Annotated in this window: 112 protein-coding genes and 1 pseudogene (2 of these 113 only partly in view); 57 read left to right on the forward strand and 56 right to left on the reverse strand. The window is 64.6% G+C overall.

What is annotated here, in order from left to right; genetic code table 11:
• From EN853_RS15585 to EN853_RS15595, 3 genes are all read left to right on the forward strand, one after another.
• Positions 1–730 carry the 3' portion of a ribokinase gene (locus EN853_RS15585; protein WP_127860650.1) on the forward strand. 176 nt of this gene lie to the left of the window's left edge, so 730 of the gene's 906 nt are visible here — the last part of the coding sequence; its start codon lies off the left edge, out of view; the stop codon is at positions 728–730.
• Between the two features lie 5 nt (positions 731–735).
• Positions 736–2187: an amidase gene (locus tag EN853_RS15590; protein ID WP_127860651.1), complete on the forward strand. Its 1452-nt coding sequence runs from the start codon at positions 736–738 to the stop codon at positions 2185–2187.
• 94 nt (positions 2188–2281) lie between these two features.
• Positions 2282–2896 carry a LysE family translocator gene (locus EN853_RS15595; RefSeq protein WP_127860652.1) on the forward strand — a complete coding sequence of 205 codons (615 nt, stop codon included), beginning with the start codon at positions 2282–2284 and terminating at the stop codon, positions 2894–2896.
• Between the two features lie 159 nt (positions 2897–3055).
• Here EN853_RS15595 and EN853_RS15600 read toward each other — a convergent pair whose 3' ends face one another.
• Positions 3056–3997: a nucleoside hydrolase gene (locus EN853_RS15600; protein WP_127860653.1), complete on the reverse strand. Its 942-nt coding sequence runs from the start codon at positions 3995–3997 to the stop codon at positions 3056–3058.
• A gap of 141 nt (positions 3998–4138) precedes the next feature.
• Between EN853_RS15600 and EN853_RS15605 the strand changes: the two genes are divergently transcribed.
• Positions 4139–4564 carry an Hsp20 family protein gene (locus tag EN853_RS15605; RefSeq protein WP_127860654.1) on the forward strand — a complete coding sequence of 142 codons (426 nt, stop codon included), beginning with the start codon at positions 4139–4141 and terminating at the stop codon, positions 4562–4564.
• 64 nt (positions 4565–4628) lie between these two features.
• A complete protein-coding gene (locus EN853_RS15610; protein WP_126087622.1) occupies positions 4629–4886 on the forward strand; it encodes a DUF1150 family protein in 258 nt (85 codons plus the stop codon).
• A 94-nt stretch (positions 4887–4980) separates the two neighbouring features.
• Here the strand turns inward: EN853_RS15610 and ptsN are convergent, their stop codons facing one another.
• The 6 genes from ptsN to lptC form a co-directional block, all read right to left on the reverse strand.
• Entirely contained in the window at positions 4981–5445 is a 465-nt protein-coding gene (gene ptsN, locus EN853_RS15615) for a PTS IIA-like nitrogen regulatory protein PtsN (RefSeq protein ID WP_042641064.1), read from the reverse strand.
• 63 nt (positions 5446–5508) lie between these two features.
• Positions 5509–6093, reverse strand: coding sequence for a ribosome-associated translation inhibitor RaiA (raiA, locus tag EN853_RS15620; RefSeq protein ID WP_127860655.1), 585 nt, complete (start codon positions 6091–6093; stop codon positions 5509–5511).
• Positions 6094–6369: 276 nt separating this feature from the next.
• The gene (gene rpoN, locus EN853_RS15625) at positions 6370–7899 is read right to left on the reverse strand and encodes an RNA polymerase factor sigma-54 (protein WP_127860656.1); all 1530 of its coding nucleotides are present in this window, start codon (positions 7897–7899) and stop codon (positions 6370–6372) included.
• 190 nt (positions 7900–8089) lie between these two features.
• Positions 8090–8908 carry an LPS export ABC transporter ATP-binding protein gene (gene lptB / locus EN853_RS15630; protein ID WP_126087619.1) on the reverse strand — a complete coding sequence of 273 codons (819 nt, stop codon included), beginning with the start codon at positions 8906–8908 and terminating at the stop codon, positions 8090–8092.
• Positions 8908–9507, reverse strand: a complete 600-nt coding sequence (locus EN853_RS15635; protein WP_127860657.1) for an LptA/OstA family protein — start codon at positions 9505–9507, stop codon at positions 8908–8910. The genes lptB and EN853_RS15635 overlap by 1 nt, the downstream gene beginning before the upstream one ends.
• The gene (gene lptC / locus EN853_RS15640) at positions 9494–10207 is read right to left on the reverse strand and encodes an LPS export ABC transporter periplasmic protein LptC (protein ID WP_127860658.1); all 714 of its coding nucleotides are present in this window, start codon (positions 10205–10207) and stop codon (positions 9494–9496) included. The genes EN853_RS15635 and lptC overlap by 14 nt, the downstream gene beginning before the upstream one ends.
• A gap of 293 nt (positions 10208–10500) precedes the next feature.
• Here lptC and sppA point away from each other — a divergent pair, with 293 nt between their 5' ends.
• The 4 genes from sppA to EN853_RS15660 all read left to right on the forward strand — a co-directional run bounded on the left by sppA (position 10501) and on the right by EN853_RS15660 (position 13357).
• The gene (gene sppA, locus EN853_RS15645) at positions 10501–11454 is read left to right on the forward strand and encodes a signal peptide peptidase SppA (RefSeq protein WP_127860659.1); all 954 of its coding nucleotides are present in this window, start codon (positions 10501–10503) and stop codon (positions 11452–11454) included.
• A 77-nt stretch (positions 11455–11531) separates the two neighbouring features.
• A complete protein-coding gene (locus EN853_RS15650) occupies positions 11532–11816 on the forward strand; it encodes an integration host factor subunit beta (protein ID WP_027165368.1) in 285 nt (94 codons plus the stop codon).
• Positions 11817–11978: 162 nt separating this feature from the next.
• Complete coding sequence (locus EN853_RS15655; RefSeq protein WP_127860660.1) at positions 11979–12311, forward strand: DUF1049 domain-containing protein; 333 nt, start codon at positions 11979–11981, stop codon at positions 12309–12311.
• An 83-nt stretch (positions 12312–12394) separates the two neighbouring features.
• On the forward strand, positions 12395–13357 hold the full coding sequence (locus EN853_RS15660; RefSeq protein WP_127860661.1) for an ornithine cyclodeaminase family protein: 963 nt from the start codon (positions 12395–12397) through the stop codon (positions 13355–13357).
• On the opposite strand, the gene EN853_RS15665 is transcribed toward EN853_RS15660, so the two are convergent.
• From EN853_RS15665 to EN853_RS15675, 3 genes and pseudogenes are all read right to left on the reverse strand, one after another.
• Positions 13350–13787: an EVE domain-containing protein gene (locus EN853_RS15665; RefSeq protein WP_127860772.1), complete on the reverse strand. Its 438-nt coding sequence runs from the start codon at positions 13785–13787 to the stop codon at positions 13350–13352. The two genes, EN853_RS15660 and EN853_RS15665, sit on opposite strands and share 8 nt — an antisense overlap.
• An 18-nt stretch (positions 13788–13805) precedes the next feature.
• Positions 13806–14159: pseudogene (locus EN853_RS15670) on the reverse strand (VOC family protein); the annotation flags it as partial.
• Between the two features lie 69 nt (positions 14160–14228).
• Positions 14229–14939 (reverse strand): YafY family protein, encoded by a 711-nt coding sequence (locus EN853_RS15675; protein WP_127860662.1) that lies wholly within the window; start codon positions 14937–14939, stop codon positions 14229–14231.
• Between the two features lie 124 nt (positions 14940–15063).
• Between EN853_RS15675 and EN853_RS15680 the strand changes: the two genes are divergently transcribed.
• The 6 genes from EN853_RS15680 (at position 15064) to EN853_RS15705 (ending at position 22044) form a co-directional block, all read left to right on the forward strand.
• On the forward strand, positions 15064–16125 hold the full coding sequence (locus EN853_RS15680; RefSeq protein WP_127860663.1) for a class I SAM-dependent rRNA methyltransferase: 1062 nt from the start codon (positions 15064–15066) through the stop codon (positions 16123–16125).
• Position 16126: 1 nt separating this feature from the next.
• Complete coding sequence (locus EN853_RS15685) at positions 16127–16987, forward strand: RNA methyltransferase (protein WP_127860664.1); 861 nt, start codon at positions 16127–16129, stop codon at positions 16985–16987.
• Positions 16988–16997: 10 nt separating this feature from the next.
• Complete coding sequence (gene lspA, locus EN853_RS15690; RefSeq protein WP_127860665.1) at positions 16998–17486, forward strand: signal peptidase II; 489 nt, start codon at positions 16998–17000, stop codon at positions 17484–17486.
• Between the two features lie 71 nt (positions 17487–17557).
• Entirely contained in the window at positions 17558–18547 is a 990-nt protein-coding gene (locus EN853_RS15695) for an MDR family oxidoreductase (protein ID WP_127860666.1), read from the forward strand.
• A gap of 143 nt (positions 18548–18690) precedes the next feature.
• Positions 18691–20973, forward strand: coding sequence for a PAS domain-containing hybrid sensor histidine kinase/response regulator (locus EN853_RS15700; protein ID WP_127860667.1), 2283 nt, complete (start codon positions 18691–18693; stop codon positions 20971–20973).
• 186 nt (positions 20974–21159) lie between these two features.
• Positions 21160–22044 (forward strand): GNAT family N-acetyltransferase, encoded by an 885-nt coding sequence (locus tag EN853_RS15705; RefSeq protein WP_127860668.1) that lies wholly within the window; start codon positions 21160–21162, stop codon positions 22042–22044.
• 83 nt (positions 22045–22127) lie between these two features.
• Here the strand turns inward: EN853_RS15705 and EN853_RS15710 are convergent, their stop codons facing one another.
• Together EN853_RS15710 and grpE are read right to left on the reverse strand one after the other, a co-directional pair.
• On the reverse strand, positions 22128–22760 hold the full coding sequence (locus EN853_RS15710) for a trimeric intracellular cation channel family protein (RefSeq protein ID WP_127860773.1): 633 nt from the start codon (positions 22758–22760) through the stop codon (positions 22128–22130).
• A 124-nt stretch (positions 22761–22884) separates the two neighbouring features.
• Positions 22885–23520, reverse strand: a complete 636-nt coding sequence (grpE, locus tag EN853_RS15715; RefSeq protein WP_127860669.1) for a nucleotide exchange factor GrpE — start codon at positions 23518–23520, stop codon at positions 22885–22887.
• A 217-nt stretch (positions 23521–23737) separates the two neighbouring features.
• Here grpE and EN853_RS15720 point away from each other — a divergent pair, with 217 nt between their 5' ends.
• On the forward strand, positions 23738–23938 hold the full coding sequence (locus EN853_RS15720; RefSeq protein WP_127860670.1) for a hypothetical protein: 201 nt from the start codon (positions 23738–23740) through the stop codon (positions 23936–23938).
• 57 nt (positions 23939–23995) lie between these two features.
• Here EN853_RS15720 and EN853_RS15725 read toward each other — a convergent pair whose 3' ends face one another.
• The 7 genes from EN853_RS15725 to cysG all read right to left on the reverse strand — a co-directional run bounded on the left by EN853_RS15725 (position 23996) and on the right by cysG (position 31337).
• Complete coding sequence (locus EN853_RS15725; protein WP_127860671.1) at positions 23996–24616, reverse strand: DJ-1/PfpI family protein; 621 nt, start codon at positions 24614–24616, stop codon at positions 23996–23998.
• A gap of 194 nt (positions 24617–24810) precedes the next feature.
• Positions 24811–26418, reverse strand: a complete 1608-nt coding sequence (locus EN853_RS15730; protein ID WP_127860672.1) for a GMC family oxidoreductase N-terminal domain-containing protein — start codon at positions 26416–26418, stop codon at positions 24811–24813.
• 77 nt (positions 26419–26495) lie between these two features.
• Positions 26496–27029, reverse strand: coding sequence for a DUF934 domain-containing protein (locus EN853_RS15735; protein WP_127860673.1), 534 nt, complete (start codon positions 27027–27029; stop codon positions 26496–26498).
• A 92-nt stretch (positions 27030–27121) separates the two neighbouring features.
• Positions 27122–27886 (reverse strand): phosphoadenylyl-sulfate reductase, encoded by a 765-nt coding sequence (locus EN853_RS15740; protein WP_127860674.1) that lies wholly within the window; start codon positions 27884–27886, stop codon positions 27122–27124.
• Entirely contained in the window at positions 27861–29531 is a 1671-nt protein-coding gene (locus EN853_RS15745; protein WP_127860675.1) for a nitrite/sulfite reductase, read from the reverse strand. Before EN853_RS15745 ends, EN853_RS15740 begins: the two co-directional genes overlap by 26 nt.
• Positions 29532–29571: 40 nt before the next feature.
• Positions 29572–29877: a DUF2849 domain-containing protein gene (locus EN853_RS15750; RefSeq protein ID WP_127860676.1), complete on the reverse strand. Its 306-nt coding sequence runs from the start codon at positions 29875–29877 to the stop codon at positions 29572–29574.
• A complete protein-coding gene (cysG, locus tag EN853_RS15755) occupies positions 29874–31337 on the reverse strand; it encodes a siroheme synthase CysG (protein WP_127860677.1) in 1464 nt (487 codons plus the stop codon). The genes EN853_RS15750 and cysG overlap by 4 nt, the downstream gene beginning before the upstream one ends.
• A 430-nt stretch (positions 31338–31767) precedes the next feature.
• Between cysG and EN853_RS15760 the strand changes: the two genes are divergently transcribed.
• A complete protein-coding gene (locus EN853_RS15760) occupies positions 31768–32205 on the forward strand; it encodes a host attachment family protein (RefSeq protein WP_127860678.1) in 438 nt (145 codons plus the stop codon).
• A gap of 218 nt (positions 32206–32423) precedes the next feature.
• Positions 32424–34187, forward strand: coding sequence for a YbaL family putative K(+) efflux transporter (ybaL, locus tag EN853_RS15765; RefSeq protein WP_127860679.1), 1764 nt, complete (start codon positions 32424–32426; stop codon positions 34185–34187).
• A 61-nt stretch (positions 34188–34248) separates the two neighbouring features.
• On the opposite strand, the gene EN853_RS15770 is transcribed toward ybaL, so the two are convergent.
• Complete coding sequence (locus EN853_RS15770) at positions 34249–35055, reverse strand: helix-turn-helix transcriptional regulator (RefSeq protein WP_127860680.1); 807 nt, start codon at positions 35053–35055, stop codon at positions 34249–34251.
• Positions 35056–35180: 125 nt separating this feature from the next.
• Here EN853_RS15770 and EN853_RS15775 point away from each other — a divergent pair, with 125 nt between their 5' ends.
• On the forward strand, positions 35181–36098 hold the full coding sequence (locus EN853_RS15775) for a zinc-binding dehydrogenase (RefSeq protein WP_127860681.1): 918 nt from the start codon (positions 35181–35183) through the stop codon (positions 36096–36098).
• 117 nt (positions 36099–36215) lie between these two features.
• On the opposite strand, the gene EN853_RS15780 is transcribed toward EN853_RS15775, so the two are convergent.
• The 7 genes from EN853_RS15780 to EN853_RS15810 form a co-directional block, all read right to left on the reverse strand.
• Complete coding sequence (locus EN853_RS15780; protein WP_127860682.1) at positions 36216–36965, reverse strand: SDR family oxidoreductase; 750 nt, start codon at positions 36963–36965, stop codon at positions 36216–36218.
• A gap of 64 nt (positions 36966–37029) precedes the next feature.
• A complete protein-coding gene (locus EN853_RS15785; protein WP_127860683.1) occupies positions 37030–39285 on the reverse strand; it encodes a transglycosylase domain-containing protein in 2256 nt (751 codons plus the stop codon).
• Positions 39286–39442: 157 nt separating this feature from the next.
• The gene (locus EN853_RS15790) at positions 39443–39589 is read right to left on the reverse strand and encodes a hypothetical protein (protein ID WP_127860684.1); all 147 of its coding nucleotides are present in this window, start codon (positions 39587–39589) and stop codon (positions 39443–39445) included.
• Positions 39590–39614: 25 nt separating this feature from the next.
• On the reverse strand, positions 39615–39869 hold the full coding sequence (locus EN853_RS15795) for a GlsB/YeaQ/YmgE family stress response membrane protein (RefSeq protein ID WP_127860685.1): 255 nt from the start codon (positions 39867–39869) through the stop codon (positions 39615–39617).
• Positions 39870–40073: 204 nt separating this feature from the next.
• Positions 40074–40274: a hypothetical protein gene (locus EN853_RS15800; RefSeq protein ID WP_127860686.1), complete on the reverse strand. Its 201-nt coding sequence runs from the start codon at positions 40272–40274 to the stop codon at positions 40074–40076.
• Between the two features lie 69 nt (positions 40275–40343).
• The gene (locus tag EN853_RS15805) at positions 40344–40964 is read right to left on the reverse strand and encodes a ribonuclease D (RefSeq protein ID WP_127860687.1); all 621 of its coding nucleotides are present in this window, start codon (positions 40962–40964) and stop codon (positions 40344–40346) included.
• 127 nt (positions 40965–41091) lie between these two features.
• Positions 41092–42477 (reverse strand): M20/M25/M40 family metallo-hydrolase, encoded by a 1386-nt coding sequence (locus EN853_RS15810; protein WP_127860688.1) that lies wholly within the window; start codon positions 42475–42477, stop codon positions 41092–41094.
• A 456-nt stretch (positions 42478–42933) separates the two neighbouring features.
• Here EN853_RS15810 and polA point away from each other — a divergent pair, with 456 nt between their 5' ends.
• Positions 42934–45900: a DNA polymerase I gene (gene polA, locus EN853_RS15815; protein WP_167524493.1), complete on the forward strand. Its 2967-nt coding sequence runs from the start codon at positions 42934–42936 to the stop codon at positions 45898–45900.
• Between the two features lies 1 nt (position 45901).
• Positions 45902–46204: a hypothetical protein gene (locus tag EN853_RS15820; RefSeq protein ID WP_127860690.1), complete on the forward strand. Its 303-nt coding sequence runs from the start codon at positions 45902–45904 to the stop codon at positions 46202–46204.
• A 256-nt stretch (positions 46205–46460) separates the two neighbouring features.
• Here the strand turns inward: EN853_RS15820 and EN853_RS15825 are convergent, their stop codons facing one another.
• From EN853_RS15825 to EN853_RS15860, 8 genes are all read right to left on the reverse strand, one after another.
• Positions 46461–46865 carry a Fur family transcriptional regulator gene (locus EN853_RS15825; protein ID WP_127860774.1) on the reverse strand — a complete coding sequence of 135 codons (405 nt, stop codon included), beginning with the start codon at positions 46863–46865 and terminating at the stop codon, positions 46461–46463.
• 155 nt (positions 46866–47020) lie between these two features.
• A complete protein-coding gene (gene mgrA, locus EN853_RS15830) occupies positions 47021–48067 on the reverse strand; it encodes an L-glyceraldehyde 3-phosphate reductase (protein WP_127860691.1) in 1047 nt (348 codons plus the stop codon).
• A 172-nt stretch (positions 48068–48239) separates the two neighbouring features.
• Positions 48240–49382 (reverse strand): Gfo/Idh/MocA family oxidoreductase, encoded by a 1143-nt coding sequence (locus EN853_RS15835; RefSeq protein ID WP_127860692.1) that lies wholly within the window; start codon positions 49380–49382, stop codon positions 48240–48242.
• An 11-nt stretch (positions 49383–49393) separates the two neighbouring features.
• Complete coding sequence (locus EN853_RS15840) at positions 49394–50140, reverse strand: sugar phosphate isomerase/epimerase (protein ID WP_127860693.1); 747 nt, start codon at positions 50138–50140, stop codon at positions 49394–49396.
• A 39-nt stretch (positions 50141–50179) separates the two neighbouring features.
• The gene (locus EN853_RS15845) at positions 50180–51289 is read right to left on the reverse strand and encodes an ABC transporter ATP-binding protein (RefSeq protein ID WP_167524492.1); all 1110 of its coding nucleotides are present in this window, start codon (positions 51287–51289) and stop codon (positions 50180–50182) included.
• Positions 51289–52224 carry a carbohydrate ABC transporter permease gene (locus EN853_RS15850; protein ID WP_167524491.1) on the reverse strand — a complete coding sequence of 312 codons (936 nt, stop codon included), beginning with the start codon at positions 52222–52224 and terminating at the stop codon, positions 51289–51291. The genes EN853_RS15845 and EN853_RS15850 overlap by 1 nt, the downstream gene beginning before the upstream one ends.
• Positions 52217–53110, reverse strand: coding sequence for a sugar ABC transporter permease (locus EN853_RS15855; protein WP_127860775.1), 894 nt, complete (start codon positions 53108–53110; stop codon positions 52217–52219). Before EN853_RS15855 ends, EN853_RS15850 begins: the two co-directional genes overlap by 8 nt.
• Before the next feature lie 76 nt (positions 53111–53186).
• Positions 53187–54425, reverse strand: coding sequence for an ABC transporter substrate-binding protein (locus EN853_RS15860; RefSeq protein ID WP_127860695.1), 1239 nt, complete (start codon positions 54423–54425; stop codon positions 53187–53189).
• A gap of 384 nt (positions 54426–54809) precedes the next feature.
• On the opposite strand from EN853_RS15860, the gene EN853_RS15865 reads away from it, so the two are divergent.
• On the forward strand, positions 54810–55865 hold the full coding sequence (locus tag EN853_RS15865; protein ID WP_127860696.1) for a LacI family transcriptional regulator: 1056 nt from the start codon (positions 54810–54812) through the stop codon (positions 55863–55865).
• Between the two features lie 27 nt (positions 55866–55892).
• Here EN853_RS15865 and EN853_RS15870 read toward each other — a convergent pair whose 3' ends face one another.
• Positions 55893–56348 carry a DUF2269 family protein gene (locus EN853_RS15870; RefSeq protein WP_127860697.1) on the reverse strand — a complete coding sequence of 152 codons (456 nt, stop codon included), beginning with the start codon at positions 56346–56348 and terminating at the stop codon, positions 55893–55895.
• A 151-nt stretch (positions 56349–56499) separates the two neighbouring features.
• Between EN853_RS15870 and EN853_RS15875 the strand changes: the two genes are divergently transcribed.
• Positions 56500–57060 (forward strand): TetR/AcrR family transcriptional regulator, encoded by a 561-nt coding sequence (locus EN853_RS15875; protein ID WP_245517022.1) that lies wholly within the window; start codon positions 56500–56502, stop codon positions 57058–57060.
• 15 nt (positions 57061–57075) lie between these two features.
• Here EN853_RS15875 and gndA read toward each other — a convergent pair whose 3' ends face one another.
• From gndA to EN853_RS15905, 6 genes are all read right to left on the reverse strand, one after another.
• Positions 57076–58503, reverse strand: coding sequence for an NADP-dependent phosphogluconate dehydrogenase (gene gndA / locus EN853_RS15880; protein ID WP_127860699.1), 1428 nt, complete (start codon positions 58501–58503; stop codon positions 57076–57078).
• Between the two features lie 252 nt (positions 58504–58755).
• Entirely contained in the window at positions 58756–60306 is a 1551-nt protein-coding gene (locus tag EN853_RS15885) for a copper resistance CopC/CopD family protein (RefSeq protein WP_245517037.1), read from the reverse strand.
• 137 nt (positions 60307–60443) lie between these two features.
• The gene (locus EN853_RS15890) at positions 60444–60962 is read right to left on the reverse strand and encodes a YcnI family protein (RefSeq protein WP_127860701.1); all 519 of its coding nucleotides are present in this window, start codon (positions 60960–60962) and stop codon (positions 60444–60446) included.
• Positions 60963–60987: 25 nt separating this feature from the next.
• Positions 60988–61524, reverse strand: coding sequence for a copper chaperone PCu(A)C (locus EN853_RS15895; protein ID WP_127860702.1), 537 nt, complete (start codon positions 61522–61524; stop codon positions 60988–60990).
• A 95-nt stretch (positions 61525–61619) separates the two neighbouring features.
• Positions 61620–61940: a hypothetical protein gene (locus EN853_RS15900; protein WP_127860777.1), complete on the reverse strand. Its 321-nt coding sequence runs from the start codon at positions 61938–61940 to the stop codon at positions 61620–61622.
• Positions 61941–62094: 154 nt separating this feature from the next.
• Entirely contained in the window at positions 62095–62997 is a 903-nt protein-coding gene (locus EN853_RS15905; RefSeq protein ID WP_127860703.1) for a GntR family transcriptional regulator, read from the reverse strand.
• 252 nt (positions 62998–63249) lie between these two features.
• Between EN853_RS15905 and EN853_RS15910 the strand changes: the two genes are divergently transcribed.
• The 6 genes from EN853_RS15910 (at position 63250) to EN853_RS15935 (ending at position 70733) form a co-directional block, all read left to right on the forward strand.
• Positions 63250–64755: an altronate dehydratase family protein gene (locus tag EN853_RS15910; RefSeq protein WP_127860704.1), complete on the forward strand. Its 1506-nt coding sequence runs from the start codon at positions 63250–63252 to the stop codon at positions 64753–64755.
• A 45-nt stretch (positions 64756–64800) separates the two neighbouring features.
• Positions 64801–65799 carry an aldo/keto reductase gene (locus EN853_RS15915; RefSeq protein WP_127860705.1) on the forward strand — a complete coding sequence of 333 codons (999 nt, stop codon included), beginning with the start codon at positions 64801–64803 and terminating at the stop codon, positions 65797–65799.
• Positions 65800–65980: 181 nt separating this feature from the next.
• Positions 65981–66976, forward strand: coding sequence for an ABC transporter substrate-binding protein (locus EN853_RS15920; protein WP_127860706.1), 996 nt, complete (start codon positions 65981–65983; stop codon positions 66974–66976).
• 159 nt (positions 66977–67135) lie between these two features.
• On the forward strand, positions 67136–68689 hold the full coding sequence (locus tag EN853_RS15925; RefSeq protein ID WP_127860707.1) for a sugar ABC transporter ATP-binding protein: 1554 nt from the start codon (positions 67136–67138) through the stop codon (positions 68687–68689).
• Positions 68686–69651: an ABC transporter permease gene (locus EN853_RS15930; RefSeq protein ID WP_127860708.1), complete on the forward strand. Its 966-nt coding sequence runs from the start codon at positions 68686–68688 to the stop codon at positions 69649–69651. The genes EN853_RS15925 and EN853_RS15930 overlap by 4 nt, the downstream gene beginning before the upstream one ends.
• Before the next feature lie 65 nt (positions 69652–69716).
• Positions 69717–70733, forward strand: a complete 1017-nt coding sequence (locus tag EN853_RS15935; protein ID WP_127860709.1) for a zinc-binding alcohol dehydrogenase family protein — start codon at positions 69717–69719, stop codon at positions 70731–70733.
• Between the two features lie 288 nt (positions 70734–71021).
• Here EN853_RS15935 and phnF read toward each other — a convergent pair whose 3' ends face one another.
• Positions 71022–71768, reverse strand: coding sequence for a phosphonate metabolism transcriptional regulator PhnF (gene phnF, locus EN853_RS15940; protein ID WP_127860710.1), 747 nt, complete (start codon positions 71766–71768; stop codon positions 71022–71024).
• A gap of 137 nt (positions 71769–71905) precedes the next feature.
• On the opposite strand from phnF, the gene phnG reads away from it, so the two are divergent.
• The 12 genes from phnG (at position 71906) to phnE (EN853_RS16000) (ending at position 82446) form a co-directional block, all read left to right on the forward strand.
• Positions 71906–72367 carry a phosphonate C-P lyase system protein PhnG gene (gene phnG, locus EN853_RS15945; RefSeq protein ID WP_127860711.1) on the forward strand — a complete coding sequence of 154 codons (462 nt, stop codon included), beginning with the start codon at positions 71906–71908 and terminating at the stop codon, positions 72365–72367.
• A complete protein-coding gene (gene phnH / locus EN853_RS15950; RefSeq protein ID WP_127860712.1) occupies positions 72367–72978 on the forward strand; it encodes a phosphonate C-P lyase system protein PhnH in 612 nt (203 codons plus the stop codon). Before phnG ends, phnH begins: the two co-directional genes overlap by 1 nt.
• A gap of 1 nt (position 72979) precedes the next feature.
• Positions 72980–74092 (forward strand): carbon-phosphorus lyase complex subunit PhnI, encoded by a 1113-nt coding sequence (locus EN853_RS15955; protein ID WP_127860713.1) that lies wholly within the window; start codon positions 72980–72982, stop codon positions 74090–74092.
• Positions 74089–75066 (forward strand): alpha-D-ribose 1-methylphosphonate 5-phosphate C-P-lyase PhnJ, encoded by a 978-nt coding sequence (locus tag EN853_RS15960; protein ID WP_127860714.1) that lies wholly within the window; start codon positions 74089–74091, stop codon positions 75064–75066. Before EN853_RS15955 ends, EN853_RS15960 begins: the two co-directional genes overlap by 4 nt.
• Positions 75063–75839 carry a phosphonate C-P lyase system protein PhnK gene (phnK, locus tag EN853_RS15965; protein ID WP_040987384.1) on the forward strand — a complete coding sequence of 259 codons (777 nt, stop codon included), beginning with the start codon at positions 75063–75065 and terminating at the stop codon, positions 75837–75839. Before EN853_RS15960 ends, phnK begins: the two co-directional genes overlap by 4 nt.
• Before the next feature lie 2 nt (positions 75840–75841).
• Positions 75842–76549: a phosphonate C-P lyase system protein PhnL gene (gene phnL / locus EN853_RS15970; RefSeq protein WP_127860715.1), complete on the forward strand. Its 708-nt coding sequence runs from the start codon at positions 75842–75844 to the stop codon at positions 76547–76549.
• Entirely contained in the window at positions 76546–77163 is a 618-nt protein-coding gene (locus EN853_RS15975) for a DapH/DapD/GlmU-related protein (RefSeq protein WP_127860716.1), read from the forward strand. The genes phnL and EN853_RS15975 overlap by 4 nt, the downstream gene beginning before the upstream one ends.
• Before the next feature lie 110 nt (positions 77164–77273).
• Positions 77274–77984, forward strand: a complete 711-nt coding sequence (locus tag EN853_RS15980) for a DUF1868 domain-containing protein (RefSeq protein WP_127860717.1) — start codon at positions 77274–77276, stop codon at positions 77982–77984.
• Positions 77985–78155: 171 nt separating this feature from the next.
• Positions 78156–79013, forward strand: a complete 858-nt coding sequence (gene phnC / locus EN853_RS15985; RefSeq protein WP_127860718.1) for a phosphonate ABC transporter ATP-binding protein — start codon at positions 78156–78158, stop codon at positions 79011–79013.
• Positions 79014–79153: 140 nt separating this feature from the next.
• Positions 79154–80062, forward strand: a complete 909-nt coding sequence (phnD, locus tag EN853_RS15990) for a phosphonate ABC transporter substrate-binding protein (RefSeq protein ID WP_127860719.1) — start codon at positions 79154–79156, stop codon at positions 80060–80062.
• Between the two features lie 57 nt (positions 80063–80119).
• A complete protein-coding gene (phnE, locus tag EN853_RS15995) occupies positions 80120–81079 on the forward strand; it encodes a phosphonate ABC transporter, permease protein PhnE (protein ID WP_127860720.1) in 960 nt (319 codons plus the stop codon).
• 8 nt (positions 81080–81087) lie between these two features.
• The gene (phnE, locus tag EN853_RS16000) at positions 81088–82446 is read left to right on the forward strand and encodes a phosphonate ABC transporter, permease protein PhnE (protein ID WP_167524495.1); all 1359 of its coding nucleotides are present in this window, start codon (positions 81088–81090) and stop codon (positions 82444–82446) included.
• Between the two features lie 296 nt (positions 82447–82742).
• Here phnE (EN853_RS16000) and EN853_RS16005 read toward each other — a convergent pair whose 3' ends face one another.
• The 3 genes from EN853_RS16005 to EN853_RS16015 all read right to left on the reverse strand — a co-directional run bounded on the left by EN853_RS16005 (position 82743) and on the right by EN853_RS16015 (position 86147).
• Positions 82743–83594, reverse strand: a complete 852-nt coding sequence (locus EN853_RS16005; RefSeq protein ID WP_127860722.1) for a sugar phosphate isomerase/epimerase — start codon at positions 83592–83594, stop codon at positions 82743–82745.
• 157 nt (positions 83595–83751) lie between these two features.
• The gene (locus EN853_RS16010; RefSeq protein ID WP_127860723.1) at positions 83752–84939 is read right to left on the reverse strand and encodes a Gfo/Idh/MocA family oxidoreductase; all 1188 of its coding nucleotides are present in this window, start codon (positions 84937–84939) and stop codon (positions 83752–83754) included.
• 152 nt (positions 84940–85091) lie between these two features.
• Positions 85092–86147, reverse strand: a complete 1056-nt coding sequence (locus EN853_RS16015; RefSeq protein ID WP_127860724.1) for a sugar phosphate isomerase/epimerase — start codon at positions 86145–86147, stop codon at positions 85092–85094.
• A 401-nt stretch (positions 86148–86548) separates the two neighbouring features.
• Here EN853_RS16015 and EN853_RS16020 point away from each other — a divergent pair, with 401 nt between their 5' ends.
• From EN853_RS16020 to EN853_RS16040, 5 genes are all read left to right on the forward strand, one after another.
• Complete coding sequence (locus tag EN853_RS16020; protein ID WP_127860725.1) at positions 86549–87436, forward strand: sugar phosphate isomerase/epimerase; 888 nt, start codon at positions 86549–86551, stop codon at positions 87434–87436.
• A gap of 15 nt (positions 87437–87451) precedes the next feature.
• Positions 87452–88621, forward strand: a complete 1170-nt coding sequence (locus EN853_RS16025) for a mandelate racemase/muconate lactonizing enzyme family protein (RefSeq protein ID WP_127860726.1) — start codon at positions 87452–87454, stop codon at positions 88619–88621.
• Between the two features lie 2 nt (positions 88622–88623).
• Positions 88624–89340 carry a FadR/GntR family transcriptional regulator gene (locus EN853_RS16030; RefSeq protein ID WP_126087539.1) on the forward strand — a complete coding sequence of 239 codons (717 nt, stop codon included), beginning with the start codon at positions 88624–88626 and terminating at the stop codon, positions 89338–89340.
• 162 nt (positions 89341–89502) lie between these two features.
• The gene (locus tag EN853_RS16035; protein ID WP_127860727.1) at positions 89503–90480 is read left to right on the forward strand and encodes a hydroxyacid dehydrogenase; all 978 of its coding nucleotides are present in this window, start codon (positions 89503–89505) and stop codon (positions 90478–90480) included.
• Between the two features lie 50 nt (positions 90481–90530).
• Positions 90531–90917: a hypothetical protein gene (locus EN853_RS16040; protein WP_245517020.1), complete on the forward strand. Its 387-nt coding sequence runs from the start codon at positions 90531–90533 to the stop codon at positions 90915–90917.
• A gap of 20 nt (positions 90918–90937) precedes the next feature.
• Here the strand turns inward: EN853_RS16040 and EN853_RS16045 are convergent, their stop codons facing one another.
• Complete coding sequence (locus EN853_RS16045) at positions 90938–92233, reverse strand: amidase (protein WP_127860728.1); 1296 nt, start codon at positions 92231–92233, stop codon at positions 90938–90940.
• Between the two features lie 174 nt (positions 92234–92407).
• On the opposite strand from EN853_RS16045, the gene EN853_RS16050 reads away from it, so the two are divergent.
• Both EN853_RS16050 and EN853_RS16055 read left to right on the forward strand, forming a co-directional pair.
• Positions 92408–92755: a GFA family protein gene (locus EN853_RS16050; RefSeq protein ID WP_127860729.1), complete on the forward strand. Its 348-nt coding sequence runs from the start codon at positions 92408–92410 to the stop codon at positions 92753–92755.
• A 181-nt stretch (positions 92756–92936) separates the two neighbouring features.
• Entirely contained in the window at positions 92937–94019 is a 1083-nt protein-coding gene (locus EN853_RS16055; protein WP_127860779.1) for a nitroreductase family protein, read from the forward strand.
• A 99-nt stretch (positions 94020–94118) separates the two neighbouring features.
• On the opposite strand, the gene EN853_RS16060 is transcribed toward EN853_RS16055, so the two are convergent.
• The gene (locus tag EN853_RS16060) at positions 94119–95333 is read right to left on the reverse strand and encodes an MFS transporter (protein WP_127860730.1); all 1215 of its coding nucleotides are present in this window, start codon (positions 95331–95333) and stop codon (positions 94119–94121) included.
• A gap of 90 nt (positions 95334–95423) precedes the next feature.
• On the opposite strand from EN853_RS16060, the gene EN853_RS16065 reads away from it, so the two are divergent.
• Both EN853_RS16065 and EN853_RS16070 read left to right on the forward strand, forming a co-directional pair.
• Positions 95424–96392 (forward strand): AraC family transcriptional regulator, encoded by a 969-nt coding sequence (locus EN853_RS16065; protein ID WP_127860731.1) that lies wholly within the window; start codon positions 95424–95426, stop codon positions 96390–96392.
• Positions 96393–96501: 109 nt separating this feature from the next.
• Positions 96502–96933, forward strand: coding sequence for a DUF4437 domain-containing protein (locus EN853_RS16070; RefSeq protein WP_127860732.1), 432 nt, complete (start codon positions 96502–96504; stop codon positions 96931–96933).
• 35 nt (positions 96934–96968) lie between these two features.
• Here the strand turns inward: EN853_RS16070 and EN853_RS16075 are convergent, their stop codons facing one another.
• The 7 genes from EN853_RS16075 to EN853_RS16105 form a co-directional block, all read right to left on the reverse strand.
• The gene (locus tag EN853_RS16075) at positions 96969–98054 is read right to left on the reverse strand and encodes an ABC transporter ATP-binding protein (protein WP_127860733.1); all 1086 of its coding nucleotides are present in this window, start codon (positions 98052–98054) and stop codon (positions 96969–96971) included.
• Between the two features lie 106 nt (positions 98055–98160).
• Positions 98161–99264, reverse strand: coding sequence for an ABC transporter ATP-binding protein (locus EN853_RS16080; RefSeq protein ID WP_127860734.1), 1104 nt, complete (start codon positions 99262–99264; stop codon positions 98161–98163).
• Complete coding sequence (locus tag EN853_RS16085) at positions 99261–99482, reverse strand: hypothetical protein (RefSeq protein ID WP_127860735.1); 222 nt, start codon at positions 99480–99482, stop codon at positions 99261–99263. The genes EN853_RS16080 and EN853_RS16085 overlap by 4 nt, the downstream gene beginning before the upstream one ends.
• Complete coding sequence (locus EN853_RS16090) at positions 99479–100435, reverse strand: carbohydrate ABC transporter permease (protein WP_127860736.1); 957 nt, start codon at positions 100433–100435, stop codon at positions 99479–99481. Before EN853_RS16090 ends, EN853_RS16085 begins: the two co-directional genes overlap by 4 nt.
• A gap of 1 nt (position 100436) precedes the next feature.
• Positions 100437–101342: a sugar ABC transporter permease gene (locus EN853_RS16095; RefSeq protein WP_127860737.1), complete on the reverse strand. Its 906-nt coding sequence runs from the start codon at positions 101340–101342 to the stop codon at positions 100437–100439.
• A gap of 67 nt (positions 101343–101409) precedes the next feature.
• A complete protein-coding gene (locus EN853_RS16100; RefSeq protein WP_127860738.1) occupies positions 101410–102726 on the reverse strand; it encodes an extracellular solute-binding protein in 1317 nt (438 codons plus the stop codon).
• 367 nt (positions 102727–103093) lie between these two features.
• Positions 103094–103774: a TetR/AcrR family transcriptional regulator gene (locus tag EN853_RS16105; RefSeq protein WP_127860739.1), complete on the reverse strand. Its 681-nt coding sequence runs from the start codon at positions 103772–103774 to the stop codon at positions 103094–103096.
• Positions 103775–103888: 114 nt separating this feature from the next.
• On the opposite strand from EN853_RS16105, the gene EN853_RS16110 reads away from it, so the two are divergent.
• From EN853_RS16110 to EN853_RS16120, 3 genes are read left to right on the forward strand one after another with little or no spacing between them, the layout of a single operon-like run.
• A complete protein-coding gene (locus tag EN853_RS16110) occupies positions 103889–105085 on the forward strand; it encodes a Tm-1-like ATP-binding domain-containing protein (protein ID WP_127860740.1) in 1197 nt (398 codons plus the stop codon).
• Positions 105086–105097: 12 nt separating this feature from the next.
• A complete protein-coding gene (locus tag EN853_RS16115) occupies positions 105098–105964 on the forward strand; it encodes a phosphoenolpyruvate hydrolase family protein (RefSeq protein ID WP_127860741.1) in 867 nt (288 codons plus the stop codon).
• 4 nt (positions 105965–105968) lie between these two features.
• Positions 105969–106385 carry a cupin domain-containing protein gene (locus EN853_RS16120; protein ID WP_127860742.1) on the forward strand — a complete coding sequence of 139 codons (417 nt, stop codon included), beginning with the start codon at positions 105969–105971 and terminating at the stop codon, positions 106383–106385.
• Positions 106386–106431: 46 nt separating this feature from the next.
• Here EN853_RS16120 and EN853_RS16125 read toward each other — a convergent pair whose 3' ends face one another.
• Positions 106432–107619 (reverse strand): Xaa-Pro peptidase family protein, encoded by a 1188-nt coding sequence (locus tag EN853_RS16125; RefSeq protein ID WP_127860743.1) that lies wholly within the window; start codon positions 107617–107619, stop codon positions 106432–106434.
• Between the two features lie 342 nt (positions 107620–107961).
• Here EN853_RS16125 and EN853_RS16130 point away from each other — a divergent pair, with 342 nt between their 5' ends.
• From EN853_RS16130 to EN853_RS16145, 4 genes are all read left to right on the forward strand, one after another.
• Complete coding sequence (locus tag EN853_RS16130) at positions 107962–109572, forward strand: ABC transporter substrate-binding protein (RefSeq protein WP_127860744.1); 1611 nt, start codon at positions 107962–107964, stop codon at positions 109570–109572.
• Between the two features lie 77 nt (positions 109573–109649).
• The gene (locus EN853_RS16135; RefSeq protein WP_127860780.1) at positions 109650–110636 is read left to right on the forward strand and encodes an ABC transporter permease; all 987 of its coding nucleotides are present in this window, start codon (positions 109650–109652) and stop codon (positions 110634–110636) included.
• Entirely contained in the window at positions 110633–111463 is an 831-nt protein-coding gene (locus EN853_RS16140; RefSeq protein ID WP_127860745.1) for an ABC transporter permease, read from the forward strand. The genes EN853_RS16135 and EN853_RS16140 overlap by 4 nt, the downstream gene beginning before the upstream one ends.
• On the forward strand, positions 111460–112414 hold the 5' portion of the coding sequence (locus tag EN853_RS16145; RefSeq protein WP_167524489.1) for an ABC transporter ATP-binding protein. 50 nt of this gene lie beyond the right edge of the window; only the first 955 of its 1005 coding nucleotides appear in the window; the start codon lies at positions 111460–111462; the stop codon falls past the right edge of the window. The genes EN853_RS16140 and EN853_RS16145 overlap by 4 nt, the downstream gene beginning before the upstream one ends.

The following is a 112414-nucleotide window of genomic DNA, read 5'->3' on the forward strand; positions in this document are numbered from 1 at the left end:
CGGCAAGGACAGCTTTGCCGCCGAAGCGCTGGCGTTGCTGAAAGCCGGCAACGTCGATCTCTCCGGCGTCGGCGAGAGCTTCGCCTCGACCGGCACGGCGCTGATCCTGGTCGGCGCCGACGGCGAGAATGTCATCGCCGTCGTACCGGGCGCCAACGATTCGGTTCTGCCCGGCGACATCGCCAAGGCCCATCTGAAAAAGGGCGATGTCGTGCTGTTGCAGCATGAGATCCCGCTGCAGACGGTCGAAGCGGCGCTCGACGCCGCGCCCGCGGCGGGCGCCGTCAGCGTGCTCAACACCGCGCCTTTCCGCGCCGAGGCTTCCGGTTTCCTCGGCAAGGCCGACTACGCCGTCGCCAACGAGACCGAGTTCGACCTCTATGGCGAGGCGCTGGCGCTTTCCGGGAGCGACCGGCAGGCCCGGATGCGCGACTACGCCCAGAAGACCGGCCGCACCATCGTCGTCACGCTCGGCGGCGACGGCGTCCTTGCCGCCACGCCCGACCATTTCCTCACCGTTCCGGCGCTGAAGATCACCCCGGTCGACACGGTCGGCGCCGGCGACACCTTTTGCGGCTATTTCGGCGCCGGCCTGTCGTCCGGCCTTTCGCTCGAGCAGGCGCTTGCGCGCGCCGCGGCCGCCGGCTCGCTCGCCTGCCTGAAGCCGGGCGCCCAGCCGGCGATCCCGCTGGCCAAGGATGTCGACGCCGCACTGGTGGCGGCGCGGTGACGGCGATGCGTCCGTCGACGAAACATGCCGTGCCGCCGGCCGGCGACATCTGCCGCCTGTCCGCGATCGAACTTGCCCAAGCCATCCGGCAGCGGCGCCTTTCGGCGCGCGAAGTCGTCAGTGCCTTCCTCGACCGCATCGAGACCGTGAACCCGTTGGTCAACGCCATCGTGTCGCTGCGCCAGCGCGCCGACATCCTGGCCGAAGCCGACAGGGCCGATGCCCATCTGGCTGAGGGCGGAGATGCCGGACCGCTGTTCGGCCTGCCGATCGCCATCAAGGACCTGGCCTTGACCAAGGGCCTGAGGACCACCTTCGGCTCGCCGATCTTCGCCGATTTCGTCCCGCAAGAGGATGACTTCTTCGTCGAGCGCCTTCGCAAGGCCGGCGTCATCATCATCGGCAAGACCAATGTGCCGGAATTCGGGTTGGGTTCGAACACCTACAATCCGGTCTTCGGCCCAACGCTCAACGCCTTCGATCCGGCGCTCACCGCCGGCGGCTCAAGCGGCGGCGCCGCCGTTGCACTGGCGCTCGACATGGTGCCTGTGGCCGACGGCAGCGACTTCGGCGGCTCGCTGCGCAATCCGGCCGCCTACAACAACGTCTATGGCTTCCGCCCTTCGCAGGGGCTGGTGCCCGCCGGCCCCGACATCGACGTCTTCCACGCCCAGATGGGCGTTGAAGGCCCGATGGGCCGAAACGTGCGCGACATCGCCCTGCTGCTCGACGAGCAGGCCGGTTACCATCCTCGCGCGCCATTGTCGCACGACAAGCAGGGTTCCTTCCTCGAAGGTTTGGGCAAAAAAGCCGCCGGCGGCCGCATCGCCTGGCTCGGCAATCTCGGCGGCCACCTGCCGATGGAGCCAGGAATCCTCGAGCTGTGCGAGGCCGCCCTGGGCCGCTTCGCCGAGGCATCCTTCCACACCGAAGCCCTGGTGCCGGATTTCGACTTCGAGGCGCTGTGGCAGGCCTTTGTGACGCTGCGCCAGGCAAGTAGCGGCTGCGGGCTGAAGGCGCACTATGACGATCCGGAGAAACGCAGGCTGCTGAAGCCGGAAGCGGTTTGGGAAGTCGAGCAGGCGATGCGCCTCAGCGCGCCTCAGGTCCACGCCGCCACAGTCCGGCGCTCCTCATGGCACAGGACGCTGCTGTCGCTGTTCGAGCGCTTCGACCTCGTCGTCCTGCCGACCGCGCAGGTCTTCCCTTTCGACGTCGCCACCCACTGGCCGCGCGAGGTCGCTGGGCGGGCCATGGACAGCTATCACCGCTGGATGCAGGTCTCCGCCTTTGCCACGCTGGGCGGCTGCCCGGCGCTCAACGTCCCGGTCGGCTTCGACGACAAGGGCCGGCCGATGGGCATGCAACTGATCGGCCGTCCGCGAGGCGACCTCGCCGTGCTCAAGGCCGGCGCCGCCTATGAGGCGACGCTGCCCTGGCCGGCGGGGGCCGGCTGACTGGCCACCCTGCGCGGCCAGCTTGCACCGGCGCCAACTCCGTGCATTGATCGCGCTCCGCCCAAGTCGGCGCCATCCTGTTCGAGGAAAGATCATGTCGCTGGAACTCTACGCCACCTATGTCGTCGCCTGCATCGTCATCATCCTGGTGCCCGGCCCGACAGTCACGCTGATCATCGCCAACAGCATGCGCCACGGCTCGCGCGCCGGGCTTGCCAACGTGGCTGGCACCCAGGCGGGCCTCGCCATCATGATTGCCATCGTCGGCATCGGCCTCAACACGCTGATCGCCGGCATGGGCCACTGGTTCGAATGGGTGCGGCTGATCGGCGCCGCCTACCTGATCTGGATGGGCGTGCAGATGTTTCGTTCGAAGGGCACGCTGAGCCCCGACGGTTCCGCGAAGAAGCCGCGCGGCGGCTTCTTCCTGCAGGGTTTCCTCGTGGCGATCTCCAATCCGAAGACGCTTGTCTTCTTCGGCGCGTTCTTCCCGCAGTTCATCGCGCCTCAGGGCAATTACACGCTGCAGATCATTGTCATGGGCCTGACCGCGATGGTCTTCGCCGCCATGTCCGATTCCACCTACGCGCTTGCCGCCGGCCGCGCTGGACGCCTGCTGTCGGCCAGCCGTGTGAAGCTCATGTCCCGGATCAGCGGCAGCTTCCTGGTCGGCGACGGCCTGTGGCTGGCGTTTTCGAAGGCGAAGTAAGCGCGCGTCCTCTTCTCCCCCTGTGGGAGAAGGTGTCGCCGAAGGCGACGGATGAGGGCCGTTCTAGGAAACACCAGCGTCTCACTCCGTCCAACACCTTCATCCGTCTCGGCGCTGCGCACCGATTTCCCATCCCCCACCAGGGGGAAGGGAAAGGCCCTAGAGCCGCCCCAGCCTCTCGACCAGCAGGGCAAAGAAGGCGTCATGGTCGATGTCGCGCATCACCATGGCGTTCTTTTCCCGCTTGGTGACGCCCCACCAGTCGATCACCGTCATGCCCATGGTGAGTTCGGAGGTGGTCTCGACGCTGACGTTGCAATGGCGGCCCTTGAACAGTTCCGGCTTGATCAGATAGGCGATCACGCATGGGTCGTGCAGCGGCCCGCCGTCGGTGCCGTATTTCTCCTCGTCGAAACGCTCGAAGAATTCCAGCATCTCGGCGGTCGCGGTGCCGACCCTGGTGCCGAGCTCGCGGAAAGCGTTGGTGCGCCTGGCCGTGGTCAGCGCCTTGTGGGTGACGTCGAGCGGCATCATCACGATCGGGATACCCGACTTGAACACCACATCGGCCGCCTGCGGGTCGACATAGATGTTGAACTCGGCAGCGGGCGTGACGTTGCCGCCTTCGAAGAAGCCGCCGCCCATCAGCACGATTTCCTTGATGCGCGGCGCGATGCGCGGCTCGCGGATCAGCGCCAGGGCGATATTGGTGAGCGGCCCGAGCGGGCAGAGCGTGATCGTGCCGCTTTCCTCGCGCATCAGCGTCTCGACGATGAAATCGACGGCGTGCTGCGTCTGCAGCGGCATTGTCGGCTCCGGCAACTGCGGCCCGTTGAGGCCGGTCTTGCCGTGCACTTCCTCGGCGGTGACGAGCTCGCGCGCCAGCGGGCGGATGGCGCCGGCATAGACCTTGATGTCGGGCCGGCCGGCAAGCTCGCAGATCTTGCGGGCATTCTTCTCGGTGAGTTTCAGCGGCACGTTGCCGGCAACGGCGGTGATGCCGACGACCTCCAACTCGGAGCTGCCGAGCGCCAGCAATATGGCGACGGCATCGTCCTGGCCGGGGTCGGTGTCGATGATGATCTTTCGGGTCTGGGGCATTTCAATTCCTTTTTGGGGAGTCTTTTTGGGCGGGGTTTTGATGGCTTGAACTTGATCGCGCGGCGGACCATATCAAGACCATCGGGAAAAATGCCATCCGGGTTTTTCCAGTTTATGTCGCTCTTGAGAGGACAGTGTAACATGAGCCGAATGACGCCCTTCTCCAGCCCGCTTCTCTTGGGTTTCGACACCATGGAAAAGACGCTCGAGCGTCTGGCGAAGTCGGGCGACAGCTATCCTCCCTATAACATCGAGCGCTTGGGCGCTGTCGACGGCAGGGCCGAGAGGCTGCGCATCACGCTTGCCGTGGCGGGTTTCGCCGAAAGCGACCTCGATGTCACCACTGAGGAGAACCAGCTGATCGTGCGCGGCCGTCAGACCGACGACACCGAGCGTGAATTCCTCCACCGTGGCATCGCCGCGCGCCAGTTCCAGCGCTGTTTCGTGCTGGCCGACGGCATGCGGGTGATCGGTGCTGAGCTCAAGAACGGCCTTCTGTCGATCGATCTCGACCGGCCGGAAGCCGAGCGGCTGGTACGGAAAATAAACATATCGGTGAAAGACTGACCTTTGCCGATGGCTCTAATGCGGGACGGCCGGAAGTGGCGTCTCGCGCCAAGGAGGCTTGAAAATGCCCAGAACTGACGAAACCCTGACCATGACCAGCGGCGAACTCGCCCATTTGGGCGAAGGTTCGGTCGCTTACCTGAGGAAAGTATCAAGCGACGATCTGCGCGGCCGCTTCCCCGGCCTCACCGAGATCGCGCCCGGCCTGGAACTGTGGGCGCTGTTTGCCGCCAACGGCCAGCCTATCCTGCTTTCCGATGCTCGTGACCGGGCGCTGGCGGGTGCGCTGGAGAACGATCTGACCACGGTCGCGATCCACTAAGGTTCGCTTCCCGCCGTCCCAGGCGGCGTGTGGTTTGCGTCTGAAACGGAAAGGGCCGCTCGCGGCGGCCCTTTGAAGGTTTTATCCCCGAAAATCAAGCCGCGTGCGAGGCCTGCGTGTCCGACAAGAGCGCGTGGATGGCCACGGCGTCGCGCGTCCCCCTGATCTTGGCCACCGTATCGGCGTCGCGCAGCACGCGCGCGATGCGCGACAGCGCCTTGAGATGGTCGGCGCCGGCGCCTTCGGGCGCAAGCAGCAGAAACACCAGGTCGACCGGCTGGTCGTCGAGCGCCTCGAAATCCACCGGCGTCTCCAGCCGGGCGAACACGCCTGCGATCCGCTTCACGCCCGCCAGCTTGCCGTGTGGGATGGCGATACCGTTGCCGACGCCGGTCGAGCCCAGCCGCTCGCGCTGCAGGATGGTGTCGAACACTTCCCGCTCCGGAATCCCGGAAATCGCCGCGGCCCTCTCCGACAGCAATTGCAGAAGCTGCTTTTTGGAATTCGCCTTCAACGCCGGCATGATAGCCGGGACGCTGATGAGATCGCTAAGATCCATGCTTGAAAAATCCCTTGCTCGCCTGCCGCGCCGGTCGTCGTCCCCCTCGCGCGGCCGGCTTTCTTATCCCTGCGCGACTTTGGTCGTCGACGGATCGATCCAGCCGATGTTTCCATCCGGCCGGCGGTAGACAATATTGAGATGGTCGTTTCCGGCGTTGCGGAATACGAAAACCGGGCTGTCCTTGGTATCGAGCTCGATGACGGCAGACGCCACCGACATGGTGCGAAGCGCCATGGTCGATTCGGCGACGATAGCCGGAGCGAAGTTCTCCGGGATTTCCTCGTCATCGTCGGCGAGCGGCTCCATCACGGTATAAGCGATGTCGGTGGACTCGCCATTGCCATTGCTGGAATTGTGCGACTTCAGCCGGCGCTTGTAGCGCCTGAGCCGCGTTTCGAGGCGATCGGCGGCCGCCTCGAAGGCAAGCGTGGGATCCTGGGCGTCACCGGTTGCCTGCAGTGAGGCGCCGGAATCGAGACGGATCATGCAATCGGCCGAGAAGCGCGATCCCGCCTTGATGACCGTTACATGTCCTGAAAAACCTCGATCGAAATATTTTTCGATCACTTCGTTGACACGATCGTTGATGCGCGTACGGAACGCATCGCCGATGTCCATATGTTTTCCCGAAATGCGCAGATTCATCTGAAAACTGACCTTCCTTGCTCAGGCTTCAAACTGTCCCGAGTTTATACCCGTGGTGCGCGCGCACAAGCTTTGCAGCGGCACGCGCGCCGATTTTAGACCCGAACTTTCCGGTTGATCACAAGTCGCCTTCTTGGCCGTCCGAGGCCTTCGCTTTGACGGACCCATTCGCGAGCGGGCATCACGGCCCGGCTCATGCGGGCGGGCTTCTAGACACTTCATTGCAGCTTGTCAATGAAGCTCGGAGACTGTGAAATGCGCCATCGGGGCAGATCGTCAGCGCCCGGCGTTGGCCAAAGCCCGCTTCTCGCGTCGCCGCTGCACCGATGAAGGGATGTTCATGCCTTCGCGGTACTTGGCGACGGTGCGGCGCGCAATGTCGACGCCGCTTTCCCGCAGCATGTCGACGATGGCGTCGTCGGAAAGCACGTCGGCGGGCTTTTCCTCGTCGATCAGCTGCTTGATGCGGTCGCGCACGGCTTCCGAGGAGTGGGCTTCACCGCCTTCCGCCGAGGCGATCGAAGCGGTGAAGAAATAGCGCAGCTCGAAGACGCCGCGCGGCGTCAGCATGTATTTGTTGGCGGTGACGCGGCTCACGGTCGATTCATGCATGCCGATCGCGTCGGCCACCGTGCGCAGGTTGAGCGGCTTGAGATGCCGCACGCCATGGACAAGGAACGCGTCCTGCTGGCGCACGATTTCCGAGGCCACCTTGAGGATGGTCTTCGCCCGCTGGTCGAGGCTGCGCGTCAGCCAGTTGGCGTTCTGCAGGCATTCGGCGAGAAATTCCTTCTCCGCCTGGTCCCTGGCGTGGCAGGAAACCCGGGCGAAATAAACATGATCGACCAGGACGCGCGGCAGCGTGTCGGCGTTGAGCTCCACCGCCCAGCTGCCGTCAGCGGCGGCCCGCACCTCGACATCGGCGATGATCGCGTCGCTCGCGCCGCCCGAAAATGCCGTGCCGGGCCGCGGATCGAGCGCGCGGATCTCGGCCAGCATGTCGAGAAGGTCTTCCTCATCGACGCCGCAGATGCGCTTCAGCGTCTGGAAGTCGCGCCGCGCCAGAAGCTCGAGATTGGCGACCAATGCCTTCATCGCCGGATCGAGCCGGTCGCGCACGGCAAGCTGCAGCGACAGGCATTCGGCGAGATCTCGGGCAAACAGACCGGCCGGCTCGAAAGTCTGGCAGACCGTGAGTACGCGTGAAACCGCCTCCTTGTCCGCGCCAAGCCGCGCCGCGACCTCTTCCAGGTCGGCGCGCAGATAGCCCGCCTCGTCGAGGCTGTCGGCAAGCTCGCCGGCAATCAGGCGTTCGCCAGGGGCAGGAAAGGCAAGCGCGATCTGCTCGCCGACATGCTCGCGCAGCGTCACAATCGTTGCTGCCATCTCGCCGACATCGAAGCCTTCCGACGCAGCGCCGCCGGCGCTGCCGCCGGACGCTGACTTCCATTGCGCCGTGAGATCCGGTCCCAGCTTCTCGCTCGTCCCGGGATCGTCGGGAAACAGGTTCTCCAGCGAAGAGTCGAGCTTTTCCGAGATCGCCTCGGCGCTCCATTCCGTCTCGGCCTCGAACCAGTCATCCCCGCTGGCGGGTTCGGCCGCGGCCTCGCTCTTCTGCGGCTGGTCGCCGCTTGCGTCGTCCTGCGGCTCGGCCCGCTCCAGTAGCGGATTGCGCTCGATTTCCTCGTCGATGAAGCGCTCGAGCTCGACATGGGTGAGCTGCAGCAGCCGGATCGACTGCATCAGCTGGGGCGTCATCACCAGCGACTGGGACTGTCTGAGCTGCAGTTTGGCTGCCAGCGCCATGGTGGGATTCAAACGCCTCGTCTACGCGTCGAGCTACGGTTTTTCGGTCGGGCATAGAAACTGGCCCGGCTTTTGCTTGTCAAGCCAAACGCTAGCAGCGACGGCTTACCGGAGCGTTATTCGAGGGCGGATTTGCCAAAAATTCGGCGAAACGGCGCGAAACTTCCGCAGAAAGCCTGATTTTACACTCTTAGAGGGTAAAGCCCTCGCCGAGATAGAGACGCCGCACATCGGCGTTGGCGACGATTTCGTCGGCCCGGCCATGCGTCAGCACTTGGCCGGCATGGATGATGTAAGCGCGGTCGATCAGGCCGAGCGTCTCGCGCACATTGTGGTCGGTGATCAGCACGCCGATGCCGCGTGCGGTCAGGTGGCGAACGAGCTGCTGTATGTCGGCGACCGCGATCGGGTCGATACCGGCGAAGGGCTCGTCGAGCAGCATGTAGGCCGGCCGCGTCGCCAGCGCCCGCGCGATCTCGAGGCGGCGTCTTTCACCGCCCGACAGCGACATCGACGGCGCCTTGCGCAGATGGCTGATGTGGAATTCCTCGAGCAGCTCGTCGAGCGTGCGCTCGCGTTCCTTGCGGCTCTTTTCCACCACTTCCAGAACGGCGCGGATGTTCTGCTCGACATTCAGGCCGCGGAAGATCGAGGCCTCCTGCGGCAGATAGCCGATGCCGAGACGGGCGCGGCGGTACATCGGCATCGAAGTGACGTCGAAGCCGTCGATCTCGATCGTGCCTTCGTCCACCGGCACGAGACCGGTGACCATGTAGAAACAGGTGGTCTTGCCCGCGCCGTTGGGGCCAAGCAGCCCGACGGCCTCGCCGGCGCGGACGCCGAGCGTCACGCCGCTCACCACTTTGCGGCCCTTGTAGCTCTTGGTCAGGCCCTTGGCGATCAGGGTGCCCTTGAACTTCGCCTTGTCGACACTGACCGTTGCCGGAGCAGCCGGTTTTGCGGCCGCCCGCCCTGGAAGGCGGGCCAGCAGCGACGATACGCCAGCCATTACTGCTGCTGCGCTCCCTGCTGAGCACCCTGCTTCTGGGGCGTGATCGACATGATGACGCGGCCGCTGGTGCCGCAACCGTCGACATTGGCAAGACCGCTCTTCATCTGAACGGTGAGCTTGCAGCCCTTGAGCACATTGTCGCCTTGCGACAGGACGACCTCCTTGCCCTGGAGGGTGAGCACCTGGGTCTTCATGTCGAAGGTGCCCTTGTCGCCGGTGGCGATCTGGTCGTTCGATTTGATGTAGACCTTGTTCTCGACCACGAGGTGGTCGATGTTGGCCGCGCCCGTCATCGCCGACGCGCCAGCCGCCGCGCCCTTGGGGGCGTTGGGATCCTTGACGTAGTAGACCGTCATCTTGCCGGCCTTGAGCAGCGTCGGCCCCTGATTGACGGTGACGTTGCCGCTGAAGATCGCCGCGCTGTCGGCCTGATGGACCTCGAGCTTGTCGCTTTCGATCTGGATCGGCTGGTCGCCCGACAATTTGAGGCCGGACATCTGGCTGGTGGTGCCGGACTGGGCGAGCGCGGGCGCCGCCCCCAGCAACATGAAGAGAGAGCCCGCCGCTGCAAGCCTTGCCGATTTACTGCGACGCATTCTGCTCTCCGCTCTTAGCCTCTGCCGCCTTCAGACTTGCCGCGTCGATGTCGACGCGCACCCGGTTCTCGAAGACCACGACCTGGCCGTTGTCTTCCACCGACATCGAGTCGGCGGTGATGCGCGAACCGTTGCGGCTGACATCGACCGGATTGTCCGTCTTCATAGAGCCTTTGCCCATGTCTAGGAAGACAGATTTGAACTTGGCCACCATGCCGTCCGAGGTCGTCACGTTGACATCGCTGGTGAGGTCCATCGTGTTGGCGTCGCGGTTGTAGATGCCGTGCGCGGCGGTGACCGACACCACATTGTCGCTGGCGACCGGCAATTTGGCGTTGATGCCTTCGAGGTCGATGATGGCTTGCGTGCCGACATTCTGGGTCGCCCTGGTCGCCGTCAGCGAATAAGGCAGTTTCTGCTTGGTGAAGCCGTTGAGCTTGGGATTGGCCATCACCAGCTTGCCGTCCGAGAAGGCGGTGCCGTCGGCCTGCACCGAAATCGACACCGGCGCGGCAAGATAGGAATAGATCGGGAAGGCGATCGCGATCGCGGCCGCCAGCAGCGGCACGGCGAACTTCAGCACGCGCACGCGGCGCGAATGCCGCCGCGCACGGTCGAACGCGTCGCCGCGCATGCCGCTTTCGCCAGCGGCAGTCGACGCCATTTCGGCATCGCTCGTTTCGTCAGATCGCGCCAACATGACTGTTTTCTAATGAGCCCTTGCCCGCCAAACACCGCCTATAGGTGGTATGCCGGCCCCCGCAAGCAAGCACAAGCGGAGGAAAACTGCAAAAATGTGACGGCTGCTACCGCACGACTAAGACGAATTCGGCTGAACTGCCAGCCCTTCATAGCAGATAGGGGCCGGCTGCGTTAATTTTTCGTGAGGTTGCCGTGAATGTCCTTTCATCGGCCTTGGAGCTGTCAGGAAACGGTGGCCCCGCGCGGAGGCTTGCTTTAAAAGCGTCCTTTCCCAGCGACTGAGAGGCTGAAATGACAATGAGAGCCGATGATCTGATCGACCGCCGCCGCTTGCGCCGCAAGCTGACGTTCTGGCGCGTGGCCGCGTTTGCGGTTCTTGCGGCGGCGCTGATCGCCTTTTCGGCATGGGTCTACAATGACGATTTTACCGGCCAGGCGGTCAACCACATCGCCAAGGTCAAGATCGAAGGCACCATCACCGAGGACGAGGAGCTGATCGAAAGGCTGGAGACGATCCGCAAATCGCCGACCGTGAAAGGCGTCATCCTGTCGATCGATTCGCCCGGAGGCACCACGGTCGGCGGCGAGTCGATCTACGAGGAAGTGCGCAAGCTGGCCGGCGACAAGCCCGTTGCGGCCGAGGTTGGCACGCTGGCGGCGTCCGCCGGCTATATGATCGCAAGCGCGGCCGACCACATCGTTGCCCGCAAGACCTCGATCATCGGCTCGATCGGCGTGCTGATCCAGTATCCCGACGTCAGCAGCCTCATGGATAAACTCGGCATCAAGCTGGAAGAGGTGAAGTCTTCGCCGCTCAAGGCCTCGCCCTCGCCCTTCAAGCCCACCAATGACGACGAGCGCGCCATGGTGCGCAAGCTCATCCTCGACAGCTATGACTGGTTCGTGGGCATCGTCGCCGAACGGCGCAAAATGACGCATGAGCAGGCGCTGGCGCTAGCCGACGGTTCGATCTTCACCGGCCGCCAGGCGCTTGGGAACCATCTGGTCGATGCGCTCGGCGGCGAGACCGAGGCGATCGACTGGCTGGCGACCAAGGGTGTCGACAGCAAGCTCAAGGTCGTCGAGTGGAAGGACACAGAAGGACGCGGCTTCTTCTTCACAAGGAGCATGACCAAAGCCATCGCCAATGCGCTCGGCCTGCCGGACGCCGGCGGCGACGTCATTCACGAGCTTGGCGCCGACCGGTTGTTTCTTGACGGTCTCGTTTCGGTCTGGCACCCTTGACATACTGTTGGGACGAGCCAAAAAAGCAATAAAATCATCCTGATAATTGACCGCAGTGGTTTACGGGGAACGTTCTTATGATCAAATCCGAACTTGTGCAGATCATTGCCGCGCGCAACCCGCATCTTTTCCTGCGCGACGTGGAAAACATCGTCGGCGCGATCTTTGACGAGATCACCGATGCGCTTGCCGAGGGCAACAGGGTCGAGCTGCGCGGTTTCGGCGCCTTTTCGGTGAAAAACCGCCCTGCCCGAACCGGCCGCAACCCGCGCACCGGTGAATCCGTCGAGGTCGAGGAGAAGTGGGTGCCGTTCTTCAAGACCGGCAAGGAGTTGCGCGAAAGGCTGAACGGCGGCAAATAGGCGCCGCGCCGTCGTATCACAGCGACATCTCGGCGCCTAAAGCATGTCTCCCGAAAGCGGGAACCGGTTTCGGGACAAGATATGCGTGGATCAAAACCGAAAGCGCACAGAGCGAATCCGAAAGATCGCAATGCGCCTTAAGCCGCCTCTCATGGAGATCTGATGTTCAATCGCTTCATGCTCGTCGTGGTCTTCGTGCCGCTGGCCATCATCCTGATCGCGCTTGCCGTCGCCAACCGCGGACTGGTCGCCTTCACGCTCGACCCGTTCCATCCGGGCAATCCGGCGCTGACGCTGAATTTGCCGCTCTTCATCTTCCTGTTCCTGGCTTTGGCCGTCGGCATGGTCGTCGGCAGCTTGGCGACCTGGGTGAAGCAGGGCCGCTATCGCAAGCTCGCGCGCCAGCGCGGCATCGAGGCCGAGAACCTGCGCCAGGCAGTGAGCCGCGCGCCCGCGGCGCCTAAAGGACCGGCGCTGCCGAAGCCGACGAACTAAGGCAATTCCGGTGTGGGCGATTTTGCGTCCGGAATCGCACAAGAAACAATAGTCTAGCGGCGCCTCGCTTTAGGGAGTTCTCCATGCTGACCATCTCGGCCGCCGAGGTCGATCGGGCGCTCACCTTTCCAGGGCTGGTCGAGACGCTGCGCACGGCCTTCCGCGACGGCGCCGTGCAGCCGGTTCGCCACCATCACGCGGTCGAGCGGCCGGATGGTGCCGCCTCGACGCTCCTGCTGATGCCGGCCTGGACCGATTTCAACGCCGCCGGCAGCTCGGCCGGTGGCCATATCGGCGTGAAGATCGTCACCGTGTCGCCGGACAACAACGCCATCGGCAAGCCGGCGGTGATGGGCCTCTATCTGCTGCTCGACGGCGTGACCGGCGAGCCGCAGGCGCTGATCGACGGCCAGCGGCTGACGCAATGGCGCACCGCCTGCGCCTCGGCGCTTGCCGCCTCCTATCTTGCCCGCCCGGATGCCTCGCGGCTGCTGGTGATCGGCGCCGGGGCGTTGTCGTCCTTCCTCGCCAAGGCGCATTCGGCGGTGCGACCGATCAAATCCATCCATATCTGGAACCGCACGCCGGCCAATGCCGAGAAAGTGGCAAGCGCACTGTGTGCCGAAGGTCACCCGGCAAGCGCTGCCGGCGATCTCGAAGCGGAACTTGGCGAGGCCGACATCATCGCCTCGGCGACGATTTCGACCACGCCGCTGATCAAGGGCGCGCTTTTGAAGCCCGGCACCCATGTCGACCTGGTCGGCGGCTTCACGCCGGCGATGCGCGAGAGCGACGACGATGCCGTTTCGCGCGCCCGCGTGTATGTCGACACCCGCGCCGGCGCCACCAAGGAGGCCGGCGACATCGTCCAGCCACTCGCTTCCGGCGTGCTGAAGCCGGAAGCGATAGTCGCGGACCTGCATGAGTTGGCGCGCGGCGAGAAACAGGGCCGGCGGGGCGACGGCGAGATCACGCTGTTCAAGTCGGTCGGCGCCGCGCTCGAAGACCTCGCCGCCGGCATCGCCGTCTACAAGGCGCTCAAATAGCCGACACCGCCGGCTTTGCGCCCATTGTCCCGCCGATCAGTCGGAAGTCGTGCTCGCTGATCTCGAAAAGGCCGAAACGAAGCTGATAGCCCCAGTTCGGCTTGCCGGCGGTGAAATCAAGGCGGTCGAGCAGCGGCTTGATTGGTGCTTCCTCGGCGTCTGACCAATCGACATCGCGCCGCGCCGGCTTGAAGCCACCGCCCATCTCGCCCTGGTAGATCTCCCCTTCGCGCACCGTGCCTATTGCCGTAAAGGACTGCAGCCCGTCCTTCTCGCCGAGCACGGTGCTCGGCGAGTAATAGACGATGCCGTCGCCCGGCTTGATACGGCGCAGCGGTGGGGCCTTGCCATGATTGACCTGCATGAAGCCGGCCTGGCGGCCGATCCTGACATGCCCGGCCGATGCGACAGCAACCCAGTAGGCGCTCATCCCTGCGCTCCCTCGCCAGTAGACTCGCAAGCGGTGATTGTCGGGGTCGAGCGCGACGAACGTGCGGCCGAAATCCATGTCGGTCGGGGTCTGGAGGATTTTCAGGCCGCGCTTGGCCCAGTCGGAATGGGTGGCGTCGACGGCGGCCGCGTTCTCGACCGCAAGCACCAGCTCGCCGCCTCCGCCCGCCGCGGCTGCCGCCGGCTCAACGGTGTGGCGCGACCAGAGCCCGAGCTTGAAGCCCTTGTCGAGCACGAACATGGCGAATGTGGGCGAGGTCTCGACCGGCTCGCGTCCAAGCAGTGAAGCATAGAACGCTCCGCTCCGTTCCGGGCTGTCGACGTAGAGGATGGCGAAATTGGGCGTGACCATGTCAGATCTCCAAGTTTGTTTGAACACTGGTGGTTTAGACCGCACCACTGTCAGATTCTGGCAGTAGCATCAACCAGCGGAGTCTGACGCCGCGTTCTGGCCAGGCTTGTCGAGCGTCGCCCGCCATTCCTTCAGCATTACCTGGCGGCGGCGCGGATAGCGGATATCGGTGGCGGTGAGGTGGGACATGCGATCGGCGCGGAAGTGGCGAAAATCCCGACGCATCTCGCACCATGCCACCATCACCCGCACCTTGTCGAAGAAGCCGAGAGCGAACGGCCAGACCAAGCGCTCCGAGGTGGCGCCGCCGGCATCGCGGTAGAGGAAGCCGAGCTTGCGCTCGTTGCGGATCGCCTGCCGCACCACGCCGAGATCGATCGCCTCGACGGTTCCCGAATGCGGTCCGACGAGCAGCGTCGTGGCGTCGAGATCCTCGCGCAGGTCGTCCGGCAGCACCGCCGCGATTTTGGCTACGGCATCGGTGGCAGCGGCGGCAAGTCGCTTGTCCGGCTGCTTGGCCACCCACCGCGAGCCGAGCACGATCGCCTCGATCTCCTCGTCGGTGAACATCAGCGGCGGCAGCATGAAGCCGGGCTTCAGCACATAACCCAAGCCCGCCTCGCCATCGATCGGCGCGCCCTGCCCCTGCAGCGTTGCGATGTCGCGATAGAGCGTGCGGATCGACACGCCCATCTCGCCGGCAAGCGTGCGGCCGCTCACCGGCCGGCGGTGGCGGCGCAGGATCTGGATGAGGTCAAGCAGGCGTTCCGAGCGGGACATGATGAGAGCTTTGCCTGTTTCTTCAGGCGAGGTCCATTGCATCACGACGGAGCCGCAACCGACCATCTTGTTGCGAAGGCGCAGGGCCTATGCCAAAAGCGGCCTGCCGTTCCGGAGATTTTTCTTGAAGTCCTTTCGCGACCGAAACCGCGACAACCGCCAGCGCCAGCCCGCGAAACCCGGTCCCAGCCAGCCGCGCTCGCGCGCCACCGCTTCGGAGGCGACGTCCGAATCGCACCATCGTCAGGAGCAGGGGCCCGCGCCGCGCGTGCTGGCCCGCCGCGACGGCGCGCTGCCTGCGGAACGGCTTCCGCTGATCCTCGAAGTCGCGCCCAATGCCGATTATGCGCTGCTGGACAGCGGCGCCGGCGAGAAACTGGAGCAATACGGCCCCTACCGCATCGTGCGCCCCGAAGGCCAGGCGATCTGGCAGCGGGCGCTTGCCGCCAAGGAATGGGAGCGCGCCGATGCTATCTTCACCGGCGACACCGACGAGGAAGGCATCGGCCGTTGGCGCTTCCCGAAAGCGCCGCTCGGCGAAACCTGGCCGATGAGGCATGACGGCATCGACTATCTTGGACGCTTCACCTCGTTCCGCCATGTCGGCGTCTTCCCCGAGCAGGCCTCGCACTGGGACCATATGGCCGGACTGATCGCCGCCGCAAAACGTCCGGTCAAGGTGCTCAATCTGTTTGGTTATACTGGCCTTGCATCTCTGGTCGCGGCCCGCGCTGGCGCCGAGGTGACCCACGTCGACGCCTCGAAGAAGGCGATCGGCTGGGCGCGCGAGAACCAGGAGATGGCCGGCCTCTCCGACAAGCCGATCCGCTGGATCGTCGAGGATGCGGTGAAATTCGCCGAGCGCGAGGAGCGCCGCGGCAGCCGCTACGACATCGTGCTGTTCGACCCGCCCGCCTATGGCCGCGGTCCGAAGGGCGAGGTCTGGCAATTGTTCGAGGATCTGCCCGGCCTCACCGACCTTTGCCGCTCGATCCTGACGCCAAAACCGCTGGCCGTGGTTCTCACCGCTTACTCGATCCGCGCCTCCTTCTTCGCCATTCATGCCTTGATGCGCGACACCTTCGCCGGCATGGGCGGCACGGTCGAATCCGGCGAACTGATCATCCGCGAGAAATCCGCCGGCCGCGCGCTGTCGACCTCGCTGTTCTCGCGCTGGGTGGCTTGAAATGGTCGCATATGACGGACACCGGCCGGTTGGCCAGGTCAAGGAAGTCACCAGCCTCGCCAACCCGCTGGTCAAGGACATCAAGGCGCTGGCGCTGAAGAAATTCCGCGACCAGCAGAACGCCTTCATGGCCGAAGGCTTGAAGCTGGTCATCGACGCGCTCGACCTCGGCTGGTCGATCAGGACGCTGGTCTTCGCAAAGGCGGGACGCGGCAATGCGGCGGTCGAAAAGGTCGCCGCGCGCACGGTCGCCGCCGGCGGCACCGTGCTCGAAGTCTCAGAGAAGGTACTGGCCGCAATCACCCGCCGCGAGAACCCGCAAATGGTCGTCGGCGTCTTCGCGCAGCAGACGCTGCCGCTGAGGGACATCCGCGCCACGGACGGCGATGTCTGGGTTGCGCTCGACCGCGTACGCGACCCTGGCAATCTCGGCACCGTCATCCGCACCGTCGATGCCGTCGGCGCTAAGGGCGTCATCCTGGTCGGCGACACCACCGATCCATTCTCGCTCGAGACGGTGCGCGCCACCATGGGCTCGATCTTTGCCGTGCCGGTCGCCAAGGCCACCGAGCAGGCCTTCCTCGCCTGGCGGCGCGACTTTCCGGGCCTCGTCGCCGGAACGCATCTCAAGGGCGCCGTCGACTATCGCTCGGTCGACTTCTCGAGGGGCCCGGTGCTGCTTCTGATGGGCAACGAGCAGCAGGGGCTGCCCGACAGCCTCGCCGAAAGCTGCGACCGGCTGCTCAGGATACCGCAGGCCGGCCGCGCCGATTCACTCAACCTGGCGGTCGCGACCGGCGTGATGCTGTTCGAGATCCGGCGCGGCGCCCTGAAGCTCGACCCCGCCACCGACACGCGATGAGGACTGCCAAGTGAAATCCTGGTCCCCCTACGCCCTGCTGGTCGTCGCGGCGGTCGCGCTCGACCAGTGGATCAAGCAGCTGGTCGAGAGCGGTCTCGCCTTTCAGGAAAAGCTCGATATCTTGCCTTTCCTGGCGCTGTTCCGCACCTACAACACCGGCATCGCCTTTTCGATGTTCTCCTCCTTCGGCGACACCGGCTTGGTGGTCATCGCCGCGCTTGTCGTCGCTTTCGTGCTCTATCTGGCCGTGCGCACGCCCGCCGGCCACGTCATAGCCCGCATCGGCTTTGCCCTGATCGTCGGCGGCGCGCTCGGCAATCTGATCGATCGCGCGATCTACGGCCATGTCATCGACTACATCCTGTTCCACACGCCGATCTGGTCCTTCGCGGTGTTCAACCTCGCCGACGCCTTCATTTCCGTTGGCGCCGCACTGGTCGTCTTCGACGAATTGATCGGCTGGCGGCGGGAGACCAAACCCCAGGACCGAGGCAATTGACCTCTCGGGGCCAGCGCCTCAAAGTCGAGGCTATTGCGCAAAAACAAATCGCCGGAACCGAGGAGACAAGAATGTCCGATACCTTCAAAGCCATCCTCGTTTCGCGCGACGCCGAGAAGAAGCAATCGGTCGAGGTCGTCGACCTCACCGAAGCCGAGTTGATGGAAGGCGACGTCACCGTCGCCGTCGAGGCGACGACGGTGAATTACAAGGATGGTCTGGCCATCACCGGCAAGGCGCCGGTCGTGCGCCGCTGGCCACTGGTGCCCGGCATTGATTTCGCTGGCACCGTCGTGTCCTCCTCCCATGCCGACTGGCGCAAGGGAGACAAGGTGATCCTCAACGGCTGGGGTGTCGGCGAGACGCACTACGGCGCCTATGCCGGGCGCGCCCGCGTCATGGGCGACTGGCTGGTGCCGCTGCCCGACGGCATGAGCCCCCATGACGCGATGGCCGTCGGCACCGCAGGCTACACAGCGATGCTTGCCGTCATGGCGCTGGAGCGGCACGGCATCGTGCCGGACCGCGGGCCCGTGGTGGTGACGGGTGCGGCCGGCGGCGTCGGCTCGGTCGCCGTCTCGATCCTCTCCACCCTCGGCTACCATGTGATAGCCTCCACCGGCCGCAATGCCGAAAGTCCCTATCTGATCGACCTCGGCGCGGCCGAGGTGATCTCGCGCGACGAGCTTAGCCAGCCGGCGAAGCCGCTCGCCAAGGAACGCTGGGCGGGCGGCGTCGACTCCATCGGCACCCACACGCTGGCCAATGTGCTGTCGATGACGTCCTATGGCGGCGCGATCGCCGCTTGCGGCCTGGCCGGCGGCATGGACCTGCCGACAACCGTCGCGCCTTTCATCCTGCGCGGCGTCTCGCTGCTCGGCATCGATTCCGTCATGGCGCCGAAACCGGTCCGCCTCGAGGCGTGGCGCCGCATCGGCACCGATCTCGACCTCAAGAAGCTGTCGACGCTCTCGCGGTCGATCGGCTTCGACGGCATCATCGGCGCCGCGCGCGACATCGTCGACGGCAAGATCAGGGGTCGTGTTGTCGTCGACATGTAGTGCAATCCCAGGAGAAACGTTCGGCGGTTTTCCGTTTGGAGTTGCGCCGAAACGCGCAGAAACCGCCCGAATTGGCTCGGACGACTAAAATTCGAACGATCCGCCGCAGTCTTCCATAATCTCTGTCTGGCAAGGTTTTCCGTATGTTCGCGGACTCCGACCACAGGCAGGACAGCAAGACCGCAGGCGATAACGGACCGGGTCCGGAGACGCCGAAGCGGCAGGTGCTTGTCGCGCCGCCACCGCTGGCTCCCGAACTGCCGACCGCCAGCCGCGAAGGCCTGCCGTTCCTGATGATCGTCGCCACGGCCATGCTGGCCGGGCTGGCGCATCTCACCGGAGCGCCGGTCTTCATCACCATCGGCCTCCTGGCGACGGGTCTGGGCGGCCTCGCCATGCATTTGCGCAGCCGACGCACCGAGCGCCGCGCCGCGGCGCTTCTCGACGAGACCGCCGCACGCAGCCGCGCCGAGATCGAGACGCTCGCCGACCGCATGTGGGAGATGCAGGAAAGCGAGGAGCGCTTTCGCGGCCTGATCGATGCGCTTGGCGATCTCGTCGTCCATCGCGACCGCGACGGCCACATCGTCTATGCCAACAGGGTGTTTGCTTCGCTGGTCGATCTCGATCAGCGCGACCTCGCCGGCAAGACGCTCTCCGAGCTCGGTATCGATGTCGGCGTCGTGCCCGACGCCGCCTTCTCGGACCATGAATGCCTGAGCTCCACCGATGTCGCCATCCGCACGCCGAACGGTCCGCGCTGGTTCTCCTGGATCGAGCTCTCGGTGCGCGACAGGGATACCGGCGCGGTCTCGCATCGGGCGATCGCCCGCGACATCACGGCCCGCAAGCGTGCCGAATCCTCGCTCATCACCGCCCGCGAGCGGGCTGAATATGCCAGCCAGGCCAAGTCGCGCTTCCTCGCCACCGTCAGCCACGAGATCCGCACGCCGATGAACGGCATCATGGGCATGGCGAAGCTGCTTGCCGATACCGACCTCTCGCCCGAGCAACGCACCTATGTCGGCGCCGTCTCCACCTCCGCGAGCGCGCTGCTTGCCCTCATCGAGGACCTGCTCGACTATTCCAAGATCGAGGCCGGCCGCTTCGATCCCGAGCCGCAGCCGACGTCGCTGCGCGAGATCGCCGACAACATCATCGAGCTCATGGCGGCGAAGGCCTTCTCCAAGAACATCGGCCTCGGCTGCCATGTCGAGCCCGACGTGCCGCAGATGATCACCGCCGACCCCGGCCGCGTGCGCCAGGTGCTGCTCAATCTCATCGGCAACGCCGTGAAATTCACCGATACCGGCGGCGTGCTGCTTACCGTCGCGCGCGCCCGCACTGAAGACACTGACCGCATCCGCTTCAGCATCGCCGACACCGGTCCGGGTCTGCGCGAAGAGGACATGGAGCGCATCTTTGAGGAGTTCGAGCAATCCGACGGCACCTCGACGAGGGTGCATGGCGGCGCGGGGCTCGGCCTTGCCATCTCCAAGCGGTTGGTGATCGCCATGGGTGGCACGATTTCGGTGTCGAGCCGGCTCGGCGAAGGATCCGAATTCGTCTTCGACATCCCGGCGACCGCGGCAACCGAACCGTCGCAATATCGCCAAAGCATCCTCGCGGACCGGCGCGCGGTGATCGTGTCCAGGAATGCCGTCGAGGCCGATGCGATCGCCCGCACCATCCGCGCCCATGGCGGCGCCGTCGAGATTGCCTCGACGCCGGACCAGGCCGCGCCGTACGCGGCCGGCTGCAATGTGCTTCTGGTCGACGCCGCGCTCGAGAGCAGCGACGGCGGCCTGCTCAAGCGCCTGCGCCAGAGCGGCTTTGTCGATTGCGAGGCCGTCACCCTGATCGCACCCTCCGATCGTGGCATGCTTGGCGAATTCCGCGCCGGCGGCTACGCGACGTTCCTCGCCCGGCCGGTGCGCGGCGAGACGCTGCTGCGCGTGCTGTTGACCAGCCATGTGCCGGCACCCGCCGAGCCGCGGCCGGAACCGCGTGGCGCCACGTCGATCCGCCGCCGCGATCAGGGTCTGTCCGTGCTGATCGCCGAGGACAACGACATCAACGCAATGCTTGCCCGCGCCACGCTGCTCAAGGCCGGGCATCGCGTCAAGATCGTCGGCAACGGCAAGGCCGCGGTCGAAGCCGTTACCGAGGCCGGACTCAAGCACCGCTTCGACATCGTGCTGATGGACCTGCACATGCCGGTGATGGACGGGCTCGACGCGATCGCCGCCATCCGCCGCCATGAGGAAGCGATGGCCGTGCCGCCGATCCCGATCATGGTGCTTTCGGCCGACAGCCAGGAAAAGACGCGCCACACCGTGCTGGCCCACGGCGCCAGCGGCTTCGTCACCAAGCCTCTCGACCCTGATGCGCTCGTCCAGGCCGTCGAAGGCCAGGCTGCGGCGTAACGATTTTTTTAGACTTTCCCGAACGCCTTGGATTGCTTGGCTTTCGCGACCGTAAGATAGCCGGTTGAGGGTATTGCCCAGCCGACGAAGTATTGCCGGGCTCGCCGTATCACGGTACTGTCACAATCCTGTTGCACCTACACCGTATCCCCGTGCCAAGAGGGATGGCTCGAAGGAGAATCACTCGTGCATACAGTCATGCCTGAATGCGATACTCGGCCGAACGCCAGCGCCCTGCTCGGCGCGCGCACCGCCGACGCCGTCGCAAACGGCGCACCGCTGGGCCGCATCGGCAACCTGGAAGTGCGGCTTGCACGCAACGAGGCTGAGATCGCAGCCGCCCAGGAAGTGCGCTACCGGGTATTCTATGACGAGCTTGGCGCGAGGAAGAATCTGTTCCAGGCGCAGGACCGGCGCGATGCCGACCGTTTCGACCCGCTCTGCGATCACCTTCTGGTGTTCGACACCTCGCTCCCCGGCCCCGAGCACCGCCGCATCGTCGGCACCTACCGCCTGCTGCGGCAGGAGATCGCCACGGCCGCCGGCGGCTTCTACTCCGAGGGCGAGTTCGAATTGACCAAGCTGGTGGCGCGCCATCCCGGCCAGCGCTTCCTGGAGCTCGGCCGCTCCTGTGTGCTGCCGGAATACCGCTCCAAGCGGACCATCGAGGCGCTCTGGCAAGGCATCTGGGCCTATATCAACCACTATGGCATCGGCGTGATGACCGGCTGCGCCTCCTTCCACGGCACCGTGCCGGCCGCGCATGCCGAGGCGCTGACCTATCTCGCCCATCACTGCCGCACCGACCAGGCATGGGATGTCAAGGCGGTCGCGGGCCGCTACTGCTCGATGGACCTGATGCCGATCGAGGCGGTCAACGCCAAGGCGGCGATCGCCGCGATGCCCCCGCTGGTCAAGGGGTATCTGCGCGTCGGAGCGCGCATCGGCGACGGCTGCGTCATCGATCGCGAATTCTCGACCGTCGATGTCTTCGTCGTCATGCCGGTGAAGGAAATCGGCGCCCGCTATGTCAACTACTACGGCGGTGAAGGCCAGCGCTTCGCGGCGTGAGTATAGCGAATAGCGAAAGAAACAAATGACGGCGGCTGATCACAACAGCGCTATTCGCTACTCCCTATTCGCTACTCGCCCCTTCACGGAATATCCTCCGGCCTTCGTCCAGGCCGGCTCTTATAGGCCGGGAACGACCAGCCGAATTTGAGCGCTCCGCCGCGCACCAGGAAGGCCGCGGCGAAGCCGAGCAGGCTGGACGGAAGGGCCGGCATGCCGACAAGATCGCAAAGCGTGAAGAGCGCCGCACCGGCAAGCGCCGCCGTGACATAGATTTCCGGCCTCAGCAGCACGGAAGGTTCGCCGGCGAGCAGGTCGCGCAATATGCCGCCGGAGGTCGCGGTGAGCACCCCGGTGATGACAGACACGACCGGCGAGCCGGTGATCGCCAGGCCTTTTGCAGCCCCCATCACCGCGAAGGCGGCAAGCCCAATGGCGTCGAGCCAGAGCAACAGCTTGTAGCGGGATTCGACGCGGTGAGCGCTGAAGAAGACAAGCACGGCGACAAAGGCGCAGATCAGCACATAACCGCTATTGGCGACCCAGAACACCGGCAGGTTGAGGATGACATCGCGCAGCGTGCCGCCGCCGATGCCGGTGACGCTGGCCAGGAACAGGAAGCCGATGATGTCCAGCTCTTTGCGCGACGCCGCAAGCGCGCCCGTCGCCGCAAAGACGGCGACGCCGGCATAGTCGAGCAGATCGATGGGGTTCATGGCAGTAGGGCAGTAGGGCAGTAGGGCAGTAGGGCAGTAGGGAATGCAACTGTGTAGGCCAAACCTACGCAATTGCCTATCGTCTCACATACTGCCTTATTGCCCTACTCCCTTACTCCCTTAACTACGCGTCCTTCTCAGCCTGCTCGTTCACCGGGCCAGGCTCGACCGCCGCCTCGGCCGCGGCGGCCTTCGGGCCGCCCTTGGAGACACCGACCATCGCGGGCCTCAATACGCGTTCGCCGATCGAATAGCCGGGCTGCACCACCTGGACGACGGTGCCGGCGGGAACGTCGGCGTTGGGCACCTCGAACATCGCCTGGTGGAAGTTCGGGTCGAACTTCTCGCCTTCCGGCGCGAGCTTCTTCACGCCATGCCGCTCCAGTGCCGACAGCATGGCGCGCTCGGTGAGGTCGACGCCTTCGATCAGCGCCTTGAAGCCGGCATCGCCGGAGGCTTTGGCCTCGGTCGGAATGGCATCGAGCGCGCGGCGCAGATTGTCCGACACCGACAGCATGTCGCGTGCGAAATTGGCCACCGCGTAGGTGCGCGCGTCGTGCACGTCGCGTGCCGTGCGCCGCCGCAGATTCTCCATTTCGGCCGCGACGCGAAGCGCGCGGTCCTTCAGTTCCTCGTTTTCCTTCAGCAGCCGCACAAGCGCCTCATAGTCGCCGTCGACGCCGCCTTCCGCGCGCTCGCCGGAGGCCTGGGTGGCCTCGGTTTCCTCGGGCGCGCGTTCGTCTTTTGCCTGGTCGCTCATCGCCGTTTCCCGTCATTCGGATTGGTTCGGATTTGCGCCCGATATCGAGGTTTGAAGGCCAAAAATCAAGGGGCAAGCGCCGGCGGCGGCCACCACCCGGTCGTTCCAGATTAATTCAAATTTTACCGTACCGGACAGCTTTGCTTGCCTCAATGGGCCAATGCGGGAACCATTGTCGGGCTGCGGGAGTTTCGAAGCCGACACAGGATTTGGGACCATGAACGGCAACAATGGCGAACGGAGCGCTGGACTCGCCAACGATATCAGGCGCCAGGTTGGCACAGAAGCGACGAAGCGCTTTCTGCGCACGCTCCCCGTATTTCGTCTGGAAAAAGAGGTGCCGAAGCGGCTTACGGACCTGCTCGACCGCCTCGAAGGGGCCGAGGCCGAAAGGGTAGGCGGCGAGCGGCGTCGATAGCCGCATGCCGCCCTTATGATGTTCCGCCGATGATGTTTCGTGCGGGGGCCAGGCGAACTAGGCTGCCTTGCGTTCGTCGCGCATAAGCGCCTCGCCATGGCGGATTTCGGTGCCGAGCACCTTCAGGCATTCCCGCATGAAGGCGGCAAGCCCCGGCCATCCCTTGGCTGACACCAGATTGCCGTGGACATGCGCGCCGGTCGGCGCAACGTCGATATAGATGCCGCCGGCGAGTGTCACCTCGGGCTCGCAATACTGCAGCGCCGCTACTTCCCTGCCGCGCACCACCCCGTCGACGGCGATCAGGATCTGCACGCCGTGGCAGATGGTGAAGATCGGCTTGCCGGTCTCGTGGAAATGTCTGACCAGCGCCTGCACGCGCTTGTCGATGCGGATATATTCCGGCCCGCGCCCGCCGGCCGCGTAGACCGCATCGTAGTCCGCGGGGTTCACCTCGGCGAAGGTCTTGTTGAGGATATAGTCGTGGCCGAGCTTTTCGGTATAGGTCTGATGGCCTTCGAAGTCGTGCAGCGAGGTCTTGAGCACGTCGCCGGCCTTCTTGTCCGGGCACACGACATGGACGGTGTGGCCGACCGCATGCATGGCCTGCTCAAAGACGAAAATCTCGTATTCCTCGCTGAACTCGCCAACGAGCATCAATATCTTCTTGCCTGCCATGCCGGGTCCTCCCTCTGCCGCTATTTATTTCGAGGTTCGAAATTATAACCCTACCCTAAGGGCAAGACGGCGGAAGAGGAAGTGCAAATCGCTCAAGTGGTCTGACCAGATGGATTCAGCCTCTTGGGCAAGGCGGGAAAGCCGACTCGCCCGAGACAAAATCCAGGGAACTGGTCCGACCAAGCAGGCGAAGGTCAGGCGGCCACCCGGATCATGTCCGCTGCCTTCTCGGCGATCATGATCGTCGGCGCGTTGGTGTTGCCGCCGATCAGGGTCGGCATCACCGAGGCATCGACCACGCGCAGCCCTTCGAGCCCGCGAACCTTGAGCTCCGGGTCGACCACGGCCATGTCGTCGATGCCCATCTTGCAGGTGCCGGCAGGGTGATAGATGGTGTCGGCGCGCGCCCTGATATGCGCCATCAGCTCGGCGTCGCTGGAAGCACCGGCCGTGTAGATCTCCTTCTGGCGATACTTCGCCAGCGCCGGCGCCTCCAATATGGTCCTCGTCATCCTCGCTCCCTTGAGCAGAAGGTCGGCGTCGCGCTCGTCCTCAAGGAAACGCGGATCGATGCGCGGCGGCGCCAGCGGATCCTTGCCGAACAACCCCACCTCGCCGCGCGAATACGGCCGAAGCACGCAGACATGGCAGGAAAAGCCGTAGCCCATATGCAGCTTGCGGCCGTGGTCGTCGACGATGGCGATGCAGAAATGCAATTGCAGGTCCGGACGCTCGAGCGACGGATCGGATTTAAGGAAAGCGCCGGCTTCGGCATAGGGCGTGGCGATCATGCCGGTGCCATCCTTGCGCCAGCGCAGCATGTGCCTGATCAGGCCGGGCATGCCGGTGAGGCCGATGCCCATCAAATCCGTCTCCCGCGACTTCCAGGCCAGGATGAAATCGAGATGATCCTGCAGGTTCTTGCCAACGCCCGGCAGCTCGTGGACGAGCGGAATGCCGTGCGCCGCGAGCTCGACCGCCGGACCGATGCCGGAGAGCAGAAGCAGCTGCGGCGAGCCGAACGCCCCGCCGCAGAGAATGACCTCGCGTCTGGCTTCCGCCACCGCTTCGCCTTTGCCGATGCGATATCGCACGCCCCTGGCGCGCTTGCCGTCGAGCACGAGGCCCGTCGCATGCGCGCCGGTGATGACGGTAAGATTCGGCCGGCTCATCGCCGGATGCAGATAGGCGGCGGCGGCCGAGCAGCGCTCGCCATTGCGGCGCTCGCTCCAGAATTGGGTGACCTGGTAGAGCCCCGCACCTTCCTGCTCCGGCCCGTTGAAGTCGTCATTGCGCCTGACCTGGTTTTCGCCGCAGGCCTCGACAAAGGCTTTCGAGATCGGACGCGGCTCCTGCTGCTCGGCAACCCTGAGCGGCCCATCGCCGCCATGCAGCGCGCCGGCACCGCGCTGGTTGCCCTCGGCGCGCCGGAAATAGGGCAGCACCTCTTCCCACGACCAGCCGTCGCAGCCGAGGTCGGCCCATTCGTCATAGTCGCGGCGGTTGCCCCGCGTGTAGAGCATGGCGTTGATGGCGCTGGAGCCGCCCAACGCCTTGCCGCGCGGCTGGTAGCCCCTGCGGCCGTTGAGACCCTCCTGCGGCACCGTCTGGAAGGCCCAGTTGTTGAGCTTCGGGCGTCCCGGCAGCAGCGCGATGATGCCCGCCGGTGCGCGGATCAGCAAATCCTTGCCGGCGCCTCCCGCTTCGAGCAGGCAAACCGTCTTCGATGGGTCTTCGGAAAGCCTGGCGGCAAGCGTCGAGCCGGCGGAGCCACCGCCGGCAATCACATAGTCGTAGCGCATCTTCTCCTCCCGGCGGATGTTTCCGTCCGTTCTTCGAGAAAATGCCTGCTTGCGTGGCTTGTAAAGATGCCGCTGCGTCAGCCGGGGCGCTTGCGCCGCCAGGAATATTTCGGGCCCTTGGGCTCGGGTTCCACGGCCGGCTGGTAATAGACCGGCAGACCGCCGGTGCGTCCTTCCTCCAGCCGCTTCAACAGCACCGGATTGGAGATCTCGAACTCGTCGAAGCCGAGCCTCAGCATGTGCGGCAGCTGGTCGACCAGCACCTGCCCCGTGGCGCGGACCGCGCCCTTGAAATCATGCCGGGCGCGCAGCAATTCGCCCTTGGAGAAGGAACGGCCGTCATTGAATGCCGGGAAAGCGAGCGCCACCAGCGACAGCTGGTCGAGCAGGCCGACGATCTTGTCGAGCTCGTCGCCGGGCAGCAGGAGCACGCCGATGCGCTCCTTGGCCGACTTGCGGGTCTCGTCATCAAGCGCGAGGAAAGCCTGCAACGGCAGGATGAAGCGGCCATTGCCAACAAGCGCCTCAGCGCTTTCTGCATGGGTCCATTCGTCCTCGCGAAAACCCTTCGGGGTCCAGAGGCGGGTCCCGGGTGTCGTCGATTCAGTCATCAAAAATCCTAAAGTCCAAAAAGTCCCAAGCGCGCCGGCAGACGGCCAGCAGCCGTGACTTGGAGCCGACATCACGTGAATAGCGATATACCCTAAAGTGAAGCGTCGGTCAGCGACTTCTCCAGCCCGGAGAGATGGATGCCGCACTCGGTCTTGGCGTGCCCTGCCCAGCGGCCGCTGCGCGCATCCTCGCCCGGCTGCACCGGTTGCGTGCAGGGGAAGCAGCCGATCGAGAGATAGCCATAGGCGACCAGCGGGTTTTCGCGGAGCGCATGCGCGCGCATGTAGTCGGCCTGGTCCGACGTCGTCCAGTGCGCCAGCGGATTGATGCGGATGCGCGAGCCGACCGCCTCGAAGACCGGAAGTGCCGCGCGCGTCGAGGCCTGGAAGCGCTTGCGCCCGGTGAACCAGGCGCGGAACGGCTCGACGCCGCGCGCCAGCGGCTCGACCTTGCGCACATTGCAGCAGGCGTCGGTGTCGGTCTCGTTGAGCCTGCCGGTCGGATCGACTCGCTCGAGCGCGGCTTCGTCGGGCTTGATCACCCTGATATCTGTCAGGCCGAAATCGGCAACCAGCGCGTCACGGTAACCCAGCGTTTCCTCGAAATGCTTGCCGGTATCGAGGAAGATCACCGGCAGCGAGCGGTCGATCTCCGCGATCATGTGCAGGAGCACCGCCGAATCCGCGCCGAAGGACGACACGGCGGCGACCTCGCCGCGGAAAGATTCGCGCACAGACCGCTCGATGATCTCGATCGGCTTCAGATGCCCGAGCAGCGCGTCGAGCCCCGCCGCTTCCGCGGCAACGCCGGCCTCGACGTCGACGATACGGTCAAGCGGCCTTGGTTTCGCCAGCATAGAGCGCCTCCTTGAACGGCGCGGGACCGACTCTGCGGTAGGCGTCGATAAAACGTTCATCGGGACTGAGCCGAAGGCCGAGATAGGTATCGACGATCTGCTCGATGGCATCGGTGATCTCTTCCGAAGAAAAGCCGCGGCCGATGATCTCGCCGACGGAGGTGTTCTCGTCGGCCGAGCCGCCAAGCGTCACCTGGTAGAGCTCGGAGCCCTTCTTCTCGACACCGAGAATGCCGATATGGCCGACATGGTGGTGGCCGCAGGCATTGATGCAGCCGGAGATCTTCAGCTTCAGTTCGCCGATCTCGCGCTGCCGCTCCAGCGAGGCGAAGCGGCGCGAGATTTCCTGCGCCACCGGAATGGAACGCGCTGTCGCCAGCGCACAGTAATCGAGGCCCGGGCAGGAGATGATGTCGCTGATCAGATTGGAATTGGCCGTCGCCAGGCTGATCTCGACCAGCGCGTCATAGACCGCCTTGAGGTCGGCGCGCGCCACATGCGGCAGGATCAGGTTCTGCTCGTGGCTGACACGCAATTCGTCGAAAGCGTATTTCTCGGCGATGTCGGCAACCGCTTCCATCTGGCTGTCGGTGGCGTCACCGGGCACCTCGCCGATGCCCTTGAGCGAGATGGTCACCGCCGCATAGTCGGGATGGCGGTGCGTCACCACGTTCTGGTCGAGCCATTCGGAAAAATTCTTGGAATCGAGCCGCGCCTGTTTCACTGCCGCGTCGCCTTCAGGCCGGTCGACCAGCTTCGGCGGCGCGAAATAGGCGTTGATCGCCTGGATGTCGGCCTCCGGCAGCTTCAGCTCGGCATCCTTCAGCTCCTGCCATTCGGCCTCGATCTGGCGGGTGATCTCCTCGACGCCGGTCTCGTGCACCAGGATCTTGATGCGCGCCTTGTACTTGTTGTCGCGGCGGCCATAGAGGTTGTAAACGCGCAGGATCGCCGTGCAGTAGGAGAGAAGGTCGGCTTCCGGCAGGAAGTCGCGGATCTTCTTCGCCACCATCGGTGTGCGCCCCTGGCCGCCGCCGACATAGACGGCGAAGCCCAGCTCGCCGGCCGCGTTCTTCTTCAGATGCAGGCCGATGTCGTGCGTCTGGATGGCGGCGCGGTCGCGCTCAGCGCCCGTCACCGCGATCTTGAACTTGCGCGGCAGGAATGAGAATTCCGGATGCACTGACGACCATTGGCGCAGTATTTCCGCATAGGGGCGCGGATCGGCGACCTCATCGGCGGCGGCTCCCGCGAAATGGTCGGCGGTGACGTTGCGGATGCAGTTGCCGCTGGTCTGGATGGCGTGCATCTCGACGCTCGCCAGATCGGCAAGGATCGCCGGAATATCGGACAGCGCCGGCCAGTTGAACTGGATGTTCTGGCGCGTCGTGAAATGGCCGTAGCCCTTGTCGTACTTGCGCGCGATGTGGCCGAGCATGCGCAATTGCCGGCTGTTCAGCGTGCCATAGGGCACGGCGATGCGCAGCATATAGGCATGCAGTTGCAGATAGACGCCGTTCATCAGCCTGAGCGGGCGGAACTGGTCCTCGGTGATCTCACCGGCAAGCCGGCGCTGCACCTGGTCGCTGAACTCGGCGACACGGGCCTCTACGAAATCGTGGTCGAACTCGTCGTAACGGTACATGCTTCGTCTTTCAGGGCGCGTCCGCCCGCTTTCCTGTGCTTTATGCCGCCCGGGCGGCTTCCGGGCTCGCCTGCTTGCCAAGATCGGTTCGGATGGTCGGACCCGCGGCGCGGATTTTCTCGCGCAGCCGCACCGGCTCGACCAGGCCGTCGGTCACGATGACGTCGATCAGGTTGACGTCAACCACCTCATTGTTGCCGGCGGCCGCGGCGCCGATGCCTTCGAGCCTGTCCTCCGCCGCCTTGTCATGGGCGATGTCGGCATGGCCGACCGTCTCCGCCCAGCCGCCATCGGCATACCAGACGGCGATGCCGTCGGAGAGCCTGTTCGCGGTCAGAACCTTCATTGTTCAACTCCCTCGTCGGCCGGATTGGCCGCACTCTCATGCCCTGTATCTTCACGTCTGTGTGCCGCGAGCGGCTCGGAACCTTCGAAATTGGCGCCGGCGACCGCGTCGCCGATGATCGTCATGACCGGGCCGGTGAGATCGGCGCGCGCTTCCAGCGACGGCAGATCGGCCAGCGTGCCGTGGAAACGCCGGCGGTTGCCGAGGCTGGCATTTTCGACGACGGCGACGGCGGTGTCGGGCGACAGTCCGGCCTCGATCAGACGGCCGGCGACTTCGGCGGCGACCGAGCGGCCCATATAGACGGCGACGGTGGCGCCCGAGATGGCAAGCTTGGCCCAGTCGGGCAGCGAGTTGCCCTTGAGGTCGTGGCCGGTGGTGAACACCATCGAGGACGAGACCCCGCGCAGCGTCAGCGGCAGTTCGAAATCGGCGGCGGCGGCGAAAGCGGCGGTGACGCCAGGAACAACTTCGTAGGCAACGCCGGCCTCGCGCAGCGCCGCCATCTCCTCGCCCGCCCGGCCGAACACCAGCGGATCGCCGGACTTCAGCCGCACCACGCGCTTGCCGGCACGGCCAAGCTCGATGAGCAGTGCGTTGATCTCTTCCTGGCTCTTGGAGTGGCAACCCTTGCGCTTGCCGACGGGCAGGCGCTCGGCGTCGCGGCGGCCCATGGCGACAATCCCCTCCGGAACCAGCGCGTCATAGACGATCGCGTCGGCCTCCATCAGCAGCCGGTGGGCGCGCAGCGTCAACAGGTCTTCCGCGCCCGGACCGGCGCCGACCAGCGCGATATGGCCGGCCGCTGGCGCATTCGAAGCCAGAAGATCAAGCGCCGCATCATGCGCCCTGGCGAACTCTCCGGCTTCGATCGCCTTGGCCGGGGCGCCGGCGAAGAAATCGCTCCAGAAACGGCGGCGGCGATTGCCCTTCGGCAGCCGCTCGGCCGCACCACGGAACGAAGCCGCCAAGGCAGCCAGCCGGCCGAGCGACGGCGACAGCATGCGGTCGATGCGCGCGCGCAGCAGCTGCGCGAGCACCGGGCCGGCGCCTTCGGTGCCGATGGCGATGGCAACCGGCGCCCGGTTGACCAGCGCTGGGGTGAAGAAATCGCAGAGTTCCGGCCGGTCCACGGCATTGACCGGGATACCCAGCCGGCGCGCGTCCTCGGCGACGCGGCGGTCGAGCGCCTCGTCGCCGTTGGCGGCAAATGCCAGGGCAGCGCCTTCGAGCTGCGCGGCATCGTAGGCGGCATCGACATGGACGGCGCCGGAGGTCGCGATGAAGGCAAGCAGCTCCGCATTGGCGTGATCTGCGATGATGCGCAGCTCGGCGCTCGACTGCGCAATCAGCCTTGCCTTGGCAAGCGCCTCCTCGCCATTGCCGACGATGGCCACGGCTCCGCCATCGACCCGCATGAAGACGGGGAAGGCGTTGAGCTTGGCGTTGGCTGGCGACATGGCGATAAGAATTAGTTGAACAGTTTGGCAGTTTTACGCGGGCTGGGCAAAAACCAGAAGGCAAGCACTCGCGCATCCCTCGGAGGCAGGCAATCGCTTTTTCGCAACCGCGAAAGGCAGGAGAAAAAAATTCTACGCCGAAGCGTGAGGTGGCCAGATACCTCGCCAGCATCCATTGATCCAGCATAATTTTTAGCGTTGCCCGGACAGCGCGGCAAAATAGTTTTTTCTAAATTCTACTAAATCAGTAGATTAAAGCCATGCCCGCGGCGCACGGCCGATTGATGCGCCTTGCAAGAGACGATCGATCACTCGCAGGTCGGCGGGAACAATCACGCTTGGCGGCACGTTTGGCTGACGATCACATGCCTGCCGACAGATCGCATTTTGCAACTCGGTCGACAGGCCCGGAAGCTAAAAGGAGAGCGCTATGAGCATCAGGCTGAAACACGATCTTTGGGTCATCGTGGCTGACGGCGAAAAGGCGCTTTTCCTCCGCAACCAGGGCGATACCAAATACCCGAACCTGCAGGTCGTGCAGGAGATGGAACAGGAAAACCCGGCCACCCGGGAGCAAGGCACCGACAAGCCAGGCCGCTACGCTGAGGGCCCCCGCAGCGCTATTGAAGAGACCGACTGGCATCGCCTCGGCAAGGAACGTTTTGCTGACGATATTGCCGACCGGCTCTACAAGCTTGCGCATCGGGGCGACTTCGACGAGATCGTGCTGATCGCGCCGCCTCAAGTGCTTGGCGAGATGCGGCAGAAACTGCACAAGGAGGTCTGCGATAAGGTGAAGGCGCAGATACCGAAGACGTTGACCAACCACACCATTCCCGAGATCGAGAAGCTGCTCCAAGCGGCCTGAGCCAAGGCAGCGAGAGGCTGTCGAACGCCATTGAGATCGATGCCGCGCGACCGCGCGGCCGGCTGGCTGCGGCTTTCGTCCTCCGGGGCCATCCGCGGCGCCGATTTCCATGCCGCGGTGGTTGCATCACCGCCGCTCTCCCCGCCATATTGCGAAAGGCGACGGCCTCGGGCGGCGCTTATCCGACATCGCAATTTCTGAAAGGCGCGCAAGAGACCATGCCGCATGACACGCCCCTTATCGCCACCATCGTCGCCGGTTTGGGGCTCGCCTTCGTCTTCGGAGCATTGGCCAACCGTTTCCGCATTCCGCCACTGGTCGGCTATCTCGTAGCCGGCGTGCTGGTCGGGCCGAACACTCCCGGCTTCGTCGCCGACGCCAGTCTCGCCAACGAGCTCGCCGAGATCGGCGTCATCCTGCTGATGTTCGGCGTCGGCCTGCATTTCTCGCTCAAGGATCTTCTGTCGGTCCGGGCCATCGCCGTGCCCGGCGCCATCGTGCAGATCGGCTTCGCCACGCTGCTCGGCGTGGGCCTCGCCTGGCTGCTCGGCTGGTCGCTGGGCGCCGGCCTGGTCTTCGGCCTGGCGCTTTCCGTCGCCTCGACCGTCGTGCTGCTGCGCGCCATGCAGGAGCGGCGGCTGATCGAGACGGAGCGCGGCCGCATCGCCGTCGGCTGGCTGATCGTCGAGGATCTGGCCATGGTGCTGGCGCTGGTGCTTTTGCCGGCGCTTGCCGGCGTGCTGGGCGGCCAGCCGCAGGCCAATGACCATGCGAGCCTGCTGTCGCTGCCCGCCAACTACGGCATCTGGGGCGTGGTCGGCCTGACGCTCGCCAAGGTCGCCGCCTTCGTCGTCGTCATGCTGGTGGTCGGCCGCCGGGTCATCCCGTGGATCCTGCACTATGTCGCCCATACCGGCTCGCGCGAATTGTTCCGGCTCTCGGTGCTGGCCATTGCGCTCGGCGTCGCCTTCGGCGCGGCAAAGCTGTTCGGCGTCTCGCTGGCGCTCGGCGCCTTCTTCGCCGGCATGATCATGAGCGAGTCCGAACTCAGCCACCGCGCAGCGGAGGAATCGCTGCCGCTGCGCGACGCCTTCTCGGTGTTGTTCTTCGTCTCGGTCGGCATGCTGTTCGACCCGCTGAGCCTGATCAGCAACGGCCTGCCGATCTTGGCGACTTTAGCCATCATCGTCATCGGCAAATCGCTTGCGGCGTTCGTCATCGTCATTGCCTTCCGCTATCCGATCGCAACCGCGCTGATGATTTCGGCCAGCCTTGCTCAGATCGGCGAGTTCTCCTTCATCCTGGCCGAGTTGGGCGTCGGGCTGAAGCTGTTGCCCGAACAGGGCCGCGACCTGATCCTGGCCGGCGCCATCCTGTCGATCCTGCTCAACCCACTGATGTTCCTCGCCGTGGACCGGATGAAACCATGGCTGGAAAAGCGCGCCGGCAAGGCCGAGACGGCCGAGGAGCCAAGACCGATCAGCCCCGCGACCGAACCGGGTCAGGTCGCATCGGTGGCGGCAGCGGCTGCGAAGGAGGATGGCCCGCCGCCAAAAACCTCGCTCACCGGCCATTCCATCCTGATCGGCTACGGCCGCGTGGGCAGCCTCGTCGGTGCCGCCCTGAAAGAGGCTGCCCTGCCCTTCCTTGTCATCGAGGATGCCGACAAGACGCTGGCGAAGCTGAACGCCGATGGCATCGAGACCGTCGCCGGCAACGCCGCCAATGCGGACGTCTTTTCGGCCGCCAATCCCGAAGGCGCGACGCGGCTGATCCTTGCCATTCCGAATGCCTTCGAAGCCGGGCAGATTGTGCTTCGCGCCCGCGCCGCCAATCCGCCAATAAACGTCATTGCCCGTGCCCATTCCGATGCCGAGGTCGAGCATCTCAAGGGGCTCGGCGCCGATACCGTCATCATGGGTGAGCGCGAGATCGCGCGCGGCATCGTCGAGGTCGTGAGGGGCAAAGCCGCCGTGCCGTAGGCGCCCTCAATCGAGATCAAACCGCAGCCCGCTTCAGGCACATATTCGCAGGGCAAGCTGATCAAGCGATAAAAGCCGAACCGCCGTTTTGCGCGATATCGCTGAGGTATTTTGCTGGCGGCTTGCCCAGCGCCTTCTTGAACATAGTGATGAAGGCGGTGACGGATTCGTAGCCGAGATCGCCCGAAACCTGCTGCACGCTGGCGCCGGAGGCCAGCTGCCTTAGCGCGACGATCAGGTGCAGTTGCTGGCGCCAGCGCCCGAAAGTCAGCCCGGTCTCCTTCACGACAAGGCGTGCCAGGCTGCTCTCGCTGAGCGCCACACGGTTTGCCCATTCAGCCAGGGTGCTGCGATCGGCAGGATCGTCGGCCAGCGCTTCGGCGATCCGCCGCAAGCGCGGCTCAGACGAGATCGGCAGATGCAATTGCTGCACAGGCATGCGCGGCAACTCGGCGAGCAGGATCTTTCCCAGGAAGCCGCATCTTGCGTCATCCGGCGCACAGTCCGACAGTTCGATGATCAATTCGCGCAACAGCGGCGAGATCGACAGCGTGCAACACCGGTCCGGCAGTTCGGCCGCGCCCGGCTCGATATAGACGAAGAACATCCGGGCATTGGCAGTTGCGATGTTGCTGTGTTCCATGCCGCCGGGAATCCACACGCCGCAATGTGGCGGCACCATCCACAGGCCGCTCTGAACGCGGCAGGTGACACCGCCTCCCAGCGCGAAGACCAGTTGTCCCTTGCGGTGCCAGTGGTCGGGCACCTCCGCCTTGGTCTCGGTCACGTCGACACGAACGGCTATTGCCGGCGCGAGCACGTCATCGACATCGAAATCCAGCCAGGGCCAGCGGAGAGGCTGTCTCATACTTGACTGCTTTTAGCGACCAATTGGCTTTATATCTAAATTTTTCAACCACGAAAGTCGATAGGCTCGAACCATCATCGTCGCGATCGATCGCGGCCCCAACCGCCAGTCTCAAAAGGTGGCCTATGCTCGCACTCGCCATTTCCTCCGACAGTCCCAACAGGCTGAGGCTCACCGAGATCGAGGAGCCACACCTTTGTGCGGATGAAGCATTGGTGGCGGTCCACGCAACGTCGCTGAATCGCGGTGAGCTGCGCCTGCTCGGCATACGTCCGGACGGCTGGATCCCCGGCCAGGATGTCGTTGGCTTTGTCGAACGGGCGGCAGCCGATGGCTCCGGGCCAGCCGTCGGCACCCGGGTTGCGGCCTTGGTCGATCAGGCCGGCTGGGCCGAACGTGTTGCCGTTGCAACCGACCGTCTCGCCATCCTGCCGGATGGGGTCAGCTTCGCGTCCGCGGCCACGCTTCCGGTTGCGGGCACGACGGCGCTGAGGACTTTGCGCCATGGCGGCGACCTGGCTGGCCAGCAGGTCCTGATCACCGGCGCAAGCGGCGCGGTCGGCCGTTTCCAGATCCAGCTCACCCACCTGCAGGGCGGGCGTGTGACCGCCGTCGCCGCCTCCCGGCACGACGAGGATCTGCGTGGGCTGGGCGCCGAGCGGGTTGTCGGTGCGATCGAACAGGCCGAGGGGCCGTTTTCGCTGATCACCGAGTCGGTCGGCGGTCAGAGCCTCGCGCATGCGATCGAACGCGTCGCGCCGGGCGGCACCATCGTCATGTTCGGTTCGAGCAGCGGCGAACTCACGCCGGTTGGATTCCGCCAGTTCGTTCCGAGTCACGAGGGGGCGAGGCTGCAGACCTTCGCCTACTACACTTCCGGTTCAGGCGTTGGCGCGGACATCGCCTCGCTGCTGGCCCTGGTCGCGGCCGGTCGGCTGGAAACCCGCGTGGCCTTGACCGTGCCGTGGACGGACATCGCCCAGGCGCTCGACGCGCTGCGGCAGCGCAGCTTCAGCGGCAAGGCCGTTCTCACCATGACCTAAAGCAATTCCAGGAAAAGTGTGTAGCGGTTTTCCGTCCGGAATTGCATAAAAACAGATAGTTAGAGCGGTTCGGCGATTCTGGCAAACGCTGGACCGCTCTAGCCTGAAGTCAGCCGCTCACACGTGCTGGCCGCCATTGATGTGGATTTCCGAACCGGTCACATAGGACGCCTGACCGGAGCACAGGAAGAAGATGATGTCGGCGACTTCCGAGGTGGCGCCGAGGCGCCTGAGCGGGATCGTCTCGACGATCTTGTCGGTGCCTGGCGACAGGATCGCCGTGTCGATCTCGCCCGGCGCGATCGCGTTGACGCGGATGCCGTGCGGACCGAAGTCATGCGCCATCTCGCGCGTCAGCGAGCCGAGCGCCGCCTTGGACGTCGCATAGGCCGTTCCGGCGAACGGATGCACGCGCGTGCCCGCGATCGAGGTGACGTTGACGATCGAACCCTTGGCTGCGGCAAGCTCCTTGAACAGGCCGCGCGCCAGCATGATCGGCGCGAAGAAATTGACCTGGAACACGTCGCGCCAGACATGCATCGGCGTGTCGATCGAGTTCATCCGGCCGCCGTCCTTGAGCTTAGGCGAGATGCCGGCATTGTTGACCAGTGCGTGCAACTGCCCGCCATGCGCCTCCAGCCGGTGACGGATTTCCGAGACCGCGATGCCGACATCTTCCTGATCGGCGAGATCGACTTTGATGTGGTCCTCGGGGCCGGCCGGCCAGGGACAGTCCTCGGCGAAGGCCTGGCGCGAGCAGGTGATGACGCGCCAGCCCTCGCGTGAAAAACGCTTCACCGTCGCATGGCCGATGCCACGGCTGGCGCCGGTGAGCACGATGGTCTTTCTGGGGTCGGTCTCGGCCATGGCTTGATCTCCGGCCGGACATGTAGCCGAACGCGCTTGCCATTGCGAGAGGCGAGTTTGCCGCTCAACCGCCGCCGAGGATGTCGAGGATCGAGGTCTGTCGCCGTTTCTTCGGGCCACCGACGTCGCCGGGCGGCACCGGATGCCCGACCGATGCGGTGGTGCCGCCGTCGCTGGGCATGTCGAAACCATCGGCGTCGACGGTCTGGGCCGGGCGCGCCTGTCGCGCGGGCGCCTGGGCGACGGGCGCGGACGACTGGCCGACCGGCGCCCGCGGCACCGGTGCCGGCTGTGAGTTGTCCGCAGACGGTATCTCGTCCGGCACGACCGTGTCGGACGGCGTCGACTTCCACGTGCCGGGCAGCGGCCTGACCGGCACGCCCTCATGCGCCGCGACCATGAATTCGTGCCAGGCCTGCGCCGGCAAGGCGCCGCCGGTCACCTTCTTCATCGGGCTGCCGTCGTCATTGCCGAACCACACGCCCGTGGTCAGGTTGGCCGTGTAGCCGACGAACCAGGCGTCGCGCGAATTCTGGCTTGTGCCGGTCTTGCCAGCCGAGGGCCAGTTGAAGGCCGCCTTCTTGGCGGTGCCGACCTCGACCGTTCCGGTCATCATCGAATTCATCATGCCGACAATGTCGGCCTTGATGACGCGCGGCGCGCTGCCGCCATTGCTGTCGTAGAGCACCTTGCCGTCGCCCGTGGTGATGCGGCGGATGAAATGGATGTCGGGCTTATAGCCGCCATTGGCGAAGGGCACATAGGCCGAGGTCAGCTCCAGCGGCGTCACTTCCGATGTGCCGAGCGCGATCGAGGTGTTCGACTGCAGCTCGGACTGGATGCCCATGCGATGCGCCGCCTCGACCACTGCGTCGGGCCCGACTTCCATGGTGAGCTGCGCCGCCACCGAGTTCAGCGACTTGGCGAGGGCGGTCGCCAGCGTCACCTTGCCGTAATACTTGCCGCCGTAATTGTCGGGCGTCCATTTGCCTATTCTGATCGGCGCGTCGTTGCGCACGCTGTCGGGCGTGCGGCCGGCTTCGAGCGCCGCCATGTAGACGAACGGCTTGAAGGCCGAGCCCGGCTGGCGGCGCGCTTCCGAGGCGCGGTCGAACTGGCTGGTCGAATAATCGTAGCCGCCGACCATGGCGCGCACGGCACCGGAATCGTCGATCGAGACCAGCGCGCCCTGCGTGACGTTGAGCTTCTTGCCGCTTTCGTCGATCAGCCGGCGGATCGACTGCTCGGCGAGCTTCTGCAGCGTCAGGTCGACGGTCGCGTCGATGACGATATCGCCGCGTACGTCGCCGATGAGGTCGGGCAGTTCTTCCATGATCGTATCGGCGACATAGTTTTCCGAGCCGGTCCAGTACGAGGGCGCGCGCGTCGCCGGCGCGCTCAGCGCCACCTTGTATTCCCTGTCGCTGATCTTGCCTTCCTGGCGCATCGCGGCGAGCACGAGCTGCGCGCGTTCTTCCGCCGCTTTCGGGTCGCGCGCCGGCGACAGCCGCGACGGCGCCTTGAGCAGGCCGGCAAGAAGCGCTGCCTCGGAGAGCGAGACATCGCGCGCGCTCTTGCCGAAATAGCGCCGCGAGGCCGCCTCAACGCCATAGGCGCCGGAACCGAAATAGACCCGGTTGAGGTACATTTCGAGGATCTGGTCCTTGCTGTGCTTGTGCTCGAGCCAGAGTGCGAGCAGCACTTCCTGCACCTTGCGCTCGAGCGTGCGGTCCGGCGTCAGGAACAGGTTCTTGGCGAGCTGCTGCGTCAGCGTCGAGCCGCCTTGCGAGAAATGCCCGCCGAGGACGTTGGTGACCATGGCGCGCGTCAGCCCGATCGGATCGATGCCGAAATGCGAATAGAAGCGCCGGTCCTCGATGGCGACGACTGCTTCGGGGATATAGGGCGACATTTCATGCAGGCCGACGGCTTCGCCGCCCGACATGCCACGATTGGCGATGAGCTGCCCGTCGACCGAGACGATCTTGATGTTGGGCGCGCGGTCGGGGATCGACCATGTGGTCGCCGCCGGCATCTTGGCACCGTAGTAGACGACGATGCCGGCCACTGCGATGCCGCCCCAGATGCAGAGCACGAAGCACCAGTAGAGCAGGCGGCCGAAAATGGAAAACAGCCCGCGCCGGCTGCGATCGCGCCCTCGGCCGCGCGACTTCGCCTTGGCGGATTTGCGTTTGGCTGCGGATTTGCGATTTGCCGGCACGACGCGATCCTCCTCGCTGACCGAAAAGCCGTCGGAGGATTTCGCCCGCGGCGAGCCCTCGAAGCTCGGTTCGATGCGACTGTCTCTGCGGTTCGCCATGCGCTGTGCTTGCTGTCCCCGGTGCCGATGGCGCTCGGGTTGCAGAGTAGATGCGGCGATTTAAGGGCGGGTTAAATGGAGAAAAATCGAAGCGATTGAAAATCAAATGCTTGACGATCGCACGATGCGGCCGGTTTCGCGGTCGCATCGTGGTAGCTCAATTCTGCTGGATCGAAATGCCCTTGTCGTCGATCTTGAGCTCCACGCCTTTCGGCCTAGTCTGCTCGCGATAGATGTAGATGCCAAGCGCGATGATCACGACGACCAGCGCGCCGATGATGAGATAGAGCAGGTTCTGTCTCATCGCGCTCCTTTGCAGCGATCGCGCCTCACGCTCGTTTCAGAACCTTGACCACGAGCAACAGGATGACGGCGCCGATCGTGGCGTGGATGATCGACGCCAGGATGCCGCCGCCGATGGCAAAACCCAGCCTCGGGAAGAGCCAGCCGGCGATGAAGGCGCCGATGATGCCGACGATGATGTTGCCGATCAGGCCGAAACCGAAGCCGGACACGATCAGGCCGGCCAGCCAGCCGGCAATGGCGCCGATGATGATGAAGACGAGAAGACTTTCGATACCCATGCAGGTTCCTCCGGGCAAGCGACGAAAGCGAAGGCTCCGAATCGCCTTCGAGATCAACGGCCTCAAGCTATGCGAAAGTGATTGCTCGCGCCAGCGACGGCGCTACGAACGCATGTCGCCCAAAAGTGCGCAGCGGTTTTGGGAAAACGACATGCGTAAAAATAGAAACTAAAGCGCGTTGCCTCCGGCTCAGATCGACGCGCTTTAGTCTTCGTCGTCGCCCGAAGCCGGCCGCCAGCTCGTCGGATCGACTTTTTTCTGGGTGTTGCTGTCGGTGTAGACCCACCAGCCGCCGTCGCGATACTGGCCGACGGACTCGTTGACGACGCCGTCGCCGTCCTTCCATAGGATGGTGACCTTGGAGCCGTCCTTCGGCGCGCTTTCTATCGGTTTGCGCTCTGCCATTTTCATTCCCTCCGCATCTCACGCTCTCAAATGGACCGGCAGGAACGCTGCAAGACGCGCCGGGTTCCGTCAGCTGTGCGCGAAGATATCCTCTTCCGCCCAGCCCATCAGGTCGAGCTTGGCGCGCGTCGGCAGGAAGCGGAAGCAGGCCTCGGCCTCCTTGGTGCGGCCCTCGCGCGCCAGCCGCGCGGCCAGCACCTCGCGCAGCCGGTGGAGGTAAAGCACGTCGGACGCGGCATATTCGAGCTGCTCGGGGGACAGCGTTTCGGCCGCCCAGTCCGAGGATTGCTGCGCCTTGGAAAGGCCGATGCCGAGCAGTTCGTTGCAGATGTCCTTCAGCCCGTGGCGGTCGGTGTAGGTGCGGACCAGCCGCGAGGCGATCTTGGTGCAGAACACCGGCTCGGCCATGACGCCGAAGGCGTTGTAGAGCACCGCGATGTCGAAGCGGCCGTAGTGGAACAGCTTGGTGATGGAGCGGCTCCGGAGCAGGCTGACGAGGTTCGGCGCCTTCTTCTGGCCGGGAGCGATCTGGATGACGTCGGCGCTGCCGTCGCCGGGCGAGATTTGCACCACGCAGAGCCGGTCGCGATGCGGGTTGAGCCCCAGCGTTTCCGTGTCGATGGCCACCGCCGCGACATTGTAGCGGGACAGGTCCGGCAGATCGTTCTTGTGGAAACGGATATCGGTCATTCTCTTCTCCGGATCGCGACCTGCGGCGCCGCGCATCCTTGAGGATGCGCAAAGGACGCTGCGGCACTTTGCGCTAGACAACTCGTCCTCGCCGCGATCCGGTGAAAAATCAACAGAAAGTTGATTTTCAGCGCGTCAACGCGTCGAGAATGCGCGCCCAGGAACGCTGTCCCTTGTGGAAGGAGGAGAGCTCGTATTTCTCGTTGGGCGAATGGATGCGGTCGTCGTCGAGGCCGAAGCCGACCAGCAGCGATTCCATGCCGAGATAGGTCTGGAAATCGCCGACGACGGGAATGGAGCCGCCGCCGCCGGTGGTGACGGCCTGCTTCTCCCATTCGTCGGACAGCGCATCCTTGGCCTTGGCGAGGAACGGCGAGTCGTAGGAAAGCTGGATCGCCGGCGAGCCGCCGTGCGGATGGAACTCGACCGAGCAGTCGCCCGGAATGCGTTCGCGCACGAAAGCCTGGAAGGCCGCGCGGATCTTCTTCGGGTCCTGCTTGTGGACAAGCCGGAACGACACTTTCGCCGAGGCTTCCGCCGCGATCACCGTCTTGAACCCCTTGCCGGTATAGCCGCCGATGATGCCGTTGAATTCGGCCGTCGGCCGCGCCCAGGTGAGCTCGAGCACCGAGCGGCCCTTTTCGCCGGCGGGGATGGAGAGGCCGACCGGGCCGAGGAAGGTCTCGGCAGTCTCGCCGAGCCCCTCCCATGACTTCAGCACCTGCGAGGGCGTCTCCTCGACGCCGTCATAGAAACCCGGGATGGTGACGCGGCCGCTTTGATCGTGCACATCGGCAAGGATCCTGGCGAGGATTCGGATCGGATTGGCGGCAGGGCCGCCATAGAGGCCCGAATGAAGGTCGCGGCTCGCAGCCTTGACGGTGACTTCCTCGCCGACCATGCCGCGCAGCGACACGCAGATCGACGGCGTCTCGCGGTTCCACATGCTGGTGTCGCAGACCAGCGCGAAATCCGCCTTCAATTCGGCGGCATTCGCCTCGAGGAAAGGCTTCAGCGACGGCGAGCCGGATTCCTCCTCGCCCTCGAACAGGATGGTGACGCGGCAGGGCAGACTGCCATGCACCTGCTTCCAGGCGCGGCATGCCTCGACGAAGGTCATCAACTGCCCCTTGTCGTCGGCCGAGCCGCGCCCGGTGATCACCTTGCGGCCGGGCTCGATCTCCTTGATCGACGGCGCGAACGGGTCGGTCTCCCAGAGCTCGATCGGATCGACCGGCTGCACGTCGTAATGGCCGTAGAACAGCACATGCGGCGCGCCGGCCGGTCCTTCGTGATGCGCCACCACCATCGGGTGACCGGGCGTGTCCCGCACGCTGGCATCGAAGCCGATCAGCCTGAGCTCGGCGACCAGCCATTCGGCACCCTTGCGGCAGTCGGCGGCGTAGGCGGGATCGGTGGAGATCGACTTGATGCCGAGCAGGCCGAACAGCCGCTCCAGGCTCTGCTCGAGATTCTGGTCGAGACGGTCGAGGACGGGGGAGATTCTGGACATTTTTGAGCCTTTCGATTCTGGCCCGACCCTAAAGGGACGGGCAGAAAACGCAAAGCTGTGATCATTGGACCACGATGCTTTGGGAACCACGGGCTCTGGCGTCGCGGGCTGCAGGGCAAAAAAGAACCGCCGTGGTGGAGGGGGAACCACGGCGGTCTTTACTCGAAACGTTGCGGCAGCCCGGAGAGGGGGGATAGGCTGCCGCAGTTTGCCCGGGATAGGCGGGGGACGGGCCTTACTCCGGACTTCGGCGAAAATTGCCGATGGCAGCTATTTGGGTCTGCGAACATGGCGATTCAAGGGCACCAACGTTACACTTTTGTAACATACCCGTGAGTGCTCGGATGAGGGGCCTGATTTAGGCGAGATCGGCACTTGTCAGGGTGTTGCCGGAACCCGTGGGTTGCGCAGCCTTTGGCATGGACCGCGAAGCCTGGCCGCGCTATCCCTGCCGGCATGAAAAAAGGCGATCACCTCTTCCTTGTCGACGGCTCCGGCTACATTTTCCGCGCCTATCACGCGCTGCCGCCGCTGAACCGCAAGTCCGACGGCCTGCCGACCAGCGCGGTGCTCGGCTTCTGCAACATGGTGTGGAAGCTGATGCAGGACGCCCGCAACACCGATGTAGGCATCGTGCCGACGCATTTCGCCGTCATCTTCGACTATTCCTCGAAGACCTTCCGCAGCGATCTCTATCCCGAATACAAGGCCAACCGCTCGGCGCCGCCTGAGGATTTGATCCCGCAATTCGGCCTGATCCGTCAGGCGACCGTGGCGTTCAACCTGCCCTGCATCGAGATGGAAGGTTTCGAGGCCGACGACATCATCGCCACCTATTGCCGGCTGGCCTGCGAAGTCGGCGCCGACACCACCATCATCTCCTCCGACAAGGACCTGATGCAATTGGTCGGTCCGACAGTTGGAATGTACGATCCGATGAAGGACCGCCAGATCGGCATCCCGGAAGTGATTGAGAAATGGGGCGTGCCGCCGGAAAAGATGATCGACCTGCAGGCGCTGACCGGCGACTCCGTCGACAACGTGCCCGGTGTGCCCGGTATCGGACCGAAGACCGCGGCGCAGCTTCTGGAGCAGTTCGGCGACCTCGACGCGCTGCTCGCCCGCGCCGGCGAGATCAAGCAGGAAAAGCGCCGCGAAACCATCATCGCCAATGCCGACAAGGCGCGCATCTCGCGTGAGCTGGTGACGTTGAAGAACGACGTGCCGCTGAAGGAGGGGCTGGACGACCTTGTGCTCCATGCCCCCGACGGACCTAAGCTGATCGGCTTCCTGAAGACGATGGAGTTCACCACGCTGACGCGCCGCGTCGCGGAAGCGACCGCAACCGAGATCGCCGATGTCCAGGCGGCGTCGGTCACCATCGAGCGCGCCGATGCCGCACACGGCCCCGATGTCGGCGCCGGCGCTGCGGCGGCCACGAGACAGGCCGCGCCCGCGCCGAACGACGCCGCGACGCCTGCCCCTGCCGTCAGGGCGGAAGATGCCCCGCCGCAGGGCGACACCCCCTCCTTGCTCTCGGCATTGCGGCTCGAGCAGGCGACGGCGCGCAAGATCGATCCCTCGGCCTACACCGCCATTCGGGACGCGGCATCGCTGAAAGCCTGGGTCGCCGAGGCGAAGGAAGCCGGCATCCTCGCCTTCGACGTCGAGACCACCTCGTCTGACCCTATGCAGGCTGACTTGATCGGCCTTTCGATGGCAACCGCGCCGGGCCGGGCCGTCTACGTGCCGCTGGCCCATAGCAGCGGCAATGGCGACCTGCTTGGCGGCGGCCTGCTGGCGGACCAGATCCCGGTCCGCGAAGCGCTGGCGCTGCTGAAGCCTCTGCTCGAGGACAGGTCCGTCCTCAAGATCGTCCAGGACATGAAATACGACATCGTCGTCATGAGCCGCCATGGCATCGAGGTCGGCCCGTTCGACGACACGATGCTGGTTTCCTATGTGCTCGATGCCGGCACTTCGGGCGGCCACGATCTTGCCTCGCTGTCGGAGAAGTGGCTCGGCCATGCGCCGGCCTCGAAGAAGGAGCTTGCGGGATCGGGAAAGAACGCCGTCGGCTTCGACCAGGTCGATATCGAGCGGGCGACAGCCTATGCCGGCGAGCAGGCCGATCTGGCGCTGCGGCTCTGGCAGTTGCTGAAGCCCAGGCTCGCCGCCAAAGGTCTCGTTTCCGTCTACGAGCGGCTGGAGCGGCCGCTGGTGCCCGTGCTTGCCCGCATGGAGCAGCGCGGCATCTCGGTCGACCGCCAGATCCTGTCGAGGCTGTCGGGTGAGCTGGCGCAAGGCGCCGCCCGCGTCGAGGAAGAGATTTACGGGATCGTCGGCGAGCGCATCAACATCGGCTCGCCGAAACAGCTCGGCGACATATTGTTCGGCAAAATGGGCCTGCCGGGCGGATCCAAGACCAAGACCGGCCAATGGTCGACCTCGGCGCAGCTTCTGGAGGACCTTGCGGCGGAGGGCCACGAACTGCCGCGCAAGATCGTCGACTGGCGTCAGCTCACCAAGCTGAAATCGACCTACACCGACGCGCTGCCGGGCTTCATCAACCCCGGCACCAATCGCGTCCACACCTCCTACGCGCTGGCAGCCACCACGACAGGGCGATTGTCGTCTTCCGATCCCAATCTGCAGAACATACCGGTGCGCACCGCCGAAGGCCGCAAGATCAGGACCGCCTTCATCGCCGAGAAAGGCCACAAGCTGGTCTCGGCCGACTACAGCCAGATCGAATTGCGGGTGCTCGCCCACGTCGCCGAGATCCCGCAGCTCAAGCAGGCCTTCGCCGACGGCGCCGACATCCACGCCATCACGGCGTCCGAAATGTTCAACGTGCCGGTCGAAGGCATGCCCTCGGAAGTGCGCCGGCGCGCCAAGGCGATCAATTTCGGCATCATCTACGGCATCTCGGCCTTCGGCCTCGCCAACCAGTTGTCGATCCCGCGCGACGAGGCGAGCGCCTACATCAAGCGCTATTTCGAGCGCTTCCCGGGCATCCGCGACTATATCGAGGAAACCAAGGCCTACGCGCGGGAGAACGGCTTCGTCGAAACGATCTTCGGCCGCCGCATCCACTATCCGGAGATAAGGTCGTCCAACCCGTCGGTCCGCGCCTTCAACGAGCGCGCCTCGATCAACGCCAGGCTTCAGGGCACTGCCGCCGACATCATCCGCCGCGCCATGGTTCACATGGAGGAGGCGCTGGACAAGGCGAAGCTGTCGGCCCGCATGCTCTTGCAAGTGCATGACGAGCTGATCTTCGAAACAGTGGACGCGGAGGTCGAGGCGACGATCCCCGTCGTGCGCCGGGTGATGGAGAACGCGCCGATGCCAGCGGTCTCGATGTCGGTGCCGCTGCATGTCGATGCGCGGGCCGCCGACAACTGGGACGAGGCGCATTGAGGTGGATATCTACCTCACCTACCGCGGCCAAATTCCCTCAAAAACAAGCAGCTTAGATGCGGTTTGGAGTATGCGAAAGAGTTTCCATAGCCAGTTACAAAAGCTATGGGGTAAAGAACCCTTCGCAATTCTTAAGAAGTGGGAGGATTCAAACTTCGCCGCAGGGGCACCAAACTTCTTGCGCCAAATCGGCGACCAAATATTTGTTCCGTTTTATAGCGAGGTAGTCGGAGTCGGTGTAAAATTGGAAATCAAACTGCTGACTGGTTTGCCGCTGCAGCAAGCGGTTAATAAGCAGTGGTGATCTAGATAATCGAGTAAAGCGAATAATCGACGCGCTACGCGCACCTACTCAAAAAGGTGAACTTACCAAAAGTCTAGAGCCCGGTTCACGTTGGTATTGCGTGATGGACGATGACAGTTCTGTCAAGGAAGTGACCGCCTCGCTAGCACCGTATCTGGACTCCAGCGATCCCAGCGAATCATTTGTATTTGTGAGGGTAAGGACATCTCCATCAGCCGTCACGTTGGCAAATTTGGCTATGCTATTTTGACGGTGGTCAGGCGGCTTCAGCCCGGCACTTGGCGCATATACCCCGAAACTCGATCACCGCCTTCTTGGCGGCGAATCCCGTCGAGCGCACCCATTCGTCCAGTCGATGGTCGACATCGTGGTCCGACATCTCGGTCACCTGGCCGCAGCTGTCGCAGATGGCGAATGCGGTCATCGAATGGCTGTGGTCGTGCGGCTCGGCGCAGGCGACGAAGGAATTGAGGCTTTCGAGCCGGTGCACGAAGCCCGACTTCACCAGCGTGTCCAAAGCGCGGTAGACCTGCAGCGGCGCCCGGAAGCCGCGCTCGCGCAGCTGGTCGAGCAGCATATAGGCGCTGAGCGGCCCGCTGGCGGCCTCGAGCTTCTCGAGCACGCACAGCTGGTTCTTGGTCAGCGTATCCCTTGCCGTCATCATCTTCGTTCCGCTCGTGACGTCATCCGCATGGCATTCATGCATGCGGCCGATCTCGTCGCACTGAGATAGCGACGAATGAGCGTTTTTGCCACTGTTTCCGCAGCGCTGGTCGCTCCGGCGCAGGCAACATCTGACGCTTCGCCGGCTAATCGCTACTTGCGCGGCGGCCCCTTGCGTTCGGCGGAGGCCGCCCACAGGTTGACGTCGGCCTCGCGCGCATAAGTGTCGATCTCGGCGAGCTCGGCATCGCTGAACTCGAGCGCCTTGAGCGCGCCGACGCAGTCCTCGACCTGCTCGGGCCGGCTGGCGCCGATCAGCGCTGTCGTCACCCGGCCCTTGCGCAGCACCCAGGCCAGCGCCATCTGCGCCAGCGTCTGGCCGCGCCGGCCGGCGATGGCGTTGAGCGCCTTGATGTTGGCGATCGACTTGTCGTTGATGAAAGCCGGGCGCAGCGACTTGCCTTGGGATGCGCGGCTGCCCTCGGGGATGCCGCCGAGATATTTGTCGGTCAGCATGCCCTGCGCCAGCGGCGAGAACACGATCGAGCCGATGCCCAGCCCTTCCAGCGTGTCGAGCAGCCCGTCCTCCTCGACCCAGCGGTTGAGCATGGAATAGCTCGGCTGGTGGATCAGGCAAGGCGTGCCGAGCTGCCGCAATATGTCGGCCGCCTCGCGCGTGCGCTGCGAATTATAGGAGGAGATGCCGGCATAGAGCGCCTTGCCGGAGCGCACCGCGTGGTCGAGCGCGCCCATGGTTTCTTCCAGCGGCGTCTCCGGATCGAAGCGATGCGAATAGAAGATGTCGACATAGTCGAGACCCATCCGCTTCAGGCTCTGGTCGAGGCTCGCGAGCACATATTTGCGGCTGCCCCACTCGCCATAGGGACCGGCCCACATCTCGTAGCCGGCCTTGGTCGAGATGATCAGCTCGTCGCGATAGCCGGCGAAATCGGTGCGCATGATCTCGCCGAAGGCGATCTCGGCCGAGCCGGGCGGCGGGCCGTAGTTGTTGGCGAGGTCGAAATGCGTGATGCCGAGATCGAAAGCCTTGCGCACGATCGCCTGCTTGGTCCGGTGCGGCGTGTCGTTGCCGAAATTGTGCCACAGGCCGAGCGAGATCGCCGGCAGCTTGAGGCCGGACCGTCCGCAGCGGTTGTAGATCATCTTCTCGTAGCGGTTCTCTGCGGCGACATAGACCATGGGGAATCCTCGGAATCGAAGCGGCGCGGCGGTCGCCGCTAGAGCATGATGCCGAAAAGTGTGGAGCGGTTTTCGGACGACATCATGCTCCGGCTCTAGTGTGAATTTGAATCGATGCTTGCCCCCTATCCATACCCTCTCCCCACCGAAACGGGGAGAGGGTAGTTGCCACCTACTTTTTCTTCGCCAGCAGCGCCTTCGCTTCCTTGATGCCAAGCGCTGCCGGTCGTTCGCAGGTCGTCTGCATGGCGACAAACTTGCCGCTTTCGCCGGAGCGCAGAATACCGGTCATGACGTCGACGGCATGCAGCGCCAGCTCCATCGAGCAGCGATGCGGCCGCCCTTCGGCAATCGCGATCGCCATGTCGGCGAGGCCGGCGGTGCGGTAGTTGGCCATCATGCCTTGGCTGTGCATCTCGTTTGGCACGCCGAAGGGATGTTCCCATTTCGGCAGCTTCTTCACCGGCTTGGTCGCGTCGGTGAAGCGCACCTCGCCGCCGAAGAAGTTCGGGTCCGGCACGAAAACGGTGCCGGCCTCGCCATAAAGCTCCATCGGCGCATGGCCGTGGCTCCAGACATCCCAGCTGGTGTTGAGCGTCACCACCGCGCCGTTTGCGAACTCCAGCAGCGCATGGATGGTGGTCGGCGTGTTGACCGGGATCTTTTCGCCCGCGCGCGGTTTGGAGCTGATGGTGCGCTCCTTGGCCGGCGTCGCCGCAAAGGCCGCGACGTGTTTCACCGGCCCGATCAGCTGGATCAGGTTGGTGACGTAGTATGGACCGATGTCGAGCACCGGACCGGCGCCCGGCTGGAAGAAGAAGTCGGGATTGGGGTGCCAGTGCTCCATGCCATGGCCCATCACATGGCAGGTGCCGCTGGTGATCCTGCCGAGCTTACCGCTGTCGATCAGTTCGCGCGCCAGCTGATGCGCCCCACCGAAGAAGGTGTCGGGCGCTGAGCCGATGCGCAGGCCCTTCTTCTCGGCCCGCTTCTTCAGGTCGAGCCCTTCCTTGATCGACAGCACGAAGGGCTTTTCCGAATAGACGTGCTTGCCGGCATCAAGCACCGCCTTCGACACGTCATAGTGCACGGCCGGGATGGTGAGGTTGACGACGATGTCGATCTCGCCGTCCTTGAGAAGGTCGTTGACCGTCTCGGCGCGGAGCTTGAACTCCTTCGCCCGCGCCTTCGCGGCTTCCATGTTGATGTCCGCGCAGGCCCGCATCTCGATGCCGCGGAACAGCGGCGCCAGCGAGAAATACGCCTTCGAGATGTTGCCGCAGCCGATGACGCCGACGCCAAGTTTCCTTGCCATGTTTTCTGCTCCTAGTAGGTCTTGGCTGCAGCGATCGAGCGGCGGGCGAAGCGCTCGATGTCGTTGGGGTTGTCTTGCTCCATCACGTAGTACTGCGCTGCGCTCTTGGCGCGCAACGCCTTGATCAGGCCGGGCCAGTCGATGGTGCCATGGCCGACATCCGACCAGCCGTCCTCGTCCAGCCCTTCGCCGGGCTTCGCCATGTCCTTGACGTGGACCGCATTGATGCGCTTGCCGTGCTTCTCGATCCAGGGCAGCGGATCGGCGCCGCCGCGCACCACCCAGGCGACGTCCATCTCCCAGCCGATATCGGGCGCGGCCGACAGGATATGATCCTGCGGCACCGAGCCGTCGGCGAGGGCCTTGAATTCGAAATCGTGGTTGTGCCAGGCGAAGCCGTAGCCGGCCTTCTTGGCGGCCTCGCCCACTTTCGCCAGGCGTTCGCCGAAGCCGCGCCAGCCGGCGGCGTCGTTCGGCCTCGACTCTGGCATCAGGTAAGGGCAGATCAAGAGCGTGATGCCGAGCGTGTCGGCTGTTTTGCGCACGCCGTCGAAATCCTTCTCCAATGCATCGATCGAGAAATGCCCCGTCGGCATGGCGAGCCCGTTCTTGTCTAGCTCGGCGCGGAACGCCTTGGGATCGTCATAGACGCCGCCGAAACCTTCGACTTGCGTGTAGCCGAGCTCGCCGAGCATTTTCAGCACGCCGTCCCATGGCTGGAAATTGCGGGCGCTGTAAAGTTGGAATGACCAGTTCATCTGTCCTGTCCGTTCTGCTTGGGGGATGGTTTTTCGACGTTAGAGGCGGCTGTCGCTTTGAGCATCGAACAGCGAGGCGCGCGCCGGATCGAAGCCGATGCGGATCGCATCGCCGTTGCTCAGCATCTTGTCCGCCTCGACGCGGAAGGAGACGATCTGCCCGCCGAGCTTCGTCCACACCAGCGTGTCGGAGCCCATCGGATCGACGATCTCGACGGTCGACTCGGCGGTGAACGGCATCGCCTTGGCGGCGTCGCCCAAGGCAATGTGCTCGGGCCTGATGCCGAAGATGCATGGCCTGGCGGCGCGGCCGTTGTCGCCATCGAACGCGTAACGACCAAGCGGCACCGAGATACCGTCGGCCTTGAACACGGGAACGTCGCCCGCTTCCAACTCCCCTTTGAGGAAATTCATCGCAGGCGAGCCGAGGAAGCCGGCGACGAAGCGGTTCACCGGCCGGTTGTAGATCGTCTGCGGCGCGTCGAGCTGCTGGATGACGCCGCCCTTCATCACCGCGATGCGGTCGGCCAGCGTCATTGCCTCGATCTGGTCGTGGGTGACGTAGATCATCGTGTTCTGCAGTCTGCGGTGCAGGAGCTTGATCTCGACGCGCAGTTCCGAGCGCAGCTTGGCGTCGAGGTTGGAAAGCGGCTCGTCGAACAGGAAGACGTCGACATCGCGCACCAGCGCGCGCCCGATCGCCACGCGCTGGCGCTGGCCGCCGGAAAGCGCCGAAGGCTTGCGCTGCAGCAGCGGCTCGATCTGCAGGATCTCGGCTGCCCGCGCAATGCGTTTGGCGATCTCGTCCTTGGGCACGCCGGCGACGCGCAGGCCGAAGGAAAGGTTCTTCTCCACCGTCATCTGCGGATAGAGCGCGTAGGACTGGAACACCATGCCGATGCCGCGGTCCTTCGGCTCCTCCCAGGTGACGTTCTTGCCCTTGATGAAGATGCGGCCTTCGGAAATGTCGAGCAGGCCGGCGATACAGTTGAGCAAGGTCGACTTGCCGCAGCCGGAGGGCCCGAGCAGCACGATGAACTCGCCCTCGGCGACGTCGAGATTGAGCGTCTTCAGCACCGACATCACGCCGAAATTCAGCGACAGGTCCTGGATCGAAACGCTGGGATTGGCGATTGCTGCTGCCATCATCATCCTTTCACCGCGCCGGCGGCGATGCCGCGCACGAAAAGCTTGCCGGAAACGAAGTAGACGATGAGCGGCACGAGGCCGGTCAGGATGGTGGCGGCCATGTTGACGTTGTATTCCTTCACGCCTTGCACCGAGTTGACGATGTTGTTGAGCTGCACCGTCATCGGATAGGTGTCGGGGCGGGTGTAGACGACGCCGAACAGGAAGTCGTTCCAGATGCCGGTCACCTGCAGGATGATGGCGACAACGAAGATCGGCATCGACATCGGCAGCATGATGCGCAGATAGATGCCCCAGAAGCCGGCGCCGTCGACACGCGCGGCGCGGAACAGTTCCTCCGGCATCGATGTGAAATAGTTGCGGAAGAGCAGCGTCAGGATCGGCATGCCGAAGATCGAATGCACGATCACCAGGCCGGTCAGCGTGCCGTAGATGCCGATCTCGCGCAGGATGATGACGATCGGATAGATCATCACCTGATAGGGGATGAAGGCGCCGACGATCAGGATGATGAAGAAGGTGTCGGCGCCCTTGAAGCGCCAGTTGGCCAAGGCATAGCCGTTCACCGAGGCGATCGCGATCGACAAGAGCACCGACGGCACGGTGATGCGCACCGAGTTCCAGAAGCCGCGCGAGAGCCCGTCGCAGTTGAGGCCGGTGCAGGCTTGCGACCAGGCCTTGACCCAGGGCTCGAAGGTGATCTCCAGCGGCGGCGAGAAAATGTTGCCGAGCCGGATTTCCGGCATGCCTTTGAGCGAGGTCACCACCATCACGTAGAGCGGCAGGAGGTAATAGAGCGCCACCATGATGAGCGTGCCGTAGAGAAAGATGTTGCGGCGCGAGAGCACATGCCGCGGCTTTGTTCCGCTCGGCCCTGCGGCGTCGCGCCGGAGGGCGTTCGCTTGAGCCGGCACTGAGGCAGCAATTTCAGCCACGCTTCTTGCCTCCGAATTCGAGATAGGCCCACGGCACGATGACGATCACCACCGAGAGCAGCATCATGGTCGAGGCGGCAAAGCCCTGGCCGAGGTTCTGGGCGAAGAACATGTAGTCGTAGACGTATTTTGCCGGCACTTCGGAGGCGATGCCCGGCCCGCCGCTGGTCTGGGCGACCACGAGGTCGTAGACCTTGACGATGCCGGCGGCGATGATCACCAGCGTGGTGATGAAGACCGGCCGCATCATCGGGATGACGATGAAGAGATAGGTCTTCCACATCGGTATGCCGTCGACCCGCGCCGCCTTCCAGATGTCCTCGTCGATGCCGCGCAGGCCGGCGAGCATCAGGCACATGATCAGCCCGGTACCTTGCCAGAGCGCGGCGATCGAGATGCCGTAGATGACGATGCTGGAATTATAGAGCGGGTCGAAGCTGAAGCTCGTCCAGCCGAGGTCGCGCACGACGCGCTGGATGCCGAAATCCGGATTGAGCAGCCACTGCCAGACCAGCCCGGTGACGATGAAGGACAGCGCGAAGGGGTAGAGGAAGATGGTGCGGAACGTGTCCTCGAAGCGGATCTTCTGATCGAGCAGCGCCGCCAGGACGAAGCCGATCACCAGCGAGAACACCAGCGAGATGATGCCGTAGATCAGGAGGTTCTCGATCGAGACCAGCCAGCGCGGCGTCGCCCACAGCCGGTAATACTGGTCGACCCCGACGAAGTTCAGCCGCGGCAGAAGCTTCGAATTGGTGAAGGAATAGAGCACCGTCCAGGCCGTGCCGCCGACGAAGACCGCCAGCGCAGTCAGGATCATCGGGATCGAGGCGACCTTGGCATTGAGGTTGCGGAAAAGCTGGTTGGGGCGTTCGCTGTTGCTCATCTCGGGCTGGGCCAATGAGGACATCATGCTCCCGACCCCGGATAGGCGGGGGCCGGGAGCTGGCGGGGCGCCGTGATCAGTCGGCCGAAGCGATGATGTCGGCGAAGCGCTTCTGCGCCTCCTCGAGGCTCATGTCGGGCTTGGCGAAGAATTCGGAGAACAGATCCTCCTTCTGCTTCTGGCTATCCTGTGAGAGCAGTTGGTCCGTCCACGGAATGACGGCGCCCTTGGCGAGGATGGCGAGGCCCTTCTTCATGCAGTCGTTCGCCGTGTTGAGGTCGACGTCGCCGCGCACCGGCAGCGAGCCCTTCTTGAGATTGAAGGCGACCTGGGTCTTCGGATCGAGCAGCGTCTCGGCCAGCACTTCCTGCGCCTTGGCCTTGTCGGCGTCCTTGAGCAGCGGGAAGTAGAAAGCGTCGCCGCCGGTGGCGATGACCTCGTTCAAGCCGAGCCCGGGCAGGCAGGTATAGTCCTTGCCGGCGGTCTTGCCGGCGACCTGGAACTCGCCCTGCGCCCAGTCGCCCATGATCTGACCACCGGCCTTGCCGGTGATGACGAGATTGGTCGCCTGGTTCCAGTCCTGCACATTGGTGTTCTTGGCCATCTTGCGGGCGTCGTCGGCCGCCTTGAACACCTTGGCGATCTCGGGGCCGCCGGCGAATTTGGCGTCCTTTTCCTTGTAGACCTTGAGGAAGGCGTCGGTGCCGCCGACGGCGGCGAGCAGCACGTCGAAGGCGCCCGATGCCTGCCAGGGCTGCCCACCGACCGCAAGCGGGATGATGCCGGCCTTTTCCAGCGCCGGAGCGGCGGCAACGAATTCATTCCAGTCCTTCGGCATCGGCACGCCTGCCTTCTGGAAGGCCTCGTTCGACAGCCACAGCCACTGCCAGGAATGGATGTTGACCGGCACGCAGTAGATCTTGCCGTCGATGGTGCAGCTATCGAGCAGGCTCTTCGGCCGCACCAATTCCGTCCATTTGCCCTTGGTGGCGATGTCTGTGAGGTCGCGCATCAGCCCGGCCTGGACGAGCTCTTCCGCCTGGCGGCCATGGTTGAACTGGGTGGCGCCCATCGGATCGCCGCCGGTGATGCGGCTGATCATGATCGGCCGCGCGGTGCCGCCGGAACCGGCGATGGCGCCGTCGACCCAGTGATTGCCCGTCGCGTCGAAGGCCTTGGCAAGTTCAGCCACCGCCGCCGCCTCGCCGCCCGAAGTCCACCAATGGGTGACTTCGAGGTCGGTCGCGGCCGCCGGTCCGGCGAAGTTCAGCGCGACCGTCGCGGCAAATGCGGCAGTCAGGAATTTGTATCGCATTTCGGTTCCTCCCAGAATCTGAAACGTTACAGATTTTCGATACGGCAAATGGCCGGCATAGGCAACCCCTCGAATGGAGGCGGCACGAAGTTTTTTCGAGGCGCGAACAAAATCCTTCTCCAACGGCGGCCGAACAACATCCGCCCCGGCCGATTGATGTCGAAAGTCGCAAGAAATTGAGATTTCTTTGTGATTCCAGTGGCTTTCGACCTGCTCCTTCGGCGCCGATCACGGCGAGTGCAAACTGCCCATTGGCCACAGGCGTTGGCAATCTGTAACGTTTCAGTATATTGAGCCGTGCCACGGGCTGAAAGCCGCGCAAATGTCGATGCGCACAATTGCCGGCCGGTCTCGCGGCTGCTATGCGCCTGATGGGCGGGACCGATGGACAGACGAACGAGCGAGAAGGACGGCGATACGTCGGCTAAGGAGCGGCCGACACTGAAGACGCTTGCCTTCATGACCGGGCTCGGCGTCACCACCGTCTCGCGCGCGCTAAAGGATGCGCCCGAAATCGGCGCCGAGACCAGGCGACGCGTCCAGCTCGTCGCCAAGCAGATCGGCTACCGGCCGAACCGCGCCGGCGTGAGGCTGAGGACCGGCAAGACCAATGTCATCAGCCTCGTGCTCAACACCGAGCGCGAGATCATGAGCTTCGTCTCGGACATTATCTACGGCGTCTCCGAAGTCATCGCCGACACGCCGTACCACCTGATCGTCACGCCCTATTCACGCTCGCAGGACCCGCTGGATCCGGTGCGCTATCTGGTCGAGACGGGCTCGGCCGATGGCGTCATCATTTCGCGCACGCAGCCCAACGATCCGCGCGCCCGCTACATGCTGGAGCGCGGCATTCCCTTTGCCACGCACGGCCGCACCGACATGGGGCTGGTGCATCCCTATCATGACTTCGACAACTACGCCTTCGCAGGCGAGGCGGTGCGCTATCTCGCCGGCATAGGCCGCGGCCGGCTCGCCCTTGTGACGCCGCCGGTCGGCCTCACCTATTATGGCCACACGGTGAATGGTTTTGCCGATGCACTGAGCGAGGTCGGCGCCAGCGAGGTGCCGTTCAACACCGTGTCCATCGACCATTCGATCGAGCAGATCAGGATGCGGACGGCGCAGCTGATGCGCCGCGACGATCGTCCGAACGGCATCGTCAGCAGCGCCGCCGCGGCGACGCTTGCCGTCGTCGCCGGCATCGAGGATGCCGGCCTGAAGCTCGGCCGCGACGTCGACGTGGTGTCGAAACAGTCGTCGGAACTGCTGCACCTGTTCCGGCCGGAACTGCTGGTCGTCAACGAGAATTTCCGCCTGGCTGGCTCCGAACTCGCCCGCGCCGTGCTCGGCTGGATCGGTGGCGCCGATCCAGGCTCCCTACAGTCGCTCAGCACGCCTGGCGAGGTTCTGCCCTATCGGCATTCGCAAGATCAGTGACCCCTGCGTCCGTCGCGACGGCGATCATCATGCAAAGGGGTTCAGTTCAGCCTTCGTGGCCATCAACGCGACAATGAGCGCAAAGAGCGTGATCATGGTTAGGCGTCCAACCAGGGCGCGTTTGTCACCAGCAAGGGCTTTGACCTCGACGGCGGAGACGGCACAGCGAAGTGCTGCTTGAGCCTGCGTCGCCCATGGGCGCACGAGCTTGTTCTCGACCGCTATCAAGGCGGCGACAAGCGCAAGCGACACCACCAGCCAAGGCGTAAGCAGGGACCAGCCGCCAAGAACGACAAGGGCGACGCCGGCGAGCACACCGGCGCCCACCAGAAGCCCAGCAAAGCGGCTGGCGAAGAAGGCCATTCTGGCCGGCCCTGGCTGGCCTCTTCGGGCTGGAATTAGCAGAAGTTCGTTCGCCAGGAACAACAGCAAAGCGGCGCACATGGCGTACGCGTGGATTCCCAAAACAATTTCATAGAGCATCTGTCATCATCCACATCGCTAGAGCATTGGTGGACATAATGCGAGCGATAGCTCACAATTGTCTACTCGCATTGGAGCCGGCGGGAACATGGCACGTAAGCCGCTTACGAACCCAAGAAAGAGCGCCTCTCAGGAGAGGTCGCGCGCGACGGTGGACGCGCTTGTCGAGGCGACCGCTCGCATTCTGGTCCGGGACGGTTTCGACAAGGCCAGCACCAACAGGATCGCCGCAGAGGCCGGCGTGAGCATCGGCTCGCTTTACCAGTACTATCCGTGCAAGGAAGCGCTCGTTGCCGCCGTCATCGATCGTCACAACCAGGACATCATGCAGGTCGTGCGCGGGGCGTTTGCGGAGGTTGCTGTGGAGTCGGTCGAGAGCGCAGCGCGCAAGCTTATTGCCGTCGCGATCGAGGCGCATCGCATCGACCCCAAGCTGCATCGTGTCCTTGCCGAACAGATTCCACGCACCGGGCGGCTGAAAGACGTGGAAGCCTTCAATCGTGAAGCCCACACCCTCTTCAAGGGCTATCTCGAAAGCCACCGCAACGAGCTACGCGTGGCCGATCCCGGACTGGCAGCCTTCGTGTGCGTGACTTCGATCGAGGCGCTGGCTCATACCGCGGTGCTGCGTAACTCTGAAAAGCTATCGAGCGAAGCGGCCGAAGCGCTTATCGACGAGGCTACCCGGCTCGTGGTCGGATATCTGAAGTAGACGTCCCGGGACGTCTCATCCGCTCGCTCCACTGCCCCACGGGCCGTGGAACGCGCCCTGCTCGCCGATGCGCTCGAAGCCGTGCGCGCCGAAGAAATCGCGCTGCGCCTGGATCAGGTTCGAAGTGCCGCGGCCCTGGCGGTAGCTGTCGAAATAGGCGAGCGCCGAAGACAGCGCCGGCACCGGCGAACCGGCCTCGGAGGCCCGTGCCACAATGCGTCGCAATGACGGATGCGCTTCCTTCATCATGGCGATGAAGGCCGGCGCCATCAGCAGATTGGTTGACGCGCTGCCCGAGCCGAAGGCCTCCGCCATCGTGTCCAGCATCTGCGAGCGGATGATGCAGCCGGCACGCCAGATCTTGGCGATAGTCGGCATCGGCAGGTTCCAGTTGAACTCCTTCGAGGCGCCGCTCATCACCGCGAAACCTTGCGCGTACGCCGCGATCTTGCCGGCGAACAGCGCCAGCTCGAGATCCTTCAAAAGGGCCGCCTTGTCGCCGGAAATCTGTTCGACGCCGACATTGCCATAGGCTTTTTCCGCCACTTGGCGTTCATCCTTGATCGAGGACAGCACGCGCGCTGCCACCGCAGCCTCGATGGCCGTCGCCGGAATGCCGAGCTGCTGCGCCTCGATGACCGACCATTTTCCGGTGCCTTTCTGGCCGGCGCGGTCGAGGATGATGTCGACCACCGGCTTACCGGTCTTCGGATCGTCGGCGGCGAGAACCTTCGCCGTGATCTCGATCAGGTAGGAGTTGAGCCGGCCCTTGTTCCAGCCGTCGAAGACCTTTCCGATCTCCTTGGGCGCCATGCCCAGTCCGTCGCGCAGGATGCCGTAGATCTCGGCGATCATCTGCATGTCGGCGTATTCGATGCCGTTGTGGATGGTCTTGACGAAATGGCCGGCGCCATCGGTGCCGAGCCAGGCGGCGCATGGCTGGTCCTTGAACTTGGCGGAAATCGCCGTCAGCACCTTCTCGACGCGTTTCCACGAGTCTTCCGTGCCGCCGACCATGATCGACGGTCCATGGCGCGCGCCCTCCTCGCCGCCCGACACGCCCATGCCGATGAAGGTGAGGCCGGAGCCCGAGAGCTCGGAGAAGCGCCGCATCGTGTCGCGGAAATTGGCATTGCCGGCATCGATGACGATGTCGTTGTTTGACAGCACGCCGCGAAGTGCCGCGATCTGCTCGTCGACCGGCTTGCCGGCCAGCACCATGATGATGATCGGCCGCGGCGGCCGGATCGCGGCGGCCAGCTCCTCCAGGCTGTAGCAGGGCACGACCATGTCCTTCAGCGGCCCGGCGCTTTCGACGAAGGCGTCGGTGCGCGCGGCGGTGCGGTTGAAGACGGCGATGCGGTGCCCATGCTCGGCGATGTTGAGCGCGAGGTTGGAGCCCATCGTGCCAAGGCCGATCAGGCCGATTTCGGCTTTTTCCATCGTTTCTTCCCTGCTTCCGGATCTTTTGTTGGGACCGCGATCTGCGGCGACGTCTTTCTTGCCGTGATGAATGACGGGCCTTGGCGGCGGCGTCAACCGCCTCTCCGAATTGCGCGGGGACGCGGTGGGTGAGATTCAGGTCAGGCCGATCCGAGAACGATGGCTTTCGAGAACCGGAGCGGAGCGTACTTAAGGTACGTGAGCACCGGAAGCGCAGAAAACCGTCGTTCGCAGGCCGGCCTCGCCTGAATATCACTCACTGCGGATATCGATCGGCGCCTCGATCTTCACCACCTCGAAATCGGAGACGAGGATATCGATCCGGGCATTCCACCGGCCGGCCAGGGGGATAACGAGATTGTCGACACGCCATGTGCCGTCGCCTGGCTTCGTCGCCGGCCGCTTGATCGGCTCGATACCGGAATCCGGCTTCGACAGCACCAGCGTCACCTGCTTGGCGTCCAGCGGACCGAAATCGCCGGTCATGATGACCATGGAAGCCGCGACTTGTCCGGCATGGCCGGGCGTGATGCTGAGGTCGGCCATCGCTTTCAGCGTGTGGATATGGATCGAAATCGGCTGCGCGGCGGCGATCGCCAGCGCGCGCGGCGGCGGCGTGAAGCGCCAGCCGGCGGCGACTCCGAAGATGGCGAGCACGATCAGCGTCTCGATGCCGATCGAGCGCACCAGCCGCCGCTGCACTTCGGTGTCGCCCGCCTCGGCCGGCGCGGTCAGCGTCCAGCGGTTCACCGAGGCGAGCGTGAGGAGGAACAGCAGCAAGGCCAATTTCAACAGCAGCAGGCGGCCATAGGCCGTGTTGATCAATGCAGCCGGTGTCTGCACCTGGATGATCGCCAGCACGATGCCGCTTGCGGCGAGAACGGCGACGACGGGCAGTATGGCGCGCGAGAACCGTCGCAGGAAAACCTTCGCCTCCGCCGGCTGGTACCGCAAGGCAAGACCGAGCGGCGCCAGCGCGCCCGCCCAGAAGGCGATGGCCGCGCCGTGCAGGAACACCAGCGGCCGCGTCAGCCATTGCGGCTCGGCGGCACTGGCGTGGCCGCTTGCCGCAAGCGCTGCGCCGACACCGATGAGTCCGGCGAGCGCAAGCAGCTTGCGAGGAGTGCGCGGTCCGACGAGGGACAGCAACGCAAGCCCAAGCGCGATCAGGGCGACAAGCGCCGTCCAGCCGAAGCTCGTCTCGAGCGCTGTCTGCCAGACCGGCGGCGCAGCAATTCGTCCAAGCGGCGCGCCAAGCGCATCCAGCCCCTGAAAGCCGAGCGAAACCGGAGCAGCGGCCAGTCCGCAGAGCAGAGCGCCAATGACGAACCGCTGGCCGCACCGGCGGTTCTCGGCGAGCCAGGCGAGCGAGAAGGCGCCGCCGACGCCGAGAAACAGGCCGGCATAGAGGAGGAGCTTGGCCGTCCAGATTGCCGCGCGCAGCGACCAGTCGGCGGTCTCACCTGCGACAGGGGCCGCACTTGGCGCGCCGATCGAAAACAGCACCGAGCCGCCGACGGGATGGCCGTCTTCCGAAATCACCCGCCAGCTCAGCACATGCGTGCCGGATTTGAGCGTCTCAGGATTATCGATCTCGACGGTCCTGTCCGTGAGGCGGAAGGAGGTCAGCGCAAGCCGCGTGCCGTCCGGCCGCACCAAAGCGATGACCAGCGGCGAGACCGGCTCGCTGAAGGTCAGCGAGAACCGGGCAGGACTCTGCATCAACACGGAGCCATCGGCCGGATCGGCTGCGACCAGCGCCGCGTGCGCGAAGGCGCGACCGGGCAGCACCAGCAGCGCCATCAGCACGAAAGCCGCGATCAGGCAGCCGGTGACTGGCTTGTTGCGGACGCCGCTCGGGCGGATTGGGAAAGGTGCTACCTTCATGCCGTCTTTGCGAAAAGCGATGGCGCGCCCGAACGGGACGCGCCATCAAGTGATCATTTCTTCGGCAGCAATTTGATGCCGGGCGCCGGATTTTCCAGCGCGTCCTCATCCTGGCCTGCCGCCGGAATCTCGATCCAGCGCGCGGCGGCGCCGTCGCATTCCTGCACCACCGGGAAGTAGAGCATCTGCCCGGCCGGCAGGTCCGCCGCCAGAGACGCGCGGAAGACGAACTCGTCATAGAACTCGTCCGGCAGATTGCCGCCTCTCCAGTCGACCTCCTTGACGCCGGTTGTCAGCGTCTCGCCGTAGAGCTGGTACGACTTCTCGTACCTGCCTTTCTTGGTCTGCAACGTCCAGCCGGGCTTCGGCATCGGCTTCACCGAAATGACGCCTTCCGGGATCTGCACCCTGACCGCGGTCGTCGCCTTGCCTTCGCAGCCATGCGGCACGCGCAATACAGCCTTGTAGGTCGAGGCGACGGCCGCTTCCTGCGTTTCGAGCGTGATGTGCGCGAGCGCGGTGTTTGGTCCGAGCGCAAGAACGGCGCCCGCCGCTAAAAGATATTTCTTCATGAAAGTCCCTCTGAATTCGAAATGATCACTCGGCGTGATCGTCCATGCCGCCGCCCATGCCCTCGACGGCGAACTCGACCTTGATGCTGCCGGCCTTCTCGAAGGTCAGCGTCGCCGGGAATGTCTCGCCCTGTTTGGGCTGCCGCTTGAGGCCGACGAACATCAGGTGGTAGGCGCCTGGCTTCAGCGCGACCTTGCCGCCGGCCGGGATTTCCAACCCGCCGCTGACCGGCCGCATGGTCATGACGCCGTCCTTGACGCCCATCTCATGCAGTTCGGCCTTGTCGGAAATCTCGGAGGTGATCGACAGCAGCCGGTCGGGCGCATTGCCGTTGTTGGTGACGGTGAAATAGCCGCCGGCCACCTTGGCGCCCGGCGGGGTCGCGCGCGACCACGGGTGCCCGATTTCCAGGTCGCCAACCTTGAATTCATGCGCCAGGGCGCCGGGAACGCAGGCGAGCAGGAGAAGGAGGAGGAACACGGCAAGGCTGAAGTGTTCGAAGCCGCGCGGAAGCGGCCCGCGCTGGGTGTGCGCACGCGCTGCAGGAAGAAGATTGGACATGGTTGCTCCATGGGTATGAGATCGCGCCATCGTGCGGTCGCGAACGGTCTGAACTTGGATGAATGCATCCGCGAAAAGGTTCCGCGGATCGTGCGTCAGACCGTGGCCGGTGGCGCGCGCGGATTGGCTGGAGAGCGGTCGCGGGCGAAATCGAGATGCCGGAAGGAAGGCGGCGCAAAGGCGATCGCTTCGAACGCAAGGGTCCTGGCAAGCGCGCCGGTGTCCGGCGGCGGCAGATGCGCCGGCGAGACCATGCTGCAGCCCGCCGAACAGCAGGCCGGCAGATGTTGCTGATGTGAATCGCCGCCTGGGGGCGTGACCGCACCTTCGCGGGTGCAGATGACGTTGCCGAAGGCATCGAGCTGCGACGGCTCGCCAAATGCAAAGGCGCCGAGCGCCGACTGGAGCAACAGCATCAGCGCCGCGACGAACGCGGCCGGCGTGCTCCATCGTCTCAGCCGGATATCCAAAGGACTGCCTCTTTCCAGCAACTCGACCGACCCTAGCATGGGGCCAGCGGCCGGAAAATCGGCAAAACCGCACTGCGGCAACGCGGCGCGATACGTCCTCTCAGGCGGGCTGCACCTGCCGCCCTGCGGGAATCGAGCTCAGCAGCGTCTGGCGCGCCGACTTCAGGTGCTTGCGGCAGGCGGCGTCGACCTTGCCGGGATCGCGGGATTTCAATGCCGCGATATAGGCCAGGTGCTCCTGGACCGCGACCGCGTTGCGCTGGCGCTCCTCAGCCTTGTTCCACTGGTAGTGGTAGTGGAAGATCATCGCGATCACGTCGTAGAAATCGACGATGAAGCGGTTGTGCGAGGCGCGGTGGATGAGCCGGTGGAAGCGCTCGTCGAGCTCGGAGAATTCGTTGAACCGGGTGGCGATCTCGCTGGCGAGCTGACGGTGCTCCTCCTCCAACCCCTCGAGATCGGCCCAGACCGCGCTCTCCTGCGGCAGCGCGACGAAGGCCGCTGCCGAGCGGAGCTCGAACATCTCGCGGATTTCGGTCAGCTCCAGCGCGAAGGCCCGGGTGAACCCCTTCAGCACCCAGTGGCTGTTGCGCCGCTTCTCGATCAGGCCGAAGCGCGAGAAGCGGATCAGGAACTCACGCACGCTGGTGGTGCCGACGCCGATCTCGCGTGCCAGCTCCAGCTCGTTGATCTGCATGCCGGCCTCGGCACCCTCGGCAAGCAGCCGGCGCATGAATGAGCGCTCGATGATCTCGGCCAGCGAGTCGGTCTCTTCCTCGGGGAAGAAATCTTCCGGTTTCGGCACCCGCAGCACCGTCTTGCTGCGCTTGTTCCAGGCGATCAGCCCGGTTTCTTCCATGCGCGAAAGGATGCTGCGCACCGTGGTGCGGCTGACGCCGAGCAGCGTGCCGAGCTCGGGCTCCGACGGCAGGCTTTTGGTTTCGTCGAGCAGCCGCAGGCAGCGGTTGAAGGCGTCCTTGTAGACGTTGTTGCTCTTCGACATGCCCCGTATCCCCCAACGCTTGCGGCGGCCGGCCGGAAGCGCGATATGATCGGCGTTCCTAGCGCAAGCCCGCGAAATGCGGAAATCGAATTCCGCCGGCTTTGCAAACGGGCAACCGTGCCAAAGGGCGCGCGGCCCGCGCGATGAAAAAACAATTGACGCAAAAATGTTTTTTCACGATAAAAGACATTATCCTCAAACGGGCGCATGTCAATCCGCCCACATTCCCAGGTTTACCCAGGACAGCCGCCCGTGAACGCCGCAAACATCATACTTCTTTCCCCCGCCGACAATGTCGCGGTCGCCAATGGCCGCATCGAGATCGGCACAGCCTTGCCCGGCGGCGCGCTCGCGGTGGCGGCGATCGAACCCGGACACAAAGTGGCGATCAAGCCGATCGCGGCCGGCGAGGCGGTGGTCAAATATGCCCAGGCGATCGGCCGCGCCACGCAGGACATCGCGCCCGGCGAACATGTCCATTCGCACAATCTGGCCTTCGAGAGCGGCCGCCTGCCGGTGGTGCCGCCGAGCGAGGCCGAGCACGCCACCGAAGCCGACCGCAAGCGCACCTTCATGGGCTATCGCCGCGCCGACGGACGCGCCGGAACGCGCAACTTCATCGGCATCATCGCCAGCGTCAACTGCTCGTCCACCGTCTGCCGCGCGATCGCCGACGAGGCCAACCGCGTGCTTTTGCCGAAATATCCGGGCATCGACGGCTTCGTGCCGATCGTCCACGGCCAGGGCTGCGGCATGAGCGCCACCGGCGACGGCATGATGGTCCTGCACCGCACGCTCGCCGGCTACGCGCGCCATCCGAATTTCGGCGGCGTGCTCATGGTGGGGCTGGGCTGCGAGGTCAACCAGCTCACGCTCTACGGCCAGAAGGGCGTCGCCGCCGGCAAGCGGCACTTCAACATCCAGGAGGCCGGCGGCTCGCGCAAATCCGTCGAGCGGGCGATGGGCGTGCTGGCCGAGATCGCCGAGGAGGTCGGCCAGCTGCAGCGCGAGCCGATCCCGGTCTCGGAGATCGTCGTTGGCCTGCAATGCGGCGGCTCGGACGGCATGTCCGGCATTACCGCGAATCCGGCGCTGGGTGCCGCCGTCGATATTCTCGCCGGCGTCGGCGGCATAGGCATCCTTTCCGAGACCACAGAGATCTATGGCGCCGAGCATCTGCTTGCCTATCGCGCCGCCTCGCCCGAGATCGCCGCCAAGCTGGATAGCTATGTGAAGTGGTGGGAGGACCATGTCGCCAAGCACGGCGCCTCGATCGACAACAACCCCTCGCCCGGCAACAAGCGCGGCGGCCTGACCACAATTCTCGAGAAGTCGCTGGGCGCCGTCGCCAAGGGCGGCCAGACGCCTCTCAACGGCGTCTTCGGCTATGCCGAGAAGGTCACGGGCAGCGGCTTGGTGTTCATGGACACGCCCGGTTACGATCCGGTTTCCGCCACCGGACAGGTGGCGGGCGGCGCCAACATCATCGTCTTCACCACCGGCCGCGGGTCCTGCTTCGGTTGCCGGCCGACGCCGTCCATCAAGGTCGCCACCAACTCGACCATGTACCACCAGATGGAAGAAGACATGGACGTCAATTGCGGCGTCATCGCCTCGGGCGAGAAGACGATTGCCGGCATGGGCCGCGAGTTGTTCGAGCTGATCGTCGAGACGGCATCCGGCCGCAAGACCAAGAGCGAGGCGTTCGGCTACGGCGACAACGAGTTCGTGCCCTGGCATCTCGGCGCGACGCTCTAAGTACTTTCAAAAACAACGGCCGGTCGAACGGCAAGGGAGGCTTTGATGAACAAACGCCGGATCGGCACGACCGCGCTTGAGGTCACCGAAATCAGCTTCGGCGGCGCGGCTATCGGCGGCCTTTATCGCGCCTGTCCGCGCGAGCCCGCGATGGAGACGCTGCAGACGGCCTGGGATGGCGGCCTGCGCTATTTCGACACCGCGCCCTTCTACGGCTTCGGCCTGTCGGAGCGCCGCACCGGCGATTTCCTGCGCGAGAAGCCGCGCTCGTCCTACGTTCTCTCGACCAAGGTCGGGCGCCTGTTCCGGCCGGTGCCGGAAGACCAGGTTCCCGATCACTCCTATGTCGATCCGCTGCCCTTCGCGCTCGACTACGACTATTCCTATGACGGCATCATGCGCTCGGTGGACTTCTCCTACGCGCGGCTCGGCCTCAACAAAATAGACATCCTGTTCGTCCACGACATCGGCGTCTACACGCATGGCGTCGAGAAGACGAAGCTGCATTTCCGCCAGCTCATGGATGGCGGGCTGAAGGCGCTGGAAGAGCTGAAATCGTCCGGCACGATTTCCGCCTACGGCCTCGGCGTCAACGAGGTCCGGATCTGCCTCGACGTGCTCCGCCGCGCGCCGCTCGACTGCATCCTGCTTGCCAGCCGCTACTCGCTGCTCGACCGCAGCGCCGAGGCCGAATTGCTGCCGCTCTGCCGCGAAAGGCAGACCTCGCTGATCATCGGCGGCGTCTTCAACTCGGGCATATTGGCGACGGGCCCGGTGCATGGCGCCCATTTCGACTATCAGCCGGCGAGCAAGGACATCCTCGACCGGGTCGGCGCGATGGAAAGGATCGCGGGAGAAGGCGGCTACCCGCTGGCCGCCGCGGCGTTCCAGTTTCCGCTGCACGAGCCGGTTGTCGCCTCGGTGCTGACCGGCACGGCCAAGCCCGCCAATCTGACGCGCAACCTCGAACTGCTCGACATCAAGGTGCCGGCGGCGGAGTTCGCGAAATACGATCCTTATACGATCGTGCAGCAGCTTGGCTGAGAACCGGTGCAGCGCTCCCGCCCGCCATCACGCAAACGGCACCAAACAGCGCTTGCATCCGCCCGACCTTTGCACTATCAAAATATGGCAAATGTTTTTTATTGATAAAGTTCTGTTTGGGCCGCGCCTATCCAGACGGAGCATCCGCAACCCTAACCAGGCGACCTAGGGAGGATCCTAAATGAAATTCGTGACCAGCCTTCTCAACCGCCGCGCTTTCGTGGCACTTGCTGCCGCCTCGATGCTCGCTGGCGCGCTGCATTCCGCGCCGGCTTCGGCCGCAGACGTGACCATTCCGATCATCGTCAAGGACACCACTTCCTTCTACTGGCAGATCGTTTTGGCCGGCGCCCGCAAGGCCGGCAAGGATCTCGGCGTCAACGTGCCGGAGCTCGGCGCCCAGGCCGAGACCGACGTCAACGGCCAGATCTCGATCCTTGAGAACGCCGTCGCCGGCAATCCCGCCGCGGTCGTGATCGCGCCGACCGAGGCCAAGGCGCTCGGCAAGCCGATCGATGAGGCAGCTTCCAAGGTCAAGGTCATCGGCATCGACTCCAGCGCCGAATCCAAGGCCTTCACCTCCTTCCTGACCACCGACAACGTCCAGGGCGGTCGCGTTGCGGCTGACGGTCTGGCGGCGGCGATCGGCGCGGCCAATGGCGGCAAGGTCGAAGGCAAGGTAGCGCTGATCACCGCTCTCCCCGGCGCCGGCTCGCTCGAGCAGCGCTCGCAAGGCTTCAAGGAGCAGCTCAAGGCGAAATATCCCGGCCTCGAGCTCGTCGCCGACAAGTACGCCGACGGCCAGGCCACGACCGGCCTCAATATCGCGACCGACCTGATCACCGCCAATCCGGACCTCAAGGGCATCTTCGCCTCGAACCTGATCATGGCGCAGGGCGTCGGCCAGGCGATCGCCGAGAACAGCCTTGCCGGCAAGGTGGCGCTGATCGGCTTCGACAGCGACGAGAAGCTGATCAAGTTCTTGAACGACGGCGTCATCTCCGGCCTCGTCGTCCAGGATCCGTACCGGATGGGTTACGACGGCATCAAGACCGCGCTCGCCGCCTCGAAGGGCGAGAAGGTCGAGGCCAATGTCGACACCGGCGCCAACCTCGTCACCAAGGACAACATGAAGGAACCGAAGATCGACGCGCTGCTCAACCCGAAGCTGAACTGAGATCTTCGCGACAAATCGTTTCCGGGGCCTCGGCGCCCCGGAAACATCCGTTAGCGGCGGCTTGGCAATTTGCCCGCTTGGTTTACGCTGCGCCTTCTGGATGCGCGCTAGACGCATCGCTGCGTATCCTACGGTTAGGATCAATCTGGGAGGATTGTCATGACGTCGACGGCGCAGGAACTGCACCCCGCACCCACGCTGGAGCCGGGCAGGACGATCCTCGAGCTCAACGGCCTCGAAAAGCGCTATCCCGGCACGCATGCGCTGAAGCCCGTGCACCTTGCCTTCAAGTCGGGCGAGATCCACGCCATCGTCGGCGAGAACGGCGCCGGCAAATCGACGCTGATCAAGTTGCTCACCGGCGTCATGCCGCGCACCTCGGGCGAAGTGATCTGGGAGGGCAAGCCGGAGGCGCTGGCCACGCCGCATGAGGCGATGGCGCTTGGCATCAATGCCGTCCACCAGGAGGTCGTGCTCTGCCGCCACCTCACCGTCGCCGCAAACATGTTCCTCGGCGAGGAGAATTCCCGCTTCGGCCTGCTGCAGCAGCGCGCCATGGTCAAGGAAGCGCAGAAGATCATCGACGGCCTCGGCTTCGATCTGCCGGCGCATGTCGTTCTCGGCGACCTCACCATCGGCCAGCAGCAGCTGATCGCAGCGGCCCGCGCCACCGTGCGCGGCACAAAGTTCCTGATCTTCGACGAGCCGACCGCCTACCTCACCCGCAAGGAAGCCGACCAGCTTTTCAAGCTGATCCGCCGGCTGAAGGGCGAAGGCGTCACCATCATCTATATCAGCCACCGCATGGAGGAAGTGTTCGAGCTTGCCGACCGCGTTTCGGTGCTGCGCGACGGCACCCTTGTCGGCACCCGCGACATCGCCGAGACCAACGAGCCGGAGCTGGTCAAGCTGATGATCAACCGCTCGATCGAGCAGATCTATCACAAGGAGCACTTCACGCCGGGCGCGACTATCGTCGAGACGAGGAACCTCTCCGGCAAAGGCTTTGAGAATGTCTCGCTCACCGTCCGTGCCGGCGAGATCGTCGGCCTCTACGGGCTGATCGGCGCAGGCCGCAGCGAGTTCGTCACCACGCTCTATGGCCGACACAAAAAGTCGGCCGGCCAGATCCTGTGGGCAGGCAAGGAGGTGCAGGTCAACTCCGAGCACGACGCGATCCGGCTCGGCATGGCCCTCGCCCCCGAAAGCCGCCGCGACCAGGGCCTTTGCCTCAACCTGCCGGTGGGCACGAACCTCAACCTGCCGATCTACAAGCGCATCTCGAACAACCTTCTGATCTCCGGCTCGCGCGAGAAGGCCGAGGCCGACCGCCAGATCGCCGACCTCAGGATCAAGACCCCGACGCGTAGCGCGCTCGCCTCCAGCCTGTCGGGCGGCAACCAGCAGAAGATTGTCATCGGCAAGTGGCTGGCGCATGGCGCCAAGCTTTTCATCTTCGACGAGCCGACGGTCGGCGTCGATGTCGGCACCAAGGCCGAGATCTACCGCCTGTTCTCGACGCTGCTGTCGAAGGGCGCCGGCATCATCCTGATCTCGTCCTACCTGCCGGAAGTCTACGAGCTCGCCGATACGCTGCACGTGTTCCGGCGCGGCAAGCTGGTCGCCACGCATGGCTTCCGCACCGCAAGCCATGAGGACATTTTGGGTCAGGCGCTGGCCGAGAAACAAGAAAAGTCGGGAGGACAGAAATGAGCACCGAGGCGATCCCTGCCGAAAAAACCAAGCGCAATTTCAATGCCCTGTTCGGGCTGACGCTGCTTGGGCTGTTGCTGTTGATGTGGATCGTGCTGGCGGTCGCCACTCCATCCTTCGCCACGGCGCTTAACATCACCAACCTTCTGCGCCAGGGCTCGCTGATCGCCATCCTGGCGGTCGGCCAGACCTTCGTCATCATCACCGGCGGCATCGACCTATCCGTCGGCGCCGTCGTCGGCTTCACCACCGTCGTCGTCGCGCTTCTGATCAATGCGGGCTGGCCGATCTGGGCGGCGGTGCTGATCACCTTGCTGGTCGGCGTCGCCATCGGCCTGTTCCATGGCTTCGGCATCGTCAAGATGGGCCTGCCGCCCTTCATCATTACCTTGGCCACGATGACCTCGCTGCGCGGCATCGGCCTGTTGATGACCAACGGCAACTCGATCTCGATCAACAGCGACCCGTTCCAGGCTTTCTCGCGCGGCTCGCTGCTCGGCATACCCTATCTCTTCTGGATGGTGGTCCTGGTCGCGATACCGTCCTACGTCTTCCTGCACCACACGCGCTGGGGGCGCTACCTGTTCTCGGTCGGCTCCAATGCGGAGGCTGCGCGGCTTTCCGGCGTCAACGTCCCGCGCACCATCTTCATGGCCTATATCCTGTCCGGCCTGCTGGCCGCCTTCGTCGGCGTGCTGCTGGCATCCCGCATCGGCATCGGCAACCCGACGCAGGGCGACACCTATGAACTGCAGGCCATCGCATCCTCGGTGATCGGCGGCACCTCGCTGTTCGGCGCCATAGGCTCGGTGCATGGGCCGCTGATAGGCTCCTTCATCCTCTCCACGATCAACAACGGCGCCAACCTGCTCAACGTCAACACCTTCTGGCAGCGCGTCATCACCGGCGTTTTGATCATCGTCATCGTCTACTTCGACGGCCTGCGCCGTCGCGGCAAGTGAACCATCGTTGAAGCATCGCGTCGGCCCCATCGGCCTGCGCACTTTCTTGAACATCGGATTTGCCCATGAAAGCCGTCGTCTGCCGCTCGCCCGGCGACCTTGTCCTCGAAGACCGCGCCGCGCCCGGCGCGCCGCCCTCCGGCTGGGCGCGGGTCGCCGTCAGCCATGTCGGCATCTGCGGCACCGACTACCATATCTTCGAAGGCAAGCACCCTTTCCTCGCCTACCCGCGCATCATGGGCCACGAGGTCTCGGGCACGGTCGTCGAAAAAGGGGAAGGCGTCGCCCTCGCCGTGGGCGAGCCGGTGATCATCAATCCCTATCTGGCCTGCGGCAGATGCATTGCCTGCCGGCGCGGCAAGCCGAACTGCTGCGTGAGCATCGAGGTGCTCGGCGTGCATCGCGACGGCGCCATGTGCGACGAGATCCTAGTGCCGGCGCAGAACCTTTACCCGGCAAACGGCCTGTCGCTGGCCGATGCGGCGGCGGTCGAATTCCTGGCGATCGGCGCCCATGCGGTGCGGCGTTCGCTTGCCGCCCCCGGTCAGCGCACGCTGGTCATCGGCGCCGGCCCGATTGGACTCGGCACGGCCCTTTTTGCGCGCATCGCCGGGCTCGACGTCAGCCTGCTCGACATGAGCACCGAACGGCTCGGTTTCGCCGAAAGCGAACTCGGCTTTGCCGCGCTCGATGGTTCGAAGGCATCGCCGGCCGAACTGGTCAGGCACGCGACGGATGGGGAAGGCTTCGACCTCGTCTTCGACGCCACCGGCAACACCCAATCGGTGCAATCGGCCTTCGCCCATGTCGCTCATGGCGGCGCGCTGGTACTGGTCAGCGTCGTCAAGGACGACATCACCTTTTCCGACCCCGAGTTCCACAAGCGCGAGATGACGCTAATCGGTAGCCGCAACGCGCTGAGAGCCGACTTCGACCACGTCGCCGCTTCGATCCGCGACGGCGCCGTGCCGCTGGCGAAGCTCGTCACGCATCGCACGACCCTTGCCGGCACGCCGCGCGATCTGTCGCGATGGGCGCATGAGAAGTCCGGCCTGATCAAGGCCGTCATCGAAGTCGGATAGAGGATTCCAGGCACCGAAATTTCGCATCAGACGATGCCCGAGCGGATCGCATGACGTGGAGATTAGCCGAAGCGCTGTCCCTTCGTCATCCCACGGGCGAAGCAAGGAGCGTAGCGACGCAGCGCAGACCCGAGTATCCATTCCGTGACTTCGACGCGTTGCAACGATCCAGAATTCTGCTCCGCTGCGCCTCGCGATCGGGCATGGATCCTCGGGTCTGCGCTCCGCTTCGCGTCGCTCTGCCCGTGGATGACGACCGCTGGGGTTATCGCCCGACGACGTTAAAAGCTAATCGTTCGCCGACAGCCTGAGCTCCACCCGCTCCGCCGGAAACCGCGATTCCGCGAACTGGATCGGCTGGCCGTCCAGCGTGACGTTGACGGCGACCGTCACCAGCACGATGGCGCCGGGCTGCAGGTCGAGATCGGCAAGATCGGCGGCGTCGGCGTGGCGCGCCGAGAGCACGGTCGATTGCCTCAGATAGTCGTTGATGCCGAAGCGCTTGAGCGAGGCGGTGACCGATCCCGTCTCGGCCATTGCCGCCGCGATGCCGCCAAAGCGCTTGGCATCGAACCACGTCGTTGCCCGCGACACCGGATGCCCATCGGCCTCGCCGCGCGTTTCCAGGCGGATCACGGCGACCCCGTTTGCGATGCCGAGCGCTTCGGCGATGCGCCGGTCGGCCGGCTCGGTCGATGACGACAGCAGCGCGATGTGGCGTTCGGTCGTCTGTCCCTGCAATCCGGTCGAGAACCGCGTGCGCGCGCCGATCGGATAGGACAGCCGCTTGCGCGACAAAACGAAGGTGCCGCGCCCTTGCTCGGCCCTCAGCACGCCTTCCTGCACCAGTGCGGCAATGGCGCTGCGCACCGTGTGGCGGTTGACGCCGTAGCGTTCCGCCAGAGCGACCTCGGGCGGCAGCGCCGCATTCGCGGCGAAATCGCCGTTCGCGATTCCCTGCAGGATCCTGTCGGCGATCTGCCGCCACAGCGATACGCCACTGCGCCTTTCGATGCTGCTCGCCAGCCCGATCATATCCCCGCCCCCAACGTCTTCCCCCTGACTTTTGCGCCTCTTGTCATCCACCCGTCATGGACTCTCGTTACGAGATGAATATAATTTGTATAGTTGTCTATATCAATGGACAAATTACCCATGCCAGGAGTGAAGCGATGCGAGGACAGAAAGCACGCGAGCAAGCCGAGCGGAAAGCAGTGATGGCGACGCTGGCGCAGGCGAAGGCCGAGGAGATCGCGCGCCTATGGAGCGAGGCTGGACTGCCCTCCGAGGTCGAGCTGCTGCGCGGTCCCGAAACCGGGCTGGTCACCGTGCGCGGGCGGATCGGCGGCGGCGGCGCGCCCTTCAATGTCGGCGAGGCGACTGTCACCCGCGCCACCGTGCGGCTGCCTTCCGGACAGGTCGGCCACTCCTATGCGCTCGGCCGCGACAAGGGCAAGGCAAAGCTCACGGCTATCGCCGATGCGCTGTGGCAGGACCCGGCGCATCGCGAAACGATCGAAACGAAGCTCGTCAGACCATTGCGGACAGCACTCGAAGAGGCGCGCGAAAAACGGCGCGTCGAGGCGGCGGCGACGAAAGTCGATTTCTTCACCATGGTGCGCGGAGAGGACTGATGGATATCGCCACGCAATCGATCGAAGGCGGTTTCGCCGATCCGGTGTTCAACGCGCAAACCGTGTTCCGCGCCGTCATGGACGCGATGGCGCGCCCCGGCAGCGTTCAGGCTCTGTCGCCGCTCGCCCATCCGCCGGCGCCGCTGTCGGCGACCGCCGGTGCCGTGGCGCTTTCGCTTTGCGACAACGACACGCCGGTCTGGCTCGACCCGCGCCTGCAGGCCGAAGCCTCGGTCAAGGCCTGGCTCGGCTTTCACACCGGCTCGCCCTTGGCCAACACACCCGCCGACGCGCATTTCGCGATAGTGGCCAACCCGGCGGAGATGGCGGCGCTCGACGGCTTTTCGCAAGGCACGCAGGAATATCCGGACCGCTCGACGACGCTGGTCCTTTTGGTCGATGATCTCGCCTCCGGTCCATCGCTGCTGCTCGAAGGACCGGGCATCGAGAAGACCGCGATGATCGCGCCGACCGGTATGCCGCGGCATTTCGTCGAGCAGTGGAGACAGAACAACCAGCGTTTTCCGCGCGGCGTCGACATCGTCCTGGCGGCGCCCGGCAGCCTCGCCTGCCTGCCGCGCACCACCCGCATCAAGACGATGGAGGCCTGACATGTATGTCGCGGTGAAAGGCGGCGAAGCCGCAATCGCCAACGCCCATCGCCTGCTTGCCGATCGCCGGCGCGGCGACCGCTCGGTGCCGGCGCTGCGCCTCGACCAGATCGTCGAGCAACTGGCGCTCGGCGTCGACAGGGTGATGAGCGAAGGCTCGCTCTACGATCGCGAGCTTGCCGCTTTAGCCGTCGTCCAGGCGCGCGGCGACATGATCGAGGCGATCTTCCTGGTGCGCGCCTATCGCACCACCTTGCCGCGCTTCGGCTATACCAGCCCGGTCGACACCGGCGCCATGCAGGTCGAGCGGCGCGTATCCGCCGCCTACAAGGACCTGCCCGGCGGCCAGGTGCTCGGCCCGACCTTCGACTACACGCATCGCCTGCTCGATCCGGAGCTTGCCGCCGGCGCCGATGTCGAGGCGCCCGCGCAGCGCCCGGTCGAAGCCGAGGCGATGCCGAGCGTCTCCTCGATCCTCGCCCATGAGGGCCTGATCGAAGCCGACGGCGACATGCCGCTCGACCATGTGCCCGGCGACATCACGCGCGAGCCGCTGCAGTTCCCGATGGCGCGCGACATCCGCCTGCAAGCGCTGTCGCGCGGCGACGAAGGTTTTCTGCTGGCGCTCGGCTATTCGACGCAGCGCGGCTATGCCCGCAACCATCCTTTCGCCGGCGAGGTGCGCATCGGCGAGGTCGAGCTCGAGCTGGACATACCGGAACTGCCGTTTGCCGTGCCGATCGGTTCCATCCGCGTCACCGAGTGCCAGATGGTCAACCAGTTCAAGGGCTCGGCCAAGGCGCCGCCGCAATTCACCCGCGGCTACGGCCTCGTCTTCGGTCAGAGCGAGCGCAAGGCGATGGCCATGGCGCTATGCGACCGGGCGCTGCGCGCGAGCGAGCTCGGCGAGGATGTCGTCGCCGCCGCGCAGGACGAGGAGTTCGTCATCTCGCACTCCGACAATGTTCAGGCGACCGGTTTCGTCGAGCATCTGAAGCTGCCGCACTATGTCGACTTCCAGGCCGAGCTCGATCTGGTCCGCCGCATGCGTGCCGAATACGAAGCGCGGGAGAGTTCCGACACGGCAGAAGAGAAGAGGGAGGCCGCGGAATGAACGCGCAACCGACAGAGATCGCCACCTACAACTTCGCCTATCTTGACGAGCAGACGAAGCGGATGATCCGCCGGGCAATCCTCAAGGGCATCGCCATTCCAGGCTACCAGGTGCCCTTCGCCTCTCGCGAGATGCCGATGCCCTATGGCTGGGGCACCGGCGGCGTACAGGTCACCGCCTCGATCATCGGCCCGGATGACGTGCTGAAGGTCATCGACCAGGGCGCCGACGACACCACCAACGCCGTCTCGATCCGCGCCTTCTTCAAGAAGGTCGCCAATGTCGCCGTCACCACCGAGACGGCTGCGGCGACGATCATCCAGACCCGCCACCGCATCCCAGAGCATCCGCTGACGGCGCGACAGGTGCTGGTCTTCCAGGTGCCGATCCCCGAGCCGCTGCGCTTCCTCGAGCCGCGCGAGACCGAGACCCGCAAGATGCATGCTCTCGAGGAATACGGCCTCATGCATGTGAAGCTCTATGAGGACATCGCCAGGCACGGCCGCATCGCCACCACCTACGCTTATCCGGTCAAGGTCGAGGGCCGCTACGTGATGGATCCGTCGCCGACGCCGAAATTCGACAATCCGAAGATGCATCGTTCGCCGGCCTTGCAACTGTTCGGTGCCGGCCGCGAAAAGCGCATCTACGCCGTGCCGCCTTTCACCGACGTCGTCAGCCTCGATTTCGAGGATCACCCGTTCGAGGTGCAGACCTTCGACCAGCCCTGCGCGCTCTGCGCCGCCGAGAATGTCTATCTCGACGAGGTCATCCTCGATGATCATGGCGGCCACATGTTCGTCTGCTCCGACACTGATCATTGCGAGAAGCGGCGCGCCGACCCTACCTCCCCCTTGTGGGGAGGTCGCGCCGAAGGCGCGGGTGGGGGTAGCCTGGCGACGCCCCCTACAACCCCCACCCCGGCGCTGCGCGCCGACCCTCCTCGCAAGGGGGAGGGTAAGGAGGCCGAATGACCGACGAACCGCTGCTGCGCGTCTCGGCACTTTCCAAATTCTACGGCTCGCGCGTCGGTTGCGAGAATGTCTCGTTCGACCTCTGGCCGGGCGAGGTGCTGGCGGTGGTCGGTGAATCGGGCTCGGGCAAGACGACGCTGCTCAACTGCCTGTCGACCAGGCTGCTGCCGTCCTCCGGCACGGCAAGCTACCGCATGCGTGACGGCCAGTGGCGCGAGCTCTACCGCATGAGCGAGGCCGAACGCCGCTTCCTGATGCGCACGGACTGGGGGTTCGTCCACCAGAACCCGGCGGACGGGCTGCGCATGACGGTGTCGGCCGGCGCCAATGTCGGCGAGCGGCTAATGGCGGTCGGCGACCGCCACTACGGTAGGATCCGCGCCACCGCGGTCGACTGGCTGTCACGGGTCGAGATCGACGAGGACCGCATCGACGACGAGCCGCGCGCCTTTTCCGGCGGCATGCGCCAGCGCCTGCAGATCGCCCGCAACCTAGTGACCGGGCCGCGGCTGGTGTTCATGGACGAGCCGACAGGCGGCCTGGACGTTTCGGTGCAGGCGCGTCTGCTCGATCTGCTGCGCGGGCTGGTCACCGATCTCGGCCTCGCCGCTATCGTCGTCACCCACGACCTCGCCGTGGCGCGGCTCTTGTCGCAGCGCATGATGGTGATGAAGGACGGCCGTGTCGTCGAAAGCGGTCTCACCGACCGCGTGCTCGACGATCCGCGCGCGCCTTACACGCAGCTTCTCGTTTCTTCGATCCTGCAGGTTTGACGATGCCGACACCTCTCGTTGTCTCCGATGTCGCAAAAAGCTTCACCATGCATCTGCGCGACGGCGTCACGCTGCCGGTGGTGGCGGGCGTTTCCTTCTCGATCCGCGCCGGCGAATGCGCCGTGCTCGGCGGCCCGTCCGGCGCGGGGAAAAGCTCGATCCTGAAGATGCTTTACGGCAACTACGCCGTCGACGAAGGCCAGATCATCGTCCAGCACGAGGGCGGGCTGATCGACCTTGGCTCGGCCAGTCCGCGCACCGTGCTTGCCGTGCGCCGCAGCACCATCGGCTATGTCAGCCAGTTCCTGCGCACCGTGCCGCGCGTCTCGGCGCTCGACGTCGTCGCCGGACCGCTGGTCGAGCGCGGCGAGAATCGCGAAGGCGCGCGGGAGAAGGCTCGTTCCCTGTTGGCGCAATTGAACCTGCCGGAGAAACTCTGGGCCCTGCCGCCCGCGACCTTCTCCGGCGGCGAGCAGCAGCGCGTCAACATCGCGCGTGGCTTCATAACCGAGCATCCGATCCTGCAGCTCGACGAGCCGACGGCTTCGCTCGACGCCAAAAATCGCGACGTCGTGGTCGACCTCATCGCCGCCAAGAAGGCGGCGGGCGTCGCCCTGCTCGGCATCTTCCATGACCAGGATGTGCGCGAAGCGGTGGCCGACCGCGTCATCGACGTCACCGCCTTCGCCGCAGGCAGGATCGCCGCATGACCAGGAAATTGTCCGAGACGCCGCTGGTTCATCCGACTGCGCAGGTCGAGAATTCGACACTGGGACGCTGGACCGAGATCGCCGAGCGTAGTCGCGTCTCGGAAAGCGGGCTCGGCGACTATTCCTACATGATGCAGGACTGCGCCGTCTGGTGCGCCACCATTCGAAAGTTCTCCAACATCGCGGCAAGCGTGCGCATCAACGCCACCAACCATCCGACCTGGCGGCCGACGCTGCACCACTTCACCTACCGCGCCTCCGACTATTGGGACGACGCCGAGCATGAGAGCGAGTTCTTCGCGCAGCGCCGCGCCAAACGCGTCACCATCGGCCACGATACCTGGCTCGGCCACGGCTCGACCATCCTGCCCGGCGTCACCGTCGGCGATGGCGCGGCGGTCGGCGCGGGAGCGGTCGTATCGAAGGATGTCGCGCCCTACACCATCGTCGCCGGCGTGCCGGCAAAACCGATCCGCGAGCGCTTCGACCGCCGCACCGCCGAGCGCTACCAGGCGCTCGCCTGGTGGGATTGGGACCATGCCCGGCTGCGCGCCGCGCTCGACGATTTCCGCGAGTTGTCGGCCGAGGCGTTTCTGGAGAAGCATAGCGCCTGAGTGTGCTGAGTGGTGAATGGCCGCACCGAGTGAGTTTCTTGTTGCCATTCACCATTCACACCTTTGACACACGACTCGGACAGGACACCGTCTCCCTAGGGAGATCGCCTATGCTCGCCACAGTCAGACCCTTGCTTGCCTCCTTCTTCGAAGGCACCAACCCGGTTCCGCCCGTGCATCTCGGCACCCGCTACGACACATCGGGCAACTTCCTTTTCGAGCCCGGCAACACGGTGGTCAGCCACCTCGTCGGGGGATCTCCTTCCGAGGCCGCCGTCATTGCGGTGCGCGAGCGCATTCGCGCCATGGCCGACGCCGATCGCCTGGCCTTCACGCCGATCTCCAGCCTGCACATGACCCTGTTCCAGGGTATCATCGAATACCGGCGCCGCGTTCCCTACTGGCCAGCCGATGTGCCGCTCGACACCAGCATTGACGACATGACGCGGCTCTATCTCGAGCGCCTCCAGGGCTTCGAGGGCAACGGTGCGTTCAGGATAAAGACCATCGGCGTCACGCCGAACGGCCTGACCGTCGCTGGTGCCACGGAAAAGGACCGTGCCATCCTCAAGGCCTGGCGCGATGCGCTGTCGGTACCGTTCGGCTACCGCCATCCGGATCACGACACTTATGTCTTCCACATCACTTTCGCCTACCAGATCCGGCGCCTCGCCGACGAACGTGCGGCCGCCTGGCAGGATCTGTTCGACGATTGCCTGTCGTTCCTCGAACGCGAGGCTCCGGTGATCGAAATGCGCCCGCCGGCTTTCTGCAGCTTCAAGGACATGAAGCATTTCGAGGAATTGCTGGTCCTCGGCTGACCCTATGCATGCCGCCAAGACTGCGCAGCGGTTTTCGGACAACGACATACATAAACAAGGATGGCCTGTGGGACGTAACAAAACTGACATCAATCCGACACCCCAGCTTCATGGTGCTGCGCTAGCGAAGGTTAACCGACCTTCGAAACCGCGACGTACCGGAGTTTTGCCATGTCAGCATCATCGGCCACGCTGGAAATTCGCGGCGTAACCCGACGATTTGGCAAGAACACCGCCGTCAGCGATATCAACATCTCGATCCCGCAGGGTCAGATGGTCGGCATCATCGGCCGTTCCGGCGCCGGCAAGTCGACGTTGCTGCGTATGATCAACCGTCTTATCGACCCCAGCCAGGGGTCGATTTTTTTTGACGGCGCCGAGGTTTCCCGCCTGCAGGGCTCGCCGCTGCGGCGCTGGCAGCGCGACTGCGCCATGATCTTCCAGCAGTTCAACCTTGTGCCGCGCCTCGACGTACTGACCAATGTGCTGCTCGGCCGGCTGAACCACCGCTCAACGCTCTCAAACCTGCTTGGCCTGTTTTCGCGCGTCGAATGCGCCGAAGCGGTGGCCGCGCTCGAGCGCCTCGACATCGCCCGCACGGCGCTGCAGCCGGCCGGCACGCTTTCCGGCGGCCAGCAGCAGCGCGTCGCGATAGCGCGCGCCATGATGCAGCAGCCAAAAGTGGTTCTGGCCGACGAGCCGATCGCCTCCCTCGACCCGCTCAATGCCAAGGTGGTGATGGATTCGCTGCGCGACATCAACCTTCGCGAAGGCATCACCGTCGTCACCAACCTGCATACGCTGGACACCGCCCGCGCCTACTGCAGCCGCATCATCGGCATGGCCGCCGGCAAGGTCGTGTTCGACGGCGCGCCCGAGGATCTTGACCGCGACGCCGTGCGCACGGTCTATGGCGCCGACGCCAACGGCGCCGATATCTCCGAAGCCATCACGTCGACCAGCGTCACCATCAAGCCGAAGATCACTGCATCCGCCGGACCGCTCGAACCGGCCTTCCCTGGCTACTGAGTCCACTGCCCGGGCCGAGGCGATTCCGGGCAATCGTGGTTCTCAGCAAGAGCAACCCGGATCGCCCGCCCGCGTCAAAGGCTGAACTCAGAATTCGAACGCTGCCGGCGCGAAGCCGGCAAAACAGGAGAGAGGTCAAAATGTTCAGGAAGATGGTTTTTGGCGCCGTATCGTTGCTCGCCATGGCGGCCAGCGCCGCGCATGCCGCCGACATCAAGGAGTTCCGCGTCGGCATCCTCGGCGGCGAGAACGAAACCGACCGTCTGCGCAACTACCAGTGCCTTGCCGACCACCTGAAGGCCGAATTCGGCTTCGAGAAGGTATCGCTGTTCCCGGCCGCCGACTATGACGGCGTCATCCAGGGCCTGCTCGGCGGCACACTCGACTTCGCCGAGCTCGGCGCGTCCGGCTACGCCAGCGTCTACCTCAAGGACCCGAAGGCCGTCACCCCGATCCTCACCACCAAGCAGACCGACGGCTCGACCGGCTACTATTCGATCGGCCTGGCGCTGAAGACGTCCGGCATCACCGACATCAAGTCGGCCAAGGGCAAGAAGCTCGGCTATGCCGACCCGGATTCGACCTCGGGCTATCTGATCCCGCTGACCCAGATTCCGAAGGACACCGGCGCGTCCAACGAGACCTACTTCGCCTCGACCCAGTTCAACGGCGGCCATGAAAACAACGTGCTGGCCGTCCGCGACGGCAAGGTCGACGTGGCGGTGGACGATTCCTCCGGCATCGGCGATTTCAAGAACGGCTACACCTCCGGCACCTTCCACAAGGAGGTCGCCAAGGGCGCCGTCGACCCGAACGACTTTGTGGAAGTGTGGCGCTCGGGTCTGATCCCGAACGGTCCGCTGGTCGTGCGCACCGCGCTCGGCACCGAAATGACCGCCAAGCTCACCGATTTCTTTACCGCCCTGCCGGTCAAGGACAAGGCCTGCTTCGAAGGCGTCGAGGGCGGCGATTTCACCGGCTACGTTCCGGTGAAGCCGGACTTCTACAACGTCATCGTCGAAGCCCGCAAAGCCGCTATCGGCGGCTGATGGCATCAGGAAAAGGGCGGCGTTTTTATCACGTCGCCCTTTTTGCATGTTCCGATCATGACAGCCTCAGCGACAATCCATTCCGACACCACCCGCCAGCAGGCGGATGCCTGGCAGCACCAGACGTCGCTGCGCCGGCTCTATACGGTGCTCGGCGTCGGTCTGCTGCTCGCAGCCATGATCGCCAGCATGTGGTTCGCCGACGAAGCCAATGCCGGCCATTTCTTCGAGCGCCTGCCGCACATCCTCGATTTCCTGAGCTGGCTGATCCCGAAGGACTGGAACGATGTCTGGCGGGCGCTGTTCGATTTTGCCTCGCCGAGTGACAAGGGCACGCAGGAGTTCAACTTCCCGCTCGGCCGCGTCTATGTCTGGGGCGGCTTCTACATCCCCGAATATTTCGAGCTCATGCTGACCACGGTGAACGTAGCGCTGGTCTCGACCTTCATCGGCTTCGTCTTCGCCGTGCCCTTTTCCTTCATCGCCGCGCGCAATCTGACGCCGCATCCGGCGCTGAGGCTCGTCGTCAAGCGCTTCATGGAACTGTTGCGCGCCTTCCCCGAGATCGTCATTGCCGGCCTGTTCGCGGCTATCGTATCGACCGGCCCGATCGCCGCCATCATCGCCATTGGCCTGCATTCGATCGGCGCGCTGGGCAAGCTGTTTTACGAGGTCAACGAAAACATCGACATGCGGGCCGAGGAAGGCCTGCGGGCAGTCGGCGCCAACTGGTTCGAGCGGGTGCGCTTCGCCGACCTGCCGCAGGTGCTGCCCAATTTCATGTCCTACACGTTGCTCAGGATCGAGATCAACGTGCGGGCCTCTACCATCATCGGCGCCGTCGGCGGCGGCGGCATCGGCGAGGAATTGAAGCTCTCCATTTCGGGCGGCTTCGGCGCCAAGACGCTTGCGCTGGTGCTGCTCCTGTTCACGACCATCTTCCTCATCGACCAGTTCTCCGCCTGGCTCAGACGCAAGCTGGTTGGCGAGCAGGCCTTCCTGATGGGTGCCGCCTAATCATGACCATGACAGTCGACGAGATCAGAGCCATCGAGGAACGCTTCCCGCAAGTGTTCCGGCGACCGCTCTACAAGCGTTTCTGGCCGCTGTTCCTGGTCGCCGGCACCATTCTCTATCTCATCTACGCCTTGTGGTTCTTCAGCCTGCCGCAGGTGATGAGGGAATCGCATTGGGAGCGCCTGCCGCTCTTCCTGTCGCAATGGATCAGCTACGACCTGCAGCCGGAATTCCGGCTGGACCAGCCTGAGATCGCGCCGAAATATCCGCGCTTCTCAGCGCTCGGCGAACACCCCAATCCGGACTGGGTGATCAGGAATTCCGACGGCAGCTTCACCGTGCAGATCGATGGCGAGGCCAAGTCCGTCACTTTCGACAAGACAAGGGCGACGATCGTCGCGAACGGCCAGGCCGTGCCGGTGTCGCTCACCAGCGGCAAACCGGTGGTGGAAGGCCCGGTACCGGACTGGATCACCGTGCATGATGACGAGGTCGTCGCCAGGATGGGCTTCGTCGGCGAGGTGCGCGTCACCGTCGACCGCGTCAAGATACGCAAACGCTTCCTCGGCTGGGCGAATTTCGTCTTCGACACGCGCTCGCCCTTCTTTGGCAAGTCGGCGCGTGAAGTGTTCTCGCTGATCGTCTCCGGCCCCGAGCTGCGGCCCGGCACGTCGAACCTCGCCTTGGCCGCCGACAACATCTGGAACAACTCTCAATGGCAGCATGGCGATGTCTGGACCAAGCTTTTGCAGACCATCGTCATGGCCTTCCTTGGCACGCTGCTCGGCGGCATCGTTGCCTTCCCGCTCGCCTTCTTCGCCGCCCGCAACATCACGCCGAGCGGCCTGCTCAGCCAAGTGCTGAAGCGCTTCTTCGACTTCATGCGCTCGGTCGACATGCTGATCTGGGCGCTGTTCTTCACCCGCGCCTTTGGGCCCGGGCCGCTCGCCGGCAGCGCCGCGATCTTCTTCACCGAGATCGGCACGTTGGGCAAAACCTATTCCGAGGCGCTGGAGAACATCGACGACAAGCCGCGCGAAGGCGTGCTCTCGACCGGCGCCAACGGCCTGCTGGTGCAGCGCTACGGCGTGCTGCCGGAAGTGGTGCCGATCTTCATCAGCCAGACGCTCTACCAATGGGAATCCAACACCCGTGGCGCGACCATCATCGGCGCCGTCGGCGCCGGCGGCATCGGCCTGAAGCTCTGGGAAGCGATGCGCACCAATTCCAACTGGGCCAACGTCTTCTACATGGTGCTGCTGACGCTGCTCGTCGTCTTCGTCTTCGACAACATCTCGAATTTCCTGCGCCGCAGGCTCAGCCGCACGCTGCATGACTATAACCGGCTAGAGGCGGCGCAGGGGTAGCCTTGTGACGCAGAAGCGCAAGCATCGTCTCGCCCGGCGCCAAAGGGTCGACCCCCACTCCGTCGAGCTTCGCTCGACACCTCTCCCCCGATCGACGGGGTAGAGGAAAGGCGCAAGGCTTTCCGAGCCGCGCCTGTCCTCGAAGGCCGAGGCTTTCTTCCTCTCCCGGCGCCACCAGGCTCCCTTTCCTCTCCCTCCGGACGGGGGAGAGGTGGCTCGGCGAAGCCGAGACGGAGTGGGGGAACCACCTGGCAACCGTTGCGAACGCAAATAGAAAATGGACCAGGCGCAGGGCCCTAAGCCGCCTTCTTCCACCCGTCCTTGATATGCCTAAACCCTTCGCGATAGACCGCCTCGGGGCTCTCGGCGAAATCGCGCCACACCTTGGTCGCCGCCGCGAGGTCCTTCAATGAGCGGCCGAAGGACTCGATCGTCAGCCAGTCGTCGTAGCCGCTCTTGCGGATGGCGGAAAACGTCTCCTTCCAGAGGATATGACCGCGCCCCGGCACGCCGCGGTCGTTCTCCGAAATATGGACATGGACGACATTCCTGCGGTTGCGCGTATAAGCGCCGATCGGATCGGCTTCCTCGATATTGGCGTGGAAGGTATCGTACATCGCCTTGATGTGCGGCCGGTCGATTGCGTCGACATGTTCCGACAGGTCGTCCATCGTGTTGACCAGATAGCATTCGAAGCGGTTGAGCGCTTCGAGCCCGATGGTGACGCCCTTCTTGCCGGCATGGTCGCCGATGGCGCGCTGCGAGGCGACCGAGCGCTTCTTCTCCGCCGCCGTGGGCCCGCTGCCGGAAAAGGTGCCGAGCGTCGAGTGCAGCGGCCCGCTCAGCCTGTTCGCGCCAAGGGCCGCACTGCAGTCGATCGCCCATTTCATGTAGTCGATGCCGGCCTTGCGCGTCGCCGCAATCGGCGCGATCAGGTTCATCGCCGGATCGCCCATGGCCGAGACCGCCGTGCGCTCCAAGCCGACACGGTCGAGCATCTCGCCGAGCCTCTTGTAGTCGTCAGGCCGGCCGGCGAAGACCGGTATCTCGACGCCGTCGAAGCCCGTCGCCTTGATGTCCTTCAGCAACGCCTCGTGCTTCTTCGAGACGCTCGTCGTCCACAAGAACATGCACATGCCGATTTTCATCGACACCTCCCCCATCACCTTCGACCAAGGGTGATGAGATTCAGGTCAGGCCGAGCCGAAAACGGTGGTTTCCGAGAACCGGAGCGGAGCGTACTTAAAGCACGTGAGCACCGGAAGCCGCCGTTAGCAGGCCGGCATCACCTGAATATCGTCGCCCCTACAGTTTCGTCCACGCCCCGTTCTTCTTCGACGACTTCACGCAGGCCTCGATGAAGGCCATGCCCTCGACGCCGTCCGCGATGGTCGGGAAGACGACATCCTTGGCCAGCTTGCCGCCTTTCTTCCGCGCCGCGCGGATGGCGCGGGCGGCCTCCTGGTAGATGTTGGCGAAGCCTTCGAGATAGCCTTCCGGATGACCGGACGGCACGCGCGTCACGCGCGCAGCCGCAGGCATCGCGCCCGCGCCGGCGCGCGTGAGCAACTGCTTCGGCTGGCCGAACGGCGTGTACCAGAGATAGTTCGGGTCGGCCTGCACCCATTCGAGCCCGCCCTTCGAGCCGTAGATGCGCAGCTTCAACCCGTTCTCGTGGCCGGGCGCCACCTGGCTGGCCCAGATCATGCCCTTGGCAGGATGCGCCTTGCCGACAGGCTTGAAGCGCAGCATGACGTTGACGTTGTCGTCGAGCTGTCGGCCCGGCACGAAGGCGTCGAGATCGGCCGACAATGAATCGAGCTCGAGCCCCGAGACGAAGCGGGCGAGGTTGTAGGCATGCGTGCCGATGTCGCCGAGCGCGCCGCCGGCGCCGGCCTGCTTCGGATCCGAGCGCCATGATGCCTGCTTCTGGCCGGTGGCCGCGAGGTCCTCGGTCAGCCAGTCCTGCGGATATTCCGACTGCACGATGCGGATATCGCCGAGCATGCCTTTGGCCACCATCTCGCGCGCCTGGCGGATCATCGGATAGGCGGTGTAGTTGTGGGTGAGCACGAACACCTTGCCGGCCTTCTCGACCAGGGCCGCAAGCTTCTTCGCCTCGGCGAGCGAGGTCGCCAGCGGCTTGTCGCAGATGACGTGGATGCCGGCCTCGAGGAAGGCCTTGGCCGCCGGCACATGCACGTTGTTGGGTGTGACGATCGCCACCGCCTCGATGCCGTCCGGGCGCTTGGCTTCCGCTTTCGCCATCTCCGCATAGGAGCCGTAGCTGCGCGACGGATCGAGCCCGAGCTCGGCGGCCGAGGCCTTGGCGCGCTCGGGATTCGCCGACAGCGCACCCGCGACCAGCACGAAATCATTGTCCATACGCGCCGCGATCCGGTGCACCGCGCCGATGAAGGCGCCCTGCCCGCCGCCGACCATGCCATAGCGGATCGGGCCGCCTCCCGTTTCCGACTTCGATGCGCCGACCATTTTTTGTACTCCCTCGTTGTTGCTTGCCTCTCTCTTAGGAGAGGAGGTCAATCCACGTAGCGGATCGTGTGGGTCGCCGGGCGTGGAGCTCGGCATGAACCGACCCCGCCCGGCGCTTCGGGCCACCCCCTCAAGGGGAGAGGAAACGGGTGCTAGATTCCCATCATCGCGCGCAAGAGCTTCTTGTCGCTGGTGCCGCCGGCGAAATCGTCGAAGGCCCTCTCCGTCACCCGGATAATGTGGTGCTGGATGAAGGGCGCGCCTTCTGCAGCGCCGTCCTCGGGATGTTTCAGGCAGCATTCCCACTCCAGCACCGCCCAGGAATCGTAGTCGTACTGGGTAAGCTTGGAGAAGATGCCGCTGAAATCCACCTGGCCGTCGCCGAGCGAGCGGAAGCGTCCCGCCCGGTTCACCCAGCCCTGGTAACCGGAATAGACGCCCTGACGTCCCGTCGGGTTGAACTCGGCATCCTTGACGTGGAAGGCCTTGATCCGCTCGTGGTAGATGTCGATGAACTCGAGATAGTCGAGCTGCTGCAACAGGAAATGCGATGGGTCGTAGTTGATGTTGCAGCGCTTGTGGCCGCCGACCGCGTCGAGGAACATCTCGAAGGTCGCGCCGTCGAACACGTCCTCGCCCGGATGGATCTCGTAGCCGACATCGACGCCGTTCTCGTCATAGACGTCGAGGATCGGCTTCCAGCGCTTGCCGAGCTCGGCGAAAGCCTCCTCGATCAGCCCCGGCGGCCGCTGCGGCCAGGGATAGAGGTAAGGAAAGGCGAGCGCGCCGCTGAAGGATACCGAAGCCTTGAGGCCGAGATTCTTCGACGCCTTGGCGCCGAACTCCATCTGCTCGACCGCCCATTTCTGCCGGGCTTTCGGGTTGTTGTGCACCTCGGCCGGCGCGAAGCCGTCGAATTGCGCGTCATAGGCCGGATGCACCGCAACGAGCTGGCCCTGCAGATGCGTCGACAACTCGGTGATCTCGACGCCTGCATCGGCGCAGATGCCCCTCACCTCGTCGCAATAGGCTTTCGACGATGCCGCCTTCTTGAGGTCGAACAGGCGTCCGTCCCAGGTTGGGATCTGCACGCCCTTGTAGCCGAGCCCGGCCGCCCATTTTGTGATCGAGGCCAGCGAATTGAATGGCGCGGCGTCGCCCGCGAACTGCGCCAGAAACAGGCCGGGACCCTTCATCGTCGTCGGCATCGGCATCCTCCCTCTCTCGTTTTTCGTAACCAAGCATAGCGCCGATTGGAGTGAGGGCCAGCCTGTTCGATCATTTGCTATGGCGCCAGAGCACGGCGCCATTCTGGTATTACCAAATCCGGCTATTTGGTCAAGCGGAAGGAAATGGCCGAAAAGCAGCGGACATGATCACACAGGAAAGGTTTAGTACATTGAAATCAATAAATTACCTTACAGGCAAAGGCTCATGGACGGTCTCCTTGCCGTTCATGAGAATTTGCTGTAGAGGTCTTGTCAGACCCAATTGGTCGAACCAGTTTCGATAAAAACCGCTGGAACGCCGTGGGGAGGAGATCATGCGGCGGGCTCATCGGAGGACGCCGCCCAAAAACGTGACAGGCGAATTCTGGGAAGGATAGACCATGCATCTTTCGACGCACAACTGGATGCGGGCGGAACCGCTGGAGGTGACGCTCAAGCGCATCAAGAAGTTCGGCTATGAATCGATCGAGATTTCCGGGGAACCCGCTCAATACAAGATAAAGGAGACGCGCGCGCTCCTGAAGGAGCACGGTATTCGTTGCTGGGGCGCGGTGACGCTGATGCTGGGCGAACGCAACCTCGCCGCCAAGAACCAGGGTCAGCGCGAGCGCTCGGTGCAATACGTCAAGGACGTGCTGACCATGGTGAGCGAGCTCGACGGCGAGATCATCACGCTGGTCCCCGCGACCGTCGGCAAGGTGGTGCCGGACGGCACCGAAGCGGAAGAATGGGGCTGGGTGGTAGACGCCACGCGCGAATGCTTCGCGCACGCCAAGAAGGTCGGCGTCAAGATCGCCGTCGAGCCGCTCAACCGCTTCGAGACCTACCTCTTCAACCGCGGCGCCCAGGCGCTCGCCCTTGCCGACGCGGTGAGCCCGGAATGCGGCGTCTGCCTCGACGCCTACCACATCCACATGGAGGAATTTAACGTCTACGACGCCATCCGTCAGGTCGGAAAACGCCTCTTCGACTTCCATGTCGCCGACAACAACCGCTTCGCCGCCGGCCTCGGGCAGATCGACTGGCCGAAGATCGTCGGCACGCTGAAGGAGATCGGCTATGACGGCGCGCTGACCAACGAGTTCGTCGCGCCCGTCGATCGCACGCCCGCCGCGCCCTACCCGGAGATGGTGGAGCGCAACCCCGTCGACATCTCGCCCGAGCAGCTCAAATTCATCCAGGATCACGGCTCCAGCGTGCTGACGGAGAAATTCTACACCGACCAGATGCGCATCACCGCCGAAACGCTGCTGCCGCTGATCAAGTAGCCGATCGAAACTTAGATGCGTATCAAAAGCGTCCAGGCCTGGTGGGTTCGCATACCGATCGAAGTCGCGAAGCAGCATCGCAGCGACTTCGGTCAGGTGACGACGTTCGACGCCGCGATTCTGCGCATCGAGACCGATGACGGCCTGGTCGGTTGGGGCGAGGGCAAGAACGCCGCCGGCAGCGCCGGCAGCTATGGCGCGCTGGTCCACATGCTGAACCACGAGATTGCGCCGCAGCTCATCGGCCTCGACCCGGCCGATATCGGCATCATCTGGGAGATGCTCTACAACGGCGTGCGCTATCAAACGGCCGCCCATGCCGGCCATGCCATGCCGCAGCTGGCGAGCCGCGGCATGAGCGTGGCGGCGATCAGCGCCGTCGACATCGCGCTCTGGGACATCCTCGGCAAGTCGCTCGGGCAGCCGGTGTGGCGGCTGCTCGGCGGCCGTAAGGTCGAGCGCATGCAGGCCTATGCCTCGGGCGGTTGGGCCGCGGCCGACGCAATCGGCGAGCAGCTCAAGTCCTACATCGCCAGGGGCGGCTTCAAGGCACTGAAGATGCGTGTCGGCGCCATGGACGGCGCACCGCATATCTCGGCAGCCCGCGTCCGCGCCGCCAGGCAAGCGATCGGTCCCGGCGTCGAGCTGATGGTCGACGCGCATGGCACCTACACCGTCGCCGAGGCGAAGCGCTTCATCAGCCTGACCGCCGATCTCGACCTCGCCTGGTTCGAGGAGCCGGTGATCGCCGACGACAAGCCGGGCATGGCCGAGGTGCGTGCCTCGGGCTCGACGCCGATCGCCACCGGCGAGAGCGAGGCGACGCGCTATGCGTTTCGCGATCTCGCGGTGCTGAAATCAGCCGACATCTTCCAGCCTGATCCCGCCTTCTGCGGTGGCATCAGCGAGGCGATGAAGATCGGCACCATCGCCAGTGCCTTCAACCTGCGCTTCGCGCCGCATCTGTGGGCCGGCGCGCCCTGTTTCTTCGCCGGCTTGCATGTCTGCGCGGCTTCGCCCGCGAGCTTCACGGTCGAATATTCGCTCGGCGCCAATCCGATGATCCACGATCTCGTCGAAGAGACTGTCGAAGCAAAGGACGGTATGATAGCGATCCCTGAAAAGCCTGGATTGGGGTTCACCGTTTCGGAGCCATTCCTGGAGGCGCACGCGCAACGCATTTGACGATGAAAGAAAAGAACCTTCTCGCGGAACTCGCCGCCTATCTGTTCTCCAACTCGGACAAGGAGTCGGGCCGCACGCCGTCGGAGCGCGAGCTGGCGGAACATTTCGGCGTCAGCCGCGGGCAGATCCGCGAGGCGCTGGCGATACTCGAGGCCATGCGCATCGTCGAGCGCCGCGCCAAATCCGGCATCTATATCGACACCAAGCAGGCCAGCGTGGAAGCGTTGGCGCTTTTCGCCCGCGCGGGCCTGCCGCTCGACCCGGTGCAGATCTACGAGACCGTCGAGCTACGCAAGATCCACGAGATCAAGGCGGCCGAGCTTGCTTGCTCGCGCGCCACAGAAGAGAATTTCGAACGGCTGCGCGAGATCCTGAAGGCGTCGGAAGAGCGCATCGCCGCCGGCGAAGGCCTCGCCAAGGAAGACCGCGAGTTCCACCTCGAGATCGTGCGGGCGACCAAGAACGGTGTCTTCCACAACATCTGCAGTGTCTACTACCTGATGGGCGAGCAGCGCCTGCCGATCTATTTCAACGATCCCGAGCGCAGCGTGCGCTCGCATGCCGAGCACATCCAGATCTACGAGGCGCTGCTGCGTCGCGACGGCAATCTGGCCCAGGCGCTGATGAGCGCCCATCTGCAGGGCGCCGAGAGCTACTGGAAGGGGATCATCGAAGGTCGCTGGGTGGAACCGAAGAGCGCGACGCTCGAAAAGGCCTAGCGCATGTTGCCCAAAAGCGCGCAGCGGTCTTGGGAAACCTACATGCACAAAAAAGAACCAAAGCCGGCCGCCTGAGCCCTTTTCAGCGCGACCCGCTTTGGAGCATTTTGCAGCGTTATCGCTTGGCTTCGCAGAAACGCGGCTGAAACAACCAGGACCCCGATGCGTAAGATCCTGTCGACGCACCCGCTGCACCCACGCGCCACGGCCATGCTGGCCGGGGCTGGCCGGTTGGCAATCGCTTCCGCGCTCGATGCCAAGACGCTAGCGGCCGAAGCCAGGGATGCCGACATCGTCATCGTGCGCGCGCCGCTACCGCCGGAGCTCTTTCCCGGCGCCAAGAGCCTGCGTGCCGCGATCCGCCACGGCGCGGGGCTGGACATGATCCCGCTAGAAGCGGCCACCGCCGCCGGCGTGCTGGTGGCGAATGTGCCGGCGGTCAACGCCCGCTCGGTCGCCGAGCATGTGATGTTCGTGACGCTCGCCCTGCTTCGGCGTTTTCGCGTGGTCGACCGAGATCTGCGGGCCAAGGGCTGGCTCGCCGGGCGCGAACACGCCAATTCCAGCAGCGAGCTTGCCGGCAAGACCATCGGCATCGTCGGCCTCGGCGCGGTCGGCCAGGCCGTCGGCCATATCGCCGCGCATGGTTTCGACCTCAACGTCGTTGCGACCACACGCAGCCTGCGCCCGGCGCCCGAGCGCGTCGGCTTCCTGTCGATCGACGCGCTGGTCGAGCAGAGCGACATCATCGTTCTGTGTTGCCCGCTGACCGAGGAGACGCGCGGCCTGATCAGCCGCGAGCGCATCGCCCGCATGAAGCCCGATGCGCTTTTGATCAACGTCTCGCGTGGGCCTGTGGTGGACGACGAGGCGCTGATCGAAGCCCTGCGAAAGGGCCGCATCGGCGGGGCCGCACTCGATGTCTTCGCAACCCAGCCGCTGCCGCCGAACCATCCCTATTTCGGCTTCGACAACGTCATCGTCACCCCGCATATGGCCGGCATCACCGAGGAATCGATGATGCGCATGGGCGTCGGCGCTGCAGGCGAGGCGTTGCTGGTGCTCGCCAACAAATTGCCGGTCAACCTGCGAAATCCGGACGTGATCGACCACTATCGCCGGCGCTTCCCGGCCGACTGACGCTCGTCGCCTGCCTCAATTTTCCCGGATTTGACGAAGACCTTCCCGCCATGACCAAAAATGTCGCGCGAGCCCTTCTGATCGCTGGCTTCTGCCTGTCGGCGGCCGAGGCTCGTACTGCCGGGCAAGGCAGCTACGTGCCCTGCGACAACGGCCTGCGCTGCGTGATGGCGCCCTGCCCGTCCAACAGCGCGCTCGACCTCGCCTCCGGCACGATCATCAAGGGCGTCTCGATCGACATCGACGGCCTGCCGCAGCAGGACAAGGCGCTCGACCTCGCCGAGAAGCTCTATGCCGGCAAGGTCGTCGTTGCCGGCACGATCGAGAACCGGCCACATATTTTCAACGGCAAGCGGTACAGCCTGCCGACGCTGGTCGCGACCGGAATCGAGCGCGCCGCGAAGGACACCGAACGCGGCCATTGCTCATCCCGCTGAGCCGCAACCAGGTCCGGCCTTCAATCCTTCAGCAAAACCTCCATCGCCGCCGCAACGGCCAACAGATGCCGGTCATGGCCGTGCCTCGCCACCAGCATCAACCCGGCCGGCAGCGCCAAGCCCGGCATCGGTAGCGAGATCGCGCAGAGGTCGAACTGGTTTGCGACCTGCGTGTTGCGCAGCAACAGGCCTTCCGTCGTGTCGCGAAGCTCTTCGTCGCCGGCCATGGCGGCGATCGACGGCGCGACCATCGGCACGGTCGGCAGCACAAGCACATCGACCGCTGCCAGCCGCTCGTCCATGGCGGCGACCAGCGCCGTGCGGTGGCGGATCGTCCGAATGTAGACGGAAGCGGGAATCGTCAGCGCACGCGACATCGGGCCCGTGACATGCGGATCGACCGGCACCGGCGCGCCGGTGGTCAGCCAGTCGGCATGCACCTCCGCGCCTTCGATTGCCGCGATCGTGGCGCGCTTGGTCGCCGCGCGCATCCCGGCGATGAGATCGTCGATCGGCAAGTCGGCGACGCGCGCACCAGCACGTTCCATGCTGCGGACACTTCGGTCGAAGGCCTCGGCAACCTCGGCTTGCGTCTCGCCGAAGAGCACGCCGCGCGGAATGCCGACGCGCAGGCCGGCAAGCGAGGTCGGCTCAAAAACCGCCGGCTCCTCTCCCGCCATGATGGCGTCGGCAATCGCGCAATCGGCAACGCTGCGGGCGAGCGGGCCGATCGAATCCAGCGTCGCCGACAAGGGAAATGCGCCTGCCAAAGGCACTCGGCTCGCCGTCGGCTTGAAGCCGACGACGCCGTTGAGCGAGGCCGGGATGCGCACCGAGCCGCCGGTGTCCGAGCCGATCGAGATCTCGCTCGTGCCCTCGCCCACCACGACGCCCGCGCCGGACGACGAGCCGCCCGGGATCAGACTGGCATCGCGGGCATTGCCCGGCGTACCGTAGTGAAGATTGTCGCCGATGGCGGTGAAGGCGAATTCGGTCATATTGGTCTTGCCGAGGATCACCGCACCCGCCCGGCGCAGCCGGCGCACGATTGCCGCGTCCTCCGGGGCAGGCTGCGCACTGGCGCGCATCAGCGAGCCCGCCCTGGTCGGCTCGCCGGCGACGTCGAACAGATCCTTGATCGAGATGATGACGCCATCGAGCGGCCCGAGGTTGACGCCGGCTTTGCGGCGGGCGTCGGCCGCATCGGCTGCCGCGCGTGCCGCCTCGGCATAGAGCTTGGTGTAGACCTTCTCGCCGCCGGCGCGATTGGCAAGACGTGACAGGATGATTTCGAGGCGGTCGCGGACGGATTGCATGTCGATGTCGGACTCCGCAAGGATGCAACGTCTTTAAGGCAATTCCAGCAGGAGTGTGTAGCGGTTTTCCCGCCCGGAATTGCGTTGGAACAACCACTTAACGCGGCCGCCGGCCGGCGCAAGGGATAACCCGGCAAGCGTGCCTCTGCACCTGCCAGCGAGAGGAAGATGCTGATGCTGTACAAAGGCGGCTGCCACTGCGGCAAGGTGGCGTTCGAGGTCGAGGGCGAGCTTGGCGGCGCGGTACGCTGCAATTGCTCGATCTGCGCGCGCAAGGGCGCACTGCTTTGGGCCGTGCCGCACGCCAGCATGCGTCTGGTCGCCTGGGGCGACGACCTCGGCAGATACACCTTCGGCAAGGGTTCGATCGCGCATCGCTTCTGCCGCACCTGCGGCATCCATCCCTTCGCCGAGGATGTCGGCCAAGGCAGCGAGCGCAGCGCCTACATCAACATCAATTGCCTCGAGGACGTCGACCTCGCCGCGATGCAGGTCTTCGAGTTCGACGGCCGTTCGGCTTAGGCAGCGCCGGACACCCCAGGCCCTAGCAGGAAGGCAACCATTGCCGCGAGCGACGTGGCCGCTCATTGCAGACGCAGGCGCTCGGCACGCCGGCACCATCGACCAGCAAGCCTTGATGGAGATCAAAGGGCGATTCTCGGACCGCCGCTATCTTGCCAATAGGCTTGGTCGAGAGGACGCAATGAACAGGCGAACGATGCTCACAGGCGCAGGCGTTGCGTTTGTCGCGGCGGGCGCCGGTGTTGCCGGCTGGCAAACGGCGGTCGGATCGATGGCCCGGTATGAGGATTTCGCCGCCGGATTGCGTGGCCGTCTGACGCCCGATCTTGAAGCCGTGGTCCGTTACGCCACCCTGGCGGCCAACAGCCACAACACGCAGCCCTGGCGGTTTCGGTTTGACGAGCAAGCGATCGAGATCCGGCCTGACTTTCGGCGGCGGACTCCCGTCGTCGACCCTGACGACCATCATCTCTATGTCAGCCTGGGATGCGCTGCGGCCAACCTCGCGCTCGCCGCGGCGGCGAACGGCCGTCCCGGCGGGGCCTCGCTCGCGGCGGATGGCGGCGGCGTCCGTTACGACTACCTCGCTGGCGCGCCGAAGGCGGACCCGCTGGTCGACGCCATCCCGAAACGCCAATCGACGCGCGCCGAATACGATGGTCGCGCGGCTCCTCCGGTTGATCTCGTTGAACTTGAGAGAACGGCTGCGATGCCGGGTGTAAGCCTCGCGCTTGTCACGGACCGGGCACGGATGAAGCGGGTGCGGGATCTTGTCCTTGCCGGCAACAAGGATCAGATGAGCGACCCCGCCTTCATGCGGGAATTGAAGCAGTGGTTACGGTTCAACCCGCGCAGCGCGATGGCGAGCGGCGATGGGCTCTTCTCGGCCTCGAGCGGCAATCCGGTGCTGCCGAGCGGCTTGGGTCGGATCGCGTTCGACCATCTGTTCGACGTCGCGCAGCAAAATCAGAACTACGCCCGTCAAATCGACTCCTCCGCCGGTATCGCGATCTTTTTTGCCGAGCGAGCGGACCATGATCACTGGATCAGGGTCGGCCAGGCGTGCCAGCGCTTCGCTTTGACCGCGACGAGCCTGGGGCTCAAGAGCGCCTTTATCAATCAGCTCGTCGAGGTCGCCCGCTTGCGCGCCGACTTGGCGGCGATCGTTGGCGAGACGCGGCGGCCGGACCTTGTAATGCGGTTTGGATACGGACCCACCTTGCCGTTTTCGCCAAGGAGGCCGGTGGTTTCGGTTATCGGATGAAGGTGTCGGGCAGCAATGGTCGGTGTTGCCGGGGGCAGCTTGTTCCGTTGACCAATGGCATCGGCCCGGAGCCCTGAGGGCCTCGGGCCGACACGAAGACTACTGCGCCTGCCTCGGCCCGATGGCGAAAGTCACCAGCGCCGCGAGCAGTGTCGCCAGCGCGCCATAGGCGAAGGCGCTGGCGACGCCGGCATGGTCGACGAGCAGGCCGCCGAAGACCGCGCCCAGCGCGATCGCCACCTGGAACGTTGCGACCATCAGGCCGCCGGCGCTCTCGGCCTGGTCGGGCGCGGCGCGCACCAGCCAGGTCTGCAGCCCGACCGGCACGGCGCCGAAGGCGAAACCCCATGCGGCAACGGCGATGGCCGCGATCGCTGGCGATGCGCCGAGCGTGAGCATGACGAGCGCCGACAGCGCGATCAGCAGCGGCGCCAGCCCGACCGCAAGCTTCAGGCTGCGCTCGGCCAGGAAGGCGCCAGCGAAGTTGCCGAAGAAGCCGCCGATGCCGTAGGCGAGCAGCACCAGGGAGATGGTCTCGATCGGCATCACCGGCACCGTCTCCAGGAACGGCCGAACGTAGGTGAAGCCGGCAAACTGTCCCGAGGCGACGAGCAGCACCACCGTAAGAGCCGCACGGATCGTCGGCCTTTTCAGCACCTCGATCAGGGTGCGGAAGCTCGCCACGGCCGTCGGCGGCAGGCTGGGAATGGTGGCAAGCTGCACCAGCAAAGTCAGCGCCCCGACAACGGCCGCGATCATGAAGGCCGTGCGCCAGCCCCAGATGTCGCCGACATAGGCGCCGACCGGAGCGGCGGTGACGGTGGCCACCGAAACGCCGGTCAGGATGATCGACATGGCGCGCGGCACCAGCCGCATCGGCACCAGCCGCATCGCCATGGCGGCCGACATCGACCAGAAGCCGCCCAGAGCGATGCCCAGCACCACCCGGGCGAGAAGCAGCACGCTGAGCGACGAGGCGAAGGCGGCAAGCAGATTGGAGACGATCAGAAGCACGGTGAGGATCCACATCACCAGCCTGCGGTCGAGCCGCTTGGTGACGATGGCCATGGTGGGGGCCGCGATCGCGCCGACAACGGCCGTCGCCGTCACCGCCTGGCCTGCGGCGCCCTCGCTGACGCCGAGGTCCTGCGCCAGCCGCGTCAGCAGGCTGGCGGGCAGGAACTCGGCTGTCACCAGGCCGAACACGCCGAGCGCCAGCGACACCACCGCGCCCCATACGGGCTCGGCTCGTTCTTCGGGTTCGGTTCTGTCGAGAGCGGCGGCGTCGATGACGCCCGTGGCGGGTTCGGTCATGGGAAATCTCCGGAAAGTTGCAGCGCAACACTTGGCTGCAACGCAACATAGGAGGTGACGGTTTGGAGTTTCCATGCTAGAAACGCCGAAATGAATTACAATTCGTCCAAGACCGCATTGCCGGCATCCGGCGATCCGCTGACCGACATGCTGCGCGGATTGCGGCTCGACGGCGTCGATTATGGCCGCTGCGTGCTGGGCGAGCCGTGGGCCGTTTCCTTCCCGGCGCAGAAGGCGGCGCGTTTCCATTTCATCGGGCAGCAGGGCTGCTGGCTGTTCTCGCCGGCCAAGGAATGGATCGAGCTCTCGGTGGGCGACGCGCTGCTAATCCCGCGCGGCGACGAGCACGTGCTGGCCAGCGCTCCGGGCGTGCCGCCCGTGCCGATCGGCCGCTACAGCATCGAGCCGCTGTGCGAGAACATCTACGACGTCTCGAACGGCTGCGACGGCTGCAAGACCTTGCTGTTTTGCGGCAGCATGCATTTCAATCTCGACGGCTCGCATCCGCTGCTCGACATGATGCCCGACCTGATGCAGGCGCATAAGCTGATGGCGAACGCGCCGGGCATCCAGCACCTGCTCGACGCCATGGCCGGCGAGGTGACGATGGACCGGGTCGGCTCCGGCGGCATCCTGGCTCGGCTCGCCGACGTGCTCGCCGCCACGATCATCCGCTCCTGGGTGGAGAACGGCTGCGGCGACGCCACCGGATGGATCGCCGCCGTCCGCCACCCGGACGTCGGCAAGGTGCTTGCCGCCATTCATCTGCAGCCGGACCGTGACTGGACGGTCGAGGCGCTGGCGAGAATGATGGGAGCCTCGCGCTCCGCCTTCGCGCAGCGCTTCGCCACCGTGGTCGGCGAGACGCCGGCCAAATATGTGCTGCGTGTGCGCATGCACCAGGCGCGGCAGTGGCTCGCCCGCGACGGCATGAGGGTCTCGGTGGCGGCCGCGAAACTCGGCTACGATTCGGAAGCCTCCTTCAGCCGCGCCTTCAAGCGGGTCATGGGCGTCGCCCCGAGCCATCTGCGCAACGCCGGGGGCAGCGAGCAATCCTGACACCCGCAGCCAGCCGGTTGCCGCCCTGGAGGAATTGCCAAGTCTTTTGGACGACCCGCCATTCCCCATCGGCCGAGGCCGCATAGGCTGGCCGGCGGAGGAAACCGCCATGGCCAATGACCTTGCACCGCTCGCGCTTGCCGCGCTCGCCATCCTTCCCGGACAGGCATTCGCGCTCGAAGACAGCTATCTGCCCGCCGACAAGATCCCTTATGTCGTCGAAGCGCCGGACCAGCCGCAACGCCTGGGCCCGCTATGGGGCGAACGGGCCAAAGGCCCGGCTGGCACGTTGCTGAAGGTTCCCGGCAACTGGCGCGCGCCGGTCCATGCGCACACGGCGGACTATCGCGCCGTGGTGATCAAGGGCCTTTGGGCGCATTGGCAGATGCAGGGCGGCGAAGCCACCAAGGTCGAGTTGCCGCCGGGCTCCTACTGGACCCAGAAGGCCGACGAGATGCATGACGATGCCTGCCTTTCGGACACCGAATGCGTGATCCTTTTGATCAACGACACGCCTTACGAGACGTACCTGCCCAAATAACTCCGAGCGGTGGCGGTCGGACGAACGGCTGGCCGCTATCCCGCATGCCGCAGGCTCACCCCGCTCCCCTTGTCGAACATCACCACCTTGTCCGGATTCCAGGCAAAGCGCACCGGCTGCTCGATCTCGACGGCGGTCCTTGCCGGCACGGTGGCCCTCAGCATCGCGTCGCCGACCCTCAGCGTCACGATCTTCTCTACGCCGTGGTTCTCGACATCGTGGACGCGTGCCTCGACCGGCGCGCCGCTCTCCAGATAGACATCCTCCGGGCGTATGCCGAAGACGAGCGGGCGACCGTCGGCCGCACCGCCCGTCCTGGCTCCCCCTGAAAGCGGCAATTCGAAATTCATCGGCGCCATCACCGCGCGATTTTCGACCAGCTTGCCGTCGATGAGGTTCATCGGCGGCGAACCGACGAAGCTCGCCACATAGGTGTCGCGCGGATTGTTGTAGATCTCCTGCGGCGTGCCGGTCTGGACGATGCGGCCATGATTGAGCACGCCGACCTTGTCGCCCATCGACATCGCCTCGATCTGGTCGTGGGTGACGAACAGGAAGGTGGCGCCGAGCTGCATCTGCAGGTTCTTCAATTCCGTGCGCAGCGCCTCGCGCAACTTGGCGTCGAGCGCCGACAGCGGCTCGTCCATCAGGAACACCCGCGGCTTGCGCACGATCGCCCGGCCGATCGAGACGCGCTGCATCTCGCCGCCGGAGAGCCGGTCGGTCTTGCGGTCGAGCAGATGCTCGATGCGCAGCGTCTTGGCGGCGCGCGCGACCCGGTCCTTGATCTCGGCGTCAGGCAGCCGCCGGATCTTCGGCTTCAACGGGAATTCGAGGTTCTCGCGCACCGTATAGCGCGGATAGAGCGAATATTGCTGCAGCACCAGCGCAACGTCGCGCTCGGCCGCGCCCCACCCGGCGACGTCAACGCCGTCGATGAAGACCTGGCCTTCGGTCGGCTTTTCGAGCCCGGCGATCAGCCGCAGCGTCGTCGTCTTGCCGGCGCCGGTCTCGCCGAGCAGCACGAAGAACTCGCCGTCGGCGATGTCGAGGTTGAGCCCGGTCAGCGCGGTGTGGCCGCCGAACTTCTTGGTGACGTTCTTCAGTTCGATATGGGCCATGTCTACCGTCTCGATTTCGCTTCGAGGGCGATCTGCCCTCCGCTATGGCTCCGGGCGTTCGATTGTTCGAAAGGCCAAATCGTTGGCCTTTCGTGTCCTTCGGCCATCACAATCTCACTCCCAGCGACTTGCCGCTTGCCGTGTCGAAGAAATGCGCCTGCTCCGGATCGATGCGGGCATGGACCTTCTCGCCGGGACCCGAGACATAGCCTGCCTTGGTGCGGGCGCGCAGCATGCTGGAGCCGACCTTGAGGTCGACAATGTCGAATGATCCGAGCGGCTCGATGATCTGCGCCTCGACCGGCATGTAGCCCGGCGCGGCGTCGTGGCGCACGAGCACGCCCTCCGGACGGATGCCGAGCGTCAGGCCACCGTTGGAATGCCCGTTGAGCTTGGACAGGAGCGCGCGCGGGAACTCGAAGCCTTTGGGCGCGCCGCCGACCATGACGCTGGCGGCACCTGCCTCATCGGCAACGTTGGCCTCCGCGATGTTCATCACTGGGCTGCCGACGAATTGCGCCACGAACAGGTTGGCTGGATGCGAATAGACCTCGTCCGGCGTGCCGACCTGCTGGATGAACCCCTCATGCATGATGACGATGCGGTCGGCGAGGCTCATCGCCTCGATCTGGTCGTGCGTGACATAGATCGTGGTCGAACCCTGCTTGACATGCAGCCGCTTGATCTCGGCCCGCATCTCCTCGCGCAGCTTGGCGTCCAGCGCGCCGATCGGCTCGTCCATCAGCATCGCCTTCGGGCGCCGCACCAGAGCGCGGCCGATCGCCACGCGCTGCATGTCGCCGCCCGAGAGCGCCGACGGCTTCCTGTCGAGCAGGTCGGTGATGCGCAGCACGCGGGCGACCTCACGCACCGCCTTGTCGACCTCGCCGCCGCTCATGCGCGTGGCGCGCAGCGGAAAGGCGATGTTCTCGAACACCGTCATATGCGGGTAGAGCGAGAAGGACTGGAACACCATGGCAATGTCGCGGTCGGCGGCCTTGAGGTGCTGCACCGCCTTGCCGTCGATCAGGATGTCGCCCTGATCGATCGTCTCCAGCCCCGCTATCGCGCGCAGCGTCGTGGTCTTGCCGCAGCCCGACTGTCCGAGCAGCACGATGAACTCGTTGTCCGCAATGGCGAGGTTCAGATTGTGGATGACCTGGACGGCGCCGAAGAATTTCTCGATGCCGCGAAGTTCTATCTGCGTCACTGCCGGGCTCCCTCATGCGTCGCGGCGCCGGTTTCCTCGCCGCGCTCCGGTGCAATCTTGGACGTGATGTTGAAGCCGATCAGCCCGATCAGGATGATCGTGACGCCGTAGGAATGCAGGCTGAGGCTCCATGGCTGGCAGAGCGCAATGATGCCCAGCACCATGAGGATCTGCGAGGCCGGCAAAAGGTATTTTTCGTTGATCGCGCGAAAACTCATTTGCGGATCGCTCCGAAGGTCACGCCGCGAAGCAGGTGGTTGCGCAGCAGGAAGGTGAAGATCGCCACCGGCAGCAGGAACAGGAAGGTGCCCGCCGCGATCGTGGTCCAGTCCGGCAGGCCGGAACCGATCTGCGAGGGAATGAAGGGCGGCGCCGTCTGCGCGCGCCGGTTTGTCATGATCAGCGCGAAGGCGTACTCGTTCCAGGCGGTGATGAAGCAGAACACGGCGGTGGCGGCGATGCCGGTCGCCGCTTCCGGCAGCACGATCTTGAAGAAGGCCTGCATGCGCGTGTAGCCGTCGACAAGCGCCGCCTCCTCATATTCCTTCGGGATTTCGTCCATGAAGCCCTTCATCAGCCAGACCGAGAAGGACAGGTTGAAGGCGACATAGAGGATGATCAGACCGATATGCGAGTCGTTGAGGCCGACCGCCCGGTACATCAGGAACATCGGGATCGCCACCACCACCGGCGGCAGCATGCGCGTCGACAGGATGAAGAACAGGAGATCCGCCTCGCCGGCGATCTTGAAGCGCGAGAAGCCGTAGGCGGTGAAGGTTCCCATGCCCACCGCAAGCACCGTGCTGATGACCGCCACGATAAGGCTGTTCATGAACCGGTCGGGATATTGCGAAAGCTGCACGTCCTTGCCGACCTTCAGCACCCGCTCGCCGCCGTCATAGATGCGCTTCTCCCACCAGGGCGCGGCTTCGTAGACTTGCGGGTCGACGGTCTTCTGCATCTGCACGCGCTTGGTGAAGAGCCGCACGAACGGCGTCACCTCGGGCTGGAAGAGGACGGTGGGCGGCACGCTGACCGCCAGTTCCTTCGGCTTGAAAGCGGTGGAAGCGATCCAGTAGATCGGCGCCAGGAAGACCAGCGTGGCGATCAGCACCGCGGCGATTGCAACGCGGTTCAGCGCAATCTCGGAAGAAGTGCGGACAGCGGCCATCTCAGCGCTCCTTCACCTTGTTGAGATACTTCACGTAGAGGTTGGTGATAGCCAGAACCATGATCAGCACGATGTAGGCCAGCGCGCAGGACTTGCCGGTGTCCCACTGCTGGAACGCCTGCTTGTAGAGCCGGATCGCGATGAGTTCGGCGGTCGGCTGCGTCGTCATCGTGTATGCGATGTCGAAGGTCTTGAAGGCTTCCATGGTGCGGAAGATCAGCGCGATCAACAGGATCGGCGAGACCAGTGGCAGGGTGATGCGGGTGAAGGTGTACCACCAGCTGGCGCGGTCGATCGCGGCCGCCTCGTAGAGATGCTGCGGCACGGCCGAGAGGCCGGCAAGCGACAGCAGCATGACGAAGGGTGACCACATCCAGATATCGGTGATCGCGACCGCATAGAGGGCGCTGTCGGAATTGGAGAGCCAGGCGAAGTCGCCGAGGCCGAAGACGTAGTTGATGGGCCCCCAGGACGGACTGTAGAGCAGTTGCCAGAACAGGCCGACCACCGCCGCCGACATCATCATCGGCAACAGCAGGAGCGTGGTGATCAGGCCCTTCATCGGAAAGCTGCGGTTGAGCAGAAGCGCAAGGCCGAAGCCCACGATCATCTGGCCGGCCACGGATACGATCACGTATTTCGCGGTGATGACGAAGTTCGACCAGATGTGGTCGTCGGTGAGCAGCTCGCGATAGTTCTGCAAGCCGACGAACTGCCAGGGCTCGCTGCGGTTCGCTGCGAAGTTGGTGAAGGAATAGCCCAGCGAATAGATCAGCGGGAAAATGTTGAAGACGATCAGGAAAACCAGCGTTGGGATGATGAACATATTGCGGATGGTCAGATCCGACCAGCCGCGGGTGGCGGCCCTGGAGGCAGGATCAAGATGTGTGAGGGCTACCGAAGCCAACGGTCGTTCTCCCTGAAAACAGGAATGCCGGAGGGGAAACCCTCCTCCGGCATTCTGACTGTGATGCTTATTTGTAGCGGTTGTACTTGGTGAACGTCGCCTTCCAGTCGGCGGCGGTCTTGTCGAGCGCTTCCTGGGCGGTGCCCTTGCCGCCGACCACGAACGGATAGATGTTCTGGTTCAGCTGATCGAGCACCTCGGCATACTCAGGCGTCGCCCAGAAGTCCTTGACCATGAACATCGTGTCGTAGAACGCCTTGTTGTAAGGCGTGGCGTTCTGGAAGGCTTCCGACTTCAGCACGGCCTGGCTGCAGGTGTAGCCGCCGAGCTCGGCCCACTTCTTCTGGGTCTCGTCCTTGATGAACCATTCCAGGAACTTCATCGCCTCGTCCTTGTTCTTCGAGTACGAGACGACTGAAATTCCCTGGCCGCCGAGGGCGGCGAAGCGCTTGCCGTCCGGACCGGCCGGATTGGCAAAGAAGCCCGTCGCGTCGGCATAGGGGTTGGTGGCCTTGTTCACCAGCGGCGGGAAGAAGGCGAAGAAGTTCATGCTCATCGCGGCGAGGCCGCCGGTGATCGCCTGGTTGTCTTCCACGAAGAAGGTCTTGCCCCAGCCGGGAGGGGTGAACTTGTAAAGTTCCTTGTACATATCGAGGCCGGCGGCAGCTTCTTTCGAATTGGTGATGCCGTCGACCTTGTAGGTTGCATAGTCGCCGAGATCGCCGCCATAGCTGAAGATGGCGCTTTCGACGCCCATCGCCATCGCGTCATAGGAGTTGTCGGTGTAGATGGCGATGCCGTAGCGCTTCTGGTCCGGACGGTGGAAGAACTCGGCGATGTCGCGTAGCTGCGCATAGGTCGTCGGTACGGCGAGGTCGTAGCCGTACTTGGCCTTGAAGGCTTCCTTCTCCTTCGGATCCTCGAACCAGTCCTTGCGGTAAGACCAGCCGATCGCATCGCCTTCCAGCGGGATCGCCCAATACTTGCCGGAACCGCCCGGGTATTCGGCATAGTATTTGATGGTCGCCGGCGCCATCACGTCGCCAAGCTTGTGCTGGTTGAAGAAGTCGGTCAGGTCTACATAGTGGCCCTGCGTCGAACCGGCGCCCAGCCATTGCGAGTCGCCGACCACCATGTCGTAGGCGTCGCCATGCGCGTTGAACTCGGTGAAGGCCTTGGTCTGGAAATCAGGCCACGGCGTGGTCTGCACCGTGACCTTCACGCCGGTCTCGGCCGTGTAGTCATTGACGAGTTCCTGCAGATAGTTCGCCGGATCCCATTCCGCCCAGAAAATGGTGAGTTCCTTGTCTTGCGCGCGGACGGATGTTCCGCAGGCAAGCGCCAAGCCGATACCAGCGACCACGCTGGTCACTATCTTGCGCATAGTTTTCCTCCCTTGTGCGCATTCTACCTTGTCATGCGAGCCGGCAGCGTGGTCGGCCCTGGTAGTTCCTCCCGTGATGGCACTTTCCGGTTTTTGAGCCTCACGCTCTGCCGGAAAAAATGGATCGCAGCCCTCCTTTCGATCCGCTTTACACGTCCTGATCTGGTATTACCAATTCAAGAGGGTCGTCAAGCTCTTTCTTGGACGCTCAAAAACGGCCCCGCAAGCGGAGCGCGATGATATCTGTCTGTTTTCGCTTATTTTTCCTACTCCTTGATACGAGGAGGCCTTGCTTCCGGCGATGCATCACAATTATTGCTGGCAACAGACCCTTCAATCTGGTCGAACCAGATTTGAGACATCCCATCTAGGGCGATGCCGAAACTCCAGGCGCTTTCGCCGCCGATTCTGCCATCGCCGCGCGCACCAGCGCGCCCGCCGCCCACTCGGCGACCGACATCATGTCACGGCTCTCCAGCCCCCAGATGTCCTTGAGCACGATCAGCACTTCGACGCCGAACATCATCGACAGCGCCTGGGCGAGACGCTTGAATTTGCGGGGCGGCAATTGCCCTTTGAGCGGCGCGATCGCGTCCTTCAGAAGATCGACGCGATGGCCGCGGGTGAAGGCCGGCTCGGTGCCCAGCGTGCCCGCCTGCCGCCGTGCCCACTGGTCGAGCGAAAGCTTGAGCGCGGCCTTAAACGTCGCCTCGAAAGCCTCGATGCGCGGCATGGCGCTGGCGAACAGCTCAGCCACCCGCCGCTCCGGATCGTTCGAAGCGGATTTCCAGGTCAGGATCGGGCCGAGCCCCTCGTCGACGACCGCCTGCACCAGCGCTGCCTGGCTTGGGAAATAGCGGTAGGCAGTGGCGCGTGACACTTCCGCCGCCTCGGCGACTTCGCTGACCGAAGGCGTGACACCGGACTGCATCAGCCGCGTCGCCGTCTCCAGCATCAGGCGCCTGGTGCGCGCGCGCGGCCCCTTTTCGGCTGCTGGCACTTGCCCGGCGTCGTCGTTGGCGGCGGCTTGTTGACGTGAGACATCCATGTCAATACGATACGCGCGTCTCAAAAAATTGCAAGGCATCGTGCCCGGCAGGAAGCGGCGGGTGGCAGTGTCGGGGGCGCGCCGGACAACGATAGAGACAACGGGGAAACGCGGATGAAGCGCATCTACGTGGTCGGCACGGCCGACACCAAGGGTGAGGAGCTTGCCTTCCTGGCCGACGCAGTCGCCGCTGCCGGCGGCACGGCCGCCCGCGTCGACATCGGCACGCGCGGCGCAACCGTGCCGGTCGACGTCGCGGCAAGCGAGGTGGCCGCGCATCATCCGGACGGAGCCGGCGCCGTGCTCGGCGTTGACGATCGCGGCACCGCCGTCGCCGGCATGGGCGTCGCCTTCACCCGCTTCATCTGCTCCCGCGACGACGTCGCCGGCGTGATCGGCATCGGCGGCGGCGGCGGTACATCGATCGTCACCGCCGGCATGCGTGCGCTGCCGCTCGGCCTGCCGAAGATCATGGTCTCGACGCTCGCTTCCGGCGACACAGCGCCCTATGTCGACGTCTCCGACATCATCATGATGCCGTCGGTGACCGACATGGCCGGCCTCAACCGGCTGTCGCGCGTCGTGCTGCACAACGCCGCCCAGGCGATCGCCGGCATGGCAGCGAAGCCGGCGCCCTCCGCCGCTGGCAAGCCGGCGCTGGGCTTGACCATGTTCGGCGTCACCACGCCATGCGTCACCGCAATCGCCGACCGGCTGCGCGCCGACTATGACTGCTTGGTCTTCCACGCCACCGGCACTGGCGGCCGCTCGATGGAGAAGCTTGCCGATTCAGGCCTGCTTGCCGGCGTCCTCGACATCACCACGACGGAGGTCTGCGATCTCTTGTTCGGCGGCGTGCTGCCGGCGACGGAGGATCGCTTCGGCGCCATTGCCCGCACGAAACTGCCCTATGTCGGCTCGGTCGGCGCGCTCGACATGGTCAACTTCTGGGCGCCGCTGACTATCCCCGAAAAATACCGGGGACGCCTGTTCTATGAACACAATCCGAACGTCACGCTGATGCGCACAACGGCCGATGAATGCCGCAAGATCGGCGAATGGATCGGCACCCGCCTCGCCGCGTGCGAAGGCCCGATCCGCTTCCTCATCCCGGAAAAGGGGGTCTCGGCGCTCGACATCGAGGGTGGCGCCTTCTTCGACGCGAAAGCCGACGCCGCCCTGTTCGAGGCCATCGAGCGCACGATCAAGCCGACGAAGAACCGCACCGTGACGCGCCTGCCGCTGCACATCAACGATCCCGCATTCGCCGAGGCCGCGGCCGAGGCCTTCCTCGACATTGCCAAGAAGTGAGACCAGACAAGCATGGCCGCCATCCCGCGCAAGGAAATCCTCGAAAGGTTCCACAAGATGATCGCCGAGGGCGTGCCGATCGTCGGCGGCGGCGCCGGCACCGGCCTGTCGGCCAAGGCCGAGGAAGCCGGCGGCATCGACCTCATCATCATCTACAATTCCGGCCGCTACCGCATGGCCGGGCGCGGCTCGGCCGCCGGGCTGCTCGCCTATGGCAATGCCAACGAGATCGTCAAGGAAATGGCCTATGAGGTGCTGCCTGTGGTGAAGAGGACGCCGGTGCTGGCCGGCGTCAACGGCACCGATCCCTTTGTCATCATGCCGCTCTTGCTCACCGACCTGAAGACGATGGGCTTTTCCGGCGTGCAGAATTTTCCGACCGTCGGCCTGTTCGACGGCACCATGCGCCAGAGCTTCGAGGAGACCGGCATGGGGTTCGGGCTCGAGGTCGACATGATCGCCGAGGCGCACAAGCTCGACCTTTTGACCACGCCCTATGTCTTCAACCCGGATGAAGCGCGCGCCATGACGCGCGCCGGCGCCGACATCGTCGTCGCCCATATGGGCGTCACGACCGGCGGCTCGATCGGCGCCACGTCGGCGAAATCGCTCGACGCCTGCGTCAACGAGATCGACGCCATCGCCGACGCCGCACGCTCGGTGCGCAAGGACGTCATCCTGCTCTGCCATGGCGGGCCGATCTCGATGCCGGACGACGCGCGCCACATCCTGGAACGCTGCGAGGGACTTCATGGCTTCTACGGCGCAAGCTCGATGGAGCGGCTGCCGGCCGAGGCGGCGATCGCCCGGCAGACGGCGGATTTCAAGGCAGTCGCGATTGGCGGACCGAAAGCCGCCGCGAAGAACAGGAAGGGATGAGGCAATGGCCGACAGGAGCAAGGTGTTCGTGTACCCGAAGGACGTCAGCGCCTTTGGCTTCGACTGGGGCAAGCTGGCCCTCACCGTCGCGCCGGAGGTGAACGGCGCGGAGCGCTTTTCCGGCGGCGTCGTCGACCTGCCGCCCGGCAAGGGACACACCCGCCACAACCATCCGGGCGCGGAGGAGATCATCTTCGTCATCTCCGGCAACGGCGAACAGATGGTGGAGGACGAGAAGGGCAATCCGGTGGTCGCGAAGGTCGGTCCCGGCTGCACGATCTATGTGCCGGAAAGCCGCTTCCACTCGACGCTCAACACCGGCGACCAGCCGATGCAGCTCTTCGTCGTTTATTCGCCGGCGGGTCCGGAGCTGGCGCTGCGCGACCTGCCGGATTTCAGGCTGCTGCCGCCGGGCAAGTGAGGCTGTCGCAGTTCTGTCTCGGCGCTATGCGCCGAGACATCCGGGCTTAAGCCCCGCTGCGGTTCCACCCCCGCCCGCGATCGCCGAACATTGCGTAGCCGCTGTCGGTGACCGCGACGGTGTCCTCCAGCTTGATGAAGCCGCGCGCCGGGTGGAGCATGGTGGTCTCGACCGAGAGCACCATGTTCCTTTCCAGCGGCTTGCCGGCATAGGTGCCTTCATAGGCGACCGGATGGTTGGTCATCAGGAACGGCGCCTCATGCGTGATCAGCCCCATGCCGTGGGCGAAGAAATCCGTATAGGACGCCACCTTCGAGGCCTTCAGCACGCTCTCCGCATGCGCGATCATGTCGCCGCCGAGAGTGCCGGCCCTGACCTTGGAAAAGGCCGCCTGCTGCACCGTCTCGACTTCGGCCAGAAGATCCTCCAGCTCCGCGTCCGGCTCGCCGAGCACGCCCATGCGGCAGAGGTCGCCGATATAGCCGTGATAGTTGCCGCCGGAATCGATCGACAGCACCTCGCCTTTCTTCCATGCCTGGCTCGAGGCGGCGCGATTGTGGCTGGAGCCCAGCGTCAGCAGGCAGTACTCGAAATGCGCGCCGCGATTGGTCTCCTCGCGCCTGAGCTGCTCGATGATGTCGGTCTTGCTCGTGCCTTCCCGCGCCCAGGCAATTGTCGCCAGCATGGAATCGGTGATGAGCTCCGAGGCGGTGCGCAGTTTTTCGAGCTCGGCTTCGGTCTTGATGGCGCGCATGGTTTCCAGCATGCCGGTCGCGTCGATCAGCTTCGCGTCCGGCAGCGCCTTGCGGATCAGCGTATAGGCATCCGATGGCAGGAAGGCCGGCTCGATGCCGATGCGGGCCGCCCCCTTGCCGATCTTCTGCAAATGCTCCACCGCAAAGTTGGCGGCGTCGAGCGTTCCCCAGCAGGCGGCATGCAATGTCGGCGTCCAGAACGGATGGTTCTGATGCTCGCCGCCCTCCATGCGGTTGCCGATATAGGCCGCGTGCTCCGGCCCGCCCTTCTCATAAAGCACGATCGGCAGGTAGCGGCTGTGGCCGATGGCGTCCATGGCGGCGAAGAAGATGAACTTGTAGCCGCCGAGCAGGTACTGCGTGTTGTGCTTGGAGGTGGCGAAGAGCACGTCGATGCCGGCCTCGTCCATCAGCCGGTCCACCCGCGCCTGTTCGAACGGAATGCTGCTGACCTCGGTCTTGCCCGGAGCGATATTCATCGGCCTCTCCCTGAATTTCCCGGCCGCTCAGCGGCCGATCTCTCTGAACTTTTGGTTGTTGACCAAATCTGCATCATTTCGACCGCTCTGGTCCAGCCAGAATCGGGAGCCTCCTGCCGATCCCGTGTTCCACAACGTTTCTGGCGGCATCGCGCTCAAATCTGGTCCTACCAGACGACAGGCAACTGCAACCACAATATAACTGGTCCAGTGGACGAAAAATTCAAAGCCAAGCTATCCTGCGCCAAAACCGTCTCTGGCGAAACATCGGCCAAGGGCCATAATCCCCTCCATTCGAGGGTGCCCACGCCGGTCATGGGGGCAAGAGGGGAGTTTTGAGCGATGCCCGAATTGACGATTTCACGCCGCGGCCTGCTGGCCGGTTCGGCGCTGCTATTGGCGTCGACCGCGCTGCCGGCCATCGGTCGCGCGCAGGCGCCGAAGAAGGGTGGAAGGTTGATCGTCGCCGCCGACTCCGAGCCGCGCAACTTGAACCCGGCGATCGTCGCCTCCAACGGCGTCTTCTTCATTTCCAGCAAGGTCGTCGAGACACTGGCCGAGGCTTCCTTCGACGGCAAGGATGGGCTTGAGCCGCGCCTCGCTCTTTCCTGGGAAGGCGCCGCCGACGGTCTGTCGGTGACCTTCAAGTTGCGCGACGGCGTCAAATGGCATGACGGCAAGCCCTTCACCTCCGCCGACGTCGCCTTCTCCGCGCTGCAGGTCTGGAAGCCGCTGCAGAACCTCGGGCGCACCGTGTTCAAGGACCTCGTCGCCGTCGACACGCCGGACAACCTGACCGCCGTGTTCAAATTCGCCAAGCCGACGCCTTTCCAATTGATCCGCAACGCGCTGCCCGCCCTGTCGAGCGTTGTGCCGAAGCACGTCTATGAGAACGGCAAGATCGAGGACAACCCGGCCAACAACGCGCCCGTCGGCACCGGCCCGTTCAAGTTCGCCGAGTACAAGGCCGGCCAGTACTACCGGCTCGCGAAGAACGCGGACTATTGGGGCATGGACGAGCCCTATCTCGACGAGATCGTCTACCAGGTGCTGCCGGATCGCACTTCGGCCGCCGCCGCGCTGGAGGCGGAAGAGATCCAGCTCGCCGCCTTCTCCGCCGTGCCGCTCGCCGACCTCGACCGCATCTCCAAGGTGCCGGGTCTGAAGGTCGTCACCAAGGGTTATGAGGGGCTGACCTATCAGCTGGTCGTCGAGATCAACCACCGCCGCAAGGAGTTGGCCGACCTCAAGGTGCGCCAAGCGATCGCGCACGCCATCGACGAGGACTTCGTCGTCAAGACGATCTTCCTTGGCTATGCCGCGAGCGCGACCGGCCCGGTGCCGAAGAACGATCCGCAATTCTACACCGCCGATGTCCCGACCTACCCCTTCGACGTCGCCAAGGCCAACAACCTACTGGACGAGGCCGGCTACAAGCGGGCCGACGACGGCAAGCGGTTCACGCTGAAACTCCTGCCGGCGCCCTATTTCAACGAGACGAAACAGTTCGGCGACTATCTGCGCCAGGCGTTGGCCGCGATCGGCGTCGACGCCGAGATCGTCAACAACGACTCCGCCGCCCACATCAAGGCCGTCTACACCGACCATGCCTTCGACCTCGCCGTCGGCCCGCCCGTGTTCCGCGGCGACCCCGCGATCTCGACCACGATCCTTGTGCAGAGCGGCATTCCCGACGGCGTGCCATTCTCCAACCAGGGCGGCTACAAGAACGCCGAACTGGACGCGTTGATCGCCAAGGCATCGGAGACGCTCGACACGGCCGCTCGCACCGAGCTCTATAGGGAATTCCAGAAAAAGGTGGCGGCGGATCTGCCGCTGATCAACGTCGCCGAATGGAGCTTCATTTCCGTCGCGCGCGACACGGTCGGCAACATCGCCAACAATCCGCGCTGGGCGGTATCGAACTGGGCGGACACCTATTTGGCGCGGTGATCGCGCTTGCCTATTCGACAGTCGGGGTGCTCAGCTTCGAGAATGAGAGTTCCTTCGCGCCCTCCTACGGCTTGGCCATGACCCGCGCCCTCATCCTTCTCCGCCGCCGCCTCGTCGGCAGCGTCTTCGTTCTTCTCATCGTCGTCATCGGCAGCTTCCTGCTTCTCGAAGCCGCCCCCGGCGACGCGGTCGATGCCTATATCGTCTCGACCGGCGGCGATGCCGGCATGATCGAATTGCTGCGCCATCGCTGGGGCCTCGACCAGTCGGAGCTGACGCGGCTCGCCAACTATCTCTGGGCGTTGCTGCATCTCGACCTCGGCCATTCGGTCACCTTCTCGCGGCCGATCCGCGACGTCATCCTCGAACGCCTGCCGACCACGCTGATCCTGATGGGTAGCGCCACTGCACTGTCCTTCGGCCTCGGCTCGGCGCTCGGCATCTATGCCGGTGCTGCGCCCGGCAGCTTTCGCGACCGCTTCCTCTCGGTCGGCTCGCTGGCGCTCTATGCGGTGCCCGGCTTCTGTCTCGGCCTGGTGCTGATCGTCGTCTTCGCCGTCGACCTGCGCTGGCTGCCGATAGGCGGCATCGAGACCATCGCATCGGCCAAGACTGGGTTGGAGCGCGCCGCCGACATCGCCACCCATCTCGTGCTGCCGGTCTCGGCGCTGGGCGTCATCTATCTGGCGCTCTACCTGCGCATGATGCGCGCGGGGATGGCCGAGGCCTGGCGTCAGGATTTCGTCCTTGCCGCCCGCGCCAGGGGCCTGCCGCGCCGGCGCATCGTGCTCGCCCATGTCGCCCGCAACGCACTTCTGCCTCTGGTCACCATGCTCGGCCTGCAATCGGCGCAGATGCTCGGCGGCAGTGTCGTCATCGAAAGCGTCTTTGCCGTGCCCGGCCTCGGGCGGCTGGCGCAGGAAGCCGTCGCCGGCCGCGACACGCCGCTGCTGCTCGGCATCATTCTGGTGAGCGCAGTTCTGGTCATCGTCATCAACCTTCTGGTCGATCTCGCCTACGCATTTCTCGATCCGCGCGTCGGCGCCAGTGAGGCGGGCGCGTGAACCGGCTGCATCGCTTCTTCCGCACGCCGGAAGCGATCGCCGGCGCGCTCATCCTCGCTTTGCTCGTCGCGATGGCACTGGCAGCATCGCTGCTGTTCCCCGGCGACCCGCAGGCGATCGCCGGCCCGGCGCTGTTGCCGCCATTCCAGGACTGGTCGCTGCCGCTCGGCACCGACCGGCTGGGCCGCGACGTGCTGGCCGAGCTTTTCCACGGTGCCCGCACCTCGCTGGCGGTCGGTCTGGCAGCCGCCGCCGCGGCGCTCCTCATCGGCACGGTGGTGGGCACGCTGGCCGGCTTCGCGGGAGGGCTGATCGACGAAGTGCTGATGCGCATCACCGACGCCTTCCAGACCGTGCCGGGTTTCCTTCTCGCGCTCGCCTTCGTCAGCATCGTCGGCCCTTCGCTCGGCGTCGTCGTAGTGGCCATCGCACTCAGTGCCTGGACAGGACCTGCGCGCGTCGCCCGCGCGGAAGTGCTCTCGATCCGCGAGCGAGATTATGTGGCCGGCGCCCGCGTCATCGGCATGCATCCGATTGCGATCGCGTTCCGAGAGGTGCTGCCCAACGCTCTGCCGCCGGTGCTGGCGCTGTCCTCGGTGATCGTGGCCGCGGCGATCCTCACCGAGGCCGCGCTGTCCTTCCTTGGCCTCGGCGACCCGAACCGCGTCACCTGGGGCGGCATGATTGCCGAAGGCCGCACGGTGCTGCGAACCGCGCCATATCTGTCGATTGTTCCCGGCATCGCGCTGGTGCTGACCGTGCTCGGCGTCTACCTCGCCGGCGAAGGCGTGGTTGAAAGCAGCGCGGTGCGCAGGAGCCTGTCGTGACCGCGCTGCTGTCGATCCGCAACCTTTCGGTGAGTTATCGCCGTGATGGCGTGGAGGTGGCGGCGCTGAAAGACATCAGCCTCGACCTCGAAGCCGGCGAGCGTCTCGCGATCATCGGCGAAAGCGGTTCGGGCAAGAGCACACTGGCGCTGGCTGTGGCGAGTTTGTTGGCGGGAGGTGCCAGGATCGGCGGTTCGATTGAGTGGTCAGCAAGCCAACTACAAACATCTCGTTCTTTCGCGCCCCCCTCTGTCCTGCCGGACATCTCCCCCACAAGGGGGGAGATTGGCAGCTCCTTAGTCGGCATTCCTTCTGCGACGTCGACATTTGGCGAAAGCGAAAATGGCAGCTCAATCTCCCCCCAAGTGGGGGAGATGTCCGGCAGGACAGAGGGGGGCGCCGTAGAGCGCCAACCTCTCGACAATCGCGGTGGTGCCCCCCTCCTCGGCCGCGACATCGGCTTCGTCTTCCAGGACCCCTCCTCCAGCCTCGACCCGGTCATGCCGGTTGGCAAGCAGATCGCCGAGGTTGCGCGCACGCATCTCAGGCTCGACTGGCCTAATGCCTACGCCAAGACCAGGACTCTGCTCGAACGCGTCCGCCTGCCGGAGGCCACCCTGCATGCCTACCCGCACCAGCTTTCCGGCGGCCAGAAGCAGCGTGTGGCGATTGCCGCGGCGATTGCCGCCGCGCCCAGGCTGCTGATCGCCGATGAAGCGACCAGCGCGCTCGACACCATCGTGCAGGCCGAGATTGTCGCCCTGATCGGCCAGCTGGTCGCCGAGGACGGCATGACGCTGCTCTTCATCAGCCACGACATCGCGCTCGCCGCCACACTTGCCAAGCGCATCGCGGTGCTGCGCCATGGCCAACTGGTCGAACTTGGCGAGACCAGCCAAATCATCAACGCGCCGCGCCACGCCTACGCGCGCGCCCTCCTTGATGCCCATC

It is taken from the genome of Mesorhizobium sp. M1C.F.Ca.ET.210.01.1.1, assembly GCF_004791585.1.
Lineage (GTDB): Bacteria > Pseudomonadota > Alphaproteobacteria > Rhizobiales > Rhizobiaceae > Mesorhizobium.

Coding starts and splice junctions, on each gene's coding strand:
- EN853_RS16105 (WP_127860739.1), bottom strand. CDS start 103,774: ATGGATGTCTCACGTCAACAAGCCGCCGCCAACGACGACGCCGGGCAA.
- EN853_RS15710 (WP_127860773.1), bottom strand. CDS start 22,760: ATGAACCCCATCGATCTGCTCGACTATGCCGGCGTCGCCGTCTTTGCG.
- ybaL (WP_127860679.1), top strand. CDS start 32,424: ATGCCGCATGACACGCCCCTTATCGCCACCATCGTCGCCGGTTTGGGG.
- EN853_RS16005 (WP_127860722.1), bottom strand. CDS start 83,594: ATGAAAATCGGCATGTGCATGTTCTTGTGGACGACGAGCGTCTCGAAG.
- EN853_RS16125 (WP_127860743.1), bottom strand. CDS start 107,619: ATGAATATCGCTCCGGGCAAGACCGAGGTCAGCAGCATTCCGTTCGAA.
- EN853_RS15980 (WP_127860717.1), top strand. CDS start 77,274: ATGCTCGCCACAGTCAGACCCTTGCTTGCCTCCTTCTTCGAAGGCACC.
- EN853_RS15720 (WP_127860670.1), top strand. CDS start 23,738: ATGAACGGCAACAATGGCGAACGGAGCGCTGGACTCGCCAACGATATC.
- EN853_RS15635 (WP_127860657.1), bottom strand. CDS start 9,507: ATGCGTCGCAGTAAATCGGCAAGGCTTGCAGCGGCGGGCTCTCTCTTC.
- EN853_RS15825 (WP_127860774.1), bottom strand. CDS start 46,865: ATGACGGCAAGGGATACGCTGACCAAGAACCAGCTGTGCGTGCTCGAG.
- EN853_RS15920 (WP_127860706.1), top strand. CDS start 65,981: ATGAAATTCGTGACCAGCCTTCTCAACCGCCGCGCTTTCGTGGCACTT.
- EN853_RS15750 (WP_127860676.1), bottom strand. CDS start 29,877: ATGAAGGTTCTGACCGCGAACAGGCTCTCCGACGGCATCGCCGTCTGG.
- EN853_RS16015 (WP_127860724.1), bottom strand. CDS start 86,147: ATGCCGACGACGATGAAGGGTCCCGGCCTGTTTCTGGCGCAGTTCGCG.
- EN853_RS15790 (WP_127860684.1), bottom strand. CDS start 39,589: ATGAGACAGAACCTGCTCTATCTCATCATCGGCGCGCTGGTCGTCGTG.
- EN853_RS15695 (WP_127860666.1), top strand. CDS start 17,558: ATGTCCGATACCTTCAAAGCCATCCTCGTTTCGCGCGACGCCGAGAAG.
- phnK (WP_040987384.1), top strand. CDS start 75,063: ATGACCGACGAACCGCTGCTGCGCGTCTCGGCACTTTCCAAATTCTAC.
- EN853_RS15655 (WP_127860660.1), top strand. CDS start 11,979: ATGTTCAATCGCTTCATGCTCGTCGTGGTCTTCGTGCCGCTGGCCATC.
- EN853_RS15735 (WP_127860673.1), bottom strand. CDS start 27,029: ATGACTGAATCGACGACACCCGGGACCCGCCTCTGGACCCCGAAGGGT.
- EN853_RS15960 (WP_127860714.1), top strand. CDS start 74,089: ATGAACGCGCAACCGACAGAGATCGCCACCTACAACTTCGCCTATCTT.
- EN853_RS15725 (WP_127860671.1), bottom strand. CDS start 24,616: ATGGCAGGCAAGAAGATATTGATGCTCGTTGGCGAGTTCAGCGAGGAA.
- EN853_RS16060 (WP_127860730.1), bottom strand. CDS start 95,333: ATGACCGAACCCGCCACGGGCGTCATCGACGCCGCCGCTCTCGACAGA.
- EN853_RS16055 (WP_127860779.1), top strand. CDS start 92,937: ATGAACAGGCGAACGATGCTCACAGGCGCAGGCGTTGCGTTTGTCGCG.
- sppA (WP_127860659.1), top strand. CDS start 10,501: ATGACAATGAGAGCCGATGATCTGATCGACCGCCGCCGCTTGCGCCGC.
- EN853_RS15865 (WP_127860696.1), top strand. CDS start 54,810: ATGGACAGACGAACGAGCGAGAAGGACGGCGATACGTCGGCTAAGGAG.
- EN853_RS16025 (WP_127860726.1), top strand. CDS start 87,452: ATGCGTATCAAAAGCGTCCAGGCCTGGTGGGTTCGCATACCGATCGAA.
- EN853_RS15795 (WP_127860685.1), bottom strand. CDS start 39,869: ATGGGTATCGAAAGTCTTCTCGTCTTCATCATCATCGGCGCCATTGCC.
- EN853_RS16135 (WP_127860780.1), top strand. CDS start 109,650: ATGACCCGCGCCCTCATCCTTCTCCGCCGCCGCCTCGTCGGCAGCGTC.
- EN853_RS16050 (WP_127860729.1), top strand. CDS start 92,408: ATGCTGTACAAAGGCGGCTGCCACTGCGGCAAGGTGGCGTTCGAGGTC.
- EN853_RS15665 (WP_127860772.1), bottom strand. CDS start 13,787: ATGAGCGCCTACTGGGTTGCTGTCGCATCGGCCGGGCATGTCAGGATC.
- phnE (WP_167524495.1), top strand. CDS start 81,088: ATGACAGTCGACGAGATCAGAGCCATCGAGGAACGCTTCCCGCAAGTG.
- EN853_RS15730 (WP_127860672.1), bottom strand. CDS start 26,418: ATGCGCTACGACTATGTGATTGCCGGCGGTGGCTCCGCCGGCTCGACG.
- EN853_RS15610 (WP_126087622.1), top strand. CDS start 4,629: ATGCCCAGAACTGACGAAACCCTGACCATGACCAGCGGCGAACTCGCC.
- gndA (WP_127860699.1), bottom strand. CDS start 58,503: ATGGAAAAAGCCGAAATCGGCCTGATCGGCCTTGGCACGATGGGCTCC.
- EN853_RS15785 (WP_127860683.1), bottom strand. CDS start 39,285: ATGGCGAACCGCAGAGACAGTCGCATCGAACCGAGCTTCGAGGGCTCG.
- EN853_RS16035 (WP_127860727.1), top strand. CDS start 89,503: ATGCGTAAGATCCTGTCGACGCACCCGCTGCACCCACGCGCCACGGCC.
- EN853_RS15845 (WP_167524492.1), bottom strand. CDS start 51,289: ATGATGGCAGCAGCAATCGCCAATCCCAGCGTTTCGATCCAGGACCTG.
- EN853_RS16090 (WP_127860736.1), bottom strand. CDS start 100,435: ATGGCCGCTGTCCGCACTTCTTCCGAGATTGCGCTGAACCGCGTTGCA.
- polA (WP_167524493.1), top strand. CDS start 42,934: ATGAAAAAAGGCGATCACCTCTTCCTTGTCGACGGCTCCGGCTACATT.
- grpE (WP_127860669.1), bottom strand. CDS start 23,520: ATGAGCGACCAGGCAAAAGACGAACGCGCGCCCGAGGAAACCGAGGCC.
- rpoN (WP_127860656.1), bottom strand. CDS start 7,899: ATGGCGCTGGCAGCCAAACTGCAGCTCAGACAGTCCCAGTCGCTGGTG.
- EN853_RS15870 (WP_127860697.1), bottom strand. CDS start 56,348: ATGCTCTATGAAATTGTTTTGGGAATCCACGCGTACGCCATGTGCGCC.
- EN853_RS15905 (WP_127860703.1), bottom strand. CDS start 62,997: ATGTCGAAGAGCAACAACGTCTACAAGGACGCCTTCAACCGCTGCCTG.
- EN853_RS15675 (WP_127860662.1), bottom strand. CDS start 14,939: ATGTCCCGCTCGGAACGCCTGCTTGACCTCATCCAGATCCTGCGCCGC.
- EN853_RS16075 (WP_127860733.1), bottom strand. CDS start 98,054: ATGGCCCATATCGAACTGAAGAACGTCACCAAGAAGTTCGGCGGCCAC.
- phnC (WP_127860718.1), top strand. CDS start 78,156: ATGTCAGCATCATCGGCCACGCTGGAAATTCGCGGCGTAACCCGACGA.
- EN853_RS15835 (WP_127860692.1), bottom strand. CDS start 49,382: ATGGCAAGGAAACTTGGCGTCGGCGTCATCGGCTGCGGCAACATCTCG.
- cysG (WP_127860677.1), bottom strand. CDS start 31,337: ATGTCGCCAGCCAACGCCAAGCTCAACGCCTTCCCCGTCTTCATGCGG.
- EN853_RS15770 (WP_127860680.1), bottom strand. CDS start 35,055: ATGAGACAGCCTCTCCGCTGGCCCTGGCTGGATTTCGATGTCGATGAC.
- EN853_RS16010 (WP_127860723.1), bottom strand. CDS start 84,939: ATGGTCGGCGCATCGAAGTCGGAAACGGGAGGCGGCCCGATCCGCTAT.
- EN853_RS16030 (WP_126087539.1), top strand. CDS start 88,624: ATGAAAGAAAAGAACCTTCTCGCGGAACTCGCCGCCTATCTGTTCTCC.
- EN853_RS15660 (WP_127860661.1), top strand. CDS start 12,395: ATGCTGACCATCTCGGCCGCCGAGGTCGATCGGGCGCTCACCTTTCCA.
- EN853_RS15650 (WP_027165368.1), top strand. CDS start 11,532: ATGATCAAATCCGAACTTGTGCAGATCATTGCCGCGCGCAACCCGCAT.
- EN853_RS15975 (WP_127860716.1), top strand. CDS start 76,546: ATGACCAGGAAATTGTCCGAGACGCCGCTGGTTCATCCGACTGCGCAG.
- EN853_RS15780 (WP_127860682.1), bottom strand. CDS start 36,965: ATGGCCGAGACCGACCCCAGAAAGACCATCGTGCTCACCGGCGCCAGC.
- EN853_RS15740 (WP_127860674.1), bottom strand. CDS start 27,886: ATGCTGGCGAAACCAAGGCCGCTTGACCGTATCGTCGACGTCGAGGCC.
- EN853_RS15885 (WP_245517037.1), bottom strand. CDS start 60,306: ATGGCGCTGCTGGTGCTGCCCGGTCGCGCCTTCGCGCACGCGGCGCTG.
- EN853_RS16085 (WP_127860735.1), bottom strand. CDS start 99,482: ATGAGTTTTCGCGCGATCAACGAAAAATACCTTTTGCCGGCCTCGCAG.
- lptC (WP_127860658.1), bottom strand. CDS start 10,207: ATGTTGGCGCGATCTGACGAAACGAGCGATGCCGAAATGGCGTCGACT.
- phnL (WP_127860715.1), top strand. CDS start 75,842: ATGCCGACACCTCTCGTTGTCTCCGATGTCGCAAAAAGCTTCACCATG.
- EN853_RS15935 (WP_127860709.1), top strand. CDS start 69,717: ATGAAAGCCGTCGTCTGCCGCTCGCCCGGCGACCTTGTCCTCGAAGAC.
- EN853_RS15745 (WP_127860675.1), bottom strand. CDS start 29,531: ATGTACCGTTACGACGAGTTCGACCACGATTTCGTAGAGGCCCGTGTC.
- EN853_RS15600 (WP_127860653.1), bottom strand. CDS start 3,997: ATGCCCCAGACCCGAAAGATCATCATCGACACCGACCCCGGCCAGGAC.
- EN853_RS15930 (WP_127860708.1), top strand. CDS start 68,686: ATGAGCACCGAGGCGATCCCTGCCGAAAAAACCAAGCGCAATTTCAAT.
- EN853_RS16130 (WP_127860744.1), top strand. CDS start 107,962: ATGCCCGAATTGACGATTTCACGCCGCGGCCTGCTGGCCGGTTCGGCG.
- EN853_RS16040 (WP_245517020.1), top strand. CDS start 90,531: ATGACCAAAAATGTCGCGCGAGCCCTTCTGATCGCTGGCTTCTGCCTG.
- EN853_RS16100 (WP_127860738.1), bottom strand. CDS start 102,726: ATGCGCAAGATAGTGACCAGCGTGGTCGCTGGTATCGGCTTGGCGCTT.
- EN853_RS16115 (WP_127860741.1), top strand. CDS start 105,098: ATGGCCGCCATCCCGCGCAAGGAAATCCTCGAAAGGTTCCACAAGATG.
- phnG (WP_127860711.1), top strand. CDS start 71,906: ATGCGAGGACAGAAAGCACGCGAGCAAGCCGAGCGGAAAGCAGTGATG.
- EN853_RS16020 (WP_127860725.1), top strand. CDS start 86,549: ATGCATCTTTCGACGCACAACTGGATGCGGGCGGAACCGCTGGAGGTG.
- EN853_RS15955 (WP_127860713.1), top strand. CDS start 72,980: ATGTATGTCGCGGTGAAAGGCGGCGAAGCCGCAATCGCCAACGCCCAT.
- EN853_RS16065 (WP_127860731.1), top strand. CDS start 95,424: ATGAATTACAATTCGTCCAAGACCGCATTGCCGGCATCCGGCGATCCG.
- EN853_RS15860 (WP_127860695.1), bottom strand. CDS start 54,425: ATGCGATACAAATTCCTGACTGCCGCATTTGCCGCGACGGTCGCGCTG.
- EN853_RS15700 (WP_127860667.1), top strand. CDS start 18,691: ATGTTCGCGGACTCCGACCACAGGCAGGACAGCAAGACCGCAGGCGAT.
- EN853_RS15775 (WP_127860681.1), top strand. CDS start 35,181: ATGCTCGCACTCGCCATTTCCTCCGACAGTCCCAACAGGCTGAGGCTC.
- EN853_RS15890 (WP_127860701.1), bottom strand. CDS start 60,962: ATGAAGAAATATCTTTTAGCGGCGGGCGCCGTTCTTGCGCTCGGACCA.
- EN853_RS16120 (WP_127860742.1), top strand. CDS start 105,969: ATGGCCGACAGGAGCAAGGTGTTCGTGTACCCGAAGGACGTCAGCGCC.
- EN853_RS15810 (WP_127860688.1), bottom strand. CDS start 42,477: ATGTCCAGAATCTCCCCCGTCCTCGACCGTCTCGACCAGAATCTCGAG.
- EN853_RS15760 (WP_127860678.1), top strand. CDS start 31,768: ATGAGCATCAGGCTGAAACACGATCTTTGGGTCATCGTGGCTGACGGC.
- EN853_RS15800 (WP_127860686.1), bottom strand. CDS start 40,274: ATGGCAGAGCGCAAACCGATAGAAAGCGCGCCGAAGGACGGCTCCAAG.
- lptB (WP_126087619.1), bottom strand. CDS start 8,908: ATGGCTGGCGTATCGTCGCTGCTGGCCCGCCTTCCAGGGCGGGCGGCC.
- EN853_RS15595 (WP_127860652.1), top strand. CDS start 2,282: ATGTCGCTGGAACTCTACGCCACCTATGTCGTCGCCTGCATCGTCATC.
- ptsN (WP_042641064.1), bottom strand. CDS start 5,445: ATGGATCTTAGCGATCTCATCAGCGTCCCGGCTATCATGCCGGCGTTG.
- EN853_RS15895 (WP_127860702.1), bottom strand. CDS start 61,524: ATGTCCAATCTTCTTCCTGCAGCGCGTGCGCACACCCAGCGCGGGCCG.
- EN853_RS16070 (WP_127860732.1), top strand. CDS start 96,502: ATGGCCAATGACCTTGCACCGCTCGCGCTTGCCGCGCTCGCCATCCTT.
- phnH (WP_127860712.1), top strand. CDS start 72,367: ATGGATATCGCCACGCAATCGATCGAAGGCGGTTTCGCCGATCCGGTG.
- phnF (WP_127860710.1), bottom strand. CDS start 71,768: ATGATCGGGCTGGCGAGCAGCATCGAAAGGCGCAGTGGCGTATCGCTG.
- phnD (WP_127860719.1), top strand. CDS start 79,154: ATGTTCAGGAAGATGGTTTTTGGCGCCGTATCGTTGCTCGCCATGGCG.
- phnE (WP_127860720.1), top strand. CDS start 80,120: ATGACAGCCTCAGCGACAATCCATTCCGACACCACCCGCCAGCAGGCG.
- EN853_RS15915 (WP_127860705.1), top strand. CDS start 64,801: ATGAACAAACGCCGGATCGGCACGACCGCGCTTGAGGTCACCGAAATC.
- EN853_RS15685 (WP_127860664.1), top strand. CDS start 16,127: ATGGTCGCATATGACGGACACCGGCCGGTTGGCCAGGTCAAGGAAGTC.
- EN853_RS15855 (WP_127860775.1), bottom strand. CDS start 53,110: ATGAGCAACAGCGAACGCCCCAACCAGCTTTTCCGCAACCTCAATGCC.
- EN853_RS15900 (WP_127860777.1), bottom strand. CDS start 61,940: ATGCTGTTGCTCCAGTCGGCGCTCGGCGCCTTTGCATTTGGCGAGCCG.
- EN853_RS15840 (WP_127860693.1), bottom strand. CDS start 50,140: ATGAACTGGTCATTCCAACTTTACAGCGCCCGCAATTTCCAGCCATGG.
- EN853_RS16110 (WP_127860740.1), top strand. CDS start 103,889: ATGAAGCGCATCTACGTGGTCGGCACGGCCGACACCAAGGGTGAGGAG.
- EN853_RS15925 (WP_127860707.1), top strand. CDS start 67,136: ATGACGTCGACGGCGCAGGAACTGCACCCCGCACCCACGCTGGAGCCG.
- EN853_RS16045 (WP_127860728.1), bottom strand. CDS start 92,233: ATGCAATCCGTCCGCGACCGCCTCGAAATCATCCTGTCACGTCTTGCC.
- mgrA (WP_127860691.1), bottom strand. CDS start 48,067: ATGGTCTATGTCGCCGCAGAGAACCGCTACGAGAAGATGATCTACAAC.
- raiA (WP_127860655.1), bottom strand. CDS start 6,093: ATGAATCTGCGCATTTCGGGAAAACATATGGACATCGGCGATGCGTTC.
- EN853_RS15805 (WP_127860687.1), bottom strand. CDS start 40,964: ATGACCGATATCCGTTTCCACAAGAACGATCTGCCGGACCTGTCCCGC.
- EN853_RS15590 (WP_127860651.1), top strand. CDS start 736: ATGCGTCCGTCGACGAAACATGCCGTGCCGCCGGCCGGCGACATCTGC.
- EN853_RS15605 (WP_127860654.1), top strand. CDS start 4,139: ATGAGCCGAATGACGCCCTTCTCCAGCCCGCTTCTCTTGGGTTTCGAC.